Annotated in this window: 110 protein-coding genes and 1 riboswitch (2 of these 111 only partly in view); of the genes, 73 read left to right on the top strand and 37 right to left on the bottom strand. The window is 49.1% G+C overall.

What is annotated here, in order from left to right; translation table 11 throughout:
* The 13 genes from DFR62_RS06770 to ytvA all read left to right on the top strand — a co-directional run.
* On the top strand, window positions 1-2 hold a 2-nt sliver of the coding sequence (locus tag DFR62_RS06770; RefSeq protein ID WP_121298974.1) for an ABC transporter permease. 841 nt of this gene lie to the left of the window's left edge; just 2 of its 843 coding nucleotides fall inside the window; its start codon lies beyond the left edge, outside the window; only part of the stop codon is in view: it crosses the left edge, with 2 bases visible at window positions 1-2.
* A 127-nt stretch (window positions 3-129) separates the two neighbouring features.
* A complete protein-coding gene (locus tag DFR62_RS06765) occupies window positions 130-951 on the top strand; it encodes a PP2C family serine/threonine-protein phosphatase (RefSeq protein ID WP_121298972.1) in 822 nt (273 codons plus the stop codon).
* Window positions 952-1,065: 114 nt separating this feature from the next.
* Window positions 1,066-2,862 (top strand): M3 family oligoendopeptidase, encoded by a 1,797-nt coding sequence (locus DFR62_RS06760; protein WP_175578529.1) that lies wholly within the window; start codon window positions 1,066-1,068, stop codon window positions 2,860-2,862.
* Window positions 2,863-2,887: 25 nt separating this feature from the next.
* Window positions 2,888-3,193, top strand: coding sequence for a hypothetical protein (locus DFR62_RS06755; protein WP_121298968.1), 306 nt, complete (start codon window positions 2,888-2,890; stop codon window positions 3,191-3,193).
* A gap of 324 nt (window positions 3,194-3,517) precedes the next feature.
* Window positions 3,518-4,855, top strand: a complete 1,338-nt coding sequence (locus DFR62_RS06750; RefSeq protein WP_101192238.1) for a M20/M25/M40 family metallo-hydrolase — start codon at window positions 3,518-3,520, stop codon at window positions 4,853-4,855.
* A gap of 24 nt (window positions 4,856-4,879) precedes the next feature.
* On the top strand, window positions 4,880-6,325 hold the full coding sequence (locus tag DFR62_RS06745; protein ID WP_175578525.1) for a M20/M25/M40 family metallo-hydrolase: 1,446 nt from the start codon (window positions 4,880-4,882) through the stop codon (window positions 6,323-6,325).
* Window positions 6,326-6,523: 198 nt separating this feature from the next.
* Entirely contained in the window at window positions 6,524-7,435 is a 912-nt protein-coding gene (locus DFR62_RS06740) for a DUF5996 family protein (RefSeq protein ID WP_121298966.1), read from the top strand.
* A 198-nt stretch (window positions 7,436-7,633) separates the two neighbouring features.
* Window positions 7,634-10,687 (top strand): cell wall-binding repeat-containing protein, encoded by a 3,054-nt coding sequence (locus DFR62_RS06735; protein WP_121298964.1) that lies wholly within the window; start codon window positions 7,634-7,636, stop codon window positions 10,685-10,687.
* Window positions 10,688-10,754: 67 nt separating this feature from the next.
* Window positions 10,755-11,045 (top strand): hypothetical protein, encoded by a 291-nt coding sequence (locus DFR62_RS06730; protein ID WP_121298962.1) that lies wholly within the window; start codon window positions 10,755-10,757, stop codon window positions 11,043-11,045.
* A gap of 12 nt (window positions 11,046-11,057) precedes the next feature.
* Entirely contained in the window at window positions 11,058-11,603 is a 546-nt protein-coding gene (locus tag DFR62_RS06725; RefSeq protein ID WP_121298960.1) for a GNAT family N-acetyltransferase, read from the top strand.
* A 54-nt stretch (window positions 11,604-11,657) separates the two neighbouring features.
* Window positions 11,658-12,038, top strand: coding sequence for a hypothetical protein (locus DFR62_RS06720; RefSeq protein WP_121298958.1), 381 nt, complete (start codon window positions 11,658-11,660; stop codon window positions 12,036-12,038).
* An 815-nt stretch (window positions 12,039-12,853) separates the two neighbouring features.
* Entirely contained in the window at window positions 12,854-13,246 is a 393-nt protein-coding gene (locus DFR62_RS06715; protein WP_121298956.1) for a hypothetical protein, read from the top strand.
* A 78-nt stretch (window positions 13,247-13,324) separates the two neighbouring features.
* A complete protein-coding gene (gene ytvA / locus DFR62_RS06710) occupies window positions 13,325-14,101 on the top strand; it encodes a YtvA family blue-light photoreceptor (protein ID WP_241663117.1) in 777 nt (258 codons plus the stop codon).
* Window positions 14,102-14,158: 57 nt separating this feature from the next.
* Here the strand turns inward: ytvA and DFR62_RS06705 are convergent, their stop codons facing one another.
* Both DFR62_RS06705 and DFR62_RS06700 read right to left on the bottom strand, forming a co-directional pair.
* Window positions 14,159-14,767, bottom strand: a complete 609-nt coding sequence (locus DFR62_RS06705) for a type 1 glutamine amidotransferase family protein (protein WP_121298954.1) — start codon at window positions 14,765-14,767, stop codon at window positions 14,159-14,161.
* A gap of 92 nt (window positions 14,768-14,859) precedes the next feature.
* Window positions 14,860-15,147 carry a hypothetical protein gene (locus DFR62_RS06700; RefSeq protein WP_121298952.1) on the bottom strand — a complete coding sequence of 96 codons (288 nt, stop codon included), beginning with the start codon at window positions 15,145-15,147 and terminating at the stop codon, window positions 14,860-14,862.
* Window positions 15,148-15,467: 320 nt separating this feature from the next.
* Here DFR62_RS06700 and DFR62_RS06695 point away from each other — a divergent pair, with 320 nt between their 5' ends.
* Genes DFR62_RS06695 through DFR62_RS06685 form a run of 3 tightly spaced genes read left to right on the top strand, consistent with a single transcriptional unit; the run spans window position 15,468 to window position 17,385 of the window.
* Window positions 15,468-15,884: an Rrf2 family transcriptional regulator gene (locus DFR62_RS06695; protein ID WP_121298950.1), complete on the top strand. Its 417-nt coding sequence runs from the start codon at window positions 15,468-15,470 to the stop codon at window positions 15,882-15,884.
* The gene (locus tag DFR62_RS06690; protein WP_121298947.1) at window positions 15,881-16,810 is read left to right on the top strand and encodes an NAD(P)/FAD-dependent oxidoreductase; all 930 of its coding nucleotides are present in this window, start codon (window positions 15,881-15,883) and stop codon (window positions 16,808-16,810) included. Before DFR62_RS06695 ends, DFR62_RS06690 begins: the two co-directional genes overlap by 4 nt.
* Before the next feature lie 23 nt (window positions 16,811-16,833).
* Window positions 16,834-17,385 (top strand): class I SAM-dependent methyltransferase, encoded by a 552-nt coding sequence (locus DFR62_RS06685; RefSeq protein ID WP_158290820.1) that lies wholly within the window; start codon window positions 16,834-16,836, stop codon window positions 17,383-17,385.
* Window positions 17,386-17,432: 47 nt separating this feature from the next.
* On the opposite strand, the gene DFR62_RS06680 is transcribed toward DFR62_RS06685, so the two are convergent.
* The gene (locus DFR62_RS06680) at window positions 17,433-17,807 is read right to left on the bottom strand and encodes a hypothetical protein (protein ID WP_121298943.1); all 375 of its coding nucleotides are present in this window, start codon (window positions 17,805-17,807) and stop codon (window positions 17,433-17,435) included.
* Window positions 17,808-17,953: 146 nt separating this feature from the next.
* On the opposite strand from DFR62_RS06680, the gene DFR62_RS06675 reads away from it, so the two are divergent.
* On the top strand, window positions 17,954-18,244 hold the full coding sequence (locus DFR62_RS06675; RefSeq protein WP_121298941.1) for an RNA polymerase alpha subunit C-terminal domain-containing protein: 291 nt from the start codon (window positions 17,954-17,956) through the stop codon (window positions 18,242-18,244).
* A 54-nt stretch (window positions 18,245-18,298) separates the two neighbouring features.
* On the opposite strand, the gene DFR62_RS06670 is transcribed toward DFR62_RS06675, so the two are convergent.
* The 3 genes from DFR62_RS06670 to DFR62_RS06660 form a co-directional block, all read right to left on the bottom strand.
* On the bottom strand, window positions 18,299-18,676 hold the full coding sequence (locus DFR62_RS06670; RefSeq protein ID WP_121298939.1) for a hypothetical protein: 378 nt from the start codon (window positions 18,674-18,676) through the stop codon (window positions 18,299-18,301).
* Window positions 18,677-18,824: 148 nt separating this feature from the next.
* A complete protein-coding gene (locus tag DFR62_RS06665; RefSeq protein WP_121298937.1) occupies window positions 18,825-19,220 on the bottom strand; it encodes a hypothetical protein in 396 nt (131 codons plus the stop codon).
* A gap of 61 nt (window positions 19,221-19,281) precedes the next feature.
* On the bottom strand, window positions 19,282-19,797 hold the full coding sequence (locus DFR62_RS06660; protein WP_121298935.1) for a TetR/AcrR family transcriptional regulator: 516 nt from the start codon (window positions 19,795-19,797) through the stop codon (window positions 19,282-19,284).
* A gap of 98 nt (window positions 19,798-19,895) precedes the next feature.
* Between DFR62_RS06660 and DFR62_RS06655 the strand changes: the two genes are divergently transcribed.
* From DFR62_RS06655 to DFR62_RS06630, 6 genes are all read left to right on the top strand, one after another.
* Window positions 19,896-20,717, top strand: a complete 822-nt coding sequence (locus DFR62_RS06655; RefSeq protein WP_121298933.1) for an SDR family oxidoreductase — start codon at window positions 19,896-19,898, stop codon at window positions 20,715-20,717.
* Window positions 20,718-20,887: 170 nt separating this feature from the next.
* The gene (locus DFR62_RS06650) at window positions 20,888-21,619 is read left to right on the top strand and encodes a metallophosphoesterase family protein (RefSeq protein WP_121298931.1); all 732 of its coding nucleotides are present in this window, start codon (window positions 20,888-20,890) and stop codon (window positions 21,617-21,619) included.
* A gap of 112 nt (window positions 21,620-21,731) precedes the next feature.
* Entirely contained in the window at window positions 21,732-22,139 is a 408-nt protein-coding gene (locus DFR62_RS06645) for a DUF4181 domain-containing protein (RefSeq protein WP_158290821.1), read from the top strand.
* 30 nt (window positions 22,140-22,169) lie between these two features.
* Complete coding sequence (locus DFR62_RS06640) at window positions 22,170-22,445, top strand: hypothetical protein (protein WP_121298927.1); 276 nt, start codon at window positions 22,170-22,172, stop codon at window positions 22,443-22,445.
* Window positions 22,446-22,464: 19 nt separating this feature from the next.
* Window positions 22,465-22,707, top strand: coding sequence for a hypothetical protein (locus DFR62_RS06635; protein ID WP_121298924.1), 243 nt, complete (start codon window positions 22,465-22,467; stop codon window positions 22,705-22,707).
* 32 nt (window positions 22,708-22,739) lie between these two features.
* Window positions 22,740-23,186, top strand: coding sequence for a GNAT family N-acetyltransferase (locus tag DFR62_RS06630; protein WP_121298922.1), 447 nt, complete (start codon window positions 22,740-22,742; stop codon window positions 23,184-23,186).
* A 91-nt stretch (window positions 23,187-23,277) separates the two neighbouring features.
* On the opposite strand, the gene DFR62_RS06625 is transcribed toward DFR62_RS06630, so the two are convergent.
* The 5 genes from DFR62_RS06625 to DFR62_RS06605 form a co-directional block, all read right to left on the bottom strand.
* Entirely contained in the window at window positions 23,278-24,687 is a 1,410-nt protein-coding gene (locus tag DFR62_RS06625; RefSeq protein ID WP_121299559.1) for a GH1 family beta-glucosidase, read from the bottom strand.
* 257 nt (window positions 24,688-24,944) lie between these two features.
* Window positions 24,945-25,928 (bottom strand): GMP reductase, encoded by a 984-nt coding sequence (gene guaC / locus DFR62_RS06620; protein WP_121298921.1) that lies wholly within the window; start codon window positions 25,926-25,928, stop codon window positions 24,945-24,947.
* Window positions 25,929-26,051: 123 nt separating this feature from the next.
* Window positions 26,052-26,846 carry a DUF817 domain-containing protein gene (locus tag DFR62_RS06615; RefSeq protein ID WP_121298919.1) on the bottom strand — a complete coding sequence of 265 codons (795 nt, stop codon included), beginning with the start codon at window positions 26,844-26,846 and terminating at the stop codon, window positions 26,052-26,054.
* A gap of 208 nt (window positions 26,847-27,054) precedes the next feature.
* The gene (locus tag DFR62_RS06610) at window positions 27,055-27,528 is read right to left on the bottom strand and encodes a hypothetical protein (protein ID WP_121298917.1); all 474 of its coding nucleotides are present in this window, start codon (window positions 27,526-27,528) and stop codon (window positions 27,055-27,057) included.
* Between the two features lie 59 nt (window positions 27,529-27,587).
* On the bottom strand, window positions 27,588-27,965 hold the full coding sequence (locus tag DFR62_RS06605) for a hypothetical protein (RefSeq protein WP_121298915.1): 378 nt from the start codon (window positions 27,963-27,965) through the stop codon (window positions 27,588-27,590).
* 133 nt (window positions 27,966-28,098) lie between these two features.
* Here DFR62_RS06605 and DFR62_RS06600 point away from each other — a divergent pair, with 133 nt between their 5' ends.
* Genes DFR62_RS06600 through DFR62_RS06585 form a run of 4 tightly spaced genes read left to right on the top strand, consistent with a single transcriptional unit; the run spans window position 28,099 to window position 34,179 of the window.
* Window positions 28,099-28,497 carry a (deoxy)nucleoside triphosphate pyrophosphohydrolase gene (locus DFR62_RS06600; protein ID WP_121298913.1) on the top strand — a complete coding sequence of 133 codons (399 nt, stop codon included), beginning with the start codon at window positions 28,099-28,101 and terminating at the stop codon, window positions 28,495-28,497.
* A 21-nt stretch (window positions 28,498-28,518) separates the two neighbouring features.
* Window positions 28,519-31,413, top strand: coding sequence for a DEAD/DEAH box helicase (locus tag DFR62_RS06595; RefSeq protein ID WP_479681118.1), 2,895 nt, complete (start codon window positions 28,519-28,521; stop codon window positions 31,411-31,413).
* Between the two features lie 26 nt (window positions 31,414-31,439).
* Complete coding sequence (locus tag DFR62_RS06590) at window positions 31,440-31,766, top strand: nucleoside triphosphate pyrophosphohydrolase (RefSeq protein ID WP_121298909.1); 327 nt, start codon at window positions 31,440-31,442, stop codon at window positions 31,764-31,766.
* Window positions 31,759-34,179 (top strand): DEAD/DEAH box helicase family protein, encoded by a 2,421-nt coding sequence (locus DFR62_RS06585; RefSeq protein ID WP_121298907.1) that lies wholly within the window; start codon window positions 31,759-31,761, stop codon window positions 34,177-34,179. The genes DFR62_RS06590 and DFR62_RS06585 overlap by 8 nt, the downstream gene beginning before the upstream one ends.
* Before the next feature lie 42 nt (window positions 34,180-34,221).
* Here the strand turns inward: DFR62_RS06585 and DFR62_RS06580 are convergent, their stop codons facing one another.
* Window positions 34,222-36,069, bottom strand: coding sequence for a DUF262 domain-containing protein (locus DFR62_RS06580; RefSeq protein ID WP_167456522.1), 1,848 nt, complete (start codon window positions 36,067-36,069; stop codon window positions 34,222-34,224).
* 339 nt (window positions 36,070-36,408) lie between these two features.
* Here DFR62_RS06580 and DFR62_RS06575 point away from each other — a divergent pair, with 339 nt between their 5' ends.
* Complete coding sequence (locus DFR62_RS06575) at window positions 36,409-36,843, top strand: DUF4357 domain-containing protein (RefSeq protein ID WP_121298903.1); 435 nt, start codon at window positions 36,409-36,411, stop codon at window positions 36,841-36,843.
* Window positions 36,844-37,007: 164 nt separating this feature from the next.
* Here the strand turns inward: DFR62_RS06575 and DFR62_RS06570 are convergent, their stop codons facing one another.
* Together DFR62_RS06570 and DFR62_RS06565 are read right to left on the bottom strand one after the other, a co-directional pair.
* Window positions 37,008-38,018, bottom strand: coding sequence for a DNA/RNA non-specific endonuclease (locus tag DFR62_RS06570; RefSeq protein WP_241663118.1), 1,011 nt, complete (start codon window positions 38,016-38,018; stop codon window positions 37,008-37,010).
* 278 nt (window positions 38,019-38,296) lie between these two features.
* Window positions 38,297-38,827, bottom strand: coding sequence for a plastocyanin/azurin family copper-binding protein (locus tag DFR62_RS06565; protein ID WP_121298901.1), 531 nt, complete (start codon window positions 38,825-38,827; stop codon window positions 38,297-38,299).
* Between the two features lie 260 nt (window positions 38,828-39,087).
* Between DFR62_RS06565 and DFR62_RS06560 the strand changes: the two genes are divergently transcribed.
* Window positions 39,088-40,200, top strand: a complete 1,113-nt coding sequence (locus tag DFR62_RS06560; protein ID WP_175578526.1) for an MBL fold metallo-hydrolase — start codon at window positions 39,088-39,090, stop codon at window positions 40,198-40,200.
* Between the two features lie 75 nt (window positions 40,201-40,275).
* Window positions 40,276-40,632 carry a hypothetical protein gene (locus DFR62_RS06555; protein WP_121298899.1) on the top strand — a complete coding sequence of 119 codons (357 nt, stop codon included), beginning with the start codon at window positions 40,276-40,278 and terminating at the stop codon, window positions 40,630-40,632.
* A gap of 52 nt (window positions 40,633-40,684) precedes the next feature.
* Here the strand turns inward: DFR62_RS06555 and DFR62_RS06550 are convergent, their stop codons facing one another.
* Window positions 40,685-41,713 carry an ABC transporter permease gene (locus tag DFR62_RS06550; RefSeq protein ID WP_121298897.1) on the bottom strand — a complete coding sequence of 343 codons (1,029 nt, stop codon included), beginning with the start codon at window positions 41,711-41,713 and terminating at the stop codon, window positions 40,685-40,687.
* Entirely contained in the window at window positions 41,710-42,432 is a 723-nt protein-coding gene (locus DFR62_RS06545) for an ABC transporter ATP-binding protein (RefSeq protein WP_121298895.1), read from the bottom strand. Before DFR62_RS06545 ends, DFR62_RS06550 begins: the two co-directional genes overlap by 4 nt.
* A gap of 221 nt (window positions 42,433-42,653) precedes the next feature.
* Between DFR62_RS06545 and DFR62_RS06540 the strand changes: the two genes are divergently transcribed.
* Window positions 42,654-43,283 carry a TetR/AcrR family transcriptional regulator gene (locus DFR62_RS06540; RefSeq protein ID WP_121298894.1) on the top strand — a complete coding sequence of 210 codons (630 nt, stop codon included), beginning with the start codon at window positions 42,654-42,656 and terminating at the stop codon, window positions 43,281-43,283.
* Window positions 43,284-43,389: 106 nt separating this feature from the next.
* Window positions 43,390-44,460 carry an aldo/keto reductase gene (locus DFR62_RS06535; RefSeq protein ID WP_121298892.1) on the top strand — a complete coding sequence of 357 codons (1,071 nt, stop codon included), beginning with the start codon at window positions 43,390-43,392 and terminating at the stop codon, window positions 44,458-44,460.
* 47 nt (window positions 44,461-44,507) lie between these two features.
* On the opposite strand, the gene DFR62_RS06530 is transcribed toward DFR62_RS06535, so the two are convergent.
* Window positions 44,508-45,284, bottom strand: a complete 777-nt coding sequence (locus DFR62_RS06530; protein WP_158290823.1) for a potassium channel family protein — start codon at window positions 45,282-45,284, stop codon at window positions 44,508-44,510.
* A gap of 96 nt (window positions 45,285-45,380) precedes the next feature.
* Between DFR62_RS06530 and DFR62_RS06525 the strand changes: the two genes are divergently transcribed.
* The 3 genes from DFR62_RS06525 (at window position 45,381) to abc-f (ending at window position 47,990) form a co-directional block, all read left to right on the top strand.
* On the top strand, window positions 45,381-46,043 hold the full coding sequence (locus DFR62_RS06525; protein ID WP_241663119.1) for an HAD family hydrolase: 663 nt from the start codon (window positions 45,381-45,383) through the stop codon (window positions 46,041-46,043).
* A 94-nt stretch (window positions 46,044-46,137) separates the two neighbouring features.
* Window positions 46,138-46,272: a hypothetical protein gene (locus tag DFR62_RS17580; protein WP_257721097.1), complete on the top strand. Its 135-nt coding sequence runs from the start codon at window positions 46,138-46,140 to the stop codon at window positions 46,270-46,272.
* Between the two features lie 95 nt (window positions 46,273-46,367).
* Entirely contained in the window at window positions 46,368-47,990 is a 1,623-nt protein-coding gene (abc-f, locus tag DFR62_RS06520) for a ribosomal protection-like ABC-F family protein (RefSeq protein ID WP_121298886.1), read from the top strand.
* Window positions 47,991-48,044: 54 nt separating this feature from the next.
* Here abc-f and DFR62_RS06515 read toward each other — a convergent pair whose 3' ends face one another.
* Window positions 48,045-48,650, bottom strand: coding sequence for a hypothetical protein (locus DFR62_RS06515; RefSeq protein WP_121298884.1), 606 nt, complete (start codon window positions 48,648-48,650; stop codon window positions 48,045-48,047).
* A 119-nt stretch (window positions 48,651-48,769) separates the two neighbouring features.
* On the opposite strand from DFR62_RS06515, the gene DFR62_RS06510 reads away from it, so the two are divergent.
* From DFR62_RS06510 to DFR62_RS06495, 4 genes are all read left to right on the top strand, one after another.
* Window positions 48,770-49,156, top strand: coding sequence for an RDD family protein (locus DFR62_RS06510; RefSeq protein ID WP_121298882.1), 387 nt, complete (start codon window positions 48,770-48,772; stop codon window positions 49,154-49,156).
* 141 nt (window positions 49,157-49,297) lie between these two features.
* Window positions 49,298-50,233 carry a LytTR family transcriptional regulator DNA-binding domain-containing protein gene (locus tag DFR62_RS06505; RefSeq protein WP_121298880.1) on the top strand — a complete coding sequence of 312 codons (936 nt, stop codon included), beginning with the start codon at window positions 49,298-49,300 and terminating at the stop codon, window positions 50,231-50,233.
* A gap of 137 nt (window positions 50,234-50,370) precedes the next feature.
* Window positions 50,371-51,216 (top strand): ABC transporter ATP-binding protein, encoded by an 846-nt coding sequence (locus tag DFR62_RS06500; RefSeq protein ID WP_121298879.1) that lies wholly within the window; start codon window positions 50,371-50,373, stop codon window positions 51,214-51,216.
* Complete coding sequence (locus DFR62_RS06495) at window positions 51,213-51,923, top strand: ABC transporter permease (RefSeq protein ID WP_121298877.1); 711 nt, start codon at window positions 51,213-51,215, stop codon at window positions 51,921-51,923. The genes DFR62_RS06500 and DFR62_RS06495 overlap by 4 nt, the downstream gene beginning before the upstream one ends.
* Before the next feature lie 77 nt (window positions 51,924-52,000).
* Here the strand turns inward: DFR62_RS06495 and DFR62_RS06490 are convergent, their stop codons facing one another.
* On the bottom strand, window positions 52,001-53,281 hold the full coding sequence (locus tag DFR62_RS06490; RefSeq protein ID WP_121298875.1) for an alpha/beta hydrolase: 1,281 nt from the start codon (window positions 53,279-53,281) through the stop codon (window positions 52,001-52,003).
* 159 nt (window positions 53,282-53,440) lie between these two features.
* Here DFR62_RS06490 and DFR62_RS06485 point away from each other — a divergent pair, with 159 nt between their 5' ends.
* Window positions 53,441-54,499 (top strand): LLM class flavin-dependent oxidoreductase, encoded by a 1,059-nt coding sequence (locus DFR62_RS06485; protein ID WP_121299554.1) that lies wholly within the window; start codon window positions 53,441-53,443, stop codon window positions 54,497-54,499.
* A gap of 45 nt (window positions 54,500-54,544) precedes the next feature.
* Here DFR62_RS06485 and DFR62_RS06480 read toward each other — a convergent pair whose 3' ends face one another.
* The 3 genes from DFR62_RS06480 to DFR62_RS06470 all read right to left on the bottom strand — a co-directional run bounded on the left by DFR62_RS06480 (window position 54,545) and on the right by DFR62_RS06470 (window position 58,744).
* Complete coding sequence (locus tag DFR62_RS06480; protein WP_167456521.1) at window positions 54,545-57,718, bottom strand: bifunctional diguanylate cyclase/phosphodiesterase; 3,174 nt, start codon at window positions 57,716-57,718, stop codon at window positions 54,545-54,547.
* A gap of 159 nt (window positions 57,719-57,877) precedes the next feature.
* The gene (locus tag DFR62_RS06475) at window positions 57,878-58,177 is read right to left on the bottom strand and encodes a hypothetical protein (protein ID WP_121298871.1); all 300 of its coding nucleotides are present in this window, start codon (window positions 58,175-58,177) and stop codon (window positions 57,878-57,880) included.
* Window positions 58,178-58,273: 96 nt separating this feature from the next.
* Window positions 58,274-58,744, bottom strand: coding sequence for a DinB family protein (locus DFR62_RS06470; protein ID WP_121298869.1), 471 nt, complete (start codon window positions 58,742-58,744; stop codon window positions 58,274-58,276).
* 163 nt (window positions 58,745-58,907) lie between these two features.
* Here DFR62_RS06470 and DFR62_RS06465 point away from each other — a divergent pair, with 163 nt between their 5' ends.
* Together DFR62_RS06465 and DFR62_RS06460 are read left to right on the top strand one after the other, a co-directional pair.
* Entirely contained in the window at window positions 58,908-60,272 is a 1,365-nt protein-coding gene (locus DFR62_RS06465; protein WP_338324990.1) for a copper amine oxidase, read from the top strand.
* 210 nt (window positions 60,273-60,482) lie between these two features.
* On the top strand, window positions 60,483-61,352 hold the full coding sequence (locus DFR62_RS06460; protein ID WP_121298864.1) for a DMT family transporter: 870 nt from the start codon (window positions 60,483-60,485) through the stop codon (window positions 61,350-61,352).
* A gap of 638 nt (window positions 61,353-61,990) precedes the next feature.
* Here DFR62_RS06460 and DFR62_RS06455 read toward each other — a convergent pair.
* Together DFR62_RS06455 and DFR62_RS06450 are read right to left on the bottom strand one after the other, a co-directional pair.
* On the bottom strand, window positions 61,991-62,254 hold the full coding sequence (locus DFR62_RS06455; RefSeq protein ID WP_121298862.1) for a hypothetical protein: 264 nt from the start codon (window positions 62,252-62,254) through the stop codon (window positions 61,991-61,993).
* Window positions 62,255-62,419: 165 nt separating this feature from the next.
* Window positions 62,420-63,403 carry a class F sortase gene (locus tag DFR62_RS06450; protein ID WP_121298860.1) on the bottom strand — a complete coding sequence of 328 codons (984 nt, stop codon included), beginning with the start codon at window positions 63,401-63,403 and terminating at the stop codon, window positions 62,420-62,422.
* 381 nt (window positions 63,404-63,784) lie between these two features.
* On the opposite strand from DFR62_RS06450, the gene DFR62_RS06445 reads away from it, so the two are divergent.
* The 5 genes from DFR62_RS06445 to DFR62_RS06425 all read left to right on the top strand — a co-directional run bounded on the left by DFR62_RS06445 (window position 63,785) and on the right by DFR62_RS06425 (window position 68,887).
* Window positions 63,785-64,363, top strand: coding sequence for an RNA polymerase sigma factor (locus tag DFR62_RS06445; protein WP_121298858.1), 579 nt, complete (start codon window positions 63,785-63,787; stop codon window positions 64,361-64,363).
* Window positions 64,344-65,093, top strand: a complete 750-nt coding sequence (locus DFR62_RS06440) for an anti-sigma factor (RefSeq protein ID WP_058382662.1) — start codon at window positions 64,344-64,346, stop codon at window positions 65,091-65,093. The genes DFR62_RS06445 and DFR62_RS06440 overlap by 20 nt, the downstream gene beginning before the upstream one ends.
* Before the next feature lie 242 nt (window positions 65,094-65,335).
* Window positions 65,336-66,244 carry an SDR family NAD(P)-dependent oxidoreductase gene (locus DFR62_RS06435; RefSeq protein ID WP_121298856.1) on the top strand — a complete coding sequence of 303 codons (909 nt, stop codon included), beginning with the start codon at window positions 65,336-65,338 and terminating at the stop codon, window positions 66,242-66,244.
* Window positions 66,245-66,261: 17 nt separating this feature from the next.
* A complete protein-coding gene (locus DFR62_RS06430) occupies window positions 66,262-67,149 on the top strand; it encodes an SDR family NAD(P)-dependent oxidoreductase (RefSeq protein WP_121298855.1) in 888 nt (295 codons plus the stop codon).
* A gap of 334 nt (window positions 67,150-67,483) precedes the next feature.
* Window positions 67,484-68,887 carry an LVIVD repeat-containing protein gene (locus tag DFR62_RS06425; protein WP_158290842.1) on the top strand — a complete coding sequence of 468 codons (1,404 nt, stop codon included), beginning with the start codon at window positions 67,484-67,486 and terminating at the stop codon, window positions 68,885-68,887.
* 49 nt (window positions 68,888-68,936) lie between these two features.
* On the opposite strand, the gene DFR62_RS06420 is transcribed toward DFR62_RS06425, so the two are convergent.
* Window positions 68,937-69,767 (bottom strand): DUF2382 domain-containing protein, encoded by an 831-nt coding sequence (locus tag DFR62_RS06420; RefSeq protein WP_121298853.1) that lies wholly within the window; start codon window positions 69,765-69,767, stop codon window positions 68,937-68,939.
* A gap of 282 nt (window positions 69,768-70,049) precedes the next feature.
* Between DFR62_RS06420 and DFR62_RS06415 the strand changes: the two genes are divergently transcribed.
* Both DFR62_RS06415 and DFR62_RS06410 read left to right on the top strand, forming a co-directional pair.
* The gene (locus DFR62_RS06415; RefSeq protein ID WP_121298851.1) at window positions 70,050-71,075 is read left to right on the top strand and encodes a cell wall-binding repeat-containing protein; all 1,026 of its coding nucleotides are present in this window, start codon (window positions 70,050-70,052) and stop codon (window positions 71,073-71,075) included.
* A 136-nt stretch (window positions 71,076-71,211) separates the two neighbouring features.
* Window positions 71,212-72,048, top strand: coding sequence for an STAS domain-containing protein (locus DFR62_RS06410; protein WP_158290843.1), 837 nt, complete (start codon window positions 71,212-71,214; stop codon window positions 72,046-72,048).
* Window positions 72,049-72,090: 42 nt separating this feature from the next.
* On the opposite strand, the gene dapA is transcribed toward DFR62_RS06410, so the two are convergent.
* Entirely contained in the window at window positions 72,091-72,981 is an 891-nt protein-coding gene (dapA, locus tag DFR62_RS06405; RefSeq protein ID WP_121298847.1) for a 4-hydroxy-tetrahydrodipicolinate synthase, read from the bottom strand.
* 126 nt (window positions 72,982-73,107) lie between these two features.
* A riboswitch (Lysine riboswitch) is annotated at window positions 73,108-73,286 on the bottom strand.
* A gap of 150 nt (window positions 73,287-73,436) precedes the next feature.
* Between dapA and DFR62_RS06400 the strand changes: the two genes are divergently transcribed.
* The 9 genes from DFR62_RS06400 to DFR62_RS06360 all read left to right on the top strand — a co-directional run bounded on the left by DFR62_RS06400 (window position 73,437) and on the right by DFR62_RS06360 (window position 84,842).
* Complete coding sequence (locus DFR62_RS06400; RefSeq protein ID WP_121298845.1) at window positions 73,437-74,033, top strand: SAM-dependent methyltransferase; 597 nt, start codon at window positions 73,437-73,439, stop codon at window positions 74,031-74,033.
* Between the two features lie 59 nt (window positions 74,034-74,092).
* Window positions 74,093-74,935, top strand: a complete 843-nt coding sequence (gene ypfJ, locus DFR62_RS06395) for a KPN_02809 family neutral zinc metallopeptidase (protein WP_121298843.1) — start codon at window positions 74,093-74,095, stop codon at window positions 74,933-74,935.
* Between the two features lie 130 nt (window positions 74,936-75,065).
* Window positions 75,066-76,232 (top strand): TraB/GumN family protein, encoded by a 1,167-nt coding sequence (locus DFR62_RS06390; protein WP_121299550.1) that lies wholly within the window; start codon window positions 75,066-75,068, stop codon window positions 76,230-76,232.
* Between the two features lie 153 nt (window positions 76,233-76,385).
* Window positions 76,386-76,631: a hypothetical protein gene (locus DFR62_RS06385; protein WP_101191739.1), complete on the top strand. Its 246-nt coding sequence runs from the start codon at window positions 76,386-76,388 to the stop codon at window positions 76,629-76,631.
* Window positions 76,632-76,738: 107 nt separating this feature from the next.
* Window positions 76,739-79,846 carry an efflux RND transporter permease subunit gene (locus DFR62_RS06380; RefSeq protein WP_121298842.1) on the top strand — a complete coding sequence of 1,036 codons (3,108 nt, stop codon included), beginning with the start codon at window positions 76,739-76,741 and terminating at the stop codon, window positions 79,844-79,846.
* 175 nt (window positions 79,847-80,021) lie between these two features.
* Window positions 80,022-81,374, top strand: coding sequence for an MDR family MFS transporter (locus tag DFR62_RS06375; protein ID WP_421958194.1), 1,353 nt, complete (start codon window positions 80,022-80,024; stop codon window positions 81,372-81,374).
* 126 nt (window positions 81,375-81,500) lie between these two features.
* Entirely contained in the window at window positions 81,501-82,712 is a 1,212-nt protein-coding gene (locus tag DFR62_RS06370; RefSeq protein WP_121298837.1) for a NupC/NupG family nucleoside CNT transporter, read from the top strand.
* A 266-nt stretch (window positions 82,713-82,978) separates the two neighbouring features.
* Complete coding sequence (locus DFR62_RS06365; protein WP_121298835.1) at window positions 82,979-84,277, top strand: NCS2 family permease; 1,299 nt, start codon at window positions 82,979-82,981, stop codon at window positions 84,275-84,277.
* A 379-nt stretch (window positions 84,278-84,656) separates the two neighbouring features.
* Complete coding sequence (locus DFR62_RS06360; RefSeq protein ID WP_068870565.1) at window positions 84,657-84,842, top strand: hypothetical protein; 186 nt, start codon at window positions 84,657-84,659, stop codon at window positions 84,840-84,842.
* A gap of 46 nt (window positions 84,843-84,888) precedes the next feature.
* On the opposite strand, the gene DFR62_RS06355 is transcribed toward DFR62_RS06360, so the two are convergent.
* Together DFR62_RS06355 and DFR62_RS06350 are read right to left on the bottom strand one after the other, a co-directional pair.
* The gene (locus DFR62_RS06355; protein WP_121298834.1) at window positions 84,889-85,785 is read right to left on the bottom strand and encodes a MerR family transcriptional regulator; all 897 of its coding nucleotides are present in this window, start codon (window positions 85,783-85,785) and stop codon (window positions 84,889-84,891) included.
* A gap of 267 nt (window positions 85,786-86,052) precedes the next feature.
* Window positions 86,053-87,261 (bottom strand): MFS transporter, encoded by a 1,209-nt coding sequence (locus DFR62_RS06350; protein WP_121298832.1) that lies wholly within the window; start codon window positions 87,259-87,261, stop codon window positions 86,053-86,055.
* A 223-nt stretch (window positions 87,262-87,484) separates the two neighbouring features.
* On the opposite strand from DFR62_RS06350, the gene DFR62_RS06345 reads away from it, so the two are divergent.
* The 3 genes from DFR62_RS06345 (at window position 87,485) to DFR62_RS06335 (ending at window position 91,498) form a co-directional block, all read left to right on the top strand.
* Entirely contained in the window at window positions 87,485-88,990 is a 1,506-nt protein-coding gene (locus tag DFR62_RS06345; RefSeq protein ID WP_121299548.1) for an acetyl-CoA hydrolase/transferase family protein, read from the top strand.
* Between the two features lie 100 nt (window positions 88,991-89,090).
* Entirely contained in the window at window positions 89,091-89,735 is a 645-nt protein-coding gene (locus tag DFR62_RS06340; protein ID WP_101191721.1) for a LytTR family DNA-binding domain-containing protein, read from the top strand.
* 248 nt (window positions 89,736-89,983) lie between these two features.
* On the top strand, window positions 89,984-91,498 hold the full coding sequence (locus DFR62_RS06335; RefSeq protein WP_121298830.1) for an acetyl-CoA hydrolase/transferase family protein: 1,515 nt from the start codon (window positions 89,984-89,986) through the stop codon (window positions 91,496-91,498).
* A gap of 45 nt (window positions 91,499-91,543) precedes the next feature.
* Here the strand turns inward: DFR62_RS06335 and DFR62_RS06330 are convergent, their stop codons facing one another.
* Complete coding sequence (locus DFR62_RS06330; RefSeq protein ID WP_121298828.1) at window positions 91,544-92,011, bottom strand: VOC family protein; 468 nt, start codon at window positions 92,009-92,011, stop codon at window positions 91,544-91,546.
* Between the two features lie 165 nt (window positions 92,012-92,176).
* Here DFR62_RS06330 and rlmN point away from each other — a divergent pair, with 165 nt between their 5' ends.
* Window positions 92,177-93,250 (top strand): dual-specificity RNA methyltransferase RlmN, encoded by a 1,074-nt coding sequence (gene rlmN, locus DFR62_RS06325; protein ID WP_121298826.1) that lies wholly within the window; start codon window positions 92,177-92,179, stop codon window positions 93,248-93,250.
* A gap of 96 nt (window positions 93,251-93,346) precedes the next feature.
* Here rlmN and DFR62_RS06320 read toward each other — a convergent pair whose 3' ends face one another.
* From DFR62_RS06320 to DFR62_RS06310, 3 genes are all read right to left on the bottom strand, one after another.
* A complete protein-coding gene (locus DFR62_RS06320) occupies window positions 93,347-94,159 on the bottom strand; it encodes a carbohydrate ABC transporter permease (RefSeq protein WP_121299546.1) in 813 nt (270 codons plus the stop codon).
* 98 nt (window positions 94,160-94,257) lie between these two features.
* On the bottom strand, window positions 94,258-95,172 hold the full coding sequence (locus DFR62_RS06315; protein ID WP_241663159.1) for a carbohydrate ABC transporter permease: 915 nt from the start codon (window positions 95,170-95,172) through the stop codon (window positions 94,258-94,260).
* A gap of 12 nt (window positions 95,173-95,184) precedes the next feature.
* Complete coding sequence (locus tag DFR62_RS06310) at window positions 95,185-96,510, bottom strand: ABC transporter substrate-binding protein (protein WP_121298823.1); 1,326 nt, start codon at window positions 96,508-96,510, stop codon at window positions 95,185-95,187.
* Window positions 96,511-96,738: 228 nt separating this feature from the next.
* Between DFR62_RS06310 and DFR62_RS06305 the strand changes: the two genes are divergently transcribed.
* A complete protein-coding gene (locus DFR62_RS06305) occupies window positions 96,739-97,863 on the top strand; it encodes an ABC transporter ATP-binding protein (RefSeq protein ID WP_121298821.1) in 1,125 nt (374 codons plus the stop codon).
* A gap of 381 nt (window positions 97,864-98,244) precedes the next feature.
* The gene (locus DFR62_RS06300; RefSeq protein WP_121298818.1) at window positions 98,245-99,003 is read left to right on the top strand and encodes a YkuS family protein; all 759 of its coding nucleotides are present in this window, start codon (window positions 98,245-98,247) and stop codon (window positions 99,001-99,003) included.
* A 49-nt stretch (window positions 99,004-99,052) separates the two neighbouring features.
* On the opposite strand, the gene DFR62_RS06295 is transcribed toward DFR62_RS06300, so the two are convergent.
* Window positions 99,053-100,330, bottom strand: coding sequence for an MFS transporter (locus DFR62_RS06295; protein ID WP_121298816.1), 1,278 nt, complete (start codon window positions 100,328-100,330; stop codon window positions 99,053-99,055).
* Between the two features lie 175 nt (window positions 100,331-100,505).
* On the opposite strand from DFR62_RS06295, the gene DFR62_RS06290 reads away from it, so the two are divergent.
* Window positions 100,506-101,270 carry an exodeoxyribonuclease III gene (locus tag DFR62_RS06290; protein ID WP_121298814.1) on the top strand — a complete coding sequence of 255 codons (765 nt, stop codon included), beginning with the start codon at window positions 100,506-100,508 and terminating at the stop codon, window positions 101,268-101,270.
* Between the two features lie 107 nt (window positions 101,271-101,377).
* Here the strand turns inward: DFR62_RS06290 and DFR62_RS06285 are convergent, their stop codons facing one another.
* The gene (locus DFR62_RS06285) at window positions 101,378-102,526 is read right to left on the bottom strand and encodes a CDP-glycerol glycerophosphotransferase family protein (protein WP_241663186.1); all 1,149 of its coding nucleotides are present in this window, start codon (window positions 102,524-102,526) and stop codon (window positions 101,378-101,380) included.
* Window positions 102,527-102,783: 257 nt separating this feature from the next.
* Here DFR62_RS06285 and DFR62_RS06280 point away from each other — a divergent pair, with 257 nt between their 5' ends.
* Entirely contained in the window at window positions 102,784-104,412 is a 1,629-nt protein-coding gene (locus DFR62_RS06280; RefSeq protein ID WP_208640407.1) for a catalase, read from the top strand.
* A gap of 38 nt (window positions 104,413-104,450) precedes the next feature.
* On the opposite strand, the gene DFR62_RS06275 is transcribed toward DFR62_RS06280, so the two are convergent.
* From DFR62_RS06275 to DFR62_RS06265, 3 genes are read right to left on the bottom strand one after another with little or no spacing between them, the layout of a single operon-like run.
* Entirely contained in the window at window positions 104,451-105,140 is a 690-nt protein-coding gene (locus DFR62_RS06275; RefSeq protein WP_121298809.1) for a P-II family nitrogen regulator, read from the bottom strand.
* Window positions 105,124-105,867: a DUF1538 domain-containing protein gene (locus DFR62_RS06270; protein WP_121298807.1), complete on the bottom strand. Its 744-nt coding sequence runs from the start codon at window positions 105,865-105,867 to the stop codon at window positions 105,124-105,126. The genes DFR62_RS06275 and DFR62_RS06270 overlap by 17 nt, the downstream gene beginning before the upstream one ends.
* Entirely contained in the window at window positions 105,864-106,559 is a 696-nt protein-coding gene (locus DFR62_RS06265; RefSeq protein WP_121298805.1) for a DUF1538 domain-containing protein, read from the bottom strand. Before DFR62_RS06265 ends, DFR62_RS06270 begins: the two co-directional genes overlap by 4 nt.
* 114 nt (window positions 106,560-106,673) lie before the next feature.
* Between DFR62_RS06265 and DFR62_RS06260 the strand changes: the two genes are divergently transcribed.
* The 7 genes from DFR62_RS06260 to gltB all read left to right on the top strand — a co-directional run.
* A complete protein-coding gene (locus DFR62_RS06260) occupies window positions 106,674-107,303 on the top strand; it encodes a pentapeptide repeat-containing protein (protein WP_121298803.1) in 630 nt (209 codons plus the stop codon).
* A gap of 182 nt (window positions 107,304-107,485) precedes the next feature.
* Entirely contained in the window at window positions 107,486-107,839 is a 354-nt protein-coding gene (locus DFR62_RS06255) for a helix-turn-helix domain-containing protein (RefSeq protein ID WP_121298801.1), read from the top strand.
* Between the two features lie 156 nt (window positions 107,840-107,995).
* Window positions 107,996-108,496, top strand: a complete 501-nt coding sequence (locus tag DFR62_RS06250; RefSeq protein ID WP_121298799.1) for a hypothetical protein — start codon at window positions 107,996-107,998, stop codon at window positions 108,494-108,496.
* A gap of 68 nt (window positions 108,497-108,564) precedes the next feature.
* On the top strand, window positions 108,565-109,350 hold the full coding sequence (locus DFR62_RS06245; RefSeq protein ID WP_121298797.1) for an SDR family oxidoreductase: 786 nt from the start codon (window positions 108,565-108,567) through the stop codon (window positions 109,348-109,350).
* Window positions 109,351-109,368: 18 nt separating this feature from the next.
* A complete protein-coding gene (locus tag DFR62_RS06240) occupies window positions 109,369-109,854 on the top strand; it encodes a DUF4334 domain-containing protein (RefSeq protein WP_206662501.1) in 486 nt (161 codons plus the stop codon).
* Window positions 109,855-110,011: 157 nt separating this feature from the next.
* Window positions 110,012-111,787 carry a DNA helicase RecQ gene (recQ, locus tag DFR62_RS06235; RefSeq protein ID WP_121298795.1) on the top strand — a complete coding sequence of 592 codons (1,776 nt, stop codon included), beginning with the start codon at window positions 110,012-110,014 and terminating at the stop codon, window positions 111,785-111,787.
* 469 nt (window positions 111,788-112,256) lie between these two features.
* A protein-coding gene (gene gltB / locus DFR62_RS06230; protein ID WP_121298793.1) for a glutamate synthase large subunit crosses the window boundary here: on the top strand, window positions 112,257-115,343 show its 5' portion. Its footprint extends 1,497 nt past the window's final position; the window shows 3,087 of its 4,584 coding nt (coding positions 1-3,087); it begins with the start codon at window positions 112,257-112,259; its stop codon lies beyond the right edge, outside the window.

The raw sequence follows: 115,343 nt of genomic DNA, 5'->3' as shown, positions 1-115,343 counted from the left end.
AGCCAGTAATGTTATACGAAGGGTCTGCATAAGCGGATTCTTCGTTTTTTTATGCAGACAAAGAGCAGCTTCACGTATACTGGACAAATATTATGAATCGCTTTAATACGTAACAGGAGGTATATACATATGAAAACTAGCAAGGACCCAACAAGCTTCAACTGGGTCGGCAGCGAACAGTCTTTTGTCGACCAGCTGGACATTCAGCAAATTGGCCCTGTGACGGTAGGGCGGTTTGGCGGCAACTCAACTGCTGGGCAAACGAAAAATGAAGACGGCTGCATGGTGTGGTCGAACGTAGTGGAAGACTGGGAATTCACCGTGTTGCTGGACGCCCATCAAACAGCCGAAAGCGCAGAGCTCGTCATAGCGGAAATTGGCCGTTTGGAACCTTCGATCAATGGAGCTTTGAAATTGCCGATCAAACAAGCATTCAGCCAGCTGTCGGAGATTTTGCTGGCAAGCTTTGACAGCGAACGTTTTAAAACAGCGTGCAGCAAAGTGCAAGGCGAGACCGCCGTCTTATGCACCGTAAGAAAAGGCAAGTTCCTTTGGTGGCTATCGGTCGGCGACTGCCTATTGTACTTGTTTCATCCTGACCTCGAGGCGCTCGGTGAGACGCAGCAGAATCACCGCAGTTTTTATGAATGGATCGGCAAAGTGAACACATTCGATTTGCCGGTTCCTTGCTTTAGCACAGGCGCAAAAGAACTAAGAAAAGGCACCAACCACATCCTCCTGACAACCGATGGGCTGGTGGAATGCCCGAACACCGATTTTTCAAATCCGCTGGAAGCGGCAAAACGCTTCGGTACAGTGTCAAATGCTGAAGGCGTGACGGCTTTATTGGAAGAAATCAAAGAAAAGAATGTCCGGGATAGCACCACGATTTTGTCCTGGATGATAGAAGTGGAAAGCGAAGCCACACGTCCCGGCAATGAGCCGAAATAGTTTTGCCATCCTCTTATTCATTTGCAAAAGGGATTTTCAGGAAAAAGAAGAATGATTATAAAGATATGCAAATAAGGCAGTAGGATGCTGCCGCAGATAAAAAGGGGATTATTCGTGGAACAGACAACTGCACAAACGTGGAACTTAACTTCTTTATATGCCGGAACGAGCCGATCAGAAGAACTGAAAGCGTTCTTGAAAGACTTGCAAAATACGCTCGAGCAGGCAGCTGGGCAATTGCAAAACTACCGCGGGATGGACGTGCGCGACAACGATGCCTTGTTGGAAATCATCGATCAATTTCAGTATGCCCTGCTCGCCTGGGAGCAGCTCGATGATTTCGCAATCTGTGCATACGCAGAAAATGTGGCGGATCAGGCGGCGATCGCTTTGATGGATGAAAGCGCGGTGCTAAAAGCAAAACTCGCTTCCTTGCAAATCGAGTTGGATCAAGTATTTGCTGAATTTACCGAGGCAGAGTGGCAAACGTTCACTGCTTCCGGCCGCGTTGAAGCCTCGTCGTTTTATTTGAATGAAAGAAGACGGATGGTCAAAGACCGTTTGCCGGCTGAACTGGAGCGGATGATCAGCGCACTGTCCGTCAATGGCTTGTCGGGGTGGGAACAGCAGCACGAACTGGTTTTGACTAAATTGAGAGTGCCGATTGAACTCGACGGAGAACTGCAGCACGTATCGATTGGCCAGGCGTTGAATGAAGCAGTAAACGGCAAAGACCGCGCCAGCCGAAAGCGGGCAGCTGAAGCTGTCGCCGAAACATGCGAAGCGCAAGCTGATACCGTGGCGGCCATTTTGAACCGTGTGGCGGGATCTCGTTTGGCTATTTACGAACAGCGCGGCTGGGACAATAAATTGAAAGAGATGCTCGAGCATAACCGGATCCAGGAAGCCTCAATCGATGCGATGCTCACAGCCATCGACGGCAATAAGGATTTGTACAGAGCGTATATCGAACGGAAATTGAAAGTGGCGGACCAAGATTCAGCCAGCTGGTTTGATCTGGAGTCGCCAGCGTTTTCGCTTTCAGACAAAGTGGATTTTACTTCGGCGAAAACCGTCATCAGCAAGCAATTCCATCAGTTCAGCGACAAGCTCGGGAATTTTGCCGACCGGGCATTTGAACAGGATTGGATTGAAGCCGAGAACCGGCCGGGCAAAGCAGAAGGCGGCTTTTGTGCTTCAATGCCATTGGCCAAAGAAAGCCGGATTTTCCTGACGTATCGTGAGACTTATCAGGACTTGATAACCTTGGCGCATGAACTGGGCCACGCTTATCATAACCACATCATTCACGACGAACCGGCGCTTGCGCAGCAAAAAGGCACGAGTGTTGCGGAAACGGCTTCTACGTTCATGGAGAATCTGGTACTGGATGCGGTCATCGAACAGACGGCAGACGAAAATGAACGGCTCGCCATGCTCGAAATGAAGATCCGTGACGGCTTGAAATACGTCGTGAGCGTGCCGAATATGTTCCGATTCGAACGAAAGTTTTACGATCAACGGGCAGAGGGCATGATTTCCGCAGCACAGATCAAAAAGATGATCGCCGAGGTGGAAAATGAGATCTACGGCGGATTGGTCGAGGAGTTGGCGCTTCACAAATGGATGTTCATCGGCCATTTCTACGATGCCGAAAAGGCGTTCTATAATATTCCATACACGATCGGCTATTTATTCAGCAACGGCGTATACGAACAAGCCAAACAGCAGCCGGGCGGATTCCCGGAGCGCTACGATGCGTTATTGCGCGATTCCGGAAAAATGACCGTAGAGCAATTGGGCGAACATTACCTGGGAGCGGATATCACGCAAGTGGCATTTTGGCAGGATGCGCAGAAATCATTGAGTTCTGCCATTGAAGAGTATTTGGAGCTGACTGAGAAGTACTGACAAAGAGATAAACAAGGAGAAAAAGATGGAAAAACTTCAATGGAGTTTACTGCTGAGTTTTTTGCTGGCCAGTTATTTTTGCATATTCGGGCAAGGCACAGCCTATTTTTTAAGTGAGCACACGGTGCCGGTTGCTCCTATTTATTATCTGACGGGATTGACGGTGGCGGGAATATTTCTGTACATCATGTCTGGGCTTTCATTGCTTCTGTTGATTAAGCATCAGGAGAAGTTCCATGCCCACAGGGAACTATATGCAGTTGTTTTATTCACCGTGGCACCGGCTGCTTCGTTATGGGCTTTTTTTGTCACGGCGATGTGGTGGGGATGAATTGCAAGAAGTGTTAGCCATAGCTTGAAACTTTATTCGAAACTCTCCGCTATGGAGAGTTTTTTTATGCAAATAAACCAATGATCTGCGCGACAAGATTAAAACGATCAAAGGTTTCGAAAAATTTTTAAGGAGTATTAGTTAAGTCCTAGGACACTTCCTGATTTTCATTAAGCTGGTAGTACTTTCTATTCTAATGACTGAATATTCTATAACTTTGTAACCGTTTTCAATATTTCGGGAAGGGAAATTTTCGGGTAGAAGGGAATACTTGTTAGGGCTGTAACTAGAACCCATTAAAAGGAGGAAGATGAATTGAAAAACATGAAGTGGAAAACGGCGTTTTTATCGGCGCTGCTCGTCACGTCCAGTTTTTACGCAGCACCGACCGGCCTGTTCGAACAGCAGGCCGCGCAAGCAGCTCCAGGGAAAAGCGGCGCGGCATTCGACCAGAAAGTGATTGCGCGCATCGACCAGGAGCGGATGTATGAAGATGTCTACCATCTGACCGAAACGATCGGCCCGCGCGTCGCGGGAACCGAAGCGGAGAAAGAAACCGCGGATTTCCTGGAACAGCGCCTTGAATCCTACGGCTATGAAGTCGAGGTACAGGAATTCAGCATCCCGAATTTGGTGATTGGGCATTTGCATACCGAATCGGGAGATGAAGTATTGATCAATATTCCATCGGGTTCCGCGGCGACAGCTGACGCAGGCTTAACGGCGCAGCTGTATGATGCGGGACTCGGCTATCCGGCTGATTTCAGCGCGGACGCGTCAGGGAAAATCGCCTTGATCCAACGCGGTGGCTTCACCTTTGCGGAAAAAGTAAAGAATGCCGAAGCAGCAGGGGCTGCGGGCGTCTTGATCTATAACAATATCGACCAGGCGGGGCCGCTCAATCCGTCACTCGGCGGCAATGAAATGGCCATCCCGGTCGGCGGCATCACCAAAGCGAGCGGGGAAGCGTTGAAAACGGACGTCCTGGCAGCGGACGCAACTGTCACGTTGACCGTCCAGGCGTTTGAAGGCGCGACCTCGGAAAACATCATCGCGACACGCACGCCGAAAAAAGGCGGCAGTGACGGCATCGTCCACGTCAGCGCGCATTACGACAGCGTGCCGTTCGCGGCCGGTGCGAGCGACAATGCATCCGGTACGGCTGTGGCACTCGAAATTGCACGCGTCTTGAAGAGCTATCCGATCGATGAAGAAGTGCGCTTTGTCTTTGTCGGCGCTGAAGAAATCGGCTTGCTCGGCTCGCGCCATTACGTCAGCGAACTGACAGAGGACGAAGTGGCGAGAAGCATCGGCAACTTCAATATGGACATGGTCGGCACGTCTTGGGACAACGCCACGGCGATTTACATGAACACGCTCGATGGCCAGGCGAACATCGTCACGGAAACCGCGAAAGCGACCGGCGAACGCATCGGCACGCCGTCTGAACTGATTCTGTATCAGCGCGGATCGTCCGACCACGTGCCGTTCTACGAAGCGGGCATTCCGGCAGTGAACTTTATCCGCAGAGAGCCGGGCACGGCGAACCTTGAGCCGTATTACCACACGCCGCTTGATACGATTGAATTCATCAGCGCAGAACGCCTGAAAGAAGCAGGCGATTTGGTCGGTGCATCCGTTTACCAATTGATCCGAAAATAATCCAGACGAGGGAGTGGCTGTCGAATGAAAAAAGACCATCTATCAAATGAAGTGAAAACCACAGGGCTGAAAAAGAAATTCCTGAGCTATACACTGGCCGGGGCGCTCGTCTTGAGTGTCTCCCCAATGATCTTGCCGGTCGCGGATTCGGGCACGGCAAGCGTCGCCTATGCGGCGAACGGCAATACCGGCGCAGCGCATGATCAGAAGATCGTCAACCGCGTCGATGCGGAGCGGGCGATTGAGCACATCCGCTACTTGTCTGAAGAAATCGGTTCCCGCCCGGGCGGACTCGAAGGGGAGAAAGAAGCGGCTGATTATGTGGCGGACACGTTACAAGGGCTTGGCTTTGACGTCGAGTACCAGTACTTCCCGGTAGCGGACCAGTATATCGGGGAAGCTGCATTTTCTGACGGCACCGTTTGGGAAATGGGCGCTGCGCCGAACGGCAAAGTGAGCCGGCAGGCAGTTGAGGCACCGGTCATTTACGTGGAGGGCGGCGCATCGGCAGCCGATTTCCCGGCAGATACCGAAGGCAAGATTGTCCTGTTGACGCGCGAGTCATCGACCGCTGCTTATCGTACACAAGTCGATAACGCGATCGAAGCGGGAGCAGCGGGCGTCATCCTGCAAAGTGTCGTCGGCGGCCGCGGCAACTACGGCTCGACGTTCAACCCGAACCTGACGAAATCCTATGACGTGCCGGTATACGGGGCGGCGTACATCCAAGGCGAATGGCTGAAAGAACAGCTCGCGGATGGGCCGGTCAGCCTGAACTTGACCGCGACGCATTATACGGACCTCGAATCGGTCAACGTCATCGGAACGAAAAAAGCGAAATCGAAAGATGCGGATGCTAAGGAAGTGCTGCTGACGGCCCATATGGATAGCGTCGTCGGTGCACCGGGCGCGAACGATAACGTGTCCGGAACAGCCCTGATGCTCGAATTGGCACGCGTCTTCAAAAGCTACAACACCGATAAGGACATGAAGTTCATTGCCTTTGGTTCTGAGGAGCGCGGCTTGCTTGGCGCACGTTATTACGTCGATCAGTTGAGCCAGGCGGAGCGTGACAAGATCGAAGCGGTCTACAATCCGGACATGGTGGCGACAAGCTACGAGAAAGCGGAAAATCTGTATGCGATGACCGTCGACGGCTCAAGCAACATCGTCACTGAATCGACCGTCGCTGCCGGTGCACGCCTCGGGAACTCGGACATCCTCCCAGGCCAGTTCGGCTCGAGTGACCATGTACCGTTCCATAATGCAGGCATCCCGGCCGCCCTCTTCATCTGGATGGGTATCGACAGCTGGAACCCTCTCGTCTACCACATTGAAAAAGTCTATCACACGCCACAAGACACTATTGAAGACAATGTCTCCGAAGAACGCATGCAATCAGCGCTTGAAGTGATCGGCGCAGGCCTGTTCGATGTGGTCCGGAAAGATGTGCCAGGGGTTAAGCATTGAGAAGTAAAACGTGACGCATCAACTTACGAAGCCGTTCCGGTATCATTTTCGGAACGGCTTTTCGTATAGCTTTTTTAAACCGGTATTTGTCCCTCTTTTTCCATCAATTGGATAGGAAAGTCAGCAAGCATGTCGAATATAAGGAGGAATAGAAACTGCCGGCGCCTATGGATTTGAAATCCTGAGGAGGAGAAGAAAATGGACGTGATCAAGCATTCCGAATGGGCCGATACGAAGTTCACTTTGCATTTGCTGTCACAGATTCTCGGCAAGATCAAGCTCGAAACCGCCGAGCAGGAACCGCAATGGGCACATGTCACGCTTGCTGTGACGCCAAACGGGTTTACGACGGGTTTGTTGTTCCATCAGGATCAGGCGTTTCAAGTCGACTTGGATATTTACGAAAGCCGCATTCTTATCAATGTCGAAGGCAATGTGCAAGCTGTGCCGATCGAAACGGCCAAGTCGATCAAAACCTATTTCGAAGAGATTTTCGAAGCGCTGGCATCGAAAGGCATCGAGTTGAAGATCAATCCGAAACCGCAGGAGATGGCGTACAAAACCAACCTGAACGAAGACGACACGCCGCTAAGCTTCAATTGGGAACAAGCCATACGCGGGCTTAAACTGTTTCATTTTGCAGCCGCAGCACAGCTGAAGTTTATCGGCCCGCTGCGCTCCCGAAAAATGAAACCCGCGCTGTTTTGGGGAACGTTTGACGTTTCGTCACTCGTTTTGCCAGGCATCCGCCAGCCGTATCCGGAAGACAAAGTCATCGAAAAAGCGGCGTTCGATGAACACTTCATCGAATACGGTTTCTGGACCGGCGACGCCAATGTGGATGTGCCGGCATTTTTTGTACTGCCCTATCCGTTCGTCAATAAAGAACTCGACAGCGAGCGGTTAAAGCCTGCCGATGCGTATTTTGAAGCTTCGATGAGCGAATACTTCCTGATGCTCGATAAAGTTGCGGGCTCGCCCGACCCGGCGCAAGCGATGCAGGAATTTTTCCGCTCGACTTTTGACATCCTCAGTGAAGAATTGGGCTGGCCGGACTGTTCATATTATTTTACGCCGCTCGATATGCCAAAACAGCAAGCGAAAAAATGAAGGAAGAGACGAGGAGAAGATATGCCCATTCAAGCATATTTTCTCTATTTTTTATTCGCGGTTCAGTCACTGTGACGAAGATTCCGAGGGCATCAAAAGTCCCGAAAAAATATTTTTGAAAGTATCTATTTTTATGTCTTCCGATGTGCTTTAATGGATTTAATGAAATTGTAAAAAAATTGAAATGGGGATGGTAGGATGGACCGCGCGTTCAAGATTGCGACGAGTTTTTTAATGGGTGTATCACTTTTTGGGGTTTTACCGGCAACACAAACGGCGCAAGCCGAAGATTTGGTGGATGCAGATGTACTGGAACAAGGAGATGACGTAAGCGATACGTTTTCTGCAGAAGATAACGAGCATTGGTACCGGATCGACGTCGATCCTGCCCAAGTCACTGCACATACACATTTTGAAGTTTCTCTCCAGTCTGATGATGAATTGACCTTTACTGTCTACCCGGACGCAGAACGCGCGACCGCCGACCAACCCTTTGACCCGTTCAGCAACTACAGTTTTGCAGAAATGAAATCGACTGTGAAATTCCCGATTGCCTGGGAAGGCCCTTACTACATAAAGGTCTCGTCTTACGCTGACGAATTGCTCGTGGAGTTGCCTGAAGGCGAAGAAGCGGAAGATGCGAGCTACACGATCGGCTTTGACGGTGTCACCGTGAAAGCATCGAAACCGACAAACGATGAGCAATGCCCAGCAGAACTTGTCATGGGCGACGCAGCTGGCGACCAGGCGCTGCTTGACCAATTGCGCGTGATCCGCGGCGAAGTGCTTTCCCAAACAGAAAGCGGCAAAGAATTGACTAAGCTCTACTATAAACTGGCGCCATTTATCGGCTATCAGGCCGTGAAGGAAGCAAGCGTCCGTGATTCATTGAAGAAAAACCTCAATCAGCTCGACGGCTTGATCACGAGTATTGCGGAAAATGGTTTCCAAAGCTCGAAGACGATCACTGCAGCAGACCAGAAAGCGATCAGCGAATTGTACGCGCTCGCATTGAAAACAGCGCCTGCGAATTTGAAAGACGATGTGGAAGCAGCAGGGCAAGCGATCAACATTAACAAACTGGCTGGAAAATCGGTCATGTCGGCCATGCTTCCGACTCCATACGTCGTAAAAGATGCTTCCATCAATAAAGTTATCGTGAAAGTAAAAGAAGGCGAAACGCTGACAAAAGCGGAAGCCGGAACAGCCGGCATCCAGTCCGTTTCTGAGTTTGACGCTGATGCACCGAAATTCGACCAGTTCTTTGTGGTGGATTTGAAGTCAGGGATGTCAGCCGCTTCAACGGATAAAACTTTGCAGTCGCTTGAAGATTTGCCGGAAGTTGAGTTCATCGAACCGGTACAGCAATACAAGCTTCACTCAGAAGATGCGTATTATAACGAGCAATGGTCGCTTGAAAACAAGGGCGACGGCTTTGGCATTGAAGACGCGGACATCGATTTCGAGGAAATGACGTCGCTTGCAGCCCAAAAAGGCCAGTCAGAAGTCATCACAGCGGTCATCGATACCGGCGTTGATTACACACTGGCTGATTTGAAGAACCAAGTGATCAGCACAGGCTATGATTTCATTAATGACGACAATAAAGCATTCGATGACCAAGGACACGGCACGCACGTTTCCGGCATTATCGCAGCGGAAGCGGGCAATGATTATTCGATGACAGGCATCAACCAGTCTACGAAGATCCTGCCGGTGAAAGTGCTGGATGCATCAGGGTACGGCGATACGGAACAAATCGCATACGGAATCATCTGGGCAACTGACCAAGGAACGGATATCATCAACATGAGCCTTGGCGGCGGCTACAGCCGCGTCTTGGAATACGCCATGAAATACGCAAGCGAGCGCGGTGTGACGATTGTCGCAGCGTCTGGAAATGACGGATGGGAAGAAGTGTCCTACCCGGCTTCATCGAAATACGCCATCGCAGTCGGCGCAACGAACAAACTCGACCTCGTCTCGGATTACTCGAGCTACGGTGAAGAGCTTGACTTGGTCGCACCGGGTACGGATATTCCAAGTTTGCTGCCGGACGGCAATGTAAGCTTGATGTCCGGAACATCCATGGCAGCTCCGCACGTCGCGGCAGTTGCGGGTGTCTTGAAATCGATCAATCCGGATCTCACGTCAGGTCAGCTCGAGAATTTGCTGACAGCATCCGCGGATGATGTCACGTTTATAGCAGAAGACGGTCCGCCAAGTTTTGAAGATGAATGGGGCTTTGAGGAAGATTTCCCATATGAGATGGAAGAATTGGCACCAGGCTTTGATCTTGTCTCCGGTTGGGGCCGTTTGAACGGCGCACAAGCGATTCTGGCACTGAATGATAAATGGAATCTTGCTGACCGCATCAGCGGGGCAAGCCGCTACGATACAGCGGTGGAAGTATCGAAAAAAGGCTGGAGTACATCTAAAAAAGTTGTTTTGGCAACAGGCGGCGATTTCCCGGATGCCTTGAGTGCAGCGCCGCTCGCGGCATATCAAAACGCACCGCTATTGCTCACGAAAACCGATTCGATTCCAGCCTCGGTAAAAGATGAACTGAAACGTTTGAAAGTGGAAGAAGTGACATTGATCGGCGGACAGGGCGCAATCAGCCCGATGGTCGAAATGGAACTGAACGAACTTGGCATCAAAGCAGCAGGGATCAAACGCATCAGCGGCAAAAACCGCTACGAAACATCCGTCAATATTGCGAAAAAAATGACGAACTCGACACAAGCAGTCGTCGCAACAGGCTCGACATTTGCGGATGCCTTGTCGATCGCACCGGTCGCCGGCAGCCAGAAAATGCCGATCTTGCTGACGAAACCGAACGGCTTGCCAGCGGAAGTGAAAGCACACTTCGCGGCGAAAGCTTATAGCAAAACCTTCATCGTTGGAGGTAAGGGCGCTGTTTCTGACAGCACAGCAAAAGAAATCAAAAATCCGGTCCGTTTGTCCGGCGCATCACGCTATGAAACGAACAGCGCGGTCATCAACCATTTCAAAGCATCTTTCGATAACCAGAACATGTACTTGTCGACCGGCGCGAACTACCCGGATGCACTCGCTGGATCCGTATTGGCAGCAAAAACGAAAGCACCACTTGTCTTGACTGCACCGAACGGGCCGAACGCGGCGACCGTGAAAACAGTTCAAACACAGCTGAAAACCGTCAGCGGCATTTACATCCTCGGCGGTGAAGGCGCTTTGCCGACGCAAAGCATCCAGCAATTGTTCGAGTAACACATGAAAACAGGCGGTTCGGATTCCGGACGCCTGTTTTTTTATAACTAAATTAGGGGGAAATACTATGAAGCAATTGATTGGTGGCGGTATCGGTGTTATTTCAGGTATTTTATTATTCGGGTTTACTTTGGTCGCAGCGGCGGTGTACTCACCGCAATTAAAGGAAACTGGCTATTCGAGAGAATTTGGCCTGTATTTATCAGCACTGTGGGAAGTGGGGCTTGTCCCAATTATCTTGAGCGTGTTCTTTTTCATTATCGGGTTGGTGCTTTTGATCAAAGCGACAGACAATGAATGGAAAGCGAAATACTTTTTAGCAGCAGAGGAAACAAAGCCAGAGGAAAAAGAATTGTGAAAGGAAGATTAGATGGAGAACGGCTATTTATTCGAATCCGAACGGCTCGGATTCAGGCGGTGGAAAACGTCTGACCATGTGCCGTTTGCGGCTTTAAATGCAAACCCTGACGTAATGGAGTTCTTTCCGAAAACCTTGAGCCGTACCGAATCGGACGCCTTGATCGAGCGAATCGAAGTGCATTTCGAGGAGAAGGGCTATGGGCTTTGGGCGGTGGAACGGAAAGAGGATGGGGCGTTTATCGGCTTTATCGGTTTATTGGATGTCAATTTCGATATCGGAATTGAAGACGCAACTGAGATCGGCTGGCGCTTGGAACAGAAGTTTTGGAAAAAAGGCTATGCGACAGAAGGAGCGAAGGCTTGCCTGGCGTATGCGTTCGAAGAGCTTGGCAAAAGAGAAATCTACTCGTTCACTTCAACGGTCAACACACCGTCTGAAACCGTCATGAAACGGATCGGCATGGAGAAAACGGGAGAATTCGAGCATCCGCGCGTTCCAGAAGGCAGTCCGTTAAGAAAGCATGTGTTGTATAAAAAAGAGTTAACTCAAGAGTGAATAAGGTCTTCACGTACATTGAATCGCAATAAAGACTGTTAAGGAGAGTGGCGCATGAAAAAAATGCTTTTACTGGCAGCGGTGACTTTAGTGATTAGTATCGGTATTTATGAATTCAATGATAGGGCGAGCTTTAAAAAAGTTCATATATTGCCTTATGATGTTCAGATAAACGTGGATACAGACCTCAGGCTCCAACAGATCTATCGAAACAATTATTCATTTATAGTGTTTCACAGTCCTGGCATTGTTGAACACGACCTGAAAGTAGAGGGCGATATGGTGAAGATGTTGCTGAATGTTTCGGATGAAGGAGCCCACAACGAGCTTCAGCAGTATTCGTACAAATTGGAAACGGGCGAAGAACACGATAAAATCGCTGTTTTTTTAGATGGCCAACTTATCCCCTTCGATAATGTTGTAGCAGGAAAATAAGGAAGCTATAAGTCAAAGCATAAAAACTGTTTGCCTGCTCTGGCAAGCGTTTTTTCTGTTTATTGACATAAGATTTAATGACATCTTTAGCACATGGTAACTTCCTAAAAAAGAAAAGTCCGGAACGGAAATTTAGCTTCAAAGCAAATTCAGGAGTATCGGTTAACGCCTCAGAATGGAAAAGGAGAGATCATTCAGAATGAGGGAAGAGATTAGTAGAGGAATGGATAGAATGAAACATACTTTCTTAGCCATGCTTATACTGTCACCCTGATCACCTGGTATTTATCTTCTTTGATCTGTGAGCTTTTCTGTCGGACCTTTCGGCAAATTTGGCTGTCGCGGTACCTAATTTTGTATTGCTATCGGGCGTGATTTATTAAATCGGGCAATAGAGCTGGAAGAGGGATGTGCTGAACGATGGCGCATCCCTCTTTTTGGTGGGGCGACATTTCATAAGTTTTGCCAAGCTTTAATCTAAAATACGATTTTAGGCGTTTACTGAATAGAGTCGAAATAATACATACAATATCACCAATTCATTGTCGGGGAACTTTCCGAAAGCGAACTCGACAGCCTGAAGGAAAGGCCGGATCGGATGGGGGGAGCTCCGGGCACCATCATTAAAAGCGATTTTGTTGCCGAAACCTTCTTCTCGAAACGCACACAAAGTCCTGATTAACTAAAATTGTTAAAAGGGCATGAGTAAAAGGTTTAGAAAAATTTTCATTGAATGGGAAAAAAGCAATAATTTCGGGTATAGGACATTATGGAAAATTTTTGGAGCCGCGGAACAGGACGAAAGGACGGTATAAGTGAACGAAGAGTTATTGATTGCTGATGAAGTCAAAAGAACCTTGAAGGCACGCTGTGAATACCGTGAAGGAAAGTTCCGTTTTACGAAAACCAAGAAACTGGACATTTTCCTCGGCTCCAGTCTTTTCGTTTTCAAACTGGACATGGAAATCAGCTTCGGGCATTTCCAGCAAGACGGCGCGGCTGACAATAAAGCCCGTATATACATCTTGCCGGAAGAAATACTGGCCTTTGAAGACACCTTGCGCAAATTCCCGATTCCGCTGCCGATTGCATTTCGCCAGTGCATCCACATGAATCAGAACCTTGTTGAAATCACGATGGAATCGCTCGAGCCGCCTCGGCATTTTGCCTTGAGGTTGGCCGCAGCGCTGAAAGAAATCGAACCATGATCCATCTCCGATCCAACTCAAGCAATGTTGACTTCACATATGACAGAAACCAACCCTTATAGATCGGAGAGAATGAATATGAACCACTTACAAACAGAAATCAAAAGCGAATTACTAGAAGCCATGCTGAACGGCAGCCAAGTAGCGGCCGTCGTTACAGACCCCGAACAACAAGACAACCCGATCATCTACTATAATGAAACCTTCGCACAACTGACAGGGTACGCAGAACACGAGATTATCGGGCGAAACTGCCGCTTTTTGCAAGGCGACAACACCGACCGTTTCACCATCGGAAAAATCCGGCAGGCCATCGAAAAACGTGAGAAAATCACCGTCACGCTGGAAAACTACCGAAAAGACGGCACAACGTTTTGGAACCGGCTGAACATTGAACCGATCACCATGGACGGCCACTTGTATTTCATCGGCACGCAAACGGACATTACCCAAGAAGTGGAACAGCAAGTGGAGCTGAACGAAAAAGAGCAGGAAATCAACGAGCAAATGCTGCCAATTTTGCCGATTGACGACAATATCGGGGCGGTGGCATTGGTCGGGAAAATGAACAATTTGCGGTTTGACGTTTTGACCTCCAAATTGAGCCATTTCGTCCGCGATACGCGCACACGGCACATCATCATCGACGTCACGGGTGTACTGTGGGAGAAGAATTTCCTCTATACCAACCTCTTGATGATTCAGGATGTGCTGAGGCTGATGGGAAGCAAATTGTATATTTCCGGCATCAGCCCCAAAACCGCCATGGAGATCGTCAATATCAAAGATGACGATCAAACTTTATTGACCTTTGCAACGGTGCAGCAAGTCATCCAGCGTCTGCAGGCGAAATAACCGATAAACAGAAAAAAATCCCCTTGTTCCAACACGGAACAAGGGGATTTCTACGTTCTACTGCTGTGACTTTGTGTAATCGTGATAGCCTTGCTTGAAAAACCCGTACCATTCATCGATTTCCGCTTGCGGTGCGGCATTCAGCGCTTCGAGCACTTCTTTCCCGAATTCGAGGAATGCAGAGCCGTTCGCGGTGATGAGCTGGCCGCTGCGGACGGCTTGCTGCTGGAGATAGTGCGCTTCATTCGTGTAGCGGTCGCCTGAAGTTTCCTGCAAATCTTCCAGGTGATTGCTCGTATGCGGCACATCGTTTAACAAGCCGTTCTTTCCGAGAAATACCGAGGCGTCGCAAATGGCGCCGAGCACGGCTTGCTGGCTGATTGCTTTGTCGACCAGCTCCATGACGCGTTCGCTGCCGTCTTTACGCCAGGAATTGCCACCGATGAGAATCAATCCCACGAATTCCTCCGGTGCATCGTCAATACTATAGTCGGGCACTACGGTAAAGCCGCCGATTGATCGAACCGGCTCTTTTGTCAGCGATACGGTTTTCACATCGAATCTGCGGCCGTCGCCTTCCGGTTCTTCGTTCAATGCCGCCGCCAAAGACGCTGCTTCCCAGTCCGCATACTCGTCCAATAGCACAAAAAGGACTTTCTCGTTCATGCTGCTCATTCCTTTCGTGTGAATATTCGCTTTTTCATTAAGCGAATTATAGCACAGTCATAAGCGTTTACTGACAGAAAGTGGCCATTCGATCAATGGCCGCCGGTGATTTCCAAATAGAAAATCATAAACAGGCTGATGAGGCCGATGACTGCCATGATGCCGTAAGCGATTTTTCGGAACATGCCTTTTTTGAAGTAAGCGAACAAGACGAAAAAGTACAGCACCCCTGCCGGCACGAGGAAGGTCAAAAAGCCGCTGACGTCCTCGAGGTGGTGGGCGAAAATCGAGATCGCTAGACTTAAGAACAGGGCGGCGCCATAGAGTGTCATAACGTTTTTCAAGCTTTTTTCAGGATCGTTGTTTTGTGAAGCAGCCATAATATCCAAACTCCTTGTCGTTTTTATCAGTCCCAATGATTGAATATCAATTGGCCTGTCGTATTCGGTTTCCAATAAGCCGCTTGTTTCAATTCGGCTTTGTTTAACTGTAGCGCGTTTAGCTGTTTGCTATCAAGCGGCACGTCGTCACAGGCTTCATTTTCTGCTAGCCGGATGCTTTCATTGTGAGAACTTCATTGCCCGGGAAATAAAAACGAAGCGTTTCTCGTTGACGGGAACAATGGCTAGTGGTAAATTGGTTTTAATTACAGACAACAAGAGTCTTTAATATCCACAAAAGAACTTGAGGAGGATGCCCGATGAAATATTCCAATGCCACGAACTACGCCTTGCATACGATGGTGCAGCTGATCCGGTTGCCTAGGGATGCGTCGATCGGCGTGCAGGAACTGGCGAAAGCCCAGCAGTTATCGCCCACTTATTTGTCGAAAATCTTGACCAAGCTGACAAAAGCTGGCTTGATCGAGTCGACGCCGGGCGCAAAAGGCGGCTACCGGCTGGCGCGCGGCGAGCGGGACATCTCGTTTTTCGATGTGATCCAGGCGATTGAAGGCGAAAGCCATTTATTCGACTGCACGCTCCATCGCCACGAAGGCTGCCTAATCGAGAAAGTCATGCGGGACGCTGAAGCCAATATGAAACAAGAACTTCAGGAACAGCTGTTAGTGGATATTGCAGAACAGGCAGGACAACACCAAGGAGGCGATGGGAAATGAACGATTCGTTTACTAACCAGGAAGCGCTGCTCGATTGTGCGATTATCGGCGGCGGGCCGGCGGGGCTCAACGCAGCGCTCGTGCTCGGCCGTTCATTGAAAAAGACCATGCTGTTCGACGACAACCAGCCGAGAAACCGCGTGACGCATGAATCCCACGGCTTTTTGACACGCGACGGCATCAATCCCCAGGAACTGAAACGATTGTCTCAACAAGAACTCACGCATTATCCGGATGTCCAGATCAACACGAGCCGCGTCTCAATGGTCACGAAAGAACCGAAAGCTTTCCGCATCGAAACGGAAGGCGGGGAAGTATTCCACGCGAGAAAAGTAATCCTGGCAACCGGATTCACGGAAACCTTGCCGGACATTCCGCGCGTCCAGGAGTTTTATGGCACAAGCCTATTCAGCTGCCCGTTCTGCGACGGCTATGAAATGCGCGGCGAGCCCTTGGTCATCATTTCGGAAAATGAAGCGGCGGGGCATCTTGCAAAAGTCGTCTCCAACTGGTCGAACAATTTGATCATCGCGACCAATGGCAAGAAGCACATCACGCCGACGGAGCAGAAAACGCTTGAGCACCACGGCGTCCTCGTCTACGAAGAACCGATCCGCTCACTGGACGGCGAAAACGGGAAACTGCGCGCCATCACGTTTGAAGACGGCACAACGATCGAACGCTCCGGCGGATTCGTTACAGCCGAATGGCACCAGTCGACATCCATCGCGAAAGATTTGGGCTGCTATATTAACGAACGGGGCGGAGTGGAGACCGACCCGATGCAGCGCACCAATGTCGAAGGTGTCTTTGCTTGCGGTGATATTTCCATGGGGCCTGCGCAATTGATCATCGCAGCTGGACAAGGAAGCCTTGCTGCCACCAGTGTCGTCGCGGCCTTCACGGAAGAACGATTCGGCGAATGAACCATGCAGAAAAGAGGGAGCCTATGCACAAGCACCATAACAAAATCGCCTATTTGGACGATCCGCAGCGAAACGGCGGCCTGACAGCGGAAGCCTTGCTCGATCAGTTGCACATCAAAAACAGCGACCGCATCCTGGATTTCGGGGCAGGCACCGGTTACTTTACTTTGCCGCTCGCACAGCGAGTCGATGAAACGGTCTTTGCACTCGACACGGATCCGGCAATGCTTGAATTGATCAGCGAAAAAGCGCAAGCAGCGGCTATTGAAAATATCGGGTTTGTTTCCAGCGAATTAACGGACGCCGCCCTCGCAGAAGACTCACTCGACCTCATCCTCGCGTCGCTCGTCTTGCACGAAATCACGCCGCTTGGGCCAGTGCTCGAAAGCATGCACAGCTTATTGAAGGCAGGCGGACATTTGATCGCCATCGAACTCGAACCGAAAACCGGCGGGTCCAAAGCGCCGCGTTTGACGTCGAGTAGCTTGGAACAGCAGCTCTCGGCAGCGGGATTTGAAGTGGTGGAGAAATTCTTCCCGGCACAATCCTTATATGTGCTGGTGGCACAGAAATAAATCAAAAAAGGCTCTTCCTTAGCGGGAGAGCCTTTTTTGATCGATAGTTATCCTTGTTGCGCTTCCTCTTCCTGCGCTTTCCGGTACGTCCTGCGGAACACGGCGAGCGTCACGATTACGCCGATCCACAAAATCGGGCTCGTGAGCGACAAGCCGCTCGCGGATTCGCCGCCAAGTGCCGTCAGGACAACCAGCAACAGGAGCGGATAGATGACCGAAACGACAGGAAAGATGATCAAGAAATGCTTTTCTTTGTCCGGCTTCAAGCGCAGCGCGGACAACACGATCATGACTGCCATAATCGCAAACAACAGCCACACAGGGATGCCGATTGCTTCGAGTGTGCCCGGGAAATAATCGTTGATCAACAGAAGCGATAGATTGAGCAGCAAGACAACCGAGATGAGCCAATAGGTTTTCATGAAAAAAATCCTTTCTGTGATTCACGGGATAAGTCCTTTCAGTGTAACAAAATATCCACTTTGGCAGGCGTCTTTCATTTGCAGCGAACATCCCCAAAATGATATTGGATGTCTTATAATGAAGAAAACGACGGGGAGCGATGAACATGCCTGCTGAAAAGACATTGCGCATTTGCGATCACGGCCACCGGTATTACAAAAGCAGCGACTGTCCGACATGCCCGGTATGCAACGAGGAAAACAAGCCGCAACGCGGATTTCTCCGTGAGCTCAGTGCGCCGGCGAGAAACGCGCTGCTGCAGCAACAAATCGATACGCTTGAGAAGCTGTCCGGTTATAGCGAAAAGGACATTCTGGCGCTTCACGGCGTCGGGCCCGCGTCTTTGCCGGTTTTGAAGCAGCATCTAACGGAAGCGGGATTGACGTTCAAAACTTGATAACGCATGAAAAAAGGCACTCCCAAATGGAAGCGCCTTTTTTCATGCAAAACTTTATGCGTTCTCTGCTTTTTTCTCGGATGCCCGCACATACTCGAGCCAGGAAATCCACAACGCCACCGCGACTCCGATCCATAAGACCGGACTCGACAGCGAAATGCTGTTTTGTGATTCTCCGCCAAGTGCCGTTAATACGGCCATGACCAACAGCGGCACGCCGACCATCAATGCAGGAAAGATGATCATATAGCGTTTCTTCTCGCGGTGCGGCTTGACGGTCGCCCAGCTGAGGACGACCATCAAGGCGATGACCACAAACAAGATCCACGTCGGAATGCCGAGTTCGGCAAGAGTGCCCGGGAAATAATCGTCGATCAACAGCAGAGACAAGTTCAGCAATAACACAGCAATAATAAGCCAATAGGTTTTCATAGTAAAAATCCTCTCCTAGATGGCAAATATTCGCCTTCCTCCCAGTCTAACAAAGATAACTCGATATGAAAGGGATTGAACTGAATCGCTTGTCCGCTGTGAAGATTCAGTGACGCAAAAAAAACCTCTGGTACTGGAGGGCTAGGTTCTATTCTTGGGATTCTTGCATTTTTTTCTTGTATGCTTTTTTGTCGTCGGAATAGCTGAACCATAGAAATACGGCAAACGTTATCCACATAGGGGGACTTGCGAATGAGTAACCTGAGCTCGACTCACCGCCAAGCAAGGAGAGCAGTGCCATCAGCAAAATTGGGTAACCCAATCCCATAGCCATAAAGATTAACTTGGCATGTTTTCTTCTTTTCCGTTGTCGATCGACATGACTTGGCGTAACGAGTAAAGCAATGACGAAGAAAGCTAGCGCAGCCAGAATGGCCCAAGGGGCAATGCCAAGCGCATCCAGTGTACCTGGAAAGAAATCGTTGATGAGCCAAAGTGATAGAGCCGAGAAAGCGGCGATGATTAAGACGGGACGTAATTTCATCTAAACAGTCCTCTCGTGTAACGGATGGGTGTTCATCTTTTGATTCATGATGGGGAAGGGGTCAACTAGTACGTTCACGCGCATCCGCCAAATTTGCCGTCCAATCGGCGAAAATGATTTTCATCAGCTTGTCCGACGCTTCCTGCGGCGCCATTGCAAAGCCGCCTTTGACCCACGACGCCAAATAGCCGATCGTGCCCCAGCCGGCGAAGACGGCGAGGTCCTCATCGCCGAAGACGTGTTCGAGCTGGCCGGCAAAGCGGATTGTCAGTTCGTGGATGCGCCCCGCGTCTGCGAATTCCTGGCGGTAAAACGGGCGGTAGTGGAAAACGTGGCGGCAGATCTTCAAGTTGATCGTCTCGGCATCCGACGGTTCGGCGTAAATTTGCAAGAGCCGCCCGTTCAACTGGCTGCGGACCGCGTCCATCAATTCGTATTTATCGGTGAAATGCAGGTAAAAGGTGGAGCGGGAAATGCCGGCATAAGCGACGATGTCTTTGACCGACACGTCCTCAAAATCCTGGTCGGCAAGCAAGTGGATAAAGGTTTCGGTAATGGTTTGTTTCGCTGTTATCATTTATGTCACTCCATTAGACAATATCGTGGGAAATGTCTCGTATTATTTACGGAAATTACGCTTATGCTAATTATAGTAGATAACAGGGGGAATTGCTCATGACGAAGGACGTTTATGTGATCACAGGCGGTTCAGAAGATCTCGCCATCGCACTAGCCAAGCGCATCGGAGCGAAAGGCACGCTGGTGTTGGCAGATCCGTGTGAAAAATGCCTGAAGCTCGCGAAACAACAGCTCTTGCAGCAAAACATTGCCGACATTCACTGCGAAACGGTCGACCTGACATCGAAACGAGCGGTCGAAAACTTAGCGGAGAAAGTGGCAGAACTGGGCCGTCTGAGAGGGCTCGTCCATGCGGCGGGATTATCGAATGCGAACGATTCCAAACGCAAGATGGCCGACAACGTGATCGGCATGCACCATATGCTTGAGGCGTTTTTGCCGCTTGCGAATGAAACAACCTCTGCCGTCATGGTGTCATCGATGACCGCCTACATGGTGCCGCAAAACGGCCAGTACATGGACGTGTTGAAACAGCAGCTCGCAGCCAATTTAGCGGAAACGCTCGAACAGTTCACGCAGGGAGATGCGGGTGCGGCCAACAGCATGTCAAAGCTCGCCGTGCAGTTGATCGTCGAAGACCAGGCGTGGGCGTGGGGCGAAAAAGGCGCGCGCCTCAACTCGGTATCGCCCGGCATGATGAATGTGCTGGATGCAGCAGGAGATATCCAAACCCTGCTCGACCACACGCCGCTGCGCCGGACAGCGGAACCGGAAGAAATCGCCTCGCCGATCGAGTTCCTGTTGAGCGATTCGGCTTCCTACATCACCGGCATCGACTTGCGCATCGACGGCGGCACCATCGCCAACTACCCGCGCATGAAAGCGGCCGTATCACAGGAAAAGATGAAACGCTTTTAATACATACGCAAGCCCCATATTCCACCACAAGCCTCGCTAACACACAGCGGGGCTTTTCTTGTGGGGATTATTAAAGATTATGGATAATAATTTTGGTAATAAATGTTACTATTAGTTAAAAACTAATAACTCTAAATAATAAAAGTATTAAAGGGATGAGGAAATCGCGTATGAGTACAAAGATCGCAGTAATTGCTGATGTTCACGGCAATAGCCAAGCCTTATACGCGGCATTGGCAGAAATCGACCGGGATGCGCAAGTGAAACACATTTACTGCATAGGGGATATGGTCGGAATTGGGTACGAGACCAACGAAGTGCTGCAAATTTTGTTTTCCAGAAAAGATATTTCATTTGTTATCGGGAATCACGAAGAAGAATTGATTGCGATTTTGGAGGGAGAAGAAAGTGATAGCCAAGGCGGTGAGAGGGTGCACCATGAATGGCTGGCAAAACGATTGGACAAGCGTTTGCTTCCAAAACTTAAAGCCATGCCGAAAGAAATAGCGGCAGAGCATGAGGAACATAAAGTTTTGTTTACTCATTATCACTTGGACTCCGAGCAGCGATTTCTTCCCATAGAAGCTGAGCCGGCGGTTGAAAAGCTAGACCAACTTTATAAAGAATCGCCGTTCGATTTGGTTTGTTTCGGCCATCATCATCCAGTGCATCATTTTTCTTCTGCACAACGAATTTACTTGAATCCGGGGTCGCTTGGCTGTTATGACAAGCCCTTCGCCAGGTATGCCATTGTTGAATTTACGGCCACAGAAATCAATGTCGCATTAGAGCAAGCTCTTTACGATAATCGAGATTTCCTCTTGGGATACGAACAACTGAACGTTCCAGAAAAAGAGTTCATTTTAAACGTTTTTCATGGCAACCAAACGATAAAAAAATGAAAAGAGACTTTTTAGGGGTCGTGAATGCATCTGATTTCAGGTATTAAGGAAAAGTAGAATGTAGAAAATTAATTTTTTGTCGATGTGTTCGTTTACTAAAGGAGGGGTGTCTATGTTTTGGTTGGAAATCGGGTTGGTTATTTTAACTATGTTCTTGCTAAGTTCTCTCATTAATTTTATCTTGGGAAAGCTATTGAACATCGAAAAAGAAAAGAAAGAATTGTTTTCATTTGATTTTGCCAATGAGCGGCATCGGAAAATTGATCAATGGATCAGATGGGGATGGATGTTGGTAAGCATTCTCGTCATTTATTTGGTGTTGTATCGAGAACTTCCTGTGACCCTTTATTTAATGTTATTTATTGCTTGGATGACAACAGATGCCTCTATAAGAGCATATTTTCAATGGAAGCACTCCGAACAGCCAAAACAGGCCATTTTGACGCTCAGCGAGATGGCGGTCTGGGTATCGACAGTCACCTTTATTATTTACTTCGATGTCTTCAACTTTTTTACTTAAGTCTCATGCTTTCGAGAAAGGGGCGGAAAGATGACAGAAGAAAAGAAAATACAGTATTTCAATATAATTTTATGCAAAGCGGGGATGTTGTTGATTGGGTTAGGTCTTATCCGGGCATTTTCGATTCACCATGACAAGCTCGGGTTCCTGCTAGGATTCTTCGGCTACATCTTGGTTTCTTTCCATATTCAAGCACTGGAGAAAAGATGGGAAATTTCGAAAAAGCACACTTGGATCAGTACTGGAATCTTTGCGCTAATCTTTTTGCCGCTAGGATACTGGCTCGCTTTTCCGGTTCCACAATGAAAGGAACTGGAGGCCAAAGATGAATAATATCCCGTTTTTCTTCGTGGAATCGAATAGGCATTATCAGTCTTTCCTATCATATGAAGAAGCCGGGGAGACATCCACGGGCGCTTATACGACGAGTTTCCTGCAGTCGCCATCAAATGACGGAGTTGCTATGTCCAGGTATTACTTGCATAAAGATGAAAAAACAGAGGAAACTATACAAGCGCTGTATTCGCAGATATTTGAATCGATTGAAACGAACGACGATGACCGGTAAAGTATCCATTCCCCATAGAAAGAGGCAAGCTTATGAACATCAGCTATCAAAAATTCAGTTCCGAACCGCCCCAAGGAATAGCGGAAGAAATTACTGCGCTGCACCGGCTGATTTTTGGTGGGCCGGGACACTGGCTGGAGAAGCTCAACCGCCAGGAAACTGTATTGGTCTATGTGGCTTTAGTAGACAACCGCGTCGTAGCCTATAAAATCGGCTATGCCCTGGACGATCAGATTTTCTACAGTTGGCTCGGTGGCGTCCGTCCTGATTGCCGGAAGCTCGGAATCGCCTCCGAACTGATGCGCAGGCAGCACGAAGACCTTCGATCATTGGGTTACGGAATCGTCCGCACCAAGACGATGAACAAATGGCGCGGCATGCTGCTGCTGAATATCCAGACGGGTTTTGACGTCTTGAAGACGGAAATCGATCCGCGCGGCCAGTTGAAGATTGTATTGGAGAAGAAGTTACTTTCTTGATCCGATGCAGCATGTTGCACAAGAGAAAAACCAGCCAGTTTCGAAATCGAATGATTTCAGGACTGGCTGGTTTTTTTGGGGGGGAATGCTTTTACAGTTCTTCTCCACGCGTCTCGATGACATGCTTATACCAATGGAACGACAGCTTTTTCTTACGGTTCAGGCCGTCCTTATGGTCGACGTAGATAAAGCCGTACTGCTTTTTATAGCCGTTCAGCCAGCTCAGCAAATCAATCGCCGACCAGGCGTAATAGCCTTTCAGATTGATGCCTTGGTGAATGGCTTTCTTGATGACCTTCAAATGTTCTTCGATGTACTTGATGCGCGGCACATCGACGATTTCGCCATCGATGATCGGGTCTTCGTCGCCCAAGCCGTTTTCAGTGACGTACATCTTAACGTCGCCATAGCGTGCCTTCAGCATGTGGAGGCCATCCAAAAACCCTTCCGGCGAAATTTCCCAGCCCCATTTGGTATAGGTTTTGTCTGCCATTTTGACAGTCCGGTAATAGCCGTCAAAAGACGGGCTGCCGGGAGCCAATGTGGACGTTTCCCGGGAGTGTTCGATGACAGCGGCGGTTTCGTGATTTTTTTCCACGCGGATCGGCTGGTAATAATTAAGTCCGATAAAATCGTTCAGGCCGGCATTTCTCCGCAAAGTGTCGAGCTCTTCCTCTGTCCACTCAGGCGTCCAGCCTTTCTCCTCCAATACATCGAGCACATATCTTGGGTATTCGCCTTTTAGGATCGGATCGTAATACCAGAAAGTCTCGAATTCGTTGGCGTGTTGGGCAGCGCGCAGGTTTTCCTCGCGATCATTCACGCTATAGGCCGGCAGGAACACATGGGTAATGCCGATTTCGCCGTATTGTTTCAGGCCCTTATAGATTTCAATTGCCTTGGCATGGGCATAGAACACATAATGCGTCGCCTGGAAATATTTTTTTTCGTCGTTCTGAATGCCCGGGGGATGAGCGCCTTTCAAATAGCCCAATCCGCAGAACATTACGGTTTCATTGAAGGTGATCCAATGCTTGACCCGGTCGCCGAACGACCGGAAGCAAATCTCGGAATACTTAACAAACGCCTCCGCTGTCCGCTTGTTGGTCCAGCCGCCGTCTTCTTCAAGTGCCAATGGCAAATCCCAATGATACAGCGTGACAAACGGGACGATGCCGTATTTCAAACATTCATCGATTAAGCTGTTGTAGAATGCCAAGCCTTTTTCATTCACTTCCCCATCGCCATCAGGCAAAATGCGTGCCCAGGAAACAGAAAAGCGGTAAGATTCCAAACCCATTTCCGCCATCAACCGAATATCTTCTTTGTAACGATGGTAATGGTCAACCGCGATATCGCCATTCGTTCCTTCAAAGGTCTTCCCGGGAATCTTGGAAAAAACATCCCAGTTGGTCGGCCCTTTGCCGTCTTTATTGGCCGCGCCTTCGACTTGATAAGAAGCCGAAGCGGCACCAAATAAAAAGTCATGTGGAAACTTCATGTGAATTCCGTCGTGATTCATATTGAAAGACCTCCATCTGCATTTGCTAATCTACAGTATAGCAGGAGCGGAATGGAAGACAACTGGAGTATAGAGAGGGGGGACGATATGAAAACGGCCTGTTTGGCTGTCTAATCCGCTTTCTTATCCCTACTTTAAACAAAGGCGCACTAAATGAGCAGGCAGATGAAAAAACCAGCCTCTGTGGCTGGTTTTTTTACCGTGGAAAGGTTTCCGCGACGGCTTGATTCAATTGATCAATACACTTTGTCGCCGTTAAAGATCGAGTTCTTCACGATGACGTAATCCACTTGTCGGATGGCGAGCAAGTGGTTGCCGCCTGCATAGGAAATCGCCGACTGCAGATCCTGTTCCATCTCGACCAATGTATCTTTCATCGAGCCTTTGAATTCCACGTACATTTTCTTGCCTTCGACGTTTTTCTTTTCGCCTTTTTGGAATTCGGACGCTGAACCGAAGTATTCCTTCAGGAGCTTGCCGTCCTGTTCTACGGTTTGCCCTGGGGATTCTTTGTGTCCGGCGAACAATGAGCCAATCATCACCATCGAAGCGCCGAAACGCACCGATTTTGCGATATCGCCGTGTGTGCGGATGCCGCCGTCCGCGATGATCGGTTTGCTCGCAGCTTTCGCGCATAGGCGAAGTGCGGCCAACTGCCAGCCGCCTGTACCGAAGCCGGTCTTGATCTTGGTGATGCACACCTTACCGGGCCCGATGCCCACTTTCGTTGCATCAGCGCCTGCATTTTCCAGTTCGCGCACCGCTTCCGGCGTCCCGACGTTCCCGGCGATGACGAAGCTCTCCGGAAGTGATTTTTTGATGTGCCCAATCATGTCGATGACAGAATTCGAATGGCCATGCGCCACATCGATCGTGATGTATTCCGGCGTTACCCCGGCGTCCACTAACTCTTGGACGAACTCGTACTCTTCCGGTTTGACCCCGACGCTGATCGATGCATACAGCCCGCGCTCTTGCATGTCTTTTGCGAATGCCAAGCGTTTTTCCGGTTCGAAGCGGTGCATGATGTAGAAATAATTATTTTCAGCCAGGAATTTGGCGATTTTTTCATCGACGATTGTCTGCATATTGGCCGGCACGACCGGTAATTTAAACGTGCGCCCGCCAAACTCTATGGATGTATCACATTCTGAACGGCTATTTACCACTGCTTTTGCAGGAACTAACTGAATGTCTTCGTAATCAAATACATTTTCCATTAATTACACCCCTAAACACGAATATTATTCGATAGAACGAATGTTATTGTTCGTCCATATGATAATTTACTCCATTTATTGGGGAATGTCAAAAGTTCTTTGTCTGGAACGACAAACTTTCTGTCAGCTTTCTTTTTCAGCTATCACACTGCTTCGCGAGGGATGTTGTAATGAACTTTTCACTCGCTTGAGCTGGGCGACAATGATCACCGAGATGATGACGAGCAAAAACCACGAGCTGATTTTGCCGATGTGGACGAGCGACCAGGCCGCTTCCTGGTTCGGGTATTGCCAAGCGCCGAGGAAGGTCGTGATGTTTTCTGCGATCCAGATGAAAAAGCCGATCAATAGGAACGACAAGATCAGCGGCATCTTGAAGGTTTTCTCATCGATGCGAAACGTCACGTTTGTGCGGAAGAAAATCAGTACCAATAATAGCTTCAGCCCCCAGCGGATGTCGTAGGTGAAATGATGCGTGAAAAAGTTCGCGTAGATCAACACGCTGATGGCGATGCTGTAGAAAGGCTTCGGCCATCCATACATGTGCAGATCGAAACGCCGCCATGCCTGGCAAATATAGCTCGCGACACTGGCATACATGAATCCGCTATAGAGCGGCACGCCGAAAAACTTGCTATAGGCTTGTTCGGGATACGCCCACGAGCCCATATGGACCTTGTACAATTCCAGGCCGAGCCCGATCGCGTGGAATACGAGGATGACTTTGAACTCATCCCAGGTCTCCAGTTTGGACGTGAGCATGAACACTTGCGCGATTATGCACACCAGCAAAATAAAATCATAGCGGGGCAGATAAGGAATCTCGATGTATTTCGACAACGCCAGTGCCGCGAAAATGATGACGGGAAAAATGCAGCACAGCGCTTGTCGGTATCCGAACAGCCAAAACGTTTTCATCACACAGCGCCTCCCGGAAGTTAGGTTTTTAAAATGGACGCTGGGGGTGAGGGGAAGTTGCCAGGGGAAGGAGCGACTATGGGATGGAAGAAGATACAGCGGACAATAAAGGTGCAAAAAAACCTCAGTCTTCGGAACTGAGGTTTTTTCGAGTATGTAGTTCAACTGATTAATTGGCATAAGTATCTACTAGATAGTACAAAAGCAGCTAGCCATTTGTTGATGGCTCTTTCAGGTTTGTCAGTCGCGTAATCTCGCCTATATTATAGCCAACCCAGGCCCCGATAAAGGCGAACGGAGGAGCAGAGACTGTTTGGTTTGGAAAACTGAAATCGGTGGTGGTTAAAAAGAATACCAAAACAATGCCTAAAACAATGAAGAGGACGACTTCAATTATTTTCTTGCGCTTCCAGCGTTTCTCGCCCCAGTGACTCCTGTCGAATGCCTGAACGCGCCGGCTGGTCTTCGTCCCAATAAGATTGCCTGTTATCAATGTATACAAGCTAAAAGCTGAAGAAACTAAAAGGCAGGCTAAAACAATCCAAGTGACGAAGAAAAGTGTGTCACTCTCCAAAAAATAAACAAGCAATACGAAGACCAAGAGCATAAATAGATTGCCCAATAGCAGCTGCTTTTTCTTTAGCTTTTTAATTTCTTTTATGTCCCATTGATCTTCCTCCATTACATCCTTCCTTTCCATTTAAGTATCAAACTTTTGTATCGTCTATATATGAAAAACATTTATTCCAGCGTTTGTTCATCCTGCTCTTTTTCCTTCTGATAATCACGCCACCCCAACCACAAAATGATTCCCCATAAGATCCAAAGGAAGGGACTTGTTATAGAGAGGCCGCTCTCTGAGTTGCCACCAAATATCGTCAATAAAATCATTACAAGCATAGGATAGGCAGACAATAACAATAAGGCATGAAGCCTAAAGCGTTTCTCCAGTTCAGGGTTATGCGTTAGTAAGCTCACAAGAACCAAAACCCCAAGCAGCGCATACAATGACCACTCCGGGATGCCCAAAGAACTGAGTGTGCCCGGAAAGTAATCGTCAACTAACAGCAAAGTTATATCGATAAGCAATACGATGCCGAGCAGCCAGTACGTTTTCATCCATGACTCTCCTTTCGGCGAATAAAACCCTCTTTCTTCTAGTGTAACAGGAGATGGATCGAAATATTTAGAAAAGGGGATATTTTACATATGTTATTATATGAGTAATAGAGAACTGAAGGGAAGGATAGAAATGAAAAAAGACATTCATGTCGTAGGAGCGGTCATTATCGACAACGGTCGCATTCTTTGTGCTAAGCGTGGAATGGAGAAAAGTCTTCCCGGTTTATGGGAGTTCCCAGGAGGCAAAATCGAGCAGGGCGAAACGCCACAGGAAAGCTTAAGACGCGAAATTCAAGAAGAAATGCATTGTGAAGTTGAGATAGGGGAGCAAGTTGAGCACACGAGCTATGAATACGATTTTGGCATCGTTCATTTGCAAACCTACTATTGTAAACTCACCAAGGGCACACCGATATTGACGGAACACACCGAGATCAAATGGCTAGCAGCACATGAACTGCCGAGCTTGGACTGGGCGCCGGCCGATATTCCGGCAATTGAGAAACTGGCGGCGACGCTCACTAATTAAATCTTCACGAGGATAAGGGGAATGGGCATGGATATCGCAAAAGAATTGAGTGCATCCTTACAAAGAGGCTTTATCGACCGTGATTTTCAAACGACGGATCGCTTTAAGCCGAAATTGCTGATTAACAACACTGCTTCTAATCATTATGTGCTCAATACCTTATTAGAAGAGTTGGACCAATGTACGTCGTTCTTGTTTTCGGTGGCATTTGTCACAGAAAGTGGCCTCGCGACATTAAAATCGCATTTAGCGGATTTAGACCGAAAAGGAATCAAAGGTCGTATTTTAACATCGACTTTTCTAAGTTTTAATCACCCGAAAATCTTTAAAGAACTTTTGAAAATTACCAATGTCGAAGTTCGTTTATCCAATAAAAAAGGCTTTCATTCAAAGGGCTATATTTTCACACATGATACTCATCAAACCTTGATCGTCGGCAGCTCCAATTTAACGGCGCAAGCTTTAAAAGTGAATTATGAATGGAATATCAAACTTACCTCTCATAGTAATGGGGAACTCATTCATCATTTCAACGAACAGTTTGAATCGGTATGGAACGAAGCGGAAGTGCTAACAGAAACGTGGATTCACCGCTACGAACAGCAATACGTGCCTGTTGAATACCGCCGTGATGTGAAACAAGTAGCAGATTTCCCAGAACTGTACCAAACGAATCCATTAGAAGAAGCCATACATATCAAGCCAAATAAAATGCAAGAAACCGCGCTTTTTCAAATCGAAAGTGTACGTGAAGCAGGCCATCAAAAGGGCTTGGTCTTTTCTGCAACCGGAACAGGGAAAACTTATTTATCCGCCTTTGATGTCCGAAGTTTTGCGCCAAAACGTATGCTATTTATCGTTCACAGAGAACAAATTTTGCAAAAAGCGAAAGAAGACTATAAGAAGATTCTAGGTGGAGTGGAAGCGGAGTTTGGCTTTTTATCCGGTAGTCGCCGGGATCTAAACGCACGCTATGTGTTCGCTACTATTCAAACCTTGTCGAGAGAAGAAACGCTTCGTCAATTAGATCCGAAAAGCTTTGACTATATTTTGATTGACGAAGTCCATAAAGCGGGAGCTCGTTCGTATCAACGCGTCATCGATCATTTCGAGCCGCAGTTTTTACTTGGTATGACGGCAACACCTGAACGAACCGACGACTTCAATATTTTTGAGCTGTTTGATTACAATATTGCGTATGAGATTCGGCTTCAGGAAGCATTAGAAGAAGACATGCTCTGCCCGTTTCATTATTTCGGTGTGACAGAGCTCGAATACGAGGAAGACGTTATTGATGAAGCGACTGCCTTTTCAAAACTTGTGGCAGAGGAACGTGTCGATCATATTCTGCAAAAGGTGCATTACTACGGACATTCAGGAGAAAAGGTAAGGGGCTTAATGTTTTGTAGTCGCAAAGATGAAGCGCATCAATTGTCTCAGGCGTTTAATGAAAGAGGATTAAAAACCGTGGCCTTAACAGGTGACACCTCTCAAGAAGAACGTCTTCGCCAAGTCGAACGTCTCGAGAACGGCCTTCTCGATTACATCCTGACCGTCGATATCTTTAATGAAGGCATCGACATTCCAAGCGTCAACCAAGTCGTGATGCTGCGGCAAACGCAATCGAGTATTATCTTTATTCAGCAATTAGGCCGCGGACTTCGTAAGCATGGCTCAAAAGAATTCGTGACGATTATCGATTTCATTGGCAATTATAAAAATAATTACATGATACCGATGGCTCTGTCTGGTGACCGCTCTCAAAATAAAGACAATATCCGCCGTTCGCTAAAAGACACCAATTACATTACGGGCGTTTCCACAGTGAATTTTGAAATGGTTGCGAAAAACCGTGTCTTTCAAGCGATTTCAAATAGCAAGCTGACAGATCTCAAGGTATTAAGAGAAGCGTATATCGCGCTGAAAAACCGCATCGGTCACATCCCTTCGATGCATGATTTTACCCTGCACAACTCAATCGATCCACTCGTCATCGTTCAAAAATACAATAGCTATCATCAATTCCTCTTGAAGCTCAAAGAAGTGGACCCGTTATGGGGAGCGTATGAAGAACAAGTGATGACGATGCTGTCTCTGGAGATTTTAAACGGCAAGCGCGTGCATGAAATTGTACTTGCGGAAATGCTTTTGCAAAAAGTAGACGTTTCGATAGAAGAGTACCAGCAGCAATTAAACGCTGAAGGCATTTCCTGGAACGACCAAACCTTCCGTTCGGTCATGCGCATATTCACCTTGGAATTTTTCAACCAAAGCGGAAAAACCAAATACGGCAAACAACCACTCGTTAAACAACAAGGAAACTCACTCGCCTGGAATGAGCAAATTCAAAACAGCTTACGAGAAAACAGTTCCTTTAGAAATGCAATAGGAGACTTGCTCGCTACCGCAAGACAGCATAGTGTGCGCTATAACCAACAGCAAGCACTCACCCTGCATAAAAAATACACCCGCAAGGATGTCTGTCGCTTGTTGAACTGGGACAATGACGAGAGTTCCACTATTTATGGATATAAAACCAAGCACGGCACCTGTCCGATCTTTGTGACCTATCACAAAAGTGAAAAAGTTGAATCGAGTGTCGCGTACGGAGATGAACTGATCAATCAAGAGACGATGCACTGGTTTACGCGCAGTAATCGAAGCCTAGCCTCAGACGAAGTCAAAAAGATCCTTGAAGCTAGCGAAAACGGGACGGACATCCACATTTTCGTCAAAAAAGACGACGATGAGGGTGGTGACTTCTACTATTTAGGTAGAGCGTTGCCTGATACAAATTCCGTCCAAGAATCCCTTATGAAAGACAAAAACCACCGGGATATCCCAGTGGTTCAGATGGATATGAAGTTGGAGAATTCGGTAGAGCAGAAGCTTTATCGGTATTTGGTGGAGTCTTAATAAATTATTTGAAAAGGAGAATAGTTATGCCTACCTACAATAAATTAGTCAGAGACAAAATCCCACAAGTAATCGAAAACAACGGTCTTCAATTTAAAGCCCGCATTTTATCAGAAGAAGAATACAGAACAGAAGTAACGAAGAAACTCACTGAGGAGCTCCGTGAATTTGAAGAAACTGATAATCCAAAAGGTGCGGTCGAAGAGCTCGCAGACATCCTTGAACTAATTCATGCTGCTGCTGAACTCAATGGATTTTCATTCGAAGAAGTTGAAGAAGTCCGTGTGAAAAAAGCCGAGAAGCGCGGCGGATTTAAAGAAAGAATCTTTTTAATCGAGGTTGAAGATGAGTAAACTGCAGTTGGTGACCTCGCAACTCATAGGCCACTTGGGTCGGTTATCAAAAGAGGCTGTAGAAATCAACTGGATCACCGCGTTTGCAATGAAGTCGGGTGTGAGAATCGTGACACCATTTTTGAAAGAAGCAGCGGACCGAGGTGTGCCAATCAAGCTATTGATTGGTGACTACCTCTTCGTAACCCAACCGGAAGCACTTGGGATCTTGCTCGAAGAATTACCTTCTGCTGAAATTCGCCTATGGAAAAGTGGAGGTGCTTCGTTTCATCCAAAGTCTTATTTATTTCGTGGTGAAGAAACTTCGCATCTGATCGTTGGATCGTCCAATCTATCCCGCTCCGCATTAACAGAAGGGGTGGAATGGAATTTAATCGCTCCGACCTCAGTAGATGAGACGGTATTTGATGAAGCGGCCGAGCAGTTTTTAGCGTATTTCTACGCGGACGAAACGATTCCGCTGAACAAGGAAACGCTCCAAGAATATAAAGAGCTTCATGAGAAAGCGAATCTCAAACGACCAATAAGCCCTGTATGGTCGGAAGCAGAAGAAACAGGGCTTATGCTTGGAGGGCCGCAGCCCCAAGAAATTATTGAAACTGGCACTCCGTACATAACCGAATTAAAGCCTCGGCCTGCCCAGCAGGAAGCGCTTGACGCACTCGATACTGTGTTAGAGGAAGAGTACAGTCGGGCGTTGGCTGTGCTTGCGACAGGGCTTGGGAAAACTTATCTCGCGGCTTTTTTTGCGAAGAAATTTAAGCGTGTATTGTTCGTCGCCCATCGCCAAGAGATCCTCCAGCAGGCAAAAGAATCGTTCCAAAAAGTTCACCCATATAAAAAATCTGCGTTCTACCATGCAACTGAAAAAGACATATCCGCGGATTTTCTGTTCGCTTCCATCTATACACTGGGAAGTGAGTATCACTTGGATCAATTCGAGCGGGATGCGTTCGATTTAATTGTCGTGGATGAGTTCCACCATGCAGCTTCTCCGACTTACAGAAGGCTCTTAGAGCATTTCGACCCGCAATTTTTACTCGGGATCACGGCAACGCCCGACCGGATGGACAACCAGGATGTCTATGCCTTATGCGATGGCAACGTCGCGATTTCGATTCATTTCCTAGATGCCATCGAACGAAATTGGCTGGCGCCGTTTCGTTATTTTGGGGTATACGACAATACCGATTACTCGAAGGTTCGCTGGCTCGGGAACCGCTATGATGAAGAAGAACTGCTTCAGGCGCAGTTGAGGGAAGACTATGCTGAAGCGGTATTTGAGGCGTGGCAAAAGCATAAACAAACCCGCACAATTGTCTTTTGTTCGACGGTCCGGCAGACGCAATTTATGGACCAGTTTTTCCGGGAGCGTGGCATCCGTTCGACGAGTTTGTCGGGCGGTACGCCTGCAGAAGAGCGGAAATCGGCGAGAGCTAAGTTAGATTCAGGAGAGTTGGAAATCATCTTCACGGTCGATTTGTTCAATGAAGGCGTCGATATTCCGAAAATCGATACTTTGCTATTCATCCGACCGACTGAGTCGCTAACGGTCTACACCCAGCAAATCGGCCGGGGACTGCGCATTGCGGACGAAAAGGATCACTGCGTTATCATCGACTTTATCGGAAATTACCGCAACGCCGATTTGAAGCTTTCGGTATTTGATACAGCGCCTCAAGCTAAAGGAAAAGCTCAAGGCGTCGAGCCTTTGGTCCCTGTGAATTGCGATTTTAATTTAGAATTGGCAGTAGTCAATTTATTGGAAGAACTGCGGAAAAAACGCGCGCCTAGAAAAGAAGCAATGGTTCTTGCTTACCGTGAATTAAAACGGGATCTCGGCGGGCGCCCAACTTATTTGGAATTTCATCTCCAAGGGACGGCAGATTCGAAGACGATCAAGCAAGAATTCGGCAGCTGGTTCGGCCTGCTCGCTTATGCGGGAGAATTGAATGCAGATGAGATTGAAGTGTGGACGAAGCACCAGAATTGGTTTTTGGAAGTCGAGAAGACTGGCATGAACAAAAGTTATAAGATGGTCGTCTTGAGGTATATGTTGTCAAAAGGCATGGAGAATTGGCTGGATCCGATCACGCCAGTGGAAGTTGCGCCGTATTTCCATGAGTTCCTGACGGCTAAACAATACCGCCTGAATGCTGACTTTAATGATGTACAGGGCAGAAAGCTCAGAGACTACAATGAAAAGAAAATTGCTGATTTGATTGAGCGGATGCCAATGACGAAATGGAGCGGCAGTGCAAAAGACGGGCTGGTGACATTTGATGATAATTTGTTTTCATTAAATTTATCGCCAAATATTGAGTACCAGCAGATTCTTTTTGATTGGACGAAGGAGATTGCGAAATATCGGTTGCATGCTTATTTTGAATTGAAAGCAGAAAATAGAAATTAAAAACTACAAGAAAAGCAGCCGGCCGGCTGCTTTTCTTGTAGTCTACTTTACTTCTTTAGTAAGTATTTTTTCCAAATATGAAGCGATCTTAGCAGATCTTTCGTCAATAAGTTCTTTAGTCCAATATATACTCGAATCTTCACTAGTATAGACAGCAATATTCTCATTGATTTGATTTACTAGCTTGCTATCTTTTCCATCTTTTATATGGGTGGTAAGATCTCCTGCTAATGACTTTGTTGTTAAAAAGTCTGTGTCTGCAAAAACAGTTTTTTTCTGGGAAAAATTTTTATTAGACAAATGAGAGTTATCCGTGTTGTAAACAATAGCTAAATTACCAATTCGGTTTATGAATTCTTTAAACTCTCCTGTATTTTGGAATCCGGCCATTCGAACTTCCTCATCCCTCAATGTTCTCGGCAGTATATGTTCTAGTGTTAAACGTTTATTTGGAGCAGGTGATTTAATAAGGATGTTGCCCTGTCCGTACAGTTCTATGAATTTCAGCAAGTCAATGCCTTTTTTATTATAGTCACCTTTGTTATTTTCAAATTTTCTAGTACTAATGGCTTCACGAGCTAATTTAGCCTTTTCAGTGATTTTAATTTCTAATCTGTCAATAAATGTTTGTAGAGCGAATTCATTACCTTTATTCTTCTTATTCTTATAATATTCTTTAACTAAAGCAGGAATTTCAGCTTCGATATAGTTAGTTTGGGTGTATGAAAATATAACACTAGAACTTAACCGAATAGCAAGATCGACAACTATTTCTTTTGTTTCATTTGATTCCGCGTAAAAAGGAATTAGCATTGTATGGGCTTGGCGAAGTTTCAGTAACTCAAATAAAATATACATCTTAAGAGAATCATCTATAAACGAATCATAAGCTTTCCTCTCAATATCTCCATAAATTTTCGAAACACGTCTGAAATCTTTAACTAAATCTATTACTTCCTTAGAGTTTAATTTTAATTCCAGAAAATGTTTAAATAATTTATCTTTCCCCTCATTTTTACCTATGGTTCCTATTAAATAGTGTTTTAAAAATGTAGAGGATTCAATCTTCCTTTTTGGAGTGATTTCCAGGTTTATAGTGAATTGTTTCCAATTCTCATTAAATAGCTCCCGATCTAATTCCGAATAGTTTGAAGCAGTTAAACTCTTTAATAATAAATTTTTGATTAGATCTAAAGGTTCTAAGTCCTTACCGCGATTATTAAGGATTTCAAAAAGCTGAAATGCTTTGGATAAATTAGGGGCTGTAGTGACAATCAGCATAACCTTAGTCTTAATATACGAAACGAATTTTGAAAGTTGAATTTCATTTAACCCTACTATTTCTTCTTCAATAATTTCATATACTTCATTAATTTTTTTGTCAGAGGGACTCTCAGCTTCTTGCTCACTAGAGTTTTCACCGTTAACAATTGAGCGATACGAGCTACCGAACTTTAAACTAGGATGGTGTTGAATTTTTAGAGCTTCGATAGCAAACTCTTCGTTAATTATTCCATAGCCTTTTTTAAAGTCGCTGCCTCTCATAGCCCATTTAGTTTGGTCTTCTCCAGTGGAGTTTTTCATTTTATCAAATAAGAGAGCTTCCATCGCTTTGTACAAAAGTGAAAGTGTGGTTAGACGCTGTTGACCATCAATTACAATTTTTTTATTCGGATGTTCTTTATCTTCAATTAAAACAATATTCCCGAGTAAGTACCCATCGGATTCTTTAATATCAATTTGAAATCTATCGGTATCTTCATGAAAGTCTCTAAATAATTGTCTAACTTCATCTTCTCCCCAAACAAAGTCGCGCTGAAAGTCTGGTATTTCATACGTTGTGTTATTATTGAAAACGCTTGTAATATCCTTGATTTCCGAGCTAATCATGTTAATATTCACCGTCACCTTCAATTTTAATTTTAGTAACATTTAGTAATTATGAAATAATTTATTAATGTCATATTAACATACTATATTTTGTGGAATATAAAAAAAAGACAGTGCCTTGTAGAAGAACATCAACGGCGAGTGGGTTCTTGGCTTCGACCCGCAGCGCGTCCAGTCGTTACTAAAGCAGTAAAACTTCAATGGAAACACTGCTGCTTCGGCTCTTCCAAAACTCACAGCAAACTTTTTTAAAAAACTTTCACAATCCTGTCTCCTTTTTCGCAGTTGCCATCTATCTAAGAGATGAAAGGCAATTTTCTTAGAATAGGAGGAAGGCTGATGGAAAAGGAGTTTTTTGTTGCGGCGATTGAGCATCCGGAGTTTGGCGAAGTGTACCGCTTTTTTGAGGTGGATCCGGCGACGGGGGAAGAGCAGGCGATCGATCCGTTCGATAGCGGGATGGTGAAGCTTTATCATGAGACCCCGCCGGAATTGTTCTTCATCACGTCAAAACGCGGGACGGATGCGAGCGGGTTTTACCAAGGAGAGCAGTTTGTCGTGCAGCGCGGCTCGAAGTTTGCAGGCACGACCACGCCGAAATGCCCGAAGCGTTATTTGAAGCTGCGGGAAGAGCTGTTGCTGTCGGGGAAACTGATGCCGCTCGGCCACCAGTACTTGGTGATGGAAGATGTGGAATTCGCGTCGCCCTTGATTGCGATGGGTGTCGCGATCGGCGGCTGGGCGAAGGGTGCGCATGATTGGAAGAAGATTTAAGAGCGGCAATATGTGAAATTGATTGCCAGCGGATAATTGAATACGAAACGGCAAAAGCATCGCCTGGAGCGGTGCTTTTTTGCGTTTTTCCGCAAAGAAAAAACACTGAAACGATCTCAGTGTTTTCCGGTGCTCATTTTCAGTTGAAATCACTGCACCTAACTTTATTCCCCAACCATCCCATCATTATCGTTATCGCGCATATGCGGATACAACCAATGATCGCTCATGATGGGCATGGTGAAGCCGGCGTCTTTCGCTTCTTGGATCGTCACTTGCCCGTTGCCGTTGGCGTCGACGCTCGAGACGTCACCGCTTGCCGCTGTACTGCTCGTTTCCGGAGCGCTTGCTTCCGCTTCTGCAGGTTCGCTGTCGGTCAAGCCGAGGGAGGCGTTGACTTCATCGGGGTTGACGTTATCGAAGGTGTCGACCACTTCGTTGCCTCTGACGGTGTAGCTGTATTGGTAGCTGGAAGGCACTTGCGTTTCGGTATCGGGATAGGTGATGATGGCTTCAAAATCTGTGGCGCCGCCTGCATCGCGAATGACATCTTCCATATACGCCTGGTCGCCGTGGCGGTTGAGCGTGCTTTCTTGCGGGGTGATGTTATAGGCGTTCGAGACGCCGCCGAGTGAATCGGCGATGACGTGCCCTTCGTCCAAGATGTCGCTTTCGACGCCTGGCACTTTGGCTTCGTCGGAATAATAGCGGCCGGAATCTAATACAGCTTCACTCGTGTCATCTTGCAACACAATTTCGTCCGCAACGACGCGCTCTAATTGGCCGTGTTCATTCGTGAACGCCCAATATTCGCGGTCGCCGTAGCCGACGGACACAACGGTGTTCGCTTCGCGGTGTCCGGACAGATCGCCGCCGTCCACTTCAACGAGTTCGTATCCTTCGAATTGTTCATCCACAGGTTCCGCGGCTGGTGCCTCTGCGTCGGCTTCTTCAACCGTCGTGTCGGCTTGTTCCGTGTCACTTGCGGCAGTTTCTTCCTCGTTGCTTGCTTCTGTCGCTTCGGTGTCGGCTTCCACTTCTTCCGGCGCTTCCGTTTCAACAGCGGCTTCTTCTTGTACCGCGGTTTCTGAAGTTGCCGTTTGTTCTGTTTCTGTACAACCGGCCATAAAGACAGCCAGTAGCAGAACGATTAAATAGTTCATGTTCTTTTTCAATTGGAGACACTCCTCTAGTTGTATGGTATTCGTTAAGGTTTTATCGGTTTCAAATGATACGTAGCGGTGAATGAAAGAAGAAATATCCTCCACTTTTATTTATTGTACCAATAATTTACATTGCATGCGGGGAGAATTCCGATATTCCGATTCTCTAACAGGTGTCGAACTTGATTCGAGGCAGTACCAGCCAGCGCCTTTCTATAGAAAAGTTCTCATGAAAAACAGCACGGACACTGGGAATCCCAGTGTCCGTGCTGTTTTTGTGTAAAAGAGTTTTATTCAAAAGCGACATTGTGCTGCACTTGGTCTTGATTGGTCCATTCAATGGTTGTGCCCGGGGCGACGGTGATCGTGGCTTCGCCGAATTCATAATCGGCGATGTCGACGGAGACTTTATCCATCGCTTCTGCGCCTTCTTCGACGATGACCGTCATTTGCATCACTGGATGCGGTTCGCAGTAGACCGCGTATTCCCCGGCTTCATTGAACACAAAGCTGGTCATTTCCCCGTTCGACAATAAGTTGGAAGCTTCGCCGCTCATAGCTTCAGGGGCACTTGCCTGTTCGCTGCTTTCGGCTTCTTCTGCAGGTTCTTCCTCTTCAGCGGGCTCTTCTTCTGTAGAATTTTCTTCCGTTTCTTCTTCCATGTCTTCCATCGGTTCTTCTTCCGGCATTTCTTCTGTATCCGTGCTTTCCTCTTGTACAGGAGCTTGCGTTTCTTCTTCGTTGGCAGCGTCGTCTTGACCGCATGCAGCAAGTGACAGCATCCCGGCAGCGAGCAGTAAAGTGAATTTTTTGTTGATCATGTTATTTCCTCCTCCTTATAGTTGCTTCTTGCTTATAGAACGCAGCGGCAAGCGAAATAGATCAATTTTTACGGAATGGGCTCGATTTCTTTTGGCGCACCGGGAAATGAATTCTCTCTTATGGTACAGCGTTTTCAAGAGTAGATGAGAATCTGCAAAAAACCGTTTGAGCCGATAGCCAATGAGGGAAAATAAAGCTATGGTGAAAACCAGAGAATCCTGCTTGCTGCAGTGAAATACATTTCGACATTGGAGGAGCCATGAAAAAATTGATGTTGTATTCAGTTGCCGGCGCTGCGGCCGTCTCCGTTCTGTCGGGCGCTTTTTTAAAGCTCTACGCGCCGCTCGGGTCGACCCCGGATAAGCGCCAGCGGGACCGCTTTATGGGACTGGGCAATTACCGGGAAGGAAAATTCGCCAATGCGGATTCCACAGAGCCCGTCATTCGCATGTCAGAGGGCCTGTCGATGCTGAGGGATTCCGTGCTCACTGGTGACGTCCAGCGCAATCCTTTGGGGAAGTTGCCTGTAGCGGACATTGACTGGCAAGCCATCGACAACATGCAAGATAGTGTGACTTGGTTCGGCCATTCGACCTTTTTATTGAGCATCGACGGGCTCAAACTGTTCGTCGATCCGATGCTCGGAAAACGGGCATCTCCTTTGGCGTTTGCGGGAAGCGCGCGCTATAGCATGGACTGGCTGGAAATCGTCGAGCGGCTGCCGGAAATCGACGCGGTGCTGCTGACGCATGACCATTACGACCACTTGGATTACGGATCGATCCGTGCGCTGAAAAGTAAAGTGGGGCATTTCTTTGTGCCGCTCGGCGTCGGGACGCATCTTGAGCGCTGGGGAGTGGAAGTGGCGCGCATCACCGAACTGGATTGGTGGGAGGAAGCGGCGTTTAACGGCTTGACGCTCGTGTTGACGCCGTCACAGCATTTCTCAGGGCGCGGCTTGTTCAATCGCAATTCGACTTTGTGGGGCGGCTGGATCGTGCTTGGCAGCGAGACCCGTTTTTACACGAGCGGAGATGGCGGCTATGGCAGCCATTTCAAAGAAATTGGCGAACGTTACGGCCCGTTCGACCTCGTGTTGATGGAAGGCGGCCAGTACGACCCGCGTTGGGAAACTTCGCATATGGCGCCGGAGCAGTCGGTGCAGGCAGCGCTCGACGTTCATGGAGATAAGATGATGCTCGTTCACTGGGCGGCGTTCACTTTAGCATTTCACAGCTGGACCGATCCGATCGAGCGGGCATCAAAAGAAGCGAAGCGTGTGGGAGTGGACTTGCTGACGCCAAAAATCGGCGAGACGCTTTCTTTGGAAACGCTCGATTCGTACACGCCTGCACGCTGGTGGGAACAATGAGTTCCCGCAATTTGAGATTCATGCGCCATTCTTCTAAAATGGGTGCATCACTAGAAATTCGGAAAGAGGGATAGTATGAAATTGACCAAAATTTCCATGCCGGATGCGATTCGCATCGAAAAGGTTCGCCGGGAAGGCGTAGAAATCGGCGAGCTTCTGAAAAACGATAATTTCGCATCGCTTGGAAGCGATCTTGAGGCGGTATTCCGTGACGGCTACCAAGTGAAATTTTTGACGATCAACGGCGCGAAGAATCTGTTGCGCATCAAATTCGACCAGGAAGCGGATCTTGATTACACAGAGACCGAATTTGGGCTGTCCGGCATTTCCATGGATGAAGCGCAAGTGGAAGCGTTCCGGCCGATCCTGTCCGATAACTGCCGCTTGGAACAAGAACCGAGCGGCTCGTACCAGATCTTGTGGGCGGAATAAGTTTTTGAATACAGGAAAAAGCGGACGAGGCATCAGCTTCGTCCGCTTTTTTCTATAGTTTTCGAAATTTCTTCAAGGCTTGCGTGTTGATGACATACAGCACGAGCGCGTAAGCAGTGAGCCCGGCGAGATAGCCCCAGATGTCCGACAACCCGTCGCCGTAGACCATGATGCCTTTGATGGCAGCGGCACCGTAATAGATCGGCATGATATACGACAAATTGCCGAGGTGGTACGGGATCAAGTCCAACGGGATGAGCCCTGAGAAGAACACTTGCGGGATGATGGTGAACGGAATCAGCTGGACGACCTGCAGTTCGGAGCCCGCAAAAATGGAAATGGTGGCGCCGAACGATACGGCGGTGACGGCGAGCAGCACCATCGTCAGCAAGATCCAGAAGATGTTCCCTTCATTGCTCAGCTGTAGCACGAACACCGCGTACAAGACGATGATGATCGCTTGGATGACGGCGAAAACACTGTAGCCGAGTGTGTAGCCGGCAATGACTTCGCCGCGCCGGATCGGCGTCATCATCAGGCGTTCGAGCGTGCCGCGGCTGCGTTCCCTTACGAGTGCCATCGCGGAGATGATGAACACGAAAAAGAACGAGAACAAGGCGAGAAAGACGTAGCCGAGCGAATCGAATAAAGTCTGGTCCTGGGTGCCGTAAACATAGCTGACTTCAGCTTCGGCGGTCGGGTTGATGTCCGCCATCGCTTCTTGGATTTCGCTTATCGCCGTGGCACCTTTTGTCGACGGTTCGTACAGCGTGATGTCCATGCCCGAATTTTCCGGGAAGCGCAGAACGGCGTCGACGTCTTCGTGCTGCTGCAAATAATCGAGTGCTTGATCGGCTTCGTCGCCTGTGATGTCGACCAGCTCGAGTTCCTGCTGTTCCAATGCATCGATGACGGGAGCGGGAACAGCGTCCGGGTCGATGGCGACCGTTGCGACGTAATCCGAATCGCCGAGCAGGAAATAGACCAAGGTCAAGATCAATAGCGGGGCGACGAGGATGAGCATGACGCTGCGCTTGTCGTTGATGGTCTGGCGGATGACGCGTTTCGCTAATTGGATCATGAGCGCGCCTCGCTTTCTGAAGCGGCGAAGAACAAGTCTTCGATGCGGCCGCTATCAGTTTTTGCGAGCAATCGATCGACTGTGTCGTATTCGATGAGCCGGCCGTTATACAATAGCGCCCCTTTATCGCATTCGACCACTTCGTCCATGACATGCGTCGAGACGATGATCGTCGTGCCTTGTGCTTTCAATGACTGGAACTGCGCCCAGATCTTGCGGCGCAGGACCGGATCGATGCCGGCTGTCGGTTCGTCGAGAAACAGGATATCCGGCTCGTGCAAAATCGCGATGGCGAGCGACAGCCGCTTTTTCATGCCGCCGGAAAAATCTTTCACCAGTTTACGTTTGTGATCGGTCAGTTCGACCATATCAAGCACTTCGGCGATGCGCGCCTCACGTGTGCGTTTTGGGAGGTGGTACAATCCGCCGAAAAACGCCAGGTTGCCCTGTGCGGACAAATCTTCATACAAAGCATCGTTTTGCGGCATGAAGCCGAGCCGTTTGAGAATCGCCATATTCGGCATTTCGGTGTCTCCGAATTGGATCGTGCCGCTGTCTGCCGGCAATGCGCCGATCATCAAGCGGATCAAGGTTGTCTTGCCGGAACCGGACGGGCCGAGCAAGCAGCAGATTTCTCCCGCTGCAACAGTGAAGCTCACATCTTTGATGACGGCCGTGTCCCCGAAACGTTTGTTGACGTGCGAAAGCTGGATGTCCATAGGGTTTCCTCCTCCGTTTGCTGGAGCCTTATGACTTCTTCCATCAAAATGAGCTGTTCTTGCTGTCTATTTGCGGCTAAGATAATAAACAAACTGTCGTTTTAGTTCTTGGCTTTAGTATAGTTTCTTGGCGATAAGGGGGCAATCATCAAAAACAAGCAATGTGTTGCTTAAACGACAGTACGGGGAAAAGTGTCGGGTAAAAATGGGGAGGAATGAAAATGAACGGTAAACCAGCCGATTTGCGTGTCGTGCGGACGAAACAAGCAATCCGTGCAGCATTGATTGCATTGATTGAAGAAAAAGGCTTTGAAGCGATGAGCGTCAAGGATATTACGGAACATGCGAACATCAACCGGGGGACGTTTTACAGCCATTACGAGGACAAATTCGATTTGATGGACAAATGCCAGCAGCAATTGATCGAGGAAATGGAAATCAAGATCATCCGCAATATTCCTCAGCTCATCGAAGGCATGAAGCAAAGCCAGAATGGAACGGCTCCTTTCGCTGTGCCGGTGCCGCTCTTTGAATTCCTCCATGACAATAAAAGCTTGATGAAGGCGTTGCTGGGGCCAAGAGGCGATGCCGGCTTTCAGGTCAAGATGAAGGAATTCCTCAGTCAAGCGCTGTTCGAACGCAATAAAGACGTGTTGGTTGGTGGCGGAAACGCCCTCGTGCCGCCGCATTATTTGTCATCGTATATCGCTTCCGCCCATATCGGCGTCATCCAGGAATGGCTGAACGGCGATACGAATGAGCCGCCGGAAGAAATCGCGCGCATCATTTCTACGATGACCATCAACGGCCCGTTGTTTGCCGCGGGCTTGAAAGGCAAAGACCAGGCGTGACAAGCGCGGGCATAAAGGGTTTGGAATTTTTGTTTGTCGAAGGGCGTTAAGCGGGTAGAGAATGACTGACAGAAAAAAACAGCTCGTTACTAGGAGGACCTTAACTATGGATTATATTAACTTAGGCAAATCGGGGCTGCGCGTCCCGAAATACATTCTCGGCACGATCCCGTTCAGCGGAACGAATGGGTTTGAAGCGGCAGGAAATGTACAGGAAAATACTGCGAACCGGATGGTGGACATGTCGATCGATGCAGGGATCAATATGTTCGATACGGCGAACCTGTATTCAAAAGGGAATGCCGAAAAAGTGCTCGGCGCCGCCATCCGTGGCAAGCGCGACAAAGTGCTGATTTCGTCGAAGACTGGATTTCCGTTCGATAGCCATCCGAATGAACGGGGAGCTTCCCGCAATAACCTCATGAAATCCATCGATGAATCGCTCGAACGACTCGGCACGGATTATATTGATTTGTATTTCGTCCATTTGTGGGACGGTCAGACGCCGGTTGAAGAGACGGTCGAAACGATGAACGATTTGATCAAGGCCGGCAAGATCCGCCATTGGGGCGTATCGAACTACAGCGGTTGGGCGCTGGCGAAGACGCATACATTCGCTGAACAGAACGGCAAAATCCCGCCCGTCACCCAGCAGATCTACTACACACCGGAAGCGCGCGAGTCGGAATATGAACTGCTGCCGGCAGGAACGGAGCTCGGTGTCAGTTCAATGATCTGGAGCCCGCTCGGAGAAGGTTTATTGAACGGCAAGATCGGCCGTGACAAGGAAGCGCCGGAAGATACCCGCCAAGGCGGCGGCTGGCCGGAGCCTTGGATTTATGACCAGGAGCGTTTATATACGGTGATTGATGCCTTGGAAGAAGTGGCGGCAAACCATAACGCCACCGTTCCCCAAATCGCTTATGCGTGGGTACGCGACCGCCCGAATGTCGGCCCGATCGTCATCGCGGCGCGAAATGAACAACAGCTGGAAGAAAACATCGCCTCTTACAAGATCAAGCTTAAGCGCGATGAACACGACTTGATCGAAGCGGCAGCACGGCCGGCGCCATTCTATCCGCATTGGCACCGTGCCATGAGCGGGCCGGACCAAGCGAGCCCGTCCGAACAAGTATATTTGGATGCTTATAAAAAAACGATGGGCATTAAAAAATAATCAGTTAAACCCGGCATGCAATTGCATACCGGGTTTATTTTTATCGCTTATACCGTTTCAGTAAAGATGGAATTGACGGCCATTTTGGCAATGGTGCCGTTGGACATGATGAATTTATCGACCTTGACGTGAGAGAAGTTCGGAAGGTGTTCTTCGCGCTCGACTTCGACGGTCGTGTAGACGCCCGGGGACATCCGTTCGACAGCGGTCGCGATCAATAGCGATTTTCCGTCTGTCAGCATTTGGTCTTCGATGCGGTCATCTGCAAAGATCAACACCGCTTTCGCCTGCTCGACATTCGCCTGCCTCAATACGTCTTCATGGGTAGCATTGCCCCTGACGTAATGGATCCTTGAATTCAGCTCTTTTGCTTTTTCCAGCCGGTCGATGACGACGACTTCTGTCTGCGGGTCTTGCTTCAAAATTTCAGCAATGGCATTTTCCGCTTTATATGACCAGTCAATGATGACGATATGGTTGCGCCCCTTGTACATCAACTCACCTCTTTCTTTCATTCTTCTATGTAAGGACAGGCTTTCGATCGCTTTTCCGATAAACGAAGCGAACAAACCGATGCCGACGATGTATAAAAACAGCACGGTGAAAACTCTTCCGCCCAACGTCACGGGATAGAGGTCGCCATAGCCGACGGTCAAAATCGTCGTCATGGTGAACCATAAAGCGTCTGCATAGCTGGTGAACGTCGACGGTTCGATGGCCGGCATCATGAATGTGCTGAAGGCAATCAAAACAATGGTACTGATGGTGAGCACGAGCCAGGACAAGCTGGTCACTTGCAGGTAAAGCCGGCGAAGGATAATCAAGTGTTTCCCTCCTTTTTTCTTCAGTATACATGGAGTATGCAACGCAGTGGGCATCTTTTTCGTTATACAAGGAATAACGGAAATGGGGGAGTGTTAATGAAAGCGGTCATTTTTGATATGGACGGCACTTTGTTCCAGACCGGCACGGTTTTGGAGCAATCCTTGGAAGAAGCGTTCGCAGTTCTGCGCGAGCGGGGCGATTGGCAAGGTGCGGCGCCGATCAAAGCGTACCAAAGCATCATGGGGGTGCCGTTGCCCGCGGTATGGGAAGCGCTATTGCCGGAAAAGTCCGACGAGACGAAGCGCGAGATGGATTCGTATTTCCTCGAGCGATTGATCGCAAATATCAGTGAAGGCAAAGGGGGACTTTACCCTGACGTTAGAAGAGTGTTCGCTGAATTAAGTACACAAGGCTACCGGATTTTCATTGCGAGCAATGGTCTTGTGCGCTATCTGGCCGCGATCGTCGAGTATTACGGTTTGGATGAGTGGGTAACGGAAACGTTCAGCATCGAACAAGCAGCGACACTCGATAAAGGAGAACTCGTGCGCATGATCATCGAGAAATACGGCGTGACGGAAGGGGCGGTTGTCGGAGACCGTCTGTCCGATATCCGTGCGGCGAAAGCGAACGGCCTGTTTGCGGTTGGCTGCCGCTTTGATTTTGCGCAGGAACAGGAACTAAAAGAAGCGGACTTGGTGATTGATGGCTTGGCGGATCTGAGAAAGGTTTTGGCGCAGGTGCAGGTCAGAGGTTAATCAACGAATTAGCGGAAACGGCGCATTTGGATATTCCCTTCTACGAAGAGATGTGATAATATTGAGACAATTAAATGAAACGGAGGTGAAAAGAATGGAGAAATGTGCTGCGGTGATGGGTGTGAAAATGGAGGAAGCTTTGTATTTCACACGTGTCATTACGTTTGATTTGACGCCGACGGGAGAAGTCTGCCCTTTTTTAGTCAATTTCAAAATCACGCGCAGCTGATATCTGACATTCTTTTCACCAGTAGAAAAGACTGCCCGATACGGGGCGGTCTTTTTTTGTACCGATTTTTCAGCTGCGCCCTGGAGGCGTAAACTATGCAAATCACAGCACAACAACTAACGAAATCCATCGGCGGAAATGAAATCTTCACCAATCTATCGCTCGAAATCAATGAAAAAGACCGGATCGCCGTCGTCGGCCGCAACGGCTCGGGCAAAACGACTTTGTTCCAGCTGCTGGCGGGACTGGAAGAGCCGGATGCCGGCACCATCATCCGGACGAAGAACACGCAAATCGGTTATCTGCATCAAATCCCGGATTATCCGGGATACAGCGTGTACGAAGTCTTGAACGAAAGCTTCAGCGAATTGCACGAAATGGAGAGACGTCTCAGTGAACTGGAAATCCAGCTGTCGGACGGGGCGGACGAACGGGTGCTGCGGCAATACGGCGAGCTGCAGGAGCAGTTTATGGAAGCCGGCGGATACGAAACGGAATCCAAGATCGCAGCCGTTTCGAACGGCCTTGGCGTCGCGCATCTGACGGGCCAGCGGTTTGATTCGCTGAGCGGGGGCGAGAAGACGAAAGTGATGCTCGCGCAGCTCATTTTGCGCAAGCCGTCTGTCCTGTTGCTCGACGAACCGACGAACCATCTGGACCTGTCGGCGATCGAATGGCTCGAACATTATTTGGAATATTACAGCGGCACGGTCGTCGTCATTTCGCATGACCGGCAGTTCCTCAATAACGTCGTGCATAAAGTCTATGAAATCGAAGACGGCGAGATTTGGGAAAGCAAAGGCGATTACGATGCCTATTTGCGTAATAAGCAGGCGAAGATGGAACAGCAATTTGCGGCGTATAAAGAACAGCAGAAGAAAATTCAGAAGATCAAAGAATCCATACGCCGCTTGCGCCAATGGGCGAATGAAGCCTCGCCGCCGAATCCGGATTTGTTCCGCAAAGCAAAAATGATGGAGAAGATGCTCGAACGTATGGAAAAAGTGAAGCGGCCGTCGGTAGAAAAGGCAATGAACTTAAAATTGCAAGCCAAGGACCGCAGCGGTAAAAGGGTATTCGAACTGCAGGACGTGTTCCATGGCTTCGGAGATGAGGTGCTGTTTGCCGATGTCGAGCTGTCCGTTTATTGGCAGGACCGCTTGGCGATCGTCGGAGACAATGGCACCGGAAAATCGACTTTGCTGAAGATTTTACTAGGCGAAATCGAACCGGTCGGCGGGGAAGTGCGCCGCGGCAGCAATGTCAAAATCGGCTACTTGGCCCAGCAATTCGAGGCGTTCGACGGAGAGGCCCGCGTCATTGAAGCCTTCCGCGACAAGTTGTCGATAACAGAAGGAGACGCCCGACATTTGCTCGCGCAATTCCTGTTCTACGGCCACGACGTCTTCAAGCGCGTCAAGGATCTCAGCGGTGGCGAAAAGATGCGCTTGCGTCTTGCGCAACTCATGCAGGAAGATTGCAATGTACTCATATTGGATGAACCGACCAATCATCTCGACATCGAATCTCGTGAAGTGCTCGAGGAAACCTTGAAAGAGTTCAACGGCACGATCATTGCGATCAGCCACGACCGTTATTTCTTGCAGAAGCTATTCACGAAAGTTGCTTGGATTGAACAGCAAACCCTGACCTTACATGAAGGTTCGTATGACTGGGCTTCGGAAAAGCAGAAAAATGCTGATGGCATCTTGCAATGAATAAGTGAATTTCCACATGAAAAAACGTTCCTGGCATTGTGCCAGGAACGTTTTCTAATGGTCTTTATTTGCCGTGCGGTTGAACAATAAGACAAGAATCGGCCCGACTACCGGCAACAAAGCCAATTGCTTGAAGTTCGCCTCCGGCAAGAAGCGGTAGGTGGCATAGACCGACAAGCCCCATAGCACGAACCAGTCGATGGTCATGACCGATACCAAGCTCGAAGTCTGGAATGCTTCCGCGTAAGCTTCTGGCGAAAAGCCGCGGAAGACGGTGAGAAAGTTGATGATGCTGATGGCGGCGACGAAGATCAGCCACGCTTTCGAGCGCAGGATCCGGTGCAGCCAATTCGGCCCGCGGCGTTTTTTCTCCGGCGGCTTGTCGCCGAATGCGAAATACGGCAAGAGCGAGAACGCCCCGACGCCGAACGATACGAGCGCGAATGGCCACGCTGGCCAGCGGAAGCGGTCATTCGGCACCAAAAGCGTCAAGAAGACGAACGGGAAGATGCCGAGCGAGTTGAAGACAGCGAGGATGAGCGGGTCGACCCCTTCCCATTCACCCATAAGCAGCGGTCCGAATTCATATCCGCCCGAACCTGAAGGCGCAAAAAAGACAGCGTATGCAATCATCAGCAGCCAAATTACTAGAAATGCCATGCGTGTCACCCCCCGTTTTTCCTTGGTTTTTCCTTATCATAACGCATACAGCCCCTTGCTGTCTTTGCGGAGTCCATTCGCTATAATGGAAAGAGACGGAAAATAAGGGAGGAATGGGAATGGATGCATTGACGAAAAAGCGCGGCAAGGCGCTGGCTATTGATTTTGCGATCTCCGGTGCGGTGAATGGGGTCATGGAACCGCTGCTGCGTAAAAAGATTAAACAGGAATGGGTGCATGCGCTCATTACGCCGACCGTTGTGTTCTGGGGGCTTGAATACGTCCAGTTGAAGACACGCGGACAGACCGTCGGACAACAAGTCGCTGGCATCAAAATCGAAAACGCAGACGGCGGCGAACTGACGGGCGGACAGATCCTGAAACGCGTGGCACATCGTGATTCGATTATGCCGCTCCAATGGTTCAAACAACGCGGTCAGGACATGGGTGCGCAAATGCCGCATGACCGATACGCACACACCTTGGTGCGTGAACTCGATAACTGAACGATGAGGCGGCATCCAATGGGATGCCGCCTTTTGTGTGGAGTAGGGCAAAACCGTAATTCTCAAAAACGGTACTGTATCTTGCGGCACAGGAAAGGTTACAATAAATGTAAGAATCTTTTCGTTAGTCAGGAGGAGCTTATGAACATTCGAGAAATGAGCGTTAACGGACAGAAAATCATCCCGTCGCTGGAATTGGACATGGAGAAGGGCAAAGTACTAGGCATCCAGACCAATGTCCAGCGCAAGAAAATCCTCTTGGCCCAATTTGCTGAGCGGGGAGATGCCTATTTGTCGTTTGCGGAACAAGGCGAATACACCCGTTTGACCGTCGAGGAGTTACTGCGCTTTATGAAGTCGCTCAGCGGCCACCACACACCGGTTCGCTCGATGCTTCAGCTGTTTCAATTAGGCGAATACCAGAAAGTGAAAATTGCCGATTTGCCAGCGTCGAAGAAAATCTATCTGTCCTTGCTACGCGTTTATTACGCACAGCAGCCGATCATCGTCCTGGAGGAGCCGTATTTTCAGCTCGAAGAACCCGATCAATTGGCATTTAAGCGACTGTTGGAAGAATTATCGGAAGAAAAACAGATTCTGATTCTCACTGCCAATCTGGAAGATGCACTGATCAGCTGCGACGAAATTTACCGTTTGGATGAAGCGGGGTTGCATCTATTGGATATAACGGACGCTGAAGATGAAGCGGAAAATGCTCACGAAACCGGCGAAGCGGAGTTCAAGATCCAAAAAATCCCGACGAAAAAGAACGACAAAACCATTCTGTTCAACCCACCCGAAATTGATTATATCGAAAGCATCAATAGCTCGGCTGTGGTGCATGTGGCAGGGGAGACCTATACGTGCGCACTCACCTTGGCGGAATTGGAAGACAAACTCCAGCATTACGGGTTTTTCCGCTGCCACCGCTCGTATATCGTCAATCTGCAAAAAGTGCGGGAATTGATCACGTGGACGAAAAACAGCTATAGCCTGCGCTTGACGACCGGAAAAGATTCCGTCGTGCCGCTGTCGAGGACGAAATTGGCTGAATTAAAAGAGCTGCTGAACATTTAATTTCCCGGGAAATAATCGCCGAATCACGGATTTCACGGTACAGTTCGGCCGGGAAATGGTACATATTAGCGGAATCACAAAGCGGTTGCTCCTTTTTCTGACTATGCTGGTGTCATCAACGAAAAGGAGTGGCGCACATGAATGCAATTTCGGTACAGAATATCCAAAAAGCATTTGGCGGCAATATGGCTTTAAAAGATGTATCCTTCGAAATTCCAAAAGGAGAGATTTTCGGCTTTCTTGGGCCGAGCGGTTCCGGAAAAACGACCTTGCTCAAGATTTTGACTGCCCAATTGGAAGCAACGGACGGGCATGCTGCCGTGATGGAGATGCCGTCTAGAATGATGCAAAAAACCGCCCAGAAACGGCGCTTCGGCATCTTGACCGATAATAGCGGTTTGTATGAGCGTTTATCTATTGAAGAGAACCTGGATGTGTTTCGGCGTTTATATGATTTGCCGAAATCGTCCATTGACCAAGTGCTGCATTTCGTCAATTTGAATACCGACCGCAAAAAGCGGGTCAGTGTGCTGTCGAAAGGGATGCGCCAGCGCGTCACGTTGGCGTGCGCGATCATCCATGAGCCGGAACTGCTGTTTTTGGATGAGCCGACGTCCGCGCTCGACCCGGTCAACACGGCACATATCCATAAAGGCTTGCGCTATTTGAATGAACGGGGGACGACGATCTTTTTGACGACCCATGATATGACGGAAGCGGAATCGCTGTGTGAACGCGTGGCGATTTTGCATAAAGGGGAGATTCGTGCGATCGGGGCCCCTGATGAATTGAAAAAAATACATCGCGACGGCACGCTGACCGTGGAATTGACGTCCGGAGAAAAAGAGCGCCTGTCGATGGACGAGGATTCGGCAGCGGCCATCGCCGGGTGGATGAGCCGCGGGCAAATCGACCGCATGTATACGAATGAGCTGAGCCTGGGCGATATTTTCATTAAACTGACGGGGAGTGAATTGGTATGAACGTATCACTGAAGCGCATCCAAGCCATTTTCATCAAAGATTATAAGGAATTTTCGAGAAACTATGCGGTATCAATCATGATTGTGTTCCCGATTGTCTTTGCGCTCCTCTACCGGACGGAAGCCGGCGATCAAGCGGCGATCTACGCGTTCATCATGAATTTTTCACTAGCGATGCTTACTAGTTTTGTGCAGGCGTGTTTGATCGCCGAGGAGAAAGAGCGCAATACGCTGCGTTCGCTCATGATGACCCCGGCTTCGATGCTCGATGTGCTAATCGGCAAAAGTGCGCTGGTGTTTCTTATTTCTGCGGCCGTCCTGGCGTTCACCACCTACTTATTCGGCTACGAGACCTCGAATGTGTTGCTGTTGACGGCGGCGCTCGGGATTTCCATCCTGCTTTATACAGCGATCGGGACGATTTGCGGATTGTACTCAAAGACTTTGCTGGAAGCCTCGCTATCGGTGTTTCCGGTATTGATCATCTTCACGGCTGGGCCGTTTGCATTGTCGTTTGAAGAACAGTATCCATTTTTGGAAGTGCTGCGCTATTTGCCGAGCAGCCAATTGAGTGAATTGCTAATGGCTATGGAAGTCGGAGCGGCTTCTGGTGATTTGGCCAAGCCGCTTGTGATTATCGCGGTATGGACAATCGTGGTGACCATCATTTCGTTTGTCCTTTATAAAAAGCGCTTAATGGACCAATAAAAGAATCCGGCTGAACTTTTCGGTTCAGCCGGATTTTTATGGTTATTTTTTAAAGGAAGTTCATTACTTGCGATCAATCAATTTTTCAAAAACTCCGCGATTCGATTCACTAAACCGTCAGCGAGCGGCAATTCCGGATCGGCATAAGCAGCCATATTCGCTTCTTGGTCATCCGGTACTTGTTTCAAGACGTGATTCATGCCATCGACGATGAGCAGTTTGGAACCGGGTTTCGCTTCGTGGAGCAGTTCTGCATCCCGTACCGGCACTTGCAAATCGCGCGTGCCGCCGACAAATAATGCCTCCGCGTCGAGCTTTTCGACTTGTTCGATCGGATCATACGCCATCCATGACTGGAGATAAGGCTGAACGGATGGGCGGAACACTTGCTGCAGTTCCGGGCTTACATCGTCTACCGTTTCACCTTGCGCAAGTTGCTCGAGAATCTTTTGTGCTTCCTCGAATTGTGCGGCAGGCAAAGTACTGAGCTGTTCTTTCAATAATTCATCTGCTGTGCGCCCGACGCCCGTCAGCGATACATAGGAATCGACGCCTTCTTGATTGGCTGCGGCGAGCCCGACGAGCGCTCCTTCACTATGGCCGATGACGGCGACTTTCGAGAAGCGCTCGTCCGCCTTCGCAAAGCGCACCCATGCGGCTGCATCCTGAACGTAATCGTCAAAACGCAAATCCGATTCCTGTACGGCAAGCGAACGGTTATCGCCAATTGCGCGTTTATCGTAGCGGATCACGGCAATGCCTTCCGCCTTGAGATCTTCTGCGAGCATCTTCAGGCTATTGTTTTTGCCGGAGAGAGCCAGCGAGTTGCCATCTTTATCGGTCGGGCCGGACCCGGCAATCAATATCGCTACGGGATGGGGCCCGCCAGTTTCCGGAATTTCTTCGAGCCCTTGCATCATGCCGCCCTCGACTTTTGTTTCGATGATTTTCTCGGGATCGGCGGCTTGTTCTTTTTCGCCGCGTTCGAGTTCAAAAGAGAATTTCTGGTTTTGCTGCGTCATCTGGCCGGTGAGTTTTTCCGATTCCAGTGTGCCTTCGAACACCAAGCGTTCGCCTTGCAAGGTAAGGTCAAAAGCCACTTCGGGGTCATCGAATTTGATGGTCGATAACGGATAGTTTTCGACTCCTTGCAGCGGAATGCTTAAGGTGCCTTTGTCTCCAGCGAATTCAATCGAAAACGGAATTGGCTGTCCTGGAACTTCAATCGCGCCTTGCCAAAACCCATCGATTTTCGAAGGCGTTGCACTTTCTGCTGTGTCTTCGTTGTTATCGCCGGAACATCCGGCAGCGAGCAGGATTCCTGCAAGCACCAATGCGGCGGCTGTCCATTTTTTCATCTATTGGCCTCCTAATGCTGTAACTTTCTTCTCTAACTAGTTCAGCAGGATCGGGCTCTTCTCCTCCCTCTTTTCAGCCGAATGGATGATTTCCACACCGTCGTGCGTACCGTTATACTGAAAAGGATTGGGAAAACGCAAGGCGAAAGGACGGAGAAAATGGAACAATACCGCATCAATCCGAACAACGGCCTCGAGTTCGGCATCTATACACTCGGCGATCATTTGCCGGACCCACATACAGGAAAACGGCAATCGGAAGGGGAGCGGGTCCGCGAAATCATCCGCTTCGCGCAGCTTGCCGAACAGGCAGGCGTCGACTTTTTCAGCGTCGGCGAAAGCCATCAGGAATATTTCGCGACGCAAGCGCATTCAGTCGTCCTCTCGGCGATTGCGCAGGCAACCGAAAAAATCAAAGTGTCGAGTTCTTCGACGATCATTTCCACATCTGACCCGGTGCGCGTTTTCGAGGATTTCGCGACAATCGATTTGATCTCGGAAGGGCGCGCGGAAATCATCGCCGGGCGTGCATCGCGTGTCGGGTTGTTCGATTTGCTTGGCTACGACATCCGCTATTATGAGGAATTGTATGAAGAGAAATTCAAGCTGTTACTGGAAATCAATGAACAAGAAACCGTCAACTGGAACGGCCGATTCCGTGCATCATTGAAAGATGCACAGATTTTGCCGCGTCCGGAAAGCGGCAGGCTGCCTATTTGGCGTGCAGTCGGGGGACACCCGTCAAGCGCCGTCAAAGCGGGGCAGGCCGGCGTGCCGATGATGCTCGCGACGCTCGGCGGCCCGGCGGAGACGTTCAAGATGACTATCGATGCCTACCGCAATGCCGCGACAGAAGCAGGATACGACGCAGCGCAATTGCCGGTTGCGACAGCCGGCTTCTTCAACGCCGCCGAAACGACGCAGCAGGCACTTGCGGAATATTATCCACATGTGGATAAAGGGATGGTCAAAACCAATGGCCGCGGTTATCCACAAGAAGCATTCCAGCACGGCGCGACGAAAGAAAGCGTCATGAATATCGGCAGCCCGCAGCAAATCATCGAAAAGATTCTTTACCAGCACGAACTCTACGGGCATCAGCGCTATATCGCACAGATGGATTTCGGTGGAGTGCCGATGGAGCGCCTCGAGCGCAATCTGGATTTATTGTCGTCGGAAATTTTGCCGGCAGTGCGCAAATACACACGCAAAGATTAACTGAATAAGAAAAAGGCGCGCAGCTTATCCGGCTGCACGCCTTTTTTATTCCAGTAGCTTCGCTGCAGTTCTTGCCGCGATATATTTGGACTCATTGAGAAAGGCGTCGAGGCTTCCCGGCGGCAGAGGCCGGCTGAACAAATAGCCTTGCCCTACGATGCCAAAGGGCTGCAAAAGTTCTGCCTGCTCTTCAAGTTCGATGCCCTCGATGACAATGCGGGCATCGAGGTTTTTTCCGACCTCAATGATGGCCGCGAGGATGAACAAATTGCGCCGGTTAATGAGCACTTCATCGATCAAGGATTTATCGATTTTCAATGTATCGATTTCGACGTTTTTCACGACGTTCAGCGAAGAATAGCCGGCGCCGAAATCATCGATGGCGATGCGCAAACCGAGTGCTTTCAGCTCGCAAATGATGCGGGCAGATTGTTCAATGTCGAGCATGACACTTTCGGTGATCTCGATTTCGAAGCGGCTTGGGTCTGTGTTTTCCTGTACGAAGATCGCACGCACTTTTTCGCTGAAGTCAGGGTCCTTGAATTGGCGCGCCGAGACATTGACGGAAATTTTCTCCGCTGCCTGGCCGAGTGCGCAGAACTCTTTTGCGTCACGGCATGCCTGGCGAAGCGCCCATTCACCGATCGGCACGATCAGGCCGGTTTCTTCTGCAATCGGGATGAACTCTGATGGTGGTACATTGCCGAATGGCGATTGCCAGCGCAGCAACGCCTCGTAACCAAGGACTTCGCTGCTAGCCAAATTGATCTGTGGCTGGTAATGAAGCGTGAATTGCTGTTCGTCGAGTGCTTTTTTCAGCGCCTGTTCCATTTGGCTGCGGCGGGTCATCAAACTGTCGAGTTCGCGGGTGAATACCTGGAAATTATTTTTCCCGTTTTCCTTGGCGGAATACATGGCAAAGTCGGCTTCTTTAATGAGTTCTTCCCCGTCGCTTTCGCATCCCGTTTGGACGGCAATGCCGATGCTTAAAGTGACGGAGAATTCTTGTCCGAGCAATTGAACCGGCTCGCGCATCACTTGCAGAATCTTCTGGGCTAGTGCATGCGCTTGCGGTTCATCCGTGTTTTCGGAAACGATGATGAACTCATCGCCGCCAAAGCGTGAAATGGTGTCATGCGGGCCAAGGCAGGAATGGATGCGGTTGGCGACAATTTTCAGGAATTGGTCGCCGCCGAAGTGGCCGAGGAGGTCGTTGACACTCTTGAAATCATCAAAATCGACCAGCAGGACAGCGATTTTCTGCTGGTTCTCTTCAGTTCGCGACAGCACTTCGCGGATGTTCTGGTAAAACCAGTGGCGGTTCGGCAGTCCTGTGAGCTGGTCGGTGAAAGCCAGGTTATTTACTTTTTGTTCAGTTGCTTTCTTCTCAGTGATATCACGGACAATCGCAAACACGCCGTCGATTTCGCCGTTTCTGCGTTTTGGCACGGCATTGATGTCTACTTCGATGATGTCTCCGTCTTTGCGCTTGATGCGTTGTTCAAAATTGACGGCTTCACCGGACAGGGCTGAGGCGAAGAACGCTTGGACACGTTCCAGCCTTTCGGCAATCAGCGGCGTAAAATCGATGCCGATCAGTTCATCGCGGGTATAGTCGCTCAATTGTTCCGTCATCCCGTTAGCATTGACGAAACGACCGGCTATGTCCATTTCAAATACCGCATCTAAGTTGTAGTCGAATAATGAACGGTATTTTTCCTCGCTTTCAGCAAGCAAAGCAAGCGCCCGCTTTTCTGCGGAGATGTCTTTTGCAATGCCAAAGACGCCGGTTACGGTGCCGTCGGTCAAGATGGGCATATTGGTAATGCGCAGCGCCACTCTGTGACCGGACTTATGGGTGGCAACCGTTTCGTAATTCTGCGTGATGCCATCGAGCGCCAGGCGGAACTTCACTTCGGTCGTATCGAGCTGGCAACTTTCCACAATTGTATGGAAGGTTTTCTCGGTCAATTCCTCCCGGCTATAGCCGAGCAGCCGGACAAGCGAATCATTGACGTCCATCAAGCGGCCCGAATCATCCATTGAAAAAATGCCGTCCGGATTGTTTTGGAACAAGGATTCATAACGCTGCCGATTCAATTCGAGTTCGCGTGCAATTTTCTTCTGTTCGGTAATATCACGGATCAACAGCTGGACAGCGGAATTGCCTTCGAATTCAATGCTCATGCCGGTCAGCTCGACTTCATGGACGGTTCCTTTCGGCGTAATCCACAATTGTTCGGCAGGCGGGGTGCTGAGGCCCCGATTCATCGACTCAATGCGCGTTTTAGCCGTTTCATGGTAGTCGGGATGAACATAATCGAGTACATTGGTGCCAATCAATTGCTCGGCATCCAATTCGCCAAACATTCGCAGGCAGGCATTGTTGACATACAGTAGCTTGCCGCCGCTATGGATGGCGATCGCTTCCGGCGACAATTCAGCAAGCTTGCGGAAGCGGCGCTCGCTTTCACGGATTTTTTTTAGGTAACGCTGTTCATTGCTCAACTGCTTGCTGTCGAGGTAAGAAAGGTAACCGGCGACTGCAAGCAATAGTAAAATCAGTGCCGATACGACAAAAGCGAGTCCCATATTGGTGAACGATGCAGGCCCCGTGCTTGAAGTGGAGTAGCTCACCGCTTGCATGCCGATAAAGTGAGCGGCAGAAATCATTGTCCCGAGAATGGTAGCACTAAGGAGTTTTCTTGCAGGGGAGTCCGGACGCTTGCGGTTACGCGAGAAAATGCGCAAAGCCGCGATCGAAAAGCCGAATGCAACAGCTATAGAAAATAAAAACGGCACGAGATTGAATTGGGGATTTCCGGGAACCTGGGCCGCGGCGTTGCCGATATAGTGCATGAACAAAACACCGAAACCGATGGAAAATCCGCTGAAATACAAATGAGCTCTGGGCGGCTGGGATGTGCGCAACACATAGAAGGCAGGAAACGCAGCGCCGATTGCCCCGAGGAGGGAGATGCTTAGCAATACCGGATCGTACTGGACGGGCGCCGCGGAATGGTAAGTCAAGATGCCGATAAAGTGCATGGAAAAGATGCCCATTCCGAAGACCAATGAGCTGCCGCCGACCCACCATAACGGGTGGGTACGGCTTTGGTCAGCGATTCGGCCGATTAAAAGAAGGGCAATATAAGAGGCAGCAATGGCCGTCAAGACGGAAAATGCCATGAACACAAGACGTGCGAATTCGAGAGGCATCGGGAACAGTCCTTTCGCAATCATATTATGGGGACTATTATACCCCAGGTTAGCGGTACGAAAGTACAGAAAAAATACCCATATGACTTATATTTAAAAGAAATTTATGGAAAAAATATAGAAAAAATAAAAAATGTTCATGTTGTCACCTGCCCGAAATCACTTATTGCTACGGCTTCGCATATACTCGATGGCGTTGGTGATTTCTTTCACGACTTCCAACTTGGTGCCATTTCCTTGGATGCGCCGGCACCAAACAAAGGCCGAAATGGGTGTGGCAGGTGGATGTTCAATGATCAGGATATCGTAAGGCGGTCCGGCCGTTCCATGCGTTGGCACAAAATAAGCTGAATAGAGGGTGGTCTCGACGACCATGCGCCGTACGGGAAATTCCTGTGCCAGCGTATCGGGGTTCAATTCTTTTATGCGGGACAAATCGGGTTCGGTTAATGGAGACATACGAATGCACCTGGCTTTCTATACGATTTCAGTTAGGTCTTTGTCCATACCCGAAACCAAAAAAATGTATGCTCAGAGATACATGATTCTGTAAGCTCATTCAAATAAGGCGGTTTTGGGATCTTTGCCGAGGCTATGGACGATCATCGAATGCAATTGGCCGCGGTGATGGGTGAGATGGACAAGCATCTCCAGCAACCATTCGAACCGGCTATAGCTGACGCCCCAATACGCTGTGTGCATTTTTTGGAGCTGGCCTTCATTTAATGGAAGATAGACGTTTTTGAGCCGTTCGAAGCCTTGCATCAATTCGATAATGGCTTGTTCTTTGGATGGAAGCGGCTTGGAGCCGTAAAAGGAGCTCATTTCCGATTCGGAGGCTCCGTTTGCAATGCGCAAGTCCGCTTCGCAAATGAGGGCGAGGTGGCCGATGAGTTCGCCGATCGAAAATTTTCCGTCAGTCGGCCGTATCTCCCAATCACTTTCTTCTATAGATGAGATCAATTCGACGGTCGATGCGACCACAAGCTCGAGCTGGTGAAAGACCTGTTCACAACAAGGGGACATAAGTTCAGCTCCTGTTCCGTTCATTTCAACAAGCATAGCATTGATGCCAGCGCTGAAATGAATGGATTTCCACAATTTAAAAAGTTTTTTGAAAAAAAGTGATCTAAACTGATCTCCCTTCCGTTGAGCTAGTAGAACACTAAAAACAACTGAGGAGTGATGGATGATGAAAATGAACAAATTGATGGTGGCACTACCACTAAGCTTATCCCTACTAGTACCGACAGCAGCACTTGCAGACAGCCACGGAGGCGGACACGGTGAATCGACGCAGCAGATGGAAGCGCCGACAGCAACGAAAGCGGCAGAACTTCGCATCGCACTTGATACGGTATTAACTGAGCACGCTTTCCTTGCAGTTGAAGCGATGCGTAAAGGCGTGGACGGAGCAGAAGATTTCGACCAGGCATCCGGCGCATTGTTAGCAAACGCTGAAGACTTGAAAGCGGCAGTCGCTTCAGTCTATGGTGATGAAGGTGCAGAGCAATTTGATGCTATCTGGCAGTCACATATCGGCTATTTCGTTGATTATGTAACAGCAACGGCAGAAGGCAATGAAGAAGGCAGAGAACAAGCACTAGCTGAATTGGAAGAATACAAAGTCGAACAAGCAAAATTCTTCGATACGGCTACTGAAGGACGTTTGTCTGAAGAAGCAGTCGTAGAAGGACTTGATGTCCACGTCGATCAATTGATCGGTGCGTTTGATGCATACGTTGAAGGCGACTTCGAAACAGCTTATGAGTGGGAGCGCGAATCCATCCACCACATGAGCATGTTCGCAGAAACATTGTCGATCGCGATCACGGACCAGTTCCCTGAGAAATTCGATAACACAAACCCGGATACGCCGGCAGTTGATCTACGTGCAAGCTTGAACACAACGTTCACAGAGCATGCTGGGCTTGCGGCAATGGCTATGCAAGACGGCGCTGATGGAGCGGAAAGCTTCGACCAGGCAGCTGGCGCACTTTTGGCCAACGCAGATGACCTTTCCGCAGCAGTCGGTTCTGTCTACGGCGAAGAAGCCGGAGCACAATTCGAAGAAACATGGAAATCCCACATCGGTTACTTTGTCGACTACGTGACAGCAACTGGTGAAGGCAATGAAGAAGGACAAGAACAAGCACGTGCTGAATTGGATCAATACATCGTGGACCAAGCAGCATTCTTGGAATCAGCAACTGAAGGTCGTATCCCGGCTGATGCACTTGAAGAAGGTTTGACAGCGCACGTTGAACAATTATTGACAGCATTCGACAGCTATGTTGCTGGAGATTACGAAACAGCTTACGCTTCGATCCGTGAAGCATACGCACACATGACAATGCCAGCAGCTGGATTGTCTGCAGCGATCACTGACCAATTCCCTGAACAGTTCGGTGAAGCGGAAATGCCATCCGAAATGCCTTCAACAGGCATGGGCGGCATGAGCGCGAACTCAACAACACCTTACCTATGGGCTTTGGCTGGACTATTGCTTGCAGCGTTGATCACGACAGTCGCTGTACGCACAAGAAAACAATAATAGCGAGATGATCTTGAAAGCCGGAGAGGGTTGAACCTCTCCGGCTTTTTTTGTCGTGAAAAATAGCGAGGAAAACTTTTTTTACTTTCTTTCAATCAAGCAACTGGAAAAAGTTTGGGAGATTATTTTGCTGGCTATAGTAGGGGAAATGGAAAGCGCACCGCTGTAGGCAGTGGCTGGCAAAAATGCGAATAGATAGGAGCTTGCTTTATGAAGTTTTCTGGAAGCGCGATGATCATTTTGGCAGCAATTTGTTGGGGGGCTACGGGAGGCTTGGCAGACATCCTTTTGAGTAAGGGATGGGATCCATTGGTCATTTCTTTTTACCGCGGCGCCGTTGGCTTAGTGTGTTTTGTTATTTGGTTTCTTTTAAGCAAAATAAAACAAAGGGATTTTTCGCTTCGTTTAATCTTGTGGTCAATTGTAGCGGGTATCGGGGTAGCTGGAAACTTTACATTTTATTTTTTGAGCATCGAGTCGACCAGTGTTCCAATTGCAGCGACCTTGATGTATACCGCGCCATTGTTTGTCCTGCTTATTTCTTTTTTGTTTCGATTGGAAAAATCGACTTGGTTCAAATGGGGATGCATCGTCAGTGTTTTGGCAGGCATCGTGCTATTGACTGAAGCCTATGATACGGGGTCTTCCGCGGTCAATCTCATTGGTGTCGCCACCGGCCTCGGAGCAGGCCTCTCCTATGCGTTATTCATTTTCGGATTTAAAAATGCTTCTGAAAACGGCAAGCCGCAAATGGTATTGACTCTTGCTTTTGTCGCTTTTTGTATCGTTTTAGCTTTTTTTGTAGATGTCCAAGAAGCAACTTCTGTGTTTAGTTCCAGCGATGTTGGATGGTTTGTTGCAATCGGGATTGTAGGCGCTGGCCTATCTTTTGCGCTCTATACGATCGGCATCGAACGGACCGCGCCTTCTACTGCTTCCATCATTGCGATGGTAAAACCCGTGACCGCTTCGTTATTTGGTCTGGTTTTGCTCGGCGACGAGCTGGCCATTGTCCAAATAGTCGGCATGGTTATTATTCTTTTGACGGTTACGACGCTGAGCTTTAAGAAAGGAAGTTGAAACTTTTGTTTTAGGGTTAATTAAAGCTTATGTGGGAAGTGATTTTCTATTGTCTCAAGTATTTATTTGGGAATCACTTCCGGGGAAAGCATTTGAAGAGGATAGCGAGGGGCTGCTTGTGGAAATGTTCCAGCGTGTGAATTCTGTTTCATTTCAGTAGTCGCCGCCGTGCTTTGGGTTGGCCTTTAGCAGTAAGCCAAGAAGAACACTTGTCTTACTGCGTCGGCTCACCCTGGGCGCATGGCGGCTTAGAGATTTCGTTGTGTGCAGTTTGTTCAAACAGATCTGCTTCTATATACAGTTGCCGGCTAGTGGGGGAATCGCTTCCTGAGACAAGCTTGAAGCAGATAGTGAGAGTTTGCCTGACAAACTGCTTTGGCATTCGATTCTGGCTTCACGTTCATAGTCGCCGCCGTGCTTTGGGTTGGCCTTTAGCCGCAAGCCAGGAAAAGCACCTGTCTTACGGCGTCGGCTCACCCTAGGCGCTAGGTGGCTTGAGATTTCGTTGTGTGCAGTTTGTTCAAACAGATCTGCTTCAATATGCAGTTGCCGGCTAGTGGGGAATCGCTTCTTGAGATGTGGCATCTGACGAATTGGTGCTTGAACCGAATATCTTGTTTGAAGATTAGGCCAAAAAATTACATTCTCTTTGCTACAAAAGATATGAGGTGCAAAGCATGACGCATTTCCACATTTTTAATTGAGTGTACATGAAAAATTCTTTTACTTCTAAAACTAGAGACGGAGTGGAAGGGGGCTGACGCCTGTGGGACCGCGCGGGCTGGCGAGATAAACGTGCCACGCTCTTTGGCACGTTGGCTCAACGCCCGCCCCACGGCAAGCAGCCCCTTGTAACGCAGTCGAAAAGCGAGAGCTTTTCCCACCTCTTCTTTTTCATACAAATGTTTTTACCTCTTCAGCTGCTTAACTCGCATCCTACCAGTCCCAAGCGTGTCGCTACAACGCAGTCGAAAAGCGGAAGCTTTCCAATAGCTTCTTTTTTATTTCACAAGTCCTGTCTTACATAAAAAAATCCCCTGCCCGGCATGACCGGACAAGGGGATTCGTTATTCTTCAGGGATATAGGCTTTCTTGGATTCTTTCAAATCGACGTTGACGGCTACGACGTAATAGCGCTTCGATTCGTCAGCTTCGAGCGGAATGCTTTTGCGTTCGAATAGCGAGACTGTCGCCAGCTGTTCGGATTCGCCGCTCTCGAGATCTTCTTCGTAGACGCGGTAGCCGATGACTGCATCGTCGCGTACGGCATGCCATGACAAGCCAGAAGTGGTCAGTTTCAAATTGTCCGGAGCATCGGGTGCCTGTTCTTTCATCGCGGAATCGGAAATGAGTTCGGCTGAGACGACGAGGCGTTCTTCGTGTGAGCCGATGTCGCGGTTAAAGTCACCGGTACAGGTGATCAGGTTGACCATGCGCTGGTCCGAACGGCCGAAGATTTCTTCGACTGGCGCTTCGTCCGTGATGTAACTCGAGGTGCCGCGAACTTCGAACACCATTTCGCGCCCGTCTGCATCCGTTAGCGTGAATTGATCGCCTTTTTCCAGCTGATCCAATTCATAAAACACTGCAGGACCGGTAAGGCTGTCGACATGGCCTGCGAGTACAGCGTTTCCTTCTGCACCAGCCTTGAAGCCTGGTTCAAACCAGCCGACTTGATCGACATCTTCGGGTACGCCCATCTCGCCGTTATCCAAGACGCCGGTTTCTTCAATCGCCGCATCGACTCCTATGGAAGGAATGGAAATGCGAGCGGGCTTCATGCCTTCAAGATTATCCAGCCGCTCTTGGCGCAGTTCAGACAGCTTTTCTTGCTGTGCCGGACGCACCGGGAATTCGGCGATTTTGTCCTTGTATTGCGTATCGAGCCGTTCGCTCGGTGTTTTCTGTTCAGCCGGTTTGGCTGCGGTCTGTACCGTCTCTTGTTGTTTAGTTTCGGGTTTTTCGGGATTATTTCCATTCAGTGGATCTAAAATGAAAAATAAGGTGATACAAAGCGCTGTGGCCAATCCCATGATTAAATATTGTCTCATCTGCACATCCACCTTTCGTGGTCCGATAATTGATTGCTTTATTTGTAACTAATAGCATGCGAGCGGATAAATAGGGCTTAAAAGTCCCTCTGGAATCCTTAAAGCATATAGTTCATTATTATAGTTCATATATAGTAATAACGGAAAAACCAACAATTTAGATCACTATAAGGGAAAGGGTTTTTTTGAAAAATTGACGAATCGTCAAGTTGCCCTTTTTTAGACACAATAGAGGCAAGAAGAGAAGAATAATGCAGTAAAAGTGAACTATTTCTGTATGTACTGCGTTGGGTAAGTAATAACGAATTAGAGTCAAGCAACCTAAATGCTGCAGAGTATAGTAAGCTTAGTATACGAAATCTGTAACAAAGGGGACACGGCATGGAAAAAATTTCAGACGCATTGTTATACGAGCGCGTCAGGGGAAAAGATAAGGATGCGCTCGAGGAATTGTACGACCGCTACGAGAAAATGCTGTTTTCCTATCTATGCAAAATGACGGGTGATCGTGATTTGGCAGAGGAAGCGCTACAGGAAGTGTTCGTCAAAGTGTGGCGCGGGGTTGGCAGCTATGACGAAAGCAAAGGAAAGTTCGTGGCCTGGCTGGTGACGATGTCGCGCAATGCGGCAGTGGATTTGATCCGCAAACAGAAAAAACCTTCCGTTCCATTGGATGAAATCGCGGAAGTGGAAAGCACCGACTCTTCGGTTGAAGAAACGGCCGAATGGCAAGAGAAGAGCGAACAGATTCATCAAGCCGTCCGGCATTTATCGGAGGAACAGCAAAAAATGGTACATCTATTTTATTTCAAGGGCTACACGCATGAAACCATCGCAGAAAAATGCGGCATTCCGCTCGGAACCGTCAAGAGCAGGATCCGCTTGGCATTAAAGAAATTGAAGACATCCTTGCAAATGGTGCAGGAAGGGGGAGTTCTGGATGACAAACGTGAATTGTGATCAATTGATCGATTATTTGAATGGCACTTTGAATGAAGAAGAGCAAAAACAGTTTGAAGCACATTTAGCGGAGTGTCCGGAATGTCGTGACATCGTTGATGCGACAGGAGAACTCCCTTATCTTGCGGATCCGGTAGTACCGAATGCCGGCATGAAGGCGCGTATTTTGGATGCGGTCTTCGACGAGGAAGCGCAGCAAACGCCTTTGGCAGAAGAGCCGAAAAAGCGTGATAGACCGGCCCCGCCTGCTCCTATGGCAAAGCGCGGTTTCAGAACATCAAAGTGGACACCTCTCGTCGCGGCGGCGCTGCTCGTCTCGCTGCTCGGAAACGCCTACGCGTTTTACGAACTAAGCGATCAGCCCGACGCTCCAGCAGCACCTGAAGTCGCTTTCGAAACAGTGGATTTGCAGGCAAGCGAAGCATTTGAGGGAACAGGAACAGCTGCCTTGGTCCATGAAGAAGGGGCATTGAATCTCTTAGTTCAGGCAAATCAATTGGAACCGACGAGCGGAGACCAAGTCTATCAAGTATGGCTATTGAAAGACGGCCAGCCGATTCCGACCGGTGCATTCACGCCGAGCCAGGAAAACGAAGGTGCGGTATTCTTCAGTCTCGATGAAAATACTGAAGGATGGGATACCATCGCAGTTACTTTGGAACCGAATCGCGGAAACGAGACGCCACAGGGCGAAGTCGTCCTGAGCGCAGCGATCGATCCAGAAGCTTAAAATCATTTCGAGGACCATATAGGATATTTATCAAGAGCGGCACTTATACGGGTGCCGCTCTTTTTCTATGGGGAAAATCCTAAGAACCCTCCCCTAACGTAGGTGTATGGATGGGGAGGGTGGGGAATAAGTAAACCTTTAGAACTGTTCTTCTCAACTGCTGCCGCAAAGCGTTTTCTGCATGTTTAAAAGGGGTAAATAAATACAAAATTCTGTACTTTTTTAAAGAGGAGGCGAGTGCTGTGGGAGTAAAGCAATCGAATCAAGGCAAAGTCGTGGTCATTACAGGAGCGTCGAGCGGAATCGGCCGTGGTTTGGCGGAACGTTTGGCCAGTCAACAAGCAAAATTGGTCATTGCTGCCCGCAGGACGCGGCTGATTGAAGAGCTCGCGGACTCGCTCGGGCCATTGGTCATTCCGGTGACAGCTGATGTCAGCAAGGCCAGGGATGTGGAAAGTTTGCACAGGGCGGCGGTGAATAATTTCGGGCGTATTGATGTGTGGATCAATAACGCAGGAATCGGGGTCTACGGGCCGTTTATCGATACGCCGCTACGCGATTTGAACCGGACAGTGGAAGTGAATTTGCTTGGCACCATTTATGGCAGCCATTTTGCACTGCGCCGCTTCAAAGAGCAGCGGGCTGGTATCTTGATCAATGTTTCCTCATTTGCGAGCAAGATTCCGATGCCTTACGGAGCGGCCTATACCGGCAGTAAATTCGGAGTCAGCGGATTGTCGAATGGCTTGTATGAAGAGCTCCGGCTGGAAGACTACCCGGATGTCCACATCTGTTCGGTCGACCCATGGGTCACCGATACCCCGTGGACAGAGCATGCAGCCAATTATTCAGGACATGAAATCCTCGTTGGGCCGCCGGATGATCCGGCTAAAGTGATCGATGCCATCCTTGGTTTGATCGATGAACCGAAAAAGACTTTGGAAGTCGGCGGCAAGGGAAAAGCGGCAGCCATTTTCGGACAGTTTATCCCAGCATTTGCAAAAGGGCTCAGCGGCCAGGAACTCAAGGAGATGATCGAATCAGCACCAGCAGCGGAATTGACTTCCGGCAGCTTGCACGAGCCGGTCGAAGAAGGAAGTGCGGTGTCAGGAGATTTGCGGGAACGCTTTGAACAACAAGAAGAACAGTGAAGAAAGGGGGAGGCGGCATGGCACAGGAAAAATCACGGCGCGGCAAAACGATCGTCATCACCGGCGCCTCCAGCGGGCTCGGCAAAGAAGTGGCACGGCAATTGGCGAAAGACGGCGCGAATCTGGTGCTGGCGGCGAGAAGCACCGGTTTAATTGAAGCACTGGCGAGTGAACTCGGGCCGAACGCCATTGCCGTGACGATGGATGTCAGCCGTGAAGCGGACGTCGCGTGGCTATTCGAGGAAGCCTTGACCAGCTTCGGAAAAATTGATGTGTGGATCAATAATGCGGGCGTTGGCGTAATCGGCCCGTTCACCGATATCCCGCTTGAAGACCTTGCGCGCATGGTGGAAGTGAATGTCAAAGGAACCGTCAACGGCAGTCATTTTGCGCTTCGGCATTTCAAGGAAATCGGCAGCGGCACTTTGATCAATATCGGATCGGTAGCAAGCGATGTGGCATTTCCTTATTTCACCGGCTACAGCGCCAGCAAGCACGCCGTCCTCGGGTTCAGTTCGGCACTCAACGAAGAGATGAAACTCGAAGGATATCACGACATCCACGTCTGTTCCGTGCTCCCATGGGCGACCGATACTCCGTGGTTCGAACACGCCGGAAATTACTCGGGCCATGTGGTCGACATGAAACCGATGGACGATCCGATGCAGGCGGTCAAAATCATCATCGACTTGATCGATGAACCGAAAGAAGTCGTCGAAGTCGGGCGGAAAATGAAGAGCGTGCGTTTATTGACGCGGATTGCGCCGAAGATGCTGGAGAAGCGTTCGGCAAGATTCATCAAGATGAATTTAGAAAAAACACCGCCTGAAGCATCTCATAGCGGAGCATTGCACGAAACTGAACAGGCAACGAAAGAACCAGAAGACGGCAATCCGAAAGCTTAGGCAGCAGCTGCTTAAGCTTTTTTTATAGCCGGCAGTTAATCCTCAATACTGAACAGGTAAGAGAGTCGCCGCTTTTATGCGTCTACTCTTTTTTGCATGTCGGGATTGATAGAAGATTCCTTTTAGGCTTTCAGGAAAACTAAAACAATTGGCTCACGAAGCTGTCAAAAGCAAAAAAAGGCTGGAAGAAACTAGGCATGGAAACACAGGAGGGAGTAAGACCATATATTTATCTTTTGTAATATTTAGAAAATTTTGCCTTATGCTATTGTATCGCTCTCAAATGCCCTCTATACTTTATTCGACTAGCGAACTAAACCTTGGAGGGATTCTATTGAAAATTCATAAACCGTTTTTAAATGTAGCTTTGGCTTCTGCTCTCGTCTTCTCATTTGCGCCGTCCAGTATGGCGCATGATGCACTGGATGGCAGTGATTTGTCGAAAGGGGAGCGTGCCGTTTTTTCCAATGAAGAAATGCTGAATTTAAGCGACGCCAGCATGTCGGGGTCGAAAAATGTCTCAAATTTGACTGAGTCAGCAGCTGTGCAGATCAAGGAATTGGCAGGCGTCCAGAATAACACGGCCGACGTCTACGCGCATAAAGGCTTTGCATATCTCGGAACACACACGGCAAATGGCGGCAACGGCGGGGTCCGCGTCTTTGACTTGAAAGATCCGTCCAATCCGAAAGAAGTGTCGGTTTTCGGCCATGATGATGTAGCTGGAACTTGGCAGGAGAAAGTCATCGTCAAAAGCGTGAACACGGCTGATTTCAAAGGCGATCTGGCAGTGGTCAGCGTGCAGCAAAGAGACCGCCATGCGGATACGGCGGGAGGTTTCCTGCTATATGACGTAACCGATCCACACGCACCGAAAAAGCTGGGCTATTGGGAGACCTATGCGGATACACGCGGAACGCATGAATTGTATTTGACGATGCAGGGCGACCGCGCACTGGTCTTTGCCTCGAATCCGTATGCTGATATCTACAGCGACGGCGAAGAACACGATTTCCAGATCGTCGATGTTTCCGATCCGGCGAATCCCGAAACGCTGTGGCAGTTCGACCCGCGCAGCCTTCCGGAAGTGCCTGACTCGTTCAACGGCTATAACTGGAACGCGCCGGACGGCAAAACACGCGCAGTCTTCAACCATAGTGTCATCACCGACCATAACGCACAATACGCTTACGTCTCGATGTGGGACCTCGGCACTGTGATTTTCGATATCCAGGATCCGGAGAACCCGGTGTATGTCGGCCGTACTGATTATTCTTCGGAACAGCAAGGAGCGGCCCATTCCGCAGCTCTTGCGAAAGGCGGGAATGTCCTGATCGAAACGCGCGAAGTGTCGACGCCGGTAAGAGCAGGCTATGAAGAATCCTATGGCTATACGCGTATCTTCGATATCAAAGACAAATCGAATCCGAAACTGCTGAGCGAATTCAAAACGGATTTGACGGAAAAAGTGGAAGACGGCCCGACATTTGCCAATACTGTGCATGACCCGAAAGTTCACGGCAATACACTATACTTGAGCCATTATGCAGGGGGCGTCTACATGGTGGACATCACGGACCCGAGCAATCCTGAGCAGATCGGCCAATATGTGCCGGAACAGGCCGACGTATGGGGCGTGTTCGTCGACCGTAATTACGTGTTGGCATCAGATATGTCACAAGGCTTGAAAGTGCTGCAAAAAGGAAAAGGCGAAAAGCCGAACCCGGCTAAGCATTAATCCATTGAAAAAGACGATTCCGAAAATCCGGAATCGTCTTTTTTTGTGTTTATGGTTTTTCGTAGCGCTGGACATTGTTCTCATCAATATCGACCGTCTCGCGCTGCACCGTTTCGCTGATATGCTTCGTCTCCTGGACTTTGCGTTTATGGACGATGATTTCTTCGCTGACGTATTTCACTTTGCGCACTTCCAGACGTTCTTCGATAACTGGAATATGCCAGTGGCCGTCTTTTTCGTACTTCTCAGCGGAATGGCCGCTCGCTTCATACTCCGACAGTTCCTGATTGACTGGCCGGCGTTCGATTTCGACTTCTTCCCGTTCATACGGAACATCCAGTGTCTGTTGTTCTTCAACGGTATTCTTATGGATATCGACACTTCCGGATTCGACCCATTTCTTATCGACTGCAAGGCGTTCTTCATGAAGTTTCATTTGTTGTTCGTCGTTCAAATCGGGCGATTCGGTTTTTGTGCGATCATCCTGTGCAGGCCCGTTTCCAGATAGGCCGGCTGCGGCGGCATCGAAGTTCTGGTAATTCATGCCGTATTCGCTGTCGACATAAAGAACGATCTTGCCGCTTTGGATTTGCTTGTAATACTCGTCCGCTTCGGAATCGGAGAGGCCCATTTGCTTGAGCGCATCTTTTGTCGGATCTTCGCCGGAAATGAACGATTTGAACTTGTCCATGAAATCGCCCTCATCCGTATTTAAATGGACATCTGTCTGCCCTTGTACCATTTGCAGCTGTTGTCCGTTCAAAGCGATGACGTACATATCTTCTTCTTTGTATCCCTGTGCTTTCAATTCACCGATCTCATGGATTACTTCTGCCTGCACATCGAATGTGCCGATCAATTTATGGCCGTGTTTTTGCATAATAGCATCCTCCTGTAAGGTCAATGTTTTGCCGTGTCTGCGTTATGGCTTATGTACCCGAAAAGCGAAGCGACGTAAACCTTCGGCAGAGCTTGGCGGCTTCGAATGAAAGTAAAGGAGAAGAAGCTCGAAAATGAAAGAAGAATATAGGAAGTTAAGAAATTACTACTTCTTCATCCGTATAGGAAAAGGCATTTATGCCCACCAAAAAATATTTTCGTAACCCTATTGTAATGTTTGTAAAATATCATATAATTGGAAAAGAAATGAATACATTACAGAATGGGGAAACGATTAACGATGATTTACGGCAAAGTATTGACGACTGCGGCATTGACTGCAGCTTTGGCTCTTGGAGCAGTTTTACCGACTGGGGCAGCTTCTGCGGCTACACTTACTGAAGACAACTCCTACCGCATTTTTGGCAGCGACCGCTACCAGACAAGCCTAGAAGTTTCATGGACAGGGTGGGGAGATGGAGAGGCGGAAACGGTTGTCGTTGCAACGGGCGCTGACTTCCCGGATGCTTTGGCTGCAACACCGCTTGCATCTTTTCATTTAGCTCCACTTCTTTTGACGAAAAAAGATTCTTTGCCTGCAGGATTTGCGGATGAGCTGAAGCGCTTGGGCGCGAAAAACGTTATTTTAATCGGCGGTACTGGAGCGGTCTCTGAAGAAGTCAAAAATGAAATCGCGAAGCTCGGCATTGAAGTAGATCGCATCAGCGGTAAAAGCCGTTACGAAACTGCAGTGAAAATTGCTGAAGAACTAGGAATGGACGAATCTTTATTCGTTACGACTGGCGCAACCTTTGCCGATTCTTTGTCAATCTCCCCAGTAGCAGGTTATATTGAAGAACCGATTCTGTTAGTTCCTGCTTCAGGTACTGTTCCAGCGGTAGTTGCGGACTACATTAAAGCGAATCAACCGGCATTACCGTTCATCATCGGCGGCGAAAAAGCAGTTGCTCCTTCAGTGGAAGCATTGTTCGCGGAAGAACCGATGCGCCTTGCAGGTGTCAGCCGTTATGACACAAACAAAGCAATCAATGATTTCATGTATGAAAATGAGTTGTTCGATGAAACAGCTGAAATCTATATCGCGACGGGTACCAATTTCCCGGATGCATTATCAGGAAGCGCACTCGCTTCACTTTATCCAGATCCGCTTGTATTGACTGCCCCAACCCCTACAGCGGCGTCTAAACAACAAATTCAAGATTATTCGACACCGGATACTTTCCACTATATCCTTGGTGGAGAAAAAGCCGTTTCATCTGACACGTTGAAAAAATTGTTCGCAAAATAATATCGGAAAATGCCTGCCATCCGGCGGGCATTTTTTGTCCTGGAAAATCAAAATGCTATTTCTTGTATCAGATTGTGGGTATAATGAATCTGTTGTACCAAGTCAATCAATCAAGCAATAATTGATGGAGGTTCCAATGGAAAAAGAGATGGCTTTATTCGGTAAACGAGTGGAAGAAGATAAATATATGATTGCCCAACTGATCCAAGAAGAGCGGCTGACGGCATTGCCGAAGGATGTTGTGGAAGAAAACCGTAAATTCTCGGAGCTGGTGCTGGAAGAACGTGCCCGTTTCATTGAATTGCTCGGGAAAGCTATGCAAGACAGCTGCAATGAGGCAAAGAATATGGCGGTGATTACGGAGTGGGGCAATGCGACAGGAAATTTCTTTCTTGACCAGGGCATGACACTGGATGCAGCGCTCGCAGAAACCGGCTTATACCGGAAGCATCTGGCAGCCGTGATCAAAAGTGAAGGCCGGCGTTTGGGTATTTCCCCGGAAATAACTTACGATGCGGCGGAATTATTGCACGCATTGTTGGACCATGCGACGTACGCCTACACGCATGCTTATACGGTTTCCTACCAGAACAAACTAACCACAGCACGCCAGGAATTTCTGGAGTTGTCGGCACCGGTAGTCCCGATTAGCGATTCGGTCGCGATTTTGCCGCTTGTCGGCAGCATTGAAATCGACCGTGCGCATTATATTTTGGAGCGCACGCTATTGTCAGCAAGTGAATTAAAGATCAACACATTGATTGTCGATTTATCAGGGGTCATCCGGGTCGATACGATGGTGGCCGAACAAGTCATCAAAATCATCCAGTCGCTCGGGCTGATCGGCGTCAAAGCGATTTTGACGGGGATCCGTCCAGAGACGGCGCAATCCTTGACGACACTCGGCGTGGATGTGCGGACATTGAACATTGGCGGTAGCTTGAAGCGCGCCTTGGAAAACGTCTATAACTGAAAAAAGCTTCGCAGACCCTGAAACGGATCTGCGAAGCTTTTTTTAATTGGTGACAGCGTCCTGTTTAGCGGACGGCAGGAATTGCTGCAAGGTAGCAGTTTCTTCTTCTGTTAATGCGAGCATCGGCAAGCGTACGCCGCCAACCGGGACGCCCAATAAGTTGAGCGCCGCTTTGACCGGGCTTGGGCTCGGTGCTGCGAACAACGCTTTCATCGTCGGCAGCAATTTGCGGTGAAGCGCGGCGGCGCCCGCTGTATCGCCTGTGCGGAACAATTTGATCATCTCCTGCATGTCATTGCCGATGATATGCGAAGCCACTGAGACAATGCCCGTTCCGCCGACAGAAAGCATTGGCAAAGTCAGGCTGTCGTCGCCGCTATAGACGGCGAAGTCACTGCTTGTGCGTTCGATGATTTCTGAAGCGGCATCCAAATCGCCGCTTGCTTCTTTCACGCAGGTGATATTGTCGATAAGTGACAGTCGGACGATGGTATCGACTGATAGATTGACGACGCTGCGGCCCGGAATATTATAGAGCATGACCGGAAGCGTCGTCGCGTTTGCGATCGCTTCAAAATGGCGGTACATGCCTTCCTGTGACGGTTTGTTATAGTAAGGTGTGACAAGCATGATGCCGTCGACGCCCGCTTGCTCTGCTTGCTGGGTCAAGGCGACCGAAGCGCGCGTATTGTTCGAGCCGGTGCCCGCGATGATTTTCGCGCGTCCGTCTGCGACAGTGACAACATGGACGAACAGTGCCACTTTTTCGTCTGTCGACAAAGTCGGCGATTCGCCGGTTGTCCCGGCGACGACGATGCCGTCCGAACCGTTATTAATAAGATATTCCACGAGATTTGTTGTTGCCTGAAAATCGATTTCACCGTCTGAGTCGAATGGCGTCGCCATCGCAGTGATCACTTGACCGAATTTCATAGAGAACACACCCTTTTCTAAGTTTTTTTCAAAAGTTAGAGGTGGGGGCCGGTCCGGAGTAAACAAAAAGGCAGCAACGGGGGCCCGTTGCTGCCGTTAGAAACAATGTTTACCAATCGTTCCTGTTCGTCAGATAGCCCTCCATATAGTTTCCTATATGACAGTCCGGCACTTGTTCAGTGCAGAACCAGCGCACAGGAATATGAGCATCCTGCCGCTTCGGCAAATCCCCCTTTCGGCAATAGTCCTAAGAGCTCATACTCCTCGAATTGCGTACTAATGGTTTTTGCGCCTCTATCCTCGCTCCGCTAAGGAAGCAAGAAATTATTGAATTAGCTGTAATATAACAGAAAGAAATGGGAATGGCAAGAGAAAAAGCGTTTTTTATTTTGCAAAATGTGGGAATAGAAAGCTGCGGCTTGAACTGCTCTGAATAGACCAAAGGAGGCAATCAAATGGACGATCAACAAATGGACCGGCAATTGAATATCCACTCCGGTGGCGAGCAGATGGGCTTTAATGCATCGATGCATGAACATCGTTTCGAAGTGACGCCCTATGCGTGGCTGGATAGATTGTTCAAGGCGCATCCGCTGAAGGGCAGCGGCAGGCTGGTCGATTTCGGGAGCGGCAAAGGGCGCTTGAATTTCTTTGCGCATCATGTGTTCGGGACGCCGTCAGCCGGAGTGGAAGTCGACCCTTCGCTTCACGAAGCCGCACTGCGGAATTTAAAGCGCTTCAAGGGGAAGGCGGACATCGAGTTCATTAACGGCTACGCGCAGGATTATGAAATCCAGCCGGATGACCGCTGGTTTTATTTTTTCAATCCGTTTTCGGATCCGGTGTTCATGACAGTAATAGATAGCATTTTGGCATCCGTCGCCGATCATCCGCGGGAAATCGAGGTGATTTTGTTCTATCCGGCAATCGAGTACACCGATTTTCTCGAACGGCGCACCGCTTTTGAATTGATCAGCGATATTGCGCTGCCAGTGGAGGCGGACGATCCACGCGAACGATTTTTGGTCTACCGCTTGCCAAGATGGGATTAAAGTTTCTAATGAAACGGGTATAGCTTTATTAAAATGGATGCGGAAAGAGGGTTTCGGTTATGAAATGGAAAGGGCGAGCGGGCAGCAGGAATGTAGAAGACAGGAGAGGGCGCAGTGTCGGTGGGCCGGTTCTTGCCGGCGGCGGGATCGGCGGCTTGCTGATCGTCCTGTTGATCACGTTTCTCGGGGGAGACCCGGGAGCGATACTCGGCGATGGCGGAGGAACTTCTAGTTCGGAACCGTATGTGGCAAGTGAGCGTGAAGAAGAACTGGCCGATTTCGTCTCGGTCGTCCTTGCGGATACGGAAGAGGTGTGGGCGGAAGTTTTCGCTGAAGAAGGCATGGAATATGTCGAGCCGACTTTGGTGCTGTTTTCCGGAAGCGTCCAGTCAGCATGCGGCATGGCCGGTGCTGCGACGGGGCCGTTTTACTGCCCGGCGGATTCCAAGCTGTATATCGATTTGAGCTTTTACGATGAACTCGAGCGCCAGTTCAACGCACCTGGGGATTTTGCGATGGCGTATGTCGTCGCGCATGAAGTGGGGCATCATGTTCAGAACTTGCTTGGAGTACTCGGGGATGTCCAGCAGGCGCGCAATCAGCTGAGCGAGACGGAATACAATCAATTGCAAGTACGACTGGAATTGCAGGCGGATTATTTATCGGGCGTCTGGGCGCATCATGCTCAAGGTATGGGCTATCTGGAAGAAGGGGATTTGGAAGAAGCTTTGAATGCCGCCAGTGCGGTCGGCGACGATACGATCCAGAAACGGACGCGCGGCTACGCCGTTCCGGAAAGCTTCACCCACGGCACATCCGAACAGCGCAAGGAATGGTTCTACAAAGGCTTCCGCGCCGGTGATTTGAATGATGGCAATACGTTTAACGCGCCGGAATTATAAGCTTTCGAAAAGATTGATATTTTGCGCTTGGTGATTCATTATAAAGAATAGACAGTCTTTTTCATCGGCAACCGTAAATGAAGAAGAAATCCTATTCTATGAAGGAAGTACATTCATGACACAAGAAATAATGACCGAAGACAATATCACCCGTCTCGAAGTGGACGGCAAACAATTGATTTTGATCGGCACCGCGCATGTGTCCAAACTGAGCGCAGAGCAAGTAAAGGAAGTCGTTGAACGCGAACGGCCGGATTCGGTGTGTATCGAACTTGATGCACAGCGCTATGATTCGGTCATGCAGGATAAGAAATGGAAAGAAACCGATATTTTTAAAATTATCAAGGACAAGAAGGCGAGCCTGTTATTGATGAACTTGGCCATTTCCTCGTTCCAGAACCGTTTGGCTGACCAGTTCGGCATCAAGCCCGGCTCTGAAATGATCCAGGGCATCCGTTCGGCAGAAGAGACCGGAGCAGAACTGGTCCTTGCCGACCGCAATATCCAAGTGACGTTTTCGCGCATTTGGGGCAATATCGGCTTGATGGGCAAGGTCCAGCTCATTTCGTCCGTGTTCTTCAGCATTTTCAGCAAGGAATCGATTTCCGAAGAAGAACTGGAGAAGATGAAGCAACAAGATACATTGAACGCGGTGATGGACGATTTCACGAAAGCGTTCCCGCGTATCAAAAAGCCGCTCATCGATGAACGCGACCAGTATTTGGCGCAGAAAATCAAAGAAGCTCCCGGGAACAAGGTCGTCGCAGTACTCGGTGCCGCGCACATCCCGGGCATCACGCGGGAAATCCACCAAGAGCAGGATTTGAAGGTGCTCAACGAAGTGCCGAAGAAATCGAAATGGCCGAAGATTATCGGTTGGGCCATTCCGCTGCTGATCTTGTCGATCATTGCGTATACGTTTTATGCAAATCCGGCAGCTGGCTTTGACCAGGCGATCAGCTGGATTCTCTGGAACGGTACGCTAGCCGCTATCGGGGCTGCGGTCGCATTTGGCCATCCACTGGCGATTCTCACTGCTTTTGTCGCTGCACCGATTTCTTCGCTCAATCCGCTCGTTGCGGCCGGCTGGTTTTCAGGACTGACACAAGCTTTTGTCCGCCGCCCGAATGTCGGCGATTTTGACACTTTGTCGAAAGATGTGTTCACGGTTAAAGGCTTTTGGGACAATAAAGTGACGCGTGTCTTGCTGGTCATCGTATTGACCAATCTCGGCAGTTCGCTCGGCACATTCATCGGCGGCGCGGACGTTCTGCGGCTGTTTTTCGAAAACTTATAAATCATATTTGTGAAGCTTCTGCGAGGAATCTCGCGGAAGCTTTTTATTAATAATTCCACACAATAAAAATATGCAAAAAGCATCGAAAATGAATGATTTTTATCAAAAAAAGGAGTATAACTAAAGTATAAAACCGAACGGAGGCGCATGGAGATGGATTTCCTGTTGATGGGGATCTTATTGTGGTCGCTGGTGATTGCTGCACTGCTGCTCGGATTGTACGGAGTTTGGAAAAGATCGTGGAAAGCGTTGTTTTGGGGAGGGCTTGCATCACTTTTGCCGATGGGCCTCATCTTTATGGGGGATGACAGCTGGGTGTTCAAATTGAGCATCTTGCCGCCGCTCTTGATGTTTATCGGAGCGTATTTCCTGAAACAGCGGCGTCCTGAAAAAGTGTAACCGAGAACCGGCCGGAAAATTTCGGCCGGTTTTCGAGCGTTTAAATTGGCGCTTTCCGATTACTGGTTATACAATAGTTATACAATAATCGGAGGGAGATAATCCTTATGCAGTACATACTCGAACGCAGTAAATTATTCATCTTTTTGATTTTGATCCTCATGCTGGTCGGGGTTTACACTTTCCTGACGCTGCCGCAGCGTGAAATTCCTGAAACGCCTCCAGGGCTCGTACTGGTCTCCACGATCTTGCCTGGCGCAGAGCCGGAAGAAGTGGAAACGAGCATCACGAACCCGATTGAAAGACAGCTGCAGAGCATTGATGGCATCGCGTCGATGAATTCCATTTCAGCGAATTCAGCTTCCATCATTACACTGGAAATCGAAGACGGCGTTGAACCAGAGGGCTTGATCAATACGATCCAGCAGCAGACACAGCGCGCAGCCGGCAGTTTCCCGGACCAAGCCCAGGACACCAGTGTTGAAAAGCTGGATCTGACTTTCCCGTTGGTTTCCTATATGTTCTACGGAGACGAAGCGGAACTTGCTGAACTCGAAGGGCCGCTTGCGGACTTGTCGGATGAAGTCGAAGCGGTATCCGGTGTTGCCGGTACGCAAATTAAAGGATTGAACGGCGAGCAGGTTGTCATCGAACTAGATGGGGATGCGCTCGCAGAAAACCAATTGCAGCCGTTCGAAGTGCTTGAAAGTCTGCGGCAGGCGAATCAGCCGCTATCCCTTGGCACCCATAGCGACGGCGAGCAGCAATTCGTCTTGACGGTGCAGCAAAGCCAGGGCATCGAAAAACTGCGTGAACTGCAAGTCGGCCAAGCAGCGGTTCCGCTTGCTGATGTAGCGACGGTCGAATTGGCCGAAGTTCCGGCGGAAGACATCGTCACGTTCGAAGGCGAGCAGGCGATTTCCTATACCGTCTTTTTACAGACAGGGCAGGATGTGCCATCTGTCGATGACCGCGTCAGCGAAGTGATCGAAGGCTTCAATGAAGACTTGCCTGCGGGCATCTCAGCTGAACGCTATGTGTCACAGGCTGAAAACGTCAACAAAATTTTCAGCTCGCTTTATATTTCACTGTTGATCGCGGTGCTTGCAGTCTTGGTCGTTACCACTGCAGGATTGACGCTTTACGGAGCGTTTGCGGTAGCGCTGACAGTGCTCGCCTCCGTCTTGATTGGGCTCATCCCAATCCCGTCGCTCGGCGTCGATTTAAACCAGATTTCCGTCATTGGCTTGATTATCGCCATCGGGATATTGGTCGATGACAGCATCGTCGTCAACGACAATATCCAGCGCCGCTATAAGCTTGGCGACAATGCAATGGCAGGCGCCATCAACGGTGTTCGGGAAGTCTACCCGTCGATTGTGTCGTCCAGTTTGGCGATTGTCGTTACGTTTTCACCGCTGTTATTGTTATCAGGCGGAAACGGTGCATTCATCAAAGCGCTGCCGAGTATTTTGATTACAACCATCTTGGCTTCGACGGTGCTGTCGATTACACTCGTGCCGATGATGCAGTATTTGCGCACGAAACGCAAAAAACGCAAAATTTCCGACACGCCGGGCTTCCTTGGCAAGCCGCTTGAAAAGCTTGCGCAAGTGTATTCCGGAAAAGTGTTGAAAGGCGTTTTGAAACGCCCTTGGCTGACGGGAATCGGCGGATTGGTCATTGCGACAGCTTTGCTTTCGCTCGCCTTGTTCACGCCGTTTGAATTCTTCCCGGAAGCGGACCGTGAGGAAGTGACGATGAACGTGCGTCTCGCCGAAGGCACAACCATCGAAGAAACCGATGCGTTCATCCGTGAAGTGACGCAGGAAGTGGCGCAGGAAGACGGCGATGTGAATGAAACAGCTGTCTTCACCGGTGAAGGCTTGCCGAACTTGTTTGCTTCATCCATGGACAACACAGGCGCCAATACGGGCCAAGTGGCGTTCCGCATCGACCGTGAAGCGACTTCCGCTTCCGCGTTCATCGATAAATGGGAGCCGGAGCTTCGCGAACGCTACCCGGATGCAGAAATCTTCCTCGATACGATTGTTCAAGGGCCGCCAGTCGGCGCACCGGTGACGGTGACGGCAACGGGTACAGATATCAATGAACTTGCAGCACTGCGTGACACGCTGGAAGAAGAAATGCTCGCAAACGGTGCGACCGTCGTGACCGATAACCTCGGGGCTGCCGTGCCGGCGATTGAATATGTGCCGGAGCAGGGTGCGCTTGAAGACAATGGCATTGCCTTGTCGACGGTCACCAATCAATTGCAGCTTCTGACACAAGGCGTTCCGCTTTATACACTGTATGAAGGGCAAACACCTTACGAAGTCGTCTTGAAGCAAGCAGGCATCACAGAAGGCGAACCGATCGACCTCGCTGACTTCAGTTTGCCGGCATCCAATTCTGCTGCGAGCGGCGATGAAGCCGGCGGCGAAGCGGGACCGCCTGCTGCCGCTCAGCCAGGGCCGCCAGAATTGATCGGATTGGATGAATTGTTGACGGCACAGGAAACAACGGCGCTTGCACAAGTGCCGCATAAATCAGGGGACCGTGCCATCACGCTCCGTGCGTTCGGCGAAGCGGATGATTTCGAAGCGCAGATGCTCGATGTTGTCGATAATGCACGCGCGGACTTGCCGGCCGGCTACGAACTGTCGACTGGCGGCGAAAACTCCGATCAGGAAGCATTTTTCGCTGAAATCGGCATCTTGTTCCTGGTCGTGCTGTTGCTGGTTTACCTGGTTATCGCGTTCCAGTTCAAGTCGTTCGGCTTGCCGTTCCTCGTGTTGATAGCCGTGTATCTCGGCATCTCGGGCGCAATTCTCGGCTTGTTCCTGACACAGACGCCGCTTAGCTTCCTTGGCGTCATGGGGATCGTCTCCTTGACGGGGATTGTCGTCCGGAACGCGGTCGTGCTCATCGACTTTGTCGAAGCGCGCCGCCTGACAGGAGATTTCAACATCGAAGAAGCGATCATCGAATCAGGATATGCGCGCATCAAGCCGATCGTGCTGACGTCCCTGACTTCGATTGTGGCCTTGTTGCCGGTCGCATTTTCCGGCGATCCTTTGTTCGAACCACTGGCCGTGACAATCATTGCGGGGCTTACGTTCTCCGGGTTGTTCACATTGGTCATGATTCCGGCGCTGTATCTTCTATTCCATCGCATCGTCATCGCGCGCAAAGAGAAGAAACAAGCCGCCTGATGGAAAGCTGCAGGGTCTTCGGACTTTGCGGCTTTTTGTTTTTTGGCAGGGCTGAGTAAAGCTTGCCTGATGGGGTAAGCAGGAGAGAAAGGGCATTTTTTGAGAAAAGGGGGCGATGCGCTTGGGGACATTGGAATTAGAAGCGCGGCATAGGAAGCCGTTGCTCGCGGTATTGATGGCCGGCGTGTTTGTGGCAATACTCAACCAGACGCTGCTCGCCACCGCTTTGCCGCATATTATGGAAGATCTGGACATCACCGCCAACACGGCGCAATGGCTGACGACGGTATTCATGCTCGTCAACGGCGTCATGATCCCGATCACGGCTTTTTTAATCAATAAATACACGACACGCCATTTGTTTTTTGTCGCAATGGGCTTATTCGCCACCGGCACGATCATCTGTGCGCTCGCACCCGGCTTTGCGACTTTGATGGTCGGGCGCATCGTCCAGGCATCGGGTGCCGGCATCATGATGCCGCTCGCGCAGACGGTGTTGTTCGTCATCTTCCCGATTGAAAAGCGTGGGCAGGCGATGGGCATGTTCGGCTTGATCATTTCCTTCGCGCCGGCAATCGGGCCGACTTTATCAGGGTATTTGGTCGGCCAATACCCATGGCGATCTTTGTTCTACATCGTTATTCCGATCGCGCTCCTCGATTTGGCGCTGGCGTATTTCTTCCTACGCAATGTGACGGAACGGACTTTCCCGAAAATCGATATTTTGTCGATCATGTTGTCGACCTTAGGGTTCGGCGGCTTGCTGTACGGCTTTTCGAGCGCCGGGGCGGCCGGCTGGGGCAGCGTATCAGTCATCGCATCGATCGGCGTCGGGGCTGTCGCGTTATGGTTCTTCATCCGCCGGCAAGGCAGGCTCAAGCAGCCGATCCTGGAATTCCGCGTTTTTAAATATGGCTTGTTTACCTTATCGACGATCCTCAGCATCATCGTTTTCGTCACGATGATCGGCAGTGCCACGATCTTGCCGATCTACATGCAGGACATGCACGGATTTACCGCGCTTGAATCAGGGCTCATGCTGCTTCCGGGCGCCATCATCATGGGGCTCATGAACCCGATTGCGGGCCGTATTTTCGACAAAGTCGGCGGCAAATGGCTGGCGGTTGCCGGGCTGTCGATCGTCACCGGTTCGACTTTCCAGTTCACGTTGCTGACGGCCGAGACGGCTTTCGTTTATTTGACTGTCATGCACGCCATCCGCATGTTGGGCGTCGCGCTCGTGATGATGCCCGTCACGACAGCAGGGCTCAATCAATTGCCGGACCATCTCATTCCGCACGGGACGGCAATGAGCAATACGATGCGCCAAGTGTCAGGCTCAATCGGCACGGCGCTGCTGGTGACAATCATGACCAGTGCAGCGCTGGATCCAGGCCGCTACGGCGTGGAAGGTTTGATCCGCGGGGTTAATATTTCATTTATGGTAACTGGGGTATTAAGTGCCATTGGTATCGTCTTGGCGTTCTTTATGAAAAATCCAAAGGCCCAGGAGCAAGGCGAGGAATGAGTGGAAGATGTCACAATATGTGCATTTACTTATCCTTTTAGATTTGGTAAGATGTCTGACGACAGACAATGAATGATAAAAACTTGTTCAATTTTCTGATAAAACTACTTTTAATGAGGTGAAGTTGTGAATTTATTGTGGGGCATCTTCGGTATCATCGTCGTTCTTGGAATCGCTTTCTTGTTCTCTGATGGAAAAAAATCCATCAAGCCGCGGACGATTCTCGGCGGATTGGCCATACAGATTACGTTTGCGTTCATGGTGCTGGAATGGGAACTTGGCAGACAAGCTTTGCTTGGATTGTCGCAAGGCGTTCAAAACATCATCAACTATGCCGGTGAAGGGATCGCGTTTGTATTCGGTCCTGCAGCTGACACCGAAGGATTCGGTTTCGTCTTCGCTTTCCAAGTGCTGACGATTATCATTTTCTTCTCGTCTTTAATTTCTGTGCTTTATTATTTAAACATCATGCAATGGATTATCCGTTTGCTTGGCGGGGCCTTGTCGAAGCTGCTCGGCACGAGTAAAGCGGAATCGATTTCGGCATCAGCCAATATCTTCGTCGGCCAGACGGAAGCGCCGCTTGTCGTCCGCCCGTTCTTGCCAAACATGAGCAAGTCTGAATTATTTGCGGTCATGACAGGTGGGCTTGCATCGGTTGCAGGTTCTACGCTTGCCGGTTATGCGCTTCTTGGTGTTCCGCTTGAATACCTGCTCGCTGCCAGCTTCATGGCGGCTCCTGCCGGTTTGATCATGGCGAAAATCATGATTCCTGAACAGGAAGAGATCGAAGAAAAAGAGTTTGTCATGGAAAAAGACGACCGTTCCGTTAACGTCGTCGATGCGGCTGCACGCGGGGCTTCTGACGGCCTTCAGCTGGCATTGAATGTCGGGGCGATGCTTTTGGCGTTTATCGCGCTTATTGCACTGTTGAACGGTGTCCTTGGCGGCATTGGCGGCTGGTTCGGTGCTGAAAACATTACCATCCAAGGCATTCTAGGCTTTATCTTTGCGCCGCTTGCGTTTGCGATCGGTGTGCCGTGGGAAGAAGCGGTTCAAGCCGGAAGCTATATCGGGCAGAAACTTGTCTTGAACGAGTTTGTCGCCTATACGGCATTTGCTCCGGAAATTGCGAACTTGTCCCCGAAAACGGTCATCATCGTCAGTTTCGCTCTTTGTGGATTTGCCAACTTCAGCTCACTCGCTATCCTTCTCGGCGGGCTCGGTGCGATGGCGCCAAGCCGCCGTCCGGAAATCGCGCGCCTTGGCATGCGTGCCATTGCAGCCGGTATGCTTGCGTCGCTTTTGAGTGCGGCAATCGCTGGGATGTTCGTTTAAGCAACAGTTCCAACTTCGAATCAAAAACCGTCTGTTCCCTTTTTCATCTAATGTGATGAGCGGGGAACAGGCGGTTTTTTTCTTTAATGAAAGGTTTAGGCGGCTTGTTGAAAATGGGAGATAAATGCCTGCATAACCAGCCATTTCCTTTCAAGATAAATGCCTTGACAGTGGCTTTTTTTAGGATTACACTTCTATCTTGGCTTACCTGATTTTTTCAGGCAGAGCGGGTAGGGAGAGGGCTAATTTCATAGAAGGTATGTCTTATGGCAAATTGGATGGACCGGTTTTTCGGTCTTAACGAAAACGGGACGACCATCAAGCGGGAAATGACTGCCGGCTTGATCGGCTTTTTCACCGTTGTGTACATCATCGCCGTCAACTCACTGATTTTATCGGAGTCCGGCATGCCAATCGAGTACGCGGTCATCGGCACCATCGCCGCTTCCGTCATCGGCGCATTATTGATGGGTTTTTGGGGCAATGCGCCCATCTTGCTCATTCCGGGTATGGGGATCAATGCATTGTTCTCCTATACGCTCGTCCAGTCGATGGGATTGAGTTGGCAGGAAGCGCTTGCGGTCGTCTTCGTTTCGGGTGTCATTTTCGTCTTTGTCGCGTTTACGCGCTTTTCGAAAATGCTCAGCGAGGCCGTGCCGAATTCGCTGAAAGAAGCGATCACGGTCGGGCTTGGGCTATTTCTGATGTTGTTAGGCCTTGAGAAAGGCGGCATTGTCGGACCAGGCGACGGTGCAATTCTGTCGCTCGGTTCGCTGTCGGATCCGCTCGTGCTGTCGACAGTCGTGACGTTTTTGCTCGCGATCATTTTATTCATCCGCAATGTGCCGGGGAATTTTCTGATCACCATTGTACTGGGAACGGTCATTGCCTATTTCTTCGGCATGATCGATCTTGGCCAATTGAGTGAGCCAGGCGTCAATACGGCAGAAGCCTTTGCGGTGTTTGGTTCGATGTCGTTCGGCAATTTTTTGTCGACAACGTTCTGGGTGGCGGTATTTTCCCTAACGATGGTCTTGGTGTTTGAAAACATCGGCCTCGTCCACGGACAGGTGAATTTCATCGACCGTCCGGAAAAATATTCGCGTGCGTTCCAGGCGACGTCAGTCTCGACGATGGCTTCAGGATTTCTCGGCACGAGCCCGACGGTGGCCAGTGTGGAAAGTGCGGCAGCGATGGCTGCTGGCGGGCGCACCGGTTTGACTTCACTGACGGCAGGCTTTTTGTTTATGGGTGCAGCGTTCTTCATTCCACTGATCAAAATCATTCCCGACAGCGCGATTGCGCCGATTTTAATCATCATCGGCGGGTTGATGCTTCAGAATATCAAGAATCTCGACATGAAGGACATGAGCGAAACGTTCCCGGCTTTGTTGATCATCGCGTTGATTCCGTTTACGTACAGTATTGCGGACGGTATTGCGATCGGGTTTATCCTGTATCCGGTGCTGAAAGTGGCGATCGGCAAATGGCGTGAAGTTTCCCCAGCTCTTTATGTGATTGCTTGCCTGTTTTTCGTCAATTATGTGTTTCACGTGGTCGGCTGAAAAAAGCTGATGTTTTTTAAACACTTAGAATAAGTCGCTAAAATTAGAAAGCAACTGATTTTACGCAACAAATAGTCTATAAACTTTCTAAGTGTTTGGAGAAGCGTCCGCCCGACTCCGGTGGATCAGCGAGACGACCGAGACCCCGCAGGGAATGAATGAGCGAGGCAACGCCGAGTTCATTCATTTGCGATGCTTGAGCGCAGCGAAAGTAGCGCAAACCGAGGAGGCTTGGGCGCGAGCCCACGGAAAGCGGGCGGTTTAAGCTTCGGAAAACACGATTCAAGAATCCCAGACATGTTAAAAAGCGCATCCGGTTGATGGGTGCGCTTTTTCTTTGCTTTGCCGTGTTATAATAAAATAAAAGGAGCGGATCACGATGCGCTATTTTAAATCGAATATGGAGAAACTGGTCAACCAGGAGCCGGAACTGAAAAAACGGCTGAAGGTATTGATGAAGGAAATGGAGCTTGAGAAAAGCTTTGCGTTGAAGGCGCTTTACCATTCGGAAGTGGCGGACAGCGGCCCATTCATGAAACAATACCAGGAAATCGACAATCAATAAAAAAACTATGCGTGAAGGAATCCTTCACGCATGGTTTTTTTTGTAATTAAGATGTACGGGCTGCTTTGAATCCGTCGAGCCATTGCTGCCAGGATTCGAGCGTGGTGCCGATGCAATAGCGGTTGATTTTTTCATCATCACAATCGATGCCTTGGCCGCCGAGCAAAAAGTGGAGTCCGGGAATAGCATCAGAAAGTTCTTTGATGTATTGTTCTGCAACGGGACGGCTTTTAGGCGTCATGACGGACATGCAAACCAGTTTGAAATCTTGCTTAGCCACCATTTCCGCTAGGCCATCAAGCGGCGTGTCGGGACCTGTGTAAACGACATGGAAGCCATTCTCGCGAAGGAATAACGAGAACAACAGCAGGCCAAGCTGGTGATGTTCTCCACTTGGGCTGAGTGCCAGTACCTTCGGCAAATGAGGTGCAACCGGGAAGACGCGGAAAAACTGGTTGAAGCGCTGCTGGATGATGTTAGTGATCATGTGCTCATGCGCAACGCTGATTTGGCCGTTTTCCCATTCTGCACCGATCCGTACCATGAGCGGCGCGATGATATGAAAGAACACAGTCTGGTGGTGAAACAGCGAGAACTTCAAATCGAGCAGATAATTAAAACGGTCAATGTCTATTTCTACAGCGGCCTGATACAATTCTTCAATTTGCTTGGCATACTCAATAGGTTCATTGGAATCGGCGATTTCCGCATGGTAGAACTGTTTCCTTGAAGCGTGCAATTGCTTGACGGCTTCACTGATTTTCATGCCGTTTTCCTGGACTTGGATTTTCAGCCATTTCAAGTCTTCCAAATTTTGGTCGGAATACAGGCGGTGACCCGATTCTGTGCGCGCAGGCGTGATGGCATTATAGCGCGTCTCCCAGGAACGGATGGTCACTTTAGGCATATCGAGTATTTTGGCAGCAGCTTTGATATTGTACATAGCATGACCTTCATTCCGTAGTTTTTTGTTATACAAAGATTATACAACCAACTATCCCCAGCGTAAAGCTATTGGCTTTCCCGGTTAGCAGAAAAAGGCAAGAAAAAACAAATTGATAGAGGCTGCTAAAGGATATCTAGTGCAAGGTCTTACAATAAATCCTTAAAATGGAAAAAAGACAGTGCGGGTTATCGGCCGCACTGTCTTTCGTTGAATATAAAACTGATACAAACCATTGAATGAGTCGGGTTTGATAGAATCTTGGGCCTATTGCTGTTCGACGGTACGTGCTTGTTTGGCGGATCTTGAACGCTGCCAGCCTACTGTGATGACGAGTGTCGCCAACAGCAGCAACAGGCCGAGAATGAACGGGAAAATGATATTGATGTCGAACAGGATGCCGGCAAGGAGCGGGCCCATGACGTTGCCTATGCTCATATAGGCATTGTTCATGCCCATCGCAAAGCCGACTTCGCCTTGTGCGAGTTTTGAGATCAATGTATTCAATACCGGGCGCAAAATAGAAGTCGCCAGGAAGATGATCAGTGACACCCCGAAAAACATGACGTAACTGCTCGCAAATAGTGATGCGAGAAAGCCGCCCGCTGCGACGCCGAGGAAAGTAATCAATACGCCGATCTCCCCGAAGCGCGAGACGATGCGGTCAACGACGAATAATTGAACGATGACACTGACCGTACCGGTGGCGGTGATCATGAAGGCGATATCCTTGGCGGTGGAATTGAATTGATTGTCGAGATAAAGCCCGAGGACGGATTCGTATGCGAGCAAGCCGAAACTCATGACCAGCGTGATGACCAGCGGCAAAAAGTAAGGGACCGAAGTCGAGCGTGCAATTTTTTTGAACATCGATTCGGATTGCGTCATCGTCAAAGCGAGATCCGGATCCGCTTTTTCGGCATCGCTGTCTTTCAGGACAAAAACGGAAAACAGCACCGCTGCGAGCGACACGAGCGCTGACACGAGAAACGGCAGCTTTAGGCTGTAGTCAGCAAGAAAGCCACCGATTCCCGGCCCGATCACAATGCCGAGTGACATCGCCGCAGATACCAGGCTTGTGCCTTTTGCGCGCTGATCGAAAGTGGTGATGTCAGCGATATATGCAAAAATGGCCGGTACCAGCATGGCCGCGCCGATTCCCCCGATGACGCGTGAGAAATACAGCACCCAAATAAAGTCGGAAGCATAGAAGATGAACATCGATAAGGTCAGCCCTGCAAGGCCCCAGATGATCATGACGCGGCGCCCGTATTGATCGGCCCATTTGCCGGCGATTGGCGAGAAGAGGAACTGGGCAGCAGCGAAGATGGCGATCATCAAGCCGGCTGCCATGCCGCCTTGATTGATGGAAACGAGATATGAAGGCAGAATCGGGATGATGATGCCGAAACTGGCGATGGCGATGAACATATTGATCATTAAAATCAGGATTTTTTTGCGCTGGTCTTTGGACATTGGAGTGCCTTCTTTCTTATATATATGTACACATGACGGTTATATTGACTTCCCTATATTATGGATACTTCCAAAGCTTGTCAATTACTTTGCAATCGCCACCCGGATTTTCTTTTCTGGGAGGCCGAAAGCTTTTCCGCAGCTAAAAACCAAAACGGGTTGAGCAGCCCTTATTCAAGGGTATAAGGTAATATCCAAGACCGACAAGGGGAAGGGGATGGCGATGGACCAACGACTCGAACGAATCAAACTAACGGCTTTGCATGAACGGATAGTTAGCGCTGAACAGGCAGCTTCCTGGATAAAGGATGGCATGGCGGTCGGGCTCAGCGGATTCACGCGCGCAGGCGATGCCAAGGCCGTGCCGAATGCCTTGGCGAAGCGCATGCAGGAAGAGCCGTTTCAAATCGATGTCTATACCGGCGCTTCACTCGGTTCCGGCATCGACGGACGCTTCGCACAGGCGGGCATCGTCCGTAAACGCGCGCCGTATCAGTCCGATCCTTTGATGCGATCTGCGATCAATTCAGGGGATGTGCAGTTTGTCGATCATCATTTATCCCAAACAGCTGAATGGATTAGAGGGGGAGTTGCGGGCCCGCTTGATTTTGCTATCATCGAAGCACTCGGAATCACGCAGGACGGCTTGTTGATCCCGACTACTTCTGTCGGTAACTCAATGGTATTTGCCCACCATGCGAAACAGATCATTATCGAGATCAATACTGCGCAGCCCTTAGAACTAGAAGGGCTTCATGATTGCTACGCACCGCAAGCGATCGGATCGAGACAGCCGATTCCGCTCGTCTCGCCGCGGGACCGTATCGGCACGAAAGGTATCCCGGTCGATCCTTCGAAAGTCAAAGGCATCGTCTGGACCAATCAAGCGGATTCGCCCTCTCCGATCGAGCCGCCTGATGCGGAAACGGATGTTATGGCAGGCCACTTGCTTGCGTTCCTGCGCCGCGAAGTACAGGCTGGACGCTTGGACAAAAACCTGCCGCCGCTTCAATCAGGGGTCGGATCCGTTGCAAATGCGGTGTTGCATGGCCTCCTCGATTCGGAATTTGAGGGGCTGGAACTGTATTCCGAAGTGCTGCAAGATGCTGTGTTCGATTTGCTCGATTCGGGCAAGGCGCTATTCGCTTCTGCTTCGGCGATCACTTTATCACAGCCTTATATGGAAAGAATCTATCAAGACTTCGGACGTTACCGGGAGCGTTTGGTGCTGAGGCCGCAGGAAATCTCCAATCATCCAGAAATCATCCGGCGCCTTGGCCTCATTTCGATCAACACCGCCTTGGAATTCGATCTATACGGCAATGTCAATTCGACCCATATCGCCGGAACCAAAATGATGAATGGCATCGGCGGATCCGGCGATTTCGGGCGCAATGCGCAGCTCGCCATTTTCGTCACCAAATCGATCGCCAAGAATGGGCGGATTTCCTGTGTCGTGCCGTTCGCTTCCCATATCGACCATACCGAACATGATGTAGATGTGTTGGTCACGGAACACGGCTTTGCCGACATCCGCAATCTGGCGCCCCGTGAACGGGCGGAGCGGATCCTCGCAAACTGCGTTCATCCGGAGTATCGTCCGCAATTGCGGGATTATTTCGATAGGGCGATTGCTCGAGGCGGGCATACACCGCATGTTCTCGATGAAGCTTTATCGTGGCATGCAAAATACATGCGCGACGGAACGATGTTAAAGAAATCGCCATAATTGGAAGGAAACTGAGGCGGCGGCCTTGAGCCCATCTTTTCTGTTCATGCAAAGTCAGGTATACTAATACCACTTGAATGTTACTGGAGGCACGTGCGTGATGGAAAAAATTACACCCGGCCCGCTATTGGATGTAATGGGGGAGCTATTCTCCGATGAAGTCTCGATAGCGGTCTCTAATATGGAAGAATATACTTATTATCGCCCGAGCAAACGCATTGATTTGAAAATCAAGGCAGGGGATAAAGTGCGTGAAGGCACCATCGCCCATAAAGCGTTGACGACCGGCCAAAAAGCTTCGGAATTCATCAACCGCGAAGTGTTCGGGGTACCTTATCACGGCATGGCGGTGCCGTTTGAAGAAGATGGCGTGCTCGCGGGCTGTGTCATGGCGATCTATCCGGCTTACACAGAAGGGAAGTCGGTCGTGACGGTGAAAAGCCCGGATGGCTGGAAACCGATTCCGTTCACCGATGTGCGTTACCTTGAAGTGAAGGACCGAAAAACCCATGTCCACGCTGCGGATTTTTCCGGAACGAATAAAAACTCCCTGCAGGAATTCGAATATTTGCTGCCGAGAGATTCGTTCATCCGCTGCCACCGGTCGTTTATCGTCAACGTCCACCATATTGAAGAAATTCATCCCGATACCCATTCCACATTCGTGCTGGCAATGGATAATGGGGACCGTTTGCCCGTCAGCCAATCGTATTCCAGCTACTTCCGTAAATTACTCGGCTTCTGAGAACGCATGAAAATGCTGCCTCGGACAGCCGATTTTCTGTTTGACCCAAGAGATGCACTCTTCCATTCGGATATTTCCTTTTTCGCTTCGCCACAAGTTAATATTAGCTAATAATCAGACAAATAGATTGGGTGTTTTGCATCCTGTCTTTTTTAATGGAAGAACAATTATGCTACTCGTTAATATGAAAACGCTTCAACAAACGACATATATTAGACAAAAACATATAGAAAGAGAGTGTGGATGGAATGGAAAAGAAACTTGAGCGTATCAAAGCGGCAGAATTGCAGGATCGTGTGGTCACAGCACAGGAAGCGGCAGCGTGGATTCAAGACGGCATGACACTTGGGCTTAGCGGGTTTACAAGAGCGGGAGATGTGAAAGCGGTTCCTTATGCGCTGGTTGAGCGTGCTGAAACGGAAAGTTTCAAAGTCAATGTCTTCACCGGGGCATCCCTCGGGTCCGATATCGACCGATTGTTCGCAGAAGCGGGCATCGTCAACAAGCGTTTGCCGTTCCAAGCAGAACCGGCAATGCGCAAAGCGATCAACGCCGGCGACATGTATTTCGTGGATCATCATTTGTCCCATACAGCGGAATGGATCCGTTCAGGGGTCATCGAGCCGATCGATTTCGCGATCGTCGAAGCTTTGTCGATTACGGAAGATGGCATGATCATCCCGACGACTTCTGTCGGCAACTCATCCGTTTTCGTCAAACACGCGAAAAACATCATCGTGGAAATCAATGCGGCCCAGCCTGAACTGTTTGAAGGCATCCACGATATTTACGACACCGGCAAACAAGGCGAGCGCGACCCGATCCCGTTAACTTCCGTGGATCAGCGCATCGGAACAAAAGGCATCCCGGTCGACATGGAGCGTGTGCGCGGCATCGTCTTTACGCATCAGGAAGATTCTCCGTCGAACATCGTGGCGCCGGATGAAGACACGAAAATCATGGCTGACCATCTGCTGAACTTTTTCCGCAGCGAAATTGCAGCCGGTCGCCTGACGGAAAAGTTGGCTCCGCTTCAATCCGGAATCGGCTCCGTGGCCAACGCCGTGCTTCACGGCATGATCGATTCGGAATTCAAAAACCTGGAAGTCTATTCGGAAGTGCTCCAAGATGCGGTCTTCGATTTGATCGATGCCGGTAAAGTAGATTTCGCTTCTTGCTGTTCGATCACGTTGTCTGAGCCGAAAATGAAGCAGGTATTCGGCGAGTTCGACCAATACCGCGACAAAATCATCATGCGCCCGCAGGAAATCTCGAATCATCCCGAAGTCGTGCGTCGACTCGGCTTGATCTCGATTAATACAGCACTTGAATTCGATATGTACGGAAACGTCAACTCGACGCATGTCTCCGGCACGAAAATGATGAACGGCATCGGCGGTTCAGGGGACTTCGCCCGCAATGCGCGCCTCGCTATCTTCGTCACGAAATCAACTGCAAAAGACGGCAAGATTTCAAGCGTCGTACCATTTGCATCCCATATCGACCATACCGAGCACGACGTCGATGTAGTTGTCACCGAACAAGGCTATGCAGACCTTCGCGGACTGGCGCCACGCCAGCGCGTGGAAGTCATCATCGAAAACTGCGTGCACCCGGACTACCGCCCACAAATGCGCGAGTATTACGAAGAAGCGCTGACACGCGGTGGCCAGACGCCGCACGTTCTTGAGAAAGCTTTGTCTTGGCATGAATCACTAGCCAAAAACGGCACCATGCTCGCGAAAAAAGAGCAATTGGTCTAAACAAATAAAACCGGACAGCTGCATAGGCTGTCCGGTTTCTTCTGTTCAACGATTGCCGTACATTTCTGAAGTGTTGCGTGAATACAATTCGATAATATTGCCGAACGGGTCTTCGGTATAGACGAGGTAATGCGGTTTGCCTTTATTAATGTTCCACATTTTGCTGCGCTGACGCCCGCCATGCTGGACGATTCGTTCAATCGTTTCGACGATGTCATCGACTACCAAGGCAATATGGAAAAATCCTGCACGCCGCGGCGGCTCTTCAGAAAAAGAAGGATCCTGAAATTCGAATAATTCGATGCCGAAGCCGTCGGAAGACATGAGGTGGACATTGCGCATCTTGCGGATTTCCGGCCCTTGCAGATCGTTCGTCATGGAGCCTGGCCCTTCTGTATCGGCATCAAAATCAAATGGCCCCGCTAAAATATGAAAATCGAATACTTTTCGGTACCATGTAATCGCCTTATCTAAATCGGGGACCGCCAGCCCCACATGCGTAATTGCTGCCATGATGATTCTCCTCCTTTTTGCTGTACTGATTCTGTACCCTTCTAGGAGCGGGAATATGCAGAAATAGAGCAGGTACCAAAGGAATTAGTCGAAAATAGTTGTTGCCAGACTGGATTTTTAGTATTATAATAAGCAATTGTGAAATTCTGAAATGAGGGTCCTAATATGAAAAATTCCATCTATGGATTGACGATAGAACAATTAAAAGATTGGTTTGTTGAAAATGGCCAAAAGAAATACCGCGCGGAACAAGTGTGGGATTGGCTTTATATTAAACGTGTCACTGAATTCTCGGAGATGAAGAACTTATCGAAGGATTGCATCGAGCTTTTGGAAAACAATTTTGCGATCCGTACATTGGACCAGGCAGTCAAGCAGGAATCGTCTGATGGCACAATCAAATTCCTTTTCCGTTTGCAGGATGGCAACTTGATCGAAACAGTTCTCATGCGCTTTAAATACGGCAACTCGGTATGTGTAACGACACAAGTCGGCTGCAACATCGGCTGCAGTTTCTGCGCAAGTGGCCTATTGAAGAAGAGCCGTGACTTGAACGCTGGCGAAATCGTCGAGCAGATCATGCAAGTACAGGCACATTTCGATGCGGAGCAAAAAGAAGAGCGCGTCAGCCACATTGTCGTTATGGGTATCGGCGAACCGTTCGATAACTACACAAACTTGATGGATTTCCTCCACGTTGTGAACTCTCAAAAAGGGTTGGCAATCGGAGCGCGCCACATCACGGTTTCCACAAGTGGTATCGTGCCGAAGATCTACGATTATGCGGATGAAGGCTTGCAAGTTAACTTGGCGATCTCCATTCATGCTCCGACGAACGAATTACGTTCACGCATCATGAAGATCAACAAAGCTTATCCAGTTGAAAAATTGATGGATTCCATCGATTATTATTTGGAAAAATCGAATCGCCGCATCACGTTCGAATACATCATGCTGCGCGACGTCAACGACCATGTCGAAGAAGCGAACAAGCTGGCGAAATTGCTTGAAAACAAGCGTCACTTATCTTACGTCAACTTGATTCCTTACAACTCGGTTGATGAGCACGACCAATACCAGCAAAGCACGCCTGAAGCCATCAGTGCATTCTATGATGCATTGAAGAAAAAAGGCATCAATTGCGGTGTCCGCCACGAACAAGGCGCAGACATCGATGCTGCCTGCGGACAGCTTCGCAGCAAGCAAATCAAAAAAGAGAAAAAACCGGCAACGGTCTAATAGCACGATAGGCAGGAAGCTCCCGAATTTTTCGGGGACTTTTTGTTTTTAGGCGCAACGATAAAAAGCTTGCAACCAGTGGCTGCAAGCTTTTTATTATTTCCCGCCAGACTGTAAATTGATGCCTTGGATAAAATACTTCTGGAAAAAGAAGAAAATGATAATGACTGGCAGCAAGACGAGCAATGAGCCGGCCATCAGGTAGTTCCATTGGGTATTGAGCTGCCCTTTAAAGACCTGCAAGCCGATTTGCAAGGTATACAGGTTCTCGTCGTTCAAATAGAGCAGCGGGCCAAGAAAGTCGTTCCAGGCACCGTTAAATGAAAAGATAGCCACAGTGGCGATTGCCGGCTTGGTGAGCGGCAAGCCGATCTTGCGCCAGATATAAAAATGGCTGGCGCCTTCCATCTTCGCTGCTTCAATCAATTCATTCGGAATCGTCATATAAAATTGCCGCAACAGGAAGATGTTGAACGCGCTGCCGAAAAAGGCCGGCACGATCAAAGGATAATAGGTGTTCACCCAGCCGAGCTTGGCGAACAAGACGTACTGCGGGATCAAGGTAACGAATCCCGGGATCATCATCGTCGCCAGCACAATCGCAAACAGCACATTGCGCCCTTTGAATGGAATCTTCGCAAAGCCATAAGCGATGAACGAGTTTGACAAGACATTGCCGATTACGACCAAGGTGGTGATGACGAGCGTATTGATCGTGTACTGCGTAAATGGAGCCGCTTCCCACGTCCGGATGTAATTGGACCAATTCCAGGATTCCGGAAAGAAAGTGGGCGGGAAGGACATGACTTCCGCCATCGTCTTCAGGGAAGTCGATAACATCCACCACAAGGGTGATAAAATCATCAAGCTTCCCGCTGCAAGAAGAACGAAATTGATGAGTTTCAGCATTTTTTTTCGATTGCCGTGATGTTGAAAATAGCTCGGGTTTTGGAGGTCTTTGGTTGTGCCTGCTTCCTCTACATAACGGGTATCTTCTTGACGGGAGGTCATCGATTATCGCCTCCCTCATAATGCACCCAGCGTGGAGCCAGCTTCAGGTTAATCATGGTCAGGATGAAAACGATGATGAACAAGATCCAGGACATGGCCATGGCATAGCCCATATTAAAGTTCTCGAAAGCCTGCCGCCACATATATAGGTTATAGAACAATAAAGAGTTTGCTGGGCCGCCTTCGCCGTTGCTCGACATGACGTAAGCTTCCTGGAAAATCTGGAAGCCGCCGATCAGGCTGGTCACCACATCGAAGAAAATGACCGGTGTGATCATCGGCAAGGTGATGTGAAAAAATTGGCGGAACGTATTGGCGCCATCGATTGCCGCCGCTTCATACAAAGTCTTGGAAACGCCTTGCATGCTCGCGAGATATAAGAGCATCGCACCGCCGACACTCCATAATTTCATGAAAATCAGGGAGGGCTTGGTCCAGGCCGGATCGAATAGCCAGTTGGGCCCGTCGATGCCGACCCACCCGAGTATCAAATTGATCATTCCCGTGCCTGGATCGAGCAATTGCATCCACAATAAATAAACGCCGACCCCCGACAGCACCGCAGGCAAATAGTAGAGCGTGCGAAACACGCGGATGCCCGGAACGTCCTGGTTCAGGAGTGCCGACAGGAAAATCGCGCCCATCGTTGTCAGTGGGACGGAAAATAGTACGTAGTACAAAGTGTTCCAAAGGGATGTCCAAAACAATCCGTCTTCGGTGAAGAGCCCTTGATAGTTTTCGGCTCCGACAAAGTCCATCTGGGATGTAATATTGTAATTGGTGAAACTTGCGAACAGTGAAAAGAGCAGGGGCCCTGCCGTAAATGCAAGAAACCCGATAATCCACGGCATAACGAAAATATAGCCGTACATCGTTTCTTTCCGCCGCATAGTCGACTTTGGTTTAGCCAAACGAAGCCCTCCTTACTCGCCTGTATTTTTTTCGACTAGCGATTCGACATCGGCCTGTGCTTCTTCAAGCGCTTGTTTCGGCGTTTTCGAACCTAGGAACACTTCGTCGATTTTCGGATTGACGCTGCCCATGAAGTCAGGGGCAGATACGGGTACCGGTGTAAGGAGCGTATCGCTCATGTATTCAGTTGCCATGCTATAGACCATGGTGCCATCTTCTGTGAATTCATCCGATTGCGCCGCGTTTTCAGCGGCTTCGATATTGGCAACATTGTCGAAGTTCTGGACTGCCCAATATTCTTGTGCTTCGGCACCTGTTAAGTACTTGATAAATTCATAAGAAGCTTCAGGATTGGCAGCGCCGGCCGGAATCTCGGCGACAAATCCCCCGCCCCAGCTCGTATGGCCGTTGCCTGGTTCCATCTCTGGCAATTTCGCGACGCCGAAGTTCAAATCATCTGCATAATCGCGGATTTGCGTGTAAAAAGTCGGTGCGCTGACGTACATGCCGAGGCTGCCGTTGAAGAATGGATTGCCTTGCTGGCTGTCAATTTGAGCTTTATAGGAATTGATGACATCGTCACCATATTTATCTTTCCAGCCTTTCAGCCATTCGAGCGTCTCAAGATTGGTTTCGGTGTCGATCAAGACTTCATTTTCTTCATTGATAAAGTTGTGGCCATTGGCATTCAGCATCCAGACATCGTAATTAATGCCCCATAATGGATAAAAACCGATGCGTTCGTAGTCATCGCCGTTTTTCACGTCGAGCTTCGCGGCATATTCTTCAAGCTCCGTCCAGGTAGTCGGTGGCTGTTCAGGATCTAGTCCGGCTTCTTCAAATGCGTCTTTATTGTAGAACAATACACGGGTATCTGTATTGAACGGTATTCCGTAAGAATCGCCTTCGTAAAGTGTCGCATCCCATAGCTCCGGATAGAACTGCCCGGAGATATCGTCTTCTGACAAGAATTCAGCCAGGTTCATCGCCTGGTTCTGTTCTCCGCGTAGAGCGGTCGTGTTAATATCATTGATGACCACATCAGGTGGGTCGCCAGCTGCAATCGCTGCGAGTTCTTTAGTCCAAATGTCTCCCCATGGCAAATATGTGTGCTGAACTTCGATTTCATCTTGGGATTCGTTAAAATCGCTGATGATTTTTTCAATGACCGGACGGCGAATTTCGGAGCCCCAGAAGGTCCAGAAATCGAGCACGACTTTTCCGTCTTCGTTTTCCGTGGAGCTATCGTTGCTGTTGCCGGTCTGGAAACCGGCGCAGCCCGTAAGAAATAGGGAAGATGCCAAAAAGGCTGCAGGTATTGTGTAGAGTTTTTTCATGATTTTCCTCTCCTTTTTTTTGTCTTTAGTAACCAAAAATTTCGCTTCACGAAGCAAATGGTCGATAAGATTGTGAAGGAGCTCGCTATTCATGTCTCTAGTAGTACAGAATATTCCAGCTTCATTAGAAACGAGTATACAGTAGAGTATAGAAGTTGCCAAATATATATTTGTAATTTACTGCGAATTCTCTATAATGAAAGAAAACGCTTTAGAGGAGAATGGGAAATGGCAGAAATTAAAATTGAGCAATTAGGCAAAAGGTATGATAAAGGGGCGCTGGCCGTCAGCGATTTCAATTTACATATAAAAGATGAAGAGTTCATCGTGTTTGTCGGTCCTTCGGGGTGTGGGAAATCGACAACATTGCGGATGATTGCGGGCTTGGAGGAAATCTCGGAAGGCGAATTCTTCATTGATGGAAAACGCATGAACGATGTTGAGCCAAAAGAACGCGACATCGCCATGGTATTTCAAAACTACGCCTTATATCCACATATGACCGTTTATGAAAACATGGCGTTCGGCTTAAAGCTAAGAAAGTTCAAAAAGGCGGAAATCAAGCAACGCGTAGATGAAGCCGCAGCGATTCTCGGCTTGGAAGAATACTTGAACAGAAAACCGAAAGCGCTCTCAGGAGGCCAGCGCCAGCGTGTGGCTCTCGGACGCGCCATTGTCCGCGATGCAAAAGTTTTCTTGATGGATGAGCCCTTATCGAACTTGGATGCGAAATTGCGTGTGCAGATGCGCGCTGAGATCTCCAAATTGCATAACCGCCTGAAAACGACGACGATTTATGTGACCCATGACCAAACGGAAGCAATGACGATGGCTTCCCGTATTGTTGTCATGAAAGACGGATTGATCCAGCAAGTAGGCACGCCAAAAGAAGTCTATGATTTCCCGGAAAATCGCTTTGTCGGCGGCTTTATCGGTTCACCGGCGATGAACTTCTTTGAAGGGCAGCTAATCGACGGCACTTTCGCTGTAGGGAATAAAAAAATGGCGATTCCTTCAAAACTATTGGATATGTTGAAAGCAGAAGGCTATGACAATAAGCCAATCACTCTCGGCATCCGCCCGGAACATATCCATGTTAATAACGAAGACCTGTCTGGAATTCCGGCTAGTGAATTCGATGCGACTATTACCGTATCCGAACTGACAGGCGCTGAGACCATCCTCCATGCGGTCTATGAAGACCAGGAATTCATCGCCCGCGTTGATGCGGCAACTTCAATTGAAGCAGGGCATCAAGCAACCCTCGCATTCGATATGGCGCACGTCCATTTCTTCGATGCAGAAACCGGAACACGCATCAAAGCCGTAGAACGCGCAGAAGTAACCGTATAAAATCCATTAGCCCCGATCGGCTCAAATGCCGGGCCGGGGTTTTTACATGCAATCGATCAGCATGAGAATGAATAACAAGCCAATGCTTGTACCTGTTTCAATTGACCGCATTCACAAAGTTTCACCATCTATCCCAATGCAGGGAAGCGATTACCTATATGATGCTCAAAATAATGTATATTGTTTCACTAAATATCGCGAAGCAGGGCGGCGATTACCTATTTGATGCTAAAATTCTTCATTATGAATAAGCGGATTCACAAAGCTAATCAAAGCGTGAAAATTTGAAAAAATGGAGGAGTTTGCAAAGGATAAGTTTAGAGCAGTGGATTAGGGGAAAACATCTTAACATAGAGTTTTCAAAAAAGGAGTGGACACAGAATGGTAAAAATTGCAGTCGAACATCCATTTACATCCGTACGTGATGCATTGGTACAAAAAGGGTACCGTGCAGAAATGCTTGAAAAGAAAACAGATGCACCCGATTACGACGTAGTGGTTGTCCGTGACCAGGAAGATTTGACGGATTTCCACATGAGCGTTTCATTAGTTGAAGCGAGAGGGCGCACATTGTTTGAAATCGTAGAGGAAGTCGAAGAGCGCCTCGTGCGCCAAGGCAAAATCCAGTCGCCTGCACCAATGGCACCGGAATACGGTTCTGAGTCAGGCGGAGGCGGCGGAAGCTTCGTAGCCGGCGCTGTGACAGGCGCTTTGATTGGCGCTGCAGCAGGACTCTTGCTTGCGCCTAAGAGCGGTAAGGAACTACAGGAACAAGTAAAAGCGAAGACTTCCGATTCCAGTGAAAAAGTGAACAGTTCACTTGAACAAGCTAAAGAAAAAGCTGATGAATTGAAAACAAAGAGAGAGGAGAAAAAGGAGGAAAAAGAATTGAAAAAACAAGAAAAAGCGATTGAAAAAGAATCGAAGCAGCAAGAAAAAGCTGAAGAAAAAGAAGAGAAAAAAGAAGAAAAAGCCCAAAAAGAGCACGATAAGGCTGAAAAGAAAGTAGAAAAAGAAATCAAGAAAGCTGAGAAAGATGCCGGCGGCGTAGATGTCGTGGAATTTGGCGAATCATCACTCGGCAAGAACTCGGATGGCGAGATTAAAGTCGAGCCAACTGACGCGAAAAAGAATAATTAATCATGAATAAAGGCCTCCCGCAGCTGCGGGAGGCCTTTTGTGTGTTGTTTTATTCAGCGGCGACTTCATCGACCGGCTCATGCGGCACTGGCTCTGGAACGAAGATGAGGACGACCAGGCCGATGATAAAGAGGACGACCAAACTCAAAACCCCTAAACTGGAGTTTCCGGTAATCTGGGAAGTGACCCCGACAAGCAAAGGCCCCGTAATTGCGGCAAATTTGCCGAAAATATTGTAGAAGCCGAAAAACTCATTGGCATTTTGCTTCGGCACCAGCTTGCCGAAATAAGAGCGGCTCAAAGCTTGGATGCCGCCCTGGCTGGTGGCGACCAGCATCGCGAGAATCCAGAAATCCATAATCGTTTCGATGAAGACCGCATAGACACAGACGATAATATAGACAAAGATGCCGACATACAGCATTTTCTTTCCGGTAAAGCGATCGGCGAGCTTGCCGTAGAGAATCGCAAAAGGCGCGGCCACTACTTGTGTGGCGAACAAGACGATCAATAGGCTGGTGGCACTCAATCCGAGATCAGTTCCGTATGCGGTGGACAGCGAGATAATCGTGCCAACACCGTCGATATAGAAGAAGTACGCGATCAGGAACAGGAACAAGGCGCGGTACTGGCGGATTTCCCGGATCGTTTTATTGAGCCGTCGGAAGCTTTGGACGACGGGATTTGCTTCGCGTTTGATGAAATGCTGTTGTTTTACATGGCGGAACAACGGAACCGAGAACAGGATCCACCAAGCAGCGGTGATCAAAAAGGCAAGCCGGCTGGCATTTGTAACAGATAGCGGCAGGACTTCATTTTGGGCGAGCAGGATGATGAGGATGGCGAGCGCAAACGGAATGGTCGAACCGATATAACCAAGCCCGTAGCCAAATGCAGACACGCGGTTCATGCGTTTTTCGGTCGTGACGTCGACAATGAAAGCATCATAGAACAAATTCGCGCCGGTCGCACCGAGCGCAGCGAACACATAACAGATCAAGAGCCAGAGCCACTGGCCTTCCGGGACGAAAGCGAGCATCGCCGTCGAAACTGTGCCAAGCACGAAAAACACTGTGAAAAATTTCTTTTTCATTCCTTCGTAATCGGCAATGGTGCCGAGTAATGGGCCGAGCATTGCCAAAATAAACGTGAAGATAGCGATTGTGTAGCTTAAATAAGCAGTGGAATCCGCAAGTTCCACACCGGCGTCTGTTGCGGCGGCTTTATAGAAAAGCGGAAATACTGCGGTCGTGATGATAATGGAATAAGCGGAGCTGCCCCAATCATATAACGCCCAGCTTTTTTCCGGTTTTGTGAACTTCGCCATAGCCGAAGGCCTCCTTTTTCATTAAGTCTATTGTACAAGACAGACTCTAAAAAAAGACAGTTTTGACTGAATATTTGCTGAAGTTTTACAATCTAAGTCAGAAGAAATCGGGACCTCCGTATTTGAGGCGAAGCCTTTATTCCGCTACACTGATGACAGAAAGTGAGTGAGTGGGATGAAGTTGGTATCATGGAATGTAAATGGCCTGCGGGCCGTGATGAAAAAAGGGTTTATGGATTTCTTCGAGACAGTGGATGCCGATATCTTATGTGTTCAGGAGATCAAATTACAGGAAGGCCAGATTGATTTGGATCTTCCGGGTTATCATACATATTGGAATTATGCACAGAAGAAAGGCTATTCAGGGACCGCCGTCTTCACCAAACAGCGCCCATTGAATGTCCAGTACGGGGTCGGTCTCGAGGAGTACGATACAGAAGGCAGGCTGATCACATTGGAGTTCTCTGAATTTTATTTGGTCAATAGCTACACGCCGAACTCCCAGCACGGGCTGCTTCGCCTCTCGTACCGCCTCTTGTGGGAAGACAAGCTGCTTTCGTATATCCAGCAATTGGACCTCGAAAAGCCTGTTATTTTATGCGGGGACCTGAACGTGGCGCATCAGGAAATCGATTTGAAAAATCCGAAAGCCAATAAAAAGAATTCGGGCTTCACGCCAGAAGAGCGAGGCAAGATCAATGATTTTCTCGGCAGCGGTTTTGTGGATACGTTCCGTCATTTCCATCCGGATGAAGGCGGACATTATTCATGGTGGTCGTATCGTTCGAATTGCCGTGAGAAGAATGTCGGCTGGCGCATCGATTACTTCATCGCTTCCAACCGTCTCGTCGGGAAAATGAAGAGCGCGTCGATCCATAAAGATGTACACGGCTCGGATCATTGCCCTGTGGAGCTGCAACTGGGCGATCTATCGTCTTAAAGGATTATTCATATTATTCATCCGTTAAACGGTAAAAAAACCGGCAAGCCTGAAACGATCTCAGGTTTGCCGGTTTTTGTCTCAAAATAGAGTTCCACGTGAAACATTCAAACGTTCATGACGCGTTGTGCCAAGCGTTTGCAATTATCTTGGTCGAAATAGTCGATGTACTCGTCGGCTTTCCCATACCATTCGTTATGCGTAATATTATTTTCGACCATATAGGTGAGCGTGTTGTAGACATCTTCTACTGTCGGAGACCTATATCCATATAAATCTTTATCGAGGTCGAGGTAAGAACCGCGCTTTTCCGTATATTCCTGTTGGTCGAACATAAAGAAGATGATCGGTTTATTCAAATACAGGAAGTCCCAGGAAACGCTTGTGATGTCCGTCAGTAGCATATCGTTTTCTTCGATCGACCGCTCGATGGATGCGTGATTGAAATCCAGGAATTCGATGCCGTAATCCTGGTCGGCAAGCGGAAAGAAGTGCTCTTCAAATCGCTTCATGAACGGGTGCAAGGCGATTTGGAGATGGATGCCGTTGGATTTCAGGAGATTCCGTATTCCTTCATGTTCCAATAAGCCAATCGTGCTGCGGAAGTAATTGCTTTCGAGAAATTCTTCCCTTGAGAGGTCAAATAGCCATTCGCGCCAAGTCATCATCATCAAGATGCGCTTCATCTCTTTTGGCGGCTGGTTTGGCAAGTAGCGGTCAAAACGGGGGAATCCGGTGATGATAAGTTTTTCTTCAGGGATTTTCCATTTGTCGCGTTTCAACTCATATTCATAGCGCGAAGCACAATTAAAATAATCTGTCCGCTTGAGGAGTGGAACATCCTCTTTTTGGATGAGGATTTTCTTGAAGCCTTCGATGCCATGGCTGACGTGCGTGATGACCGTCCGGCGATTTAAATTCAAGAATTTATCGGCGGATGGCACGATATCATAAAGCAAGGAATGCCCATGGAATGTGTAATCTGCGCGGAAAAACAGCAAGTAATTGCGGAAGCTGCCGAGCGGTACGGCATTCGGGATCTGCCCGTTTTTCGCGTAGTCGGTCGCCGGATCATACATCCAATAAGCCGTGACTTGTTCTGCATGGTTATTCACCAAATATTTATGGAATACCGAAGCGTTGTCTTCGTATTTTTCTCCGAGGTTTCCTCCCACCAGGGCGATTTTCGGGCCTTTTGCATTTCGGTAAAACCGGGAGAGAATATAGGCCGCTGATACTTTCAAAAAAACTTTCAAAGGGTCCCATCTCCCTTTCTCTTTCAAGGTAACGCTCATTTCCAGCCCTGCTTTCTGTTAGTCGATTCCATTCTAGTTTTCCATATCCAACGGGATTTGTCTATTCCAAGGGAAGCGGGTTTAATTTTCAAATGATAAAGGGCACTTCTTGAAAAGGGCGAGTCTGCGTCGAAGGGATGATTTGGCAGAAAATAGGTTTATTTGCTGGCGAGTGTGGGAAGAGGGAAATGATGGCATTAATATGAAGGAGGATTCTCATGAAGGACCATAACGAAGAGCTTAAGAACAAAATGTCTGAAGGCGAAAACGAGGAAACCTTGACGAATCGCCAAGGGCATCCGGTAAAAGACAACCAGAATTTGCGAACTGTCGGAAATCGTGGGCCGGCTACTCTTGAAAACTATAACTTCATCGAAAAGATCTCTCATTTTGACCGTGAAGAAATACCTGAACGCATCGTCCACGCACGTGGCGCCGGGGCATTCGGCTATTTCGAGACTTACGGAACTGTCGGCGACGAGCCGGTTGAAAAATATACGCGCGCTAAAGTATTTTCAGGCAAAGGCAAACAGACGCCCCTGCTTGTGCGCTTCTCTACAGTAGCAGGATCACGCCACTCTCCTGAGACGGCACGCGACCCGCGTGGTTTTGCAGTGAAGATGTATACAGAAGACGGCAACTGGGACCTTGTCGGAAATAACTTAAAGATTTTCTTTATCCGTGATGCGATGAAATTCCCGGATATGATCCACGCCTTTAAAAACGACCCGGTTTCCAACGTGCCGGATCCGGAGCGGATGTTCGACTTTGTCGCACGTTCTCCTGAAGCGACGCATATGATCACGTTCCTGTTCTCCCCTTGGGGCATTCCAGCAACTTACCGACACATGCAGGGCTCTGGGGTCAATACCTATAAATGGGTAAATGACAAAGGGGAAGCGGTCCTCGTCAAATACCATTGGGAGCCGAAACAAGGCATCCGTAATTTGACTCAGGAAGAAGCTGATGAAATCCAAGCGAAAAACGTCGGGCACGCAACGGAAGATCTTTACGACTCGATTGAAAATGGCGACTATCCGGAATGGGAGCTGTTCGTGCAGATCATGAGCGACGACGAACATGCCGAACTCGACTTTGACCCGTTGGATGACACGAAATTATGGCCGATGGATAAATTCCCATTCTTGCCAGTCGGGAAAATGGTTTTGAACCGCAACCCGGAGAATTACCACGCGGAAATCGAGCAAGCTGCTTTTGGTACAGGCGTCCTTGTCGACGGCATGGACTTCTCGGACGATAAAATGTTGATTGGCCGTACGTTCTCGTATTCCGACACGCAGCGTTATCGCGTCGGGGCGAACTATTTGAAACTGCCGGTCAACGCGCCAAGAAAACGTGTGGCGACCAATCAATACGGAGGGGCGATGGATGTGCCGCGCGGCGAAAACGCGAAGAATCCACATATCAATTACGAACCGTCCGTGCTTGGCGGATTCAAGGAAGCAGATCGCCCGGATACGCCAGATCATGAACCGGAATACCAAGGCAAATTGACGAAGGCGCCGATCGACCGGACGAATAATTATGGCCAAGCCGGTGAGACGTATCGAAGTTTCGAGGATTGGGAGCGCGAAGAATTAATCAATAATCTCGGCGATGCGCTATCAGCATGCGACCCGCGCATTCAAGAGGAAATGGTGCATCACTTCACACAGGCCGATGAAGACTACGGCCGCCGCGTCCGCGAGAACATCGATATGAAAGTGAAGAAAATGAACGAAATGAAAGACAACGAAAACGCTGAAACGAAGCTCTACGGAAAGCCGGCAGCAAGCAAAGTCGCTCAAGCCGCCAGCTCCAAAGGGCACGGCGCAGAACGTTATTAAATGGAAAAACCGGTGAGTCGTGAGCTCACCGGTTTTTCTTATGGATTCAAAGAGGAATGATTGACCCCAAACACGTTTTCCACGTCGATCAAGAAGGCGATGCCTTTACCTGGAGCGTCGAGGTCGACGGCTTGTTCGATGCTTGCAACAACTTTTTCGGCAAACACGGCCGGCACCAATGTCAGGACGACATCTTTTTCCGGGTCAATCGTAAAGTTCATGAATTTCTTCTGTTCGTTGACTCCGGTGCCTCGCCCTTCCAGGATGGTCCCGCCTTCAGCGCCGGCGTTTGCAGCCGCTTTGACGACTTGCCCGGAATCCCCGGAATTGACGATGGTCACAATCAACTGGAAATCTTTCGGTTCTGGCATTTTTTCCACTCCTCGCATCTTTTTTCGATCGTCTTCGCGGTCGTTTAGGTGGGGAACCCCCAGCAATTGGCTGAGGTGGATAGTAAAGCCGAGACCGTAACCGGATTTCCCCAGCTTTCCGGCATGGCTGATCGCTTCGGCGACGGCAAATTCAATTTCACCGTCGACGGCGATAAAGATGACATCTTTTTCGTGTGTAGCGGGGAGCCCGAGGAACGTAGGTTTTTCGTTTCTTCCGATCCCTTCTGCATACAGCACCGTCGCCCCATCAGCGCCGGCTTCTTTCGCTGCTGCGATGACCTCCCTTGAAGCGCCGCGTTTTACAATGGCAATCATCAGTCTATGATTCAGATTCATGGTTTTGATTCCCTGCCTTTCGGTTAAAGAGTAAGCCGACAACGAGAACGGCGATAATCGGCGTCAATGCCACAAGCGCAATCATCCCGAAGCCATCGACAAGCGGATCTCTTCCTTCCGTTACAGAAGCGATGCCGACTGCTACTGAGACGATAAACGTGACGGTCATTGGGCCGGTAGCGACACCGCCTGAATCAAAGGCGATTGCGATAAATGTCCGGGTGGAGAAGAAAATCAGGATCAGTGCGAGAATATAACCTGGCAGGATGAAATACCAGATCGACCAGCCTGTCAATATCCGCAGCATCGACAAAGCGATGGATAAGCCGACCCCCGTCGATAAGGTGTAGAGCATGACCTGCGAGGAAATATAACCGCCCGTTTCACGGTCGACTTCCTCATTCATGATGCGGACAGCGGGTTCGGCGAATGTCGCCACGAAGCCAAGCATGAAGCCAATCGGAATGATTGCCCAGCGATACTGCCACTCCCCAAGTTCCGCCCCCATCAATTCACCGAAGGGCATGAAGCCGATATGGACGCCTTGAAGGAAAAAAGCCAATCCGAAAAATGTCAAAATAAAACCGAGACCAGTTTGCAGGACACGTTCTTTCGGCAATTTGAGCATGAACAATTGAAATACGCTGAAAAACACGACAAGTGGGAGGAGGGCCATGCTGACTTCAATCAGCACTTCCCCAAAACCCTGGAAGATATGCAAGTTCACCGGTACAACACCCCCAAGAGCATGACTGCGATGATGGGCCCGATCGAAGCAAGCCCGATCAAGCCGAAGCCTTCGCCGCTGCTTGGCTTATCGGATCGCAGCACGGAAGCGACGCCGATGCCCAGTGCCAAGATGAAAGGCACTGCCATTGGGCCGGTCGTAACGCCGCCTGCGTCGAATGAAATGGGGATGAATGCTTCAGGGACAAAAAAGGAAAGAAGGAAAACTAAAGTATATCCCCCAATCAGCATATAATGGATTGGGATGCTGAACAGTGTCCGGACCATCGCCAAAGCGACGAAAATCGCCAAGCCCACGGAAACGGATAGAATGAGGATGTTTCTTGAAATATCTCCTCCTGAAACATCATCGATTTGATTAGCCAAAACGCGAACATCCGGTTCGGCAATCGTGACGGCAAGACCAAGCACAAGGCCTGTCCCGATGATTAGCCATGGCTTGCGGGTCAAAGGCAGCTTCTTGCCGATCAATTCACCGATCGGGAGCAACCCTGCATTGACCCCCAGCAGGAACAGGAAAAAACCGGTTCCTACAAAAATGACCCCGATTAAAAACTGCAGCAGCGCTTCGAGCGGCAGGCGGATGATCAGCACTTGAAGCAAGACGACGACAATCGTGACAGGCAGAATGGCAGAGGCGACTTCTTTAAAAGTACTTTTGACATTTTCCATGCAGCATCTCCTTTGCAGCGGATTTGGGTTATTGCCTATCTCGCGGCGGATGGGACAAGGAACTTTGCAGTCGTTAAGTTAAAGAAAGAACATAAGCGAACAGGAGGAATTATAATGAAGAAGAACAAGAAAACGGAACCGATGCTTCCCAAGGAATTAGAAACAATTTCTTTTATTGAAGCATTAGATGATGGATATGTCCATGACTGCCGGATCGTTTCTGAAGAATTACCGGCAGGAAAAATTCATTTCGACCGGGTGTTGTTCGAGAATGTCCGCTTTTTGGGTGGCGAATGGGAGCGCAGTGAGTTTGCGGATGTCGTGTTCATCAATTGTGACTTATCGAATGCTGATTTAGGCCGTGCGGTGTTCCATCGTGTGAAGTTCGAGAATTGCAGATTGCTGGGCACGGATTTCACTGAAAGTACAATTCGCTATACGCGCTTCAAAGGCTGCCGGCTTGATTATGCGGTTTTTGGTTTCTCCCATATCAGTGATGTAATTTTTGAACAAAGTGCTATCAGGCAGGGAGATTTCTACGAAGTGGATTTGAAAAACACGCAGTTTCTTGACAGCGAGTTAAATGAGGCGAATTTCACAGCAACTTCCCTGAAAGGAATCGATTTCAGTTCAAGCCGCTTTGAAGAACTGCAATTGACAATGGAATTGGTGTCGGGGTGCAAAGTATCTACAGATCAAGCATTGTTATTTGCCCGTAAACTGGGATTAATTATCACAGAATAAGATTTTTTTAATTTTTAAATGCTTTATGACCTGCTTTATTTCCAATTATTATATTAAATAGATACTGTTCACTAAATATTCATTCTATTTTAAAAAATTATCCATAAAATGATTGCTCATTCACTTTAATTGCAGTATATTTAAAATAATTAGAAATTTACTAAAAGGAGCAGGAATCAACTATGAAGCAACTAAGCAAAAAAATAAAAGACTTGAGAGAAGCGAAAGGCCTTTCCCCGGAGGAGCTTGCAGACCGTTTGGGCTTTGCGAAAAGCACGGTATGGGCATATGAAAGCGGAAAGAAACAAGTGTCAGTTGTACATCTGGAACGCCTCGCCGATTTCTTTGAGATTTCTGTGGATAGTCTTTTGGACCGCAACGACCGCACGATTAACGTTAATCTCCAAAATGCGAATTTCCTGAACGAATATACAGTAATGCTTGATGACCAGCCATTGAATGAAGCGGAACTTGCTGAGGCGGCTTCTTTTATCCAAGTGAAACGCCGTATGGGCAGCTATGGCTTGGCGACTTGATGAATATATGTGTGAACTCATGAGCCTGTTCTCCTGTAATAAGGAGGACAGGTTTTTTCGTGTGGTAAAACAATTGATGAATTGTTTTTGACAGAATTATCTGTCAAAATAAAAAGAGACTTAAGGAATGGCGGTGAGGATTTGAGAAGATACATAATGTACGAAACATACCGGCTGGGGATTCTCATCGACCATCTAAAAGCGGAGGATTTGATCAGGCAAATCGATGAGTATATTGAAGAAACGCCAGTTGACCAGATTCCCCATATCTTTTATGTCCTGTCGCTGGCGAGCAACCGCCGTATCATGATTGAACTGCTGACGGATTTGGCACGGGGTGTCGACGAAGAGCTGCCCGCATCGATTGTAGCCGGCATCCTGTACAAGGAGCGCGACCGTTATACAGTGGAAGAGCTGTACGGAAAAATCGGGATGCTGGCTTCGCTGTTATCGGATGAAGACGATGAACTCGCGACAAGTTTCCGTGAATTGAAATCCTCCTACGACGAGTTGCAAGCTGCCTATGGGCGGCGCTTTAAACGGAAAAAAGCGAGGGAGCGTATGCTTGCCCGCAGCGAAAAAGTATTGGAGGAGACACTCTCTGAATATGCCCATTTTGCGGAGGAAATGGACCGCAAAGAATGGTGGCTCAATTAAACCTGTTTATTCTGCTTGCTATGGGGAAGACAAATTATAGCAACTTACAGAATCAGGAGGAGACAAATATGAGTAAAACGATTTTCATTACAGGAGCCGGAAGCGGGCTCGCAAAAGGTACGGCACTTGGACTGGCAGCGAAAGGCCATAAAGTCATCGCGCCAGTTGAAACAGCCCCTCAAGTAACATCACTCCGTGAAGCGGCATCTGAAGCCGGGGTAGAATTGACAACGTTTAAAATGGACATTAAAAACCCGCAAGATCTGGCACAGATGCTTGAATACGATTTCGATATCTTTGTAGCAAATGCTGCCATCAATGAAGGCGGCCCACTCGGGGAAGTGCCAATGGCAAACTTCCGTGAATTATTTGAAGTGAACGTCTTCCAAACGCTCGAAACGGCTCAAATCGCAGCACGTAAATTCGTCGAAAAAGGCAAAGGCAAGATCATTTTCCTATCTTCCATGGCAGGGATCATGTCGACGCCTTACGTCGGCCCGTATACAGCGACGAAGCACGCTATCGAAGCAATTGCAAAAACACTGCGCAAGGAAATGGCGGAGTTCGGCGTACAAGTGGCGACGATCAATCCGGGCGCATTCGCTACAGGGTTCAACGACCGCAGCGCAGAAGCCAAGTGGAAATGGTTCGATGAGAAAATCCACTTCACTCGCCCTGAAGACATGAAGGAAATGGAGAAGGGCTTGGAAGACCAATTCGATCCGCAGGACATGATCGATAAAATGGTGGAAATCATTCCGCAGGATTCCCACAAATTCCGCACGGCGTATCCAGAAGAGACCGAACAACAGATGAAAGACGAAGAAGCTAAACAGTGGGAGATTGAAATTTAAGCTGAAAGGAAGAGGGCCATGAAGCCGGAACGTTGGGCTTGGGAAATGATCGAGCACGGTGCGGACAACGCGGGCGAAGTTTGCCGCTTGTTCGATGCGCTTGAGCCAGTCGACCCGTACGAAATGTTCGGTACGTGGAAAGGGCGCGAATTGCCGTCAGGACACCCACTGGACGGCTGGCTTGAAAAATCGGGCTGGTACGGCAAAGCTTTCCACAGCACCGAGCATGTCGACCCTTTATTGTTTAACTCCCCTTTTGGAAAACCGTTCCCGCTGCATCCATTTCCACCCGCGCTGATCGCTAATCTGTTGAGCGGCGCGAAAGGTGCAGCGCGGCTCCGCAAGATGGAGTGGCGTGGGAAAACGAGTGCGGTGATGATTTACGATCAATTGCCGATCCAGGACCATTTCCGGAAAGTGAACGATGATGTGCTAATGGGCATGATGGACTGGAAAGGAATGCGGCAACCGTATTTCTTCCTGTTGGCAAGAGTGTACGACTGAGATCATTTTCACTGGCACCTTCTGAATAAAAGGCCTTTCCAGCCACCCCGGAAAATAATCAATTTTCTAGGGTGGCTTTTCGTATGCAAAAAAAGAAATAACCCTTCAAATATGGTAAGCTACGTTAATAGTAAAACAGTATGGGGAGTGTTCAAAGGTGTTGGAACAAGCAAGAAAATTACTGCAGTCGCATTTCGGGTATGATAGCTTCCGGACCGGCCAGGAGCAGGCGATCACACAAGTTTTCGATGGCCAGAATACAATTTGCGTCATGCCGACAGGCGGCGGGAAATCGATGTGCTACCAGATTCCTGCGCTTGCGATGGAAGGAACGACCATCGTCGTCTCGCCGCTGATCTCCCTGATGAAAGATCAAGTCGACTCTTTACAGGCAGCCGGAATTCCAGCTGCTTCTATTAATAGTTCGCTCGATGTCTACGAAGTTCGTGAAATCCTTCATGAAGTGCAGATGGGCATCATCAAATTATTGTATATCGCGCCAGAGCGCCTCGATTCGGAAATGTTTTTGGATGGCTTGCAAGGCGTCAAAGTGCCCCTCATCGCAGTCGATGAAGCGCATTGCATCTCGCAATGGGGCCACGATTTCCGGCCGAGCTACCGGCTGATTAGCCGCATGCTGGAAATTTTCCCAGACAATCCGACTGTCCTAGCCTTGACCGCGACAGCGACCCCTCAAGTGCGGGAAGATATTTGCCGCATCCTGGATATCGAAGAACAAAATACCGTTATCACCGGTTTTGAACGGGCGAACTTAAGTTTTTCAGTCATTCAAGGACAGGACCGTGAGCGTTTTATCCGGGACTACGTCCAGAAAAACGATAACGAGGCAGGCATCATTTACGCAGCGACGCGCAAAACGGTGGATTCGGTCTATGAATCGCTCGTCAAACGCGGCGTCAAGGCGGCAAAATACCACGCCGGCATGCCGGACGATGAACGCCGCCTCGGGCAAGAACGCTTCTTGAACGATGAAGTGACCGTGATGGTGGCGACCAACGCATTTGGGATGGGCATCGATAAATCCAATATCCGTTATGTGATCCATTACCAGCTGCCGAAAAATATGGAAAGCTATTATCAGGAAGCTGGGCGCGCAGGACGAGATGGACTGCCGAGTGAGTGCATCGTCCTGTACGCTTCTCAGGATGTCCAGACGCAGCGCTTTTTGATCGATCAGGCGCAAGACCCTTCGCGCATCCCGGGGGAGTTGAAGAAGCTCCAGGGGATGGTCGACTATTGCCATACGGAAAATTGCCTCCAACAATTTATCGTCCATTATTTCGGCGATGGAAGTGCGGCACCGTGCGGCCATTGCGGAAACTGCGTCGACGAAAGGGAAGGCCAGGACGTCACAGAAGATGTCCAGAAAGTGTTGTCGTGCGTCATCCGCATGGGCCAGAAATTCGGCAAGACGATGACTGCCCAAGTATTGACCGGCTCACGCAATAAGAAAGTGCTCGACTTCCGATTCGATCAATTATCGACATACGGCGTATTGAAACACATGAATTCAAAAGAAGTCTCGAACCTCATCGAATTCATGATTTCACAGGAATTGCTGGCAGTTGAGCAAGGCAGCTTCCCGACGATCTTCGTCCCAGACGGTGGGCGCGATGTCCTGCTCGGAAAACGCCGCGTCATGAGAAAAGGCGCCGTCGTCACGAAGCGAATCGCCACCAACGATCCGTTGTTCGAGGAATTGCGGACGGTGCGCAAGAAACTGGCAGATGAGGCGGGAGTTCCGCCGTTTGTCATCTTCTCGGATAAGAGCCTGCAGGACATGGTTGCACGCAAACCGAAAGATGAAGAGGCGTTCCTTGAAGTTAACGGGGTCGGCGCAAATAAATTGGAGAAATACGGGGAATACTTTCTTGAAGCAATCCGGATGTATGAAACTGTGAATAATTCGTAATAATTCAGTTGCCTTGGCAGTGTCATTTGCCTTACGTACCAGTATGAAAAAATGGATAAATCAAGAAAAAATTATAGCTAGTTGAAAAGAGCGCAGAAAATGAATCATTTTCTGCGTTCTTTTTGTATAGAAAATTTTATGCGAGTGTAGCCGAAAAATCAGTTAGCCATCTTAGTTTTTCCAAGTGATCAATCAAAAGATTCCAATGCGAATTGTATAATTACTGGGAAAAGGGGGTGCCGGGAAAAGCGGACGAAAAAATTACTGTATCAATATACACAAATAGCGAATAAAGAAGAATCGCTACACACCTTTATTTGAAAGCGGTTTCACTTGTAATCCTAGGATTTGTAATGAATCTTCATGCACTTGATAAATTTTTCACAAAATGCAATTGTATATATATTCAGTTATATGATATACTATCATAATATTATGACAAATTAGCGTGTAAAAGGAGGCGGTTTTATTGAGTAAGAAAGAGTATCCGATCGCACAAGGACTGTATCATCCCGACCAGGAACATGAAGCTTGCGGCATTGGGATGATCGCTAATATAGACGGCAGAAAATCGCATAGCATTGTCCAGAACGCAGTGAACATCCTGTGTAACTTGGAGCACCGCGGCGGCCAATCATCCGATACGAGCACAGGGGACGGCGCCGGCATTTTGACGCAGATTCCACACCGCTTTTTCCTGAAGCAATGTGAAAAAGAAGGAATCGTCCTTCCGGATGAAGGAAAATACGGCATCGGCATGATTTTCATGCCACAGGATTACGATCTACGCATGAAAGCAAAAGATATCATCCAGCGCATTGTCGAAGAAGAAGGCCAGGAATCACTCGGCTGGCGCCCTGTGCCGGTCAACGATTCATTTGTCGGGAATGTCGCGGCGAAAACCAAGCCGGTCATCCGCCAAATCTTCATCGGTGCATCAGCGGAGCTAGAGACGCGCATGGACTTGGAGCGCCGTTTGTACATTATCCGCAAACGCATCGAGCAGGAAATGGGCGGCGTGGAAGAATTCAAAGACGTCTATTTCAGCAGCTTGTCTGCCGGCACGATTGTCTATAAAGGCATGCTCATCCCGGAACAACTGGATTCATTCTATATCGACCTCAACCATCCCGAATTCAAATCGGCGTTGGCACTCGTCCACTCACGGTTCAGTACGAATACCTTCCCGAGCTGGCAGCGTTCCCACCCGAACCGCTACTCCATCCATAACGGCGAATTCAATACGCTTCGCGGAAACGTCAACTGGATGAGAGCCCGACAGCTCGCTTGCAACTCCCCTTATTTCAATGACCAAGATTTGCAAAAAGTCCTGCCGGTCATTGATGAAACAGGAAGCGATTCGTCGATGTTCGACAATTGCTTCGAATTCCTCCATCTATCAGGCCGTTCGCTTGCACATACGGCGATGATGATGGTCCCGGAGCCATGGGTCAATGACAAATCGATTGACAAGAAAAAACGCGATTTCTACGAATACCACAGCACGCTCATGGAGCCATGGGACGGCCCGGCGGCACTGGTATTTACAGATGGGCGCCAGATTGCAGCGTGCCTCGACCGCAATGGCTTGCGCCCGGCGCGTTATTATATTACGAAAAGCGGCATGATCGTACTCGGCTCGGAAGTCGGTGCGCTCGATATCTTTTCCGATGACATCATCTATAAAGACCGCCTGCGCCCAGGGAAGATGCTTTTGGTCGACCTTGAAGCCGGCAAAATCATCCCGGATGACGAAATCAAAACGCAAATTGCGTCCGAGCTCCCTTATAAAGATTGGGTCGAAAACAATTTGTTCGATTTGGGCGATTTGCCAGAACCGAAAGAAGTGGTGCATCCAAACGGCGAAGGGCTGTTAAAGCAGCAGCTTGCTTTCGGCTATACGCAGGAAGAAGTCCAGAAAATCATCAAACCGCTGGCGTCCGACGGGAAAGATCCGGTCGGCTCGATGGGCTACGACTCGCCGCTTGCGGTATTGTCGAAAAAACCGCAGCTTTTGTATAACTATTTCAAGCAATTGTTTGCACAAGTCACCAACCCGCCGATTGACGCGATCCGTGAGCAAATCATCACGGCAGCCCGGACGACCATCGGGGCAGAAGGCAATTTGGTGGATCCGAAACCGGAAAGCGCACGCCATATCCGTCTTGAAACACCGGTATTGCTAAATGCAGAGCTTGAAAGACTGCGCCAGCAGAACTTGCCGGAGTTCAAAGCCATCACCTTGCCGATTCTGTTTGATGCGGATGGAGGCGCCGAAGCGATGGAAGCGCGTCTGGAAGCATTGTTTGCTGAAGCGGACGAGGCTATCAAACAAGGCGCGACACTAGTCATCCTGTCTGACCGCGGCGTCGACAGCACGCATGCGGCGATTCCTGCACTGCTCGCAGTCTCAGGGCTCCATCATCATTTAATCCGACAAGGCACGCGGACACGCATGAGCATCCTGCTCGAGTCTGCGGAACCGCGTGAAGTCCATCATTTCGCCATGCTGATTGGTTACGGTGCGGAAGGGATCAATCCTTATCTGGCATTCGAATCAATCGAAGACCTGGTGGCGAAAGACGATATCCACGGCATGAACGTCGAACAGGCGGAAGCGAGCTATGTGCAAGCTGTAACGGACGGGATCATCAAGATATTGTCTAAAATGGGTATTTCAACCATTCAAAGTTACCGAGGCGCACAGATTTTCGAAGCGATCGGAATCCATATGGATGTTATCGACAAATATTTCACGCGTACATCATCGCGCCTTGGGGGCATTGGGCTCGATATTATCGCCAAAGAGGTCCTGCTGCGCCACGCATCTGCTTATCCGGACCGCGAAGGAGCGAATCCTGCGCTCGAATCAGGCGATGAATACCAGTACCGTGAAAACGGCGAAGACCATCAATACAACCCGATGACGATCCATACGCTTCAACAAGCGTGCCGGACGAATAATTACGATACTTTCCGCAAGTATTCGAAACTCTTGACGGATGAAAAAGCCAATCTCCAATCATTGCGGGGCTTATTGAAATTCAAAGACCGCACGCCGATCCCGATCGAAGAAGTCGAAACGGTCGAAGAGATTTGTGCACGCTTCAAAACCGGCGCCATGTCTTATGGTTCGATCAGTAAAGAGGCCCACGAAGCCTTAGCGATCGCGATGAATAAAATTGGCGGACGCAGCAACTCAGGAGAAGGCGGCGAAGAAGTATCGCGCTTTATTCCGGACGACAACGGCGATAGCCGCAGAAGCGCCATTAAGCAAGTCGCATCGGGCCGCTTCGGCGTCACGAGCCATTATTTGGTCAATGCTGACGAAATCCAGATCAAAGTCGCACAAGGGGCAAAACCTGGAGAAGGCGGTCATTTGCCAGGCAAGAAAGTATATCCGTGGATTGCGGAAGTGCGCGGTTCGACGACTGGCGTCGAATTGATTTCACCGCCTCCTCATCACGATATCTATTCGATCGAAGATTTAGCGGAATTGATCTTCAACTTGAAAAACGCCAACCCGCGTGCACGCATCAGCGTTAAGTTGGTATCC

This window comes from Planococcus citreus, assembly GCF_003664125.1.
In the GTDB taxonomy this organism is placed as follows: domain Bacteria; phylum Bacillota; class Bacilli; order Bacillales_A; family Planococcaceae; genus Planococcus; species Planococcus citreus.
Note: the sequence above shows the minus strand (reverse complement) of the source record. Positions and strands in the feature narration are given on the sequence as shown.

Bases quoted from the DNA above. Each gene is read 5' to 3' on its own strand.
- ypfJ (WP_121298843.1), top strand. From the start codon at position 74,093: ATGAAATGGAAAGGGCGAGCGGGCAGCAGGAATGTAGAAGACAGGAGA.
- DFR62_RS06260 (WP_121298803.1), top strand. From the start codon at position 106,674: ATGAAGAAGAACAAGAAAACGGAACCGATGCTTCCCAAGGAATTAGAA.
- DFR62_RS06610 (WP_121298917.1), bottom strand. From the start codon at position 27,528: ATGGAGGAAGATCAATGGGACATAAAAGAAATTAAAAAGCTAAAGAAA.
- DFR62_RS06680 (WP_121298943.1), bottom strand. From the start codon at position 17,807: ATGAAAACCTATTGGCTCATCTCGGTTGTCTTGCTGCTCAATCTATCG.
- DFR62_RS06755 (WP_121298968.1), top strand. From the start codon at position 2,888: ATGGAAAAACTTCAATGGAGTTTACTGCTGAGTTTTTTGCTGGCCAGT.
- rlmN (WP_121298826.1), top strand. From the start codon at position 92,177: ATGAAAAATTCCATCTATGGATTGACGATAGAACAATTAAAAGATTGG.
- DFR62_RS06630 (WP_121298922.1), top strand. From the start codon at position 22,740: ATGAACATCAGCTATCAAAAATTCAGTTCCGAACCGCCCCAAGGAATA.
- DFR62_RS06385 (WP_101191739.1), top strand. From the start codon at position 76,386: ATGGATTTCCTGTTGATGGGGATCTTATTGTGGTCGCTGGTGATTGCT.
- DFR62_RS06645 (WP_158290821.1), top strand. From the start codon at position 21,732: ATGTTTTGGTTGGAAATCGGGTTGGTTATTTTAACTATGTTCTTGCTA.
- DFR62_RS06305 (WP_121298821.1), top strand. From the start codon at position 96,739: ATGGCAGAAATTAAAATTGAGCAATTAGGCAAAAGGTATGATAAAGGG.
- DFR62_RS06400 (WP_121298845.1), top strand. From the start codon at position 73,437: ATGGACGATCAACAAATGGACCGGCAATTGAATATCCACTCCGGTGGC.
- DFR62_RS06525 (WP_241663119.1), top strand. From the start codon at position 45,381: ATGAAAGCGGTCATTTTTGATATGGACGGCACTTTGTTCCAGACCGGC.
- DFR62_RS06390 (WP_121299550.1), top strand. From the start codon at position 75,066: ATGACCGAAGACAATATCACCCGTCTCGAAGTGGACGGCAAACAATTG.
- DFR62_RS06300 (WP_121298818.1), top strand. From the start codon at position 98,245: ATGGTAAAAATTGCAGTCGAACATCCATTTACATCCGTACGTGATGCA.
- DFR62_RS06330 (WP_121298828.1), bottom strand. From the start codon at position 92,011: ATGGCAGCAATTACGCATGTGGGGCTGGCGGTCCCCGATTTAGATAAG.
- DFR62_RS06340 (WP_101191721.1), top strand. From the start codon at position 89,091: ATGGAAAAAATTACACCCGGCCCGCTATTGGATGTAATGGGGGAGCTA.
- DFR62_RS06590 (WP_121298909.1), top strand. From the start codon at position 31,440: ATGCCTACCTACAATAAATTAGTCAGAGACAAAATCCCACAAGTAATC.
- DFR62_RS06320 (WP_121299546.1), bottom strand. From the start codon at position 94,159: ATGCTGAAACTCATCAATTTCGTTCTTCTTGCAGCGGGAAGCTTGATG.
- DFR62_RS06705 (WP_121298954.1), bottom strand. From the start codon at position 14,767: ATGAACGAGAAAGTCCTTTTTGTGCTATTGGACGAGTATGCGGACTGG.
- ytvA (WP_241663117.1), top strand. From the start codon at position 13,325: ATGAACCACTTACAAACAGAAATCAAAAGCGAATTACTAGAAGCCATG.
- DFR62_RS06420 (WP_121298853.1), bottom strand. From the start codon at position 69,767: ATGCAAAAACACGGCCATAAATTGATCGGCACATTCGATGTGCAGGCA.
- DFR62_RS06740 (WP_121298966.1), top strand. From the start codon at position 6,524: ATGGACGTGATCAAGCATTCCGAATGGGCCGATACGAAGTTCACTTTG.
- DFR62_RS17580 (WP_257721097.1), top strand. From the start codon at position 46,138: ATGGAGAAATGTGCTGCGGTGATGGGTGTGAAAATGGAGGAAGCTTTG.
- DFR62_RS06515 (WP_121298884.1), bottom strand. From the start codon at position 48,650: ATGGCATTTCTAGTAATTTGGCTGCTGATGATTGCATACGCTGTCTTT.
- DFR62_RS06485 (WP_121299554.1), top strand. From the start codon at position 53,441: ATGGAACAATACCGCATCAATCCGAACAACGGCCTCGAGTTCGGCATC.
- DFR62_RS06615 (WP_121298919.1), bottom strand. From the start codon at position 26,846: ATGAAAACGTTTTGGCTGTTCGGATACCGACAAGCGCTGTGCTGCATT.
- DFR62_RS06625 (WP_121299559.1), bottom strand. From the start codon at position 24,687: ATGAAGTTTCCACATGACTTTTTATTTGGTGCCGCTTCGGCTTCTTAT.
- DFR62_RS06595 (WP_479681118.1), top strand. From the start codon at position 28,519: ATGGGCATGGATATCGCAAAAGAATTGAGTGCATCCTTACAAAGAGGC.
- DFR62_RS06605 (WP_121298915.1), bottom strand. From the start codon at position 27,965: ATGAAAACGTACTGGCTGCTCGGCATCGTATTGCTTATCGATATAACT.
- DFR62_RS06560 (WP_175578526.1), top strand. From the start codon at position 39,088: ATGAAAAAATTGATGTTGTATTCAGTTGCCGGCGCTGCGGCCGTCTCC.
- DFR62_RS06675 (WP_121298941.1), top strand. From the start codon at position 17,954: ATGCCTGCTGAAAAGACATTGCGCATTTGCGATCACGGCCACCGGTAT.
- DFR62_RS06540 (WP_121298894.1), top strand. From the start codon at position 42,654: ATGAACGGTAAACCAGCCGATTTGCGTGTCGTGCGGACGAAACAAGCA.
- DFR62_RS06445 (WP_121298858.1), top strand. From the start codon at position 63,785: ATGGAAAAAATTTCAGACGCATTGTTATACGAGCGCGTCAGGGGAAAA.
- DFR62_RS06655 (WP_121298933.1), top strand. From the start codon at position 19,896: ATGACGAAGGACGTTTATGTGATCACAGGCGGTTCAGAAGATCTCGCC.
- guaC (WP_121298921.1), bottom strand. From the start codon at position 25,928: ATGGAAAATGTATTTGATTACGAAGACATTCAGTTAGTTCCTGCAAAA.
- DFR62_RS06310 (WP_121298823.1), bottom strand. From the start codon at position 96,510: ATGAAAAAACTCTACACAATACCTGCAGCCTTTTTGGCATCTTCCCTA.
- abc-f (WP_121298886.1), top strand. From the start codon at position 46,368: ATGCAAATCACAGCACAACAACTAACGAAATCCATCGGCGGAAATGAA.
- DFR62_RS06690 (WP_121298947.1), top strand. From the start codon at position 15,881: ATGAACGATTCGTTTACTAACCAGGAAGCGCTGCTCGATTGTGCGATT.
- DFR62_RS06460 (WP_121298864.1), top strand. From the start codon at position 60,483: ATGAAGTTTTCTGGAAGCGCGATGATCATTTTGGCAGCAATTTGTTGG.
- DFR62_RS06600 (WP_121298913.1), top strand. From the start codon at position 28,099: ATGAAAAAAGACATTCATGTCGTAGGAGCGGTCATTATCGACAACGGT.
- DFR62_RS06670 (WP_121298939.1), bottom strand. From the start codon at position 18,676: ATGAAAACCTATTGGCTTATTATTGCTGTGTTATTGCTGAACTTGTCT.
- DFR62_RS06355 (WP_121298834.1), bottom strand. From the start codon at position 85,785: ATGTACAATATCAAAGCTGCTGCCAAAATACTCGATATGCCTAAAGTG.
- DFR62_RS06660 (WP_121298935.1), bottom strand. From the start codon at position 19,797: ATGATAACAGCGAAACAAACCATTACCGAAACCTTTATCCACTTGCTT.
- DFR62_RS06650 (WP_121298931.1), top strand. From the start codon at position 20,888: ATGAGTACAAAGATCGCAGTAATTGCTGATGTTCACGGCAATAGCCAA.
- DFR62_RS06735 (WP_121298964.1), top strand. From the start codon at position 7,634: ATGGACCGCGCGTTCAAGATTGCGACGAGTTTTTTAATGGGTGTATCA.
- DFR62_RS06640 (WP_121298927.1), top strand. From the start codon at position 22,170: ATGACAGAAGAAAAGAAAATACAGTATTTCAATATAATTTTATGCAAA.
- DFR62_RS06745 (WP_175578525.1), top strand. From the start codon at position 4,880: ATGAAAAAAGACCATCTATCAAATGAAGTGAAAACCACAGGGCTGAAA.
- DFR62_RS06490 (WP_121298875.1), bottom strand. From the start codon at position 53,281: ATGAAAAAATGGACAGCCGCCGCATTGGTGCTTGCAGGAATCCTGCTC.
- DFR62_RS06580 (WP_167456522.1), bottom strand. From the start codon at position 36,069: ATGATTAGCTCGGAAATCAAGGATATTACAAGCGTTTTCAATAATAAC.
- DFR62_RS06750 (WP_101192238.1), top strand. From the start codon at position 3,518: ATGAAGTGGAAAACGGCGTTTTTATCGGCGCTGCTCGTCACGTCCAGT.
- DFR62_RS06380 (WP_121298842.1), top strand. From the start codon at position 76,739: ATGCAGTACATACTCGAACGCAGTAAATTATTCATCTTTTTGATTTTG.
- DFR62_RS06415 (WP_121298851.1), top strand. From the start codon at position 70,050: ATGGGGAAACGATTAACGATGATTTACGGCAAAGTATTGACGACTGCG.
- dapA (WP_121298847.1), bottom strand. From the start codon at position 72,981: ATGAAATTCGGTCAAGTGATCACTGCGATGGCGACGCCATTCGACTCA.
- DFR62_RS06430 (WP_121298855.1), top strand. From the start codon at position 66,262: ATGGCACAGGAAAAATCACGGCGCGGCAAAACGATCGTCATCACCGGC.
- DFR62_RS06350 (WP_121298832.1), bottom strand. From the start codon at position 87,261: ATGTCCAAAGACCAGCGCAAAAAAATCCTGATTTTAATGATCAATATG.
- DFR62_RS06495 (WP_121298877.1), top strand. From the start codon at position 51,213: ATGAACGTATCACTGAAGCGCATCCAAGCCATTTTCATCAAAGATTAT.
- DFR62_RS06695 (WP_121298950.1), top strand. From the start codon at position 15,468: ATGAAATATTCCAATGCCACGAACTACGCCTTGCATACGATGGTGCAG.
- DFR62_RS06365 (WP_121298835.1), top strand. From the start codon at position 82,979: ATGGCAAATTGGATGGACCGGTTTTTCGGTCTTAACGAAAACGGGACG.
- DFR62_RS06700 (WP_121298952.1), bottom strand. From the start codon at position 15,147: ATGGCTGCTTCACAAAACAACGATCCTGAAAAAAGCTTGAAAAACGTT.
- DFR62_RS06450 (WP_121298860.1), bottom strand. From the start codon at position 63,403: ATGAGACAATATTTAATCATGGGATTGGCCACAGCGCTTTGTATCACC.
- DFR62_RS06585 (WP_121298907.1), top strand. From the start codon at position 31,759: ATGAGTAAACTGCAGTTGGTGACCTCGCAACTCATAGGCCACTTGGGT.
- DFR62_RS06345 (WP_121299548.1), top strand. From the start codon at position 87,485: ATGGACCAACGACTCGAACGAATCAAACTAACGGCTTTGCATGAACGG.
- DFR62_RS06240 (WP_206662501.1), top strand. From the start codon at position 109,369: ATGAAGCCGGAACGTTGGGCTTGGGAAATGATCGAGCACGGTGCGGAC.
- DFR62_RS06265 (WP_121298805.1), bottom strand. From the start codon at position 106,559: ATGGAAAATGTCAAAAGTACTTTTAAAGAAGTCGCCTCTGCCATTCTG.
- DFR62_RS06375 (WP_421958194.1), top strand. From the start codon at position 80,022: ATGGCCGGCGTGTTTGTGGCAATACTCAACCAGACGCTGCTCGCCACC.
- DFR62_RS06555 (WP_121298899.1), top strand. From the start codon at position 40,276: ATGAAATTGACCAAAATTTCCATGCCGGATGCGATTCGCATCGAAAAG.
- DFR62_RS06725 (WP_121298960.1), top strand. From the start codon at position 11,058: ATGGAGAACGGCTATTTATTCGAATCCGAACGGCTCGGATTCAGGCGG.
- DFR62_RS06250 (WP_121298799.1), top strand. From the start codon at position 107,996: ATGTACGAAACATACCGGCTGGGGATTCTCATCGACCATCTAAAAGCG.
- DFR62_RS06295 (WP_121298816.1), bottom strand. From the start codon at position 100,330: ATGGCGAAGTTCACAAAACCGGAAAAAAGCTGGGCGTTATATGATTGG.
- DFR62_RS06360 (WP_068870565.1), top strand. From the start codon at position 84,657: ATGCGCTATTTTAAATCGAATATGGAGAAACTGGTCAACCAGGAGCCG.
- DFR62_RS06440 (WP_058382662.1), top strand. From the start codon at position 64,344: ATGACAAACGTGAATTGTGATCAATTGATCGATTATTTGAATGGCACT.
- DFR62_RS06685 (WP_158290820.1), top strand. From the start codon at position 16,834: ATGCACAAGCACCATAACAAAATCGCCTATTTGGACGATCCGCAGCGA.
- DFR62_RS06275 (WP_121298809.1), bottom strand. From the start codon at position 105,140: ATGAATCTGAATCATAGACTGATGATTGCCATTGTAAAACGCGGCGCT.
- DFR62_RS06765 (WP_121298972.1), top strand. From the start codon at position 130: ATGAAAACTAGCAAGGACCCAACAAGCTTCAACTGGGTCGGCAGCGAA.
- DFR62_RS06290 (WP_121298814.1), top strand. From the start codon at position 100,506: ATGAAGTTGGTATCATGGAATGTAAATGGCCTGCGGGCCGTGATGAAA.
- DFR62_RS06635 (WP_121298924.1), top strand. From the start codon at position 22,465: ATGAATAATATCCCGTTTTTCTTCGTGGAATCGAATAGGCATTATCAG.
- DFR62_RS06245 (WP_121298797.1), top strand. From the start codon at position 108,565: ATGAGTAAAACGATTTTCATTACAGGAGCCGGAAGCGGGCTCGCAAAA.
- DFR62_RS06280 (WP_208640407.1), top strand. From the start codon at position 102,784: ATGAAGGACCATAACGAAGAGCTTAAGAACAAAATGTCTGAAGGCGAA.
- DFR62_RS06730 (WP_121298962.1), top strand. From the start codon at position 10,755: ATGAAGCAATTGATTGGTGGCGGTATCGGTGTTATTTCAGGTATTTTA.
- DFR62_RS06545 (WP_121298895.1), bottom strand. From the start codon at position 42,432: ATGGACATCCAGCTTTCGCACGTCAACAAACGTTTCGGGGACACGGCC.
- DFR62_RS06565 (WP_121298901.1), bottom strand. From the start codon at position 38,827: ATGATCAACAAAAAATTCACTTTACTGCTCGCTGCCGGGATGCTGTCA.
- DFR62_RS06500 (WP_121298879.1), top strand. From the start codon at position 50,371: ATGAATGCAATTTCGGTACAGAATATCCAAAAAGCATTTGGCGGCAAT.
- DFR62_RS06470 (WP_121298869.1), bottom strand. From the start codon at position 58,744: ATGTCCCCTTGTTGTGAACAGGTCTTTCACCAGCTCGAGCTTGTGGTC.
- DFR62_RS06255 (WP_121298801.1), top strand. From the start codon at position 107,486: ATGAAGCAACTAAGCAAAAAAATAAAAGACTTGAGAGAAGCGAAAGGC.
- DFR62_RS06550 (WP_121298897.1), bottom strand. From the start codon at position 41,713: ATGATCCAATTAGCGAAACGCGTCATCCGCCAGACCATCAACGACAAG.
- DFR62_RS06575 (WP_121298903.1), top strand. From the start codon at position 36,409: ATGGAAAAGGAGTTTTTTGTTGCGGCGATTGAGCATCCGGAGTTTGGC.
- DFR62_RS06480 (WP_167456521.1), bottom strand. From the start codon at position 57,718: ATGCCTCTCGAATTCGCACGTCTTGTGTTCATGGCATTTTCCGTCTTG.
- DFR62_RS06510 (WP_121298882.1), top strand. From the start codon at position 48,770: ATGGATGCATTGACGAAAAAGCGCGGCAAGGCGCTGGCTATTGATTTT.
- DFR62_RS06505 (WP_121298880.1), top strand. From the start codon at position 49,298: ATGAACATTCGAGAAATGAGCGTTAACGGACAGAAAATCATCCCGTCG.
- DFR62_RS06465 (WP_338324990.1), top strand. From the start codon at position 58,908: ATGATGAAAATGAACAAATTGATGGTGGCACTACCACTAAGCTTATCC.
- DFR62_RS06335 (WP_121298830.1), top strand. From the start codon at position 89,984: ATGGAAAAGAAACTTGAGCGTATCAAAGCGGCAGAATTGCAGGATCGT.
- DFR62_RS06535 (WP_121298892.1), top strand. From the start codon at position 43,390: ATGGATTATATTAACTTAGGCAAATCGGGGCTGCGCGTCCCGAAATAC.
- DFR62_RS06475 (WP_121298871.1), bottom strand. From the start codon at position 58,177: ATGTCTCCATTAACCGAACCCGATTTGTCCCGCATAAAAGAATTGAAC.
- DFR62_RS06720 (WP_121298958.1), top strand. From the start codon at position 11,658: ATGAAAAAAATGCTTTTACTGGCAGCGGTGACTTTAGTGATTAGTATC.
- DFR62_RS06665 (WP_121298937.1), bottom strand. From the start codon at position 19,220: ATGAAATTACGTCCCGTCTTAATCATCGCCGCTTTCTCGGCTCTATCA.
- DFR62_RS06410 (WP_158290843.1), top strand. From the start codon at position 71,212: ATGGAAAAAGAGATGGCTTTATTCGGTAAACGAGTGGAAGAAGATAAA.